We start from the raw sequence: 112,810 nt of genomic DNA on the forward strand, positions 1-112,810 counted from the left end.
GTCATGCCCCCATGCTAACGGCGCAGGTCTCCCGCGCTAGAAGACGGGGCCGCCGACGAACGGGTCGATCGCCAGGGCGAGGAAGAGCACCGTGAGGTAGCTGATCGACCCATGGAAGACCTTCATGGCCGCCCGGTTCTCAAGGGTTCCCCGGCGGGCCTTGGCGTGAAGGCGGTGGGTCTCCCGGATGAACCAGGCGCCGGCAGCCGCGGCGGCCACCGTGTAGACCCAGCCGGCTCCGGCCGGCACCAGCAGCAGCGAGCACGCGACGGTCGCCCACGCATACAGGACGACCTGGACGGACACGACGCGCGCCCCGGCAATTGCCCCGAGCATCGGGACGTTCGCGGCGTTGTAGTCGTCGCTGTACTTCATCGACAGCGGCCAGTAGTGCGGGGGCGTCCAGAGGAAGATGATGAGGAACAGCACGACGGCGGGCCACTCAACCGAGTTCGTCACCGCAGCCCATGCGATCAGCACCGGCATGCAGCCGGCGGCACCGCCCCAGATGATGTTCTGCGCGGTCCGGCGCTTGAGGATGAGGGTGTAGACAACGACGTAGAGGAAGATCGCGGCGACGCCCAGCCAGGCCGCCAGCGGGTTCGCGCCCCACCACAGGATGCCGATGGCCGCGGCGCCGAGCGCCCAGGCGAAGACCAGCGCCTCCCGGGGGGTGACCTCCCCCGTCACCAGTGGGCGGTTCGCCGTCCGGTGCATCACCTTGTCCATGTCGCGGTCGATGTAGCAGTTGAAGGCGCCGGCGCTGCCGGCTGCGAACGCCCCACCCACCATGGTGGCGAGGATCAGCCCCGGGTGCGGGAACCCGCCGTGGGCGAAGATCATCGTGGGAAGGGTCGTCACCAGCAGGAGCTCGATCACCCGCGGCTTGGTCAGGGCGAGATAGGCCCTGGCTTTGCGCCCGACGCCCCGTCGGGCCCGGGGCGGCCGTGCCGGCGCAGAAACCTGCTGGGTCTTCACAAGGCAACACTTTCATTTCTTTTGGGGCAAAAGACAGAATCATCATACCCTTTTACGCCGCGTAGAAATCGGGCCCTATCTACCCCGCCGCGCGGGGTGGATGCCGGAAGCAACCACCCGTGATATTGCTCACCAACGTTTCGTGACTTTTTGGGGAATGGACGGCAACATCTCTGACTTGTTACCCAGTGAACTTCCTTTGATGCGAGGAAGGGATATGGTTGGTTTTGAAGCCCAAGGGGCCCTCCTGCGGGGGTGCCTGCATCACTGGGAATATACGGATAAATGCAGGATTCAACGGTGAACGGCCAGCAGGCTGCGGGTGCCTCCGCGTACCCCTGCCCCCAGCTCCCCACGGCGCCGTGGCGCTGGCCGACCTGGACAGAGAAAGGCCCGGTCAACGTGGCACAGATGCAAGAGCAGGAACTTAACTGGAGCGAACTGGACGATAAGGCGGTGGACACCATCCGCGTCCTCGCCGCGGACGCAGTGGAAAAGGTGGGCAACGGCCACCCGGGTACCGCGATGAGCCTTGCTCCCGCCGCCTACCTGCTCTTCCAGAAACTGATGCGCCATGATCCGTCCGACCCGGAATGGACCGGCCGCGACAGGTTCGTCCTCTCCCCCGGCCACACGTCGCTGACTCTCTACATCCAGTTGTACCTGGCCGGTTACGGCCTGGAACTCGATGACCTCAAGGCGCTGCGCACCTGGGGATCGCAGACCCCGGGGCACCCCGAATACCGCCACACCAAGGGCGTGGAGATCACGACCGGCCCGCTGGGCCAGGGCCTGGCAACCTCCGTCGGTTTCGCCTTCGGCCAGCGCCGCCAGCGCGGCATGTTCGACCCCGAAGCCCCCCAGGGTGAGAGCCCCTTCGACCACACCATCTGGGTCATCGCCTCCGACGGCGACCTCCAGGAGGGCGTCACCTCCGAGGCCTCCTCGCTGGCCGGCCACCAGGAGCTCGGCAACCTCGTGGTGATCTATGACGAGAACCACATCTCCATCGAGGATGACACCGACATCGCCTTCACCGAGGACGTGCTGAAGCGCTATGAGGCGTACGGCTGGCACGTCCAGCGGGTCGACTGGACGAAGACCGGGGAGTACGTCGAGGACGTCGACGAGCTGTATGCCGCCCTGGTCGCGGCGAAGAATGAAACCTCGAAGCCCTCGATCGTGTCCCTCCGGACGATCATCGGCTGGCCTGCCCCCAACAAGCAGAACACCGGCAAGATCCACGGCTCGGCCCTCGGCAAGGATGAGGTGGCCGCGCTGAAGCAGGCCCTGGGCTTCGACCCGGAGAAGCACTTCGACGTCGACCCCGAGGTCCTGGCGCACGCCCGGAAGGTCGTTGAACGCGGCACCAGCGCCCACGCCGACTGGGACACCACGTTCGACGCCTGGCGTGGAGCCCACCCGGACGAGGCGAAGATGCTCGAGCGCATCGCCTCCCGCACCCTCCCCGAAGGCTGGGAGGAGGCACTGCCCGATTTCCCCGCCGGCAAGGACATGTCCACCCGCGCCGCCTCCGGCAAGGTCCTCACCGCCATCGGCCCGGTCCTTCCGGAACTGTGGGGCGGCTCCGCCGACCTCGCCGAGTCGAACAACACCACCATTGAAGGCTCCCCGTCATTCGTGCCGACGAGCCGGCAGACCGAGGCATGGTCGGGCAACCCGTACGGACGGGTGCTGCACTTCGGCATCCGCGAGCACGCCGCCGCAGCCATCGTCAACGGCATCGTCATGCACAGCAGCACCCGCGCGTTCTCCGGCACCTTCCTGATCTTCAGCGACTACCAGCGGCCGGCAGTGCGCCTCGGCGCCCTGATGGGCGTGCCGGCGATCTACGTCTGGACGCACGACTCCATCGGCCTCGGCGAAGACGGACCGACCCACCAGCCCGTTGAGCAGCTCTCCTCGCTGCGCGCCATCCCCGGCCTCGACGTCGTGCGCCCCGGTGACGCCAACGAGGTCGCCGTGGCCTGGCGGACCATCCTGGAGAACACCCAGAACCCCGCTGGCATCGTGCTGACCCGGCAGAACATCCCCACGTACGAGCGCGGCGACGGCGCAGCCACCGGTGACACCTTCGGTTCGGCCGAAGGCGTGGCCAAGGGCGCGTACATCCTCGCCGAGGCACGCAACGGCGCCCCCGAGGTCATCCTGATGGCCACGGGTTCCGAGGTGCAGCTGGCCGTCTCGGCCCGCGAAACCCTCGAAGCCGAAGGCATCGCCACCCGCGTCGTCTCGGTGCCCTCGCTCGAGTGGTTCAACAGCCAGGACGAGGCGTACCGTGAGTCGGTGCTGCCGCGCAGCCTCCGCGCCAGGGTGTCCGTCGAAGCGGGCGTGGCCCAGAGCTGGCAGGGCCTGCTCGGGGACGCCGGCCGTGCCGTGTCCCTCGAGCACTACGGTGCCTCGGCCGACTACAAGACCCTCTACCGCGAGTTCGGCATCACCGCGGAGGCCGTCGTGGCCGCCGCCCGCGACTCAATCAGCGCCGCCGCCGGCACCCCGCTGGCAGCCAACGGCACCCCGGCGATGCCGTCGGGCGCCCGCGCCACCGAGACCGGCGACCACCAGTAGCCCGTCCGCTTCCGTCCGACACAAGTGTCCGTGAACGCGGACTCAAAGGAGAATCAAATGACTTCCAACCCAACGGCCGACCTTTCCTCGGCCGGCGTCTCGATCTGGCTCGATGACCTGTCCCGCGAACGCATCAACTCCGGTGCCTTCAAGCGGCTCATCGAAGAGCTCAACGTCGTCGGTGTCACCACCAACCCCAGCATCTTCGCCGCCGCACTGAAGCAGGGCGAGTCCTACGCCTCCCAGGTCGGCGCCCTGGCCCAGGCCGGCGCCACGCTCGACCAGGCGGTCTTCGACATCACCACCCACGATGTCGCCCAGGCCTGCGACATTTTCGCCGAAGCTGCGAAGCGCACCGGCGGCTTCGACGGCCGCGTCTCGATCGAGGTCGACCCCCGCCTGGCCCGCGATACCAAGGGAACCATCGAGGAGGCCAAGCGACTCCACGCCAAGGTCCAGCGCACCAACGTCCTGATCAAGATCCCTGCCACCGTCGAGGGCCTTGAGGCGATCTCGGAGACCATCGCGGCGGGAATCAGCGTCAACGTCACCCTGATCTTCTCGCTCGAGCGCTACCGCGAGGTCATCAACGCTTACCTGGTCGGCCTTGAGAAGGCGAAGGAGAACGGGCACGACCTGAGCAAGATCCACTCCGTCGCCTCCTTCTTTGTCTCCCGCGTCGACGCCGAGATCGACGGACGCCTCGACGCCCTGGGCACCCCCGAAGCCAAGGCCCTCAAGGGCAAGGCCGGGCTCGCCAACGCCCGTCTGGCCTACCAGGTGTACGAGGAGCAGTTCGCCACCGAGCGCTGGCAGGTCCTCGCCGGTGCCGGCGCGAACCCCCAGCGTCCGCTGTGGGCCTCCACCGGGGTCAAGGACCCGTCACTGCCCGACACCCTGTACGTGACCGGCCTTGTCGCGCAGGGCGTCGTCAACACGATGCCGGAGAAGACCCTGGAGGCGACTGCCGACCACGGCGTCATCGAAGGCGACACGGTCACCGGCACCTACGAGGAGTCCAACACCATCCTCAACGACCTCGATGGCCTGGGGATCTCCTACAAGGAGGTCGTCGAGCAGCTCGAGACCGAAGGCCTCGACAAGTTCGTGACCAGCTGGTCCGAACTCCTCGAGACCGTCCAGACCGCACTCGACACCGAAGGACGCTGATAGCGATGGGTTCATTCGAGCTCGCCGCCTCCGGCGCGGCCGCGGACGCGGTCGACGCATCACTTCCCACCCTGGTCGAGGACAAGGTCGCCTCCCGGCTCATGGCCAAGGACGCCACCCTCTGGGGCCCCGACGCCGAGCCTGAGGCCTCCATCCGCCTCGGCTGGATCGACCTGTTTGACGAGTCACGCGCGCTGATCCCGCAGATCGCACAGCTCCGCGGGGAGCTCGCGGCCGAGGGCGTCTCCCGGTTCGTGCTGTGCGGCATGGGCGGGTCCTCCCTGGCCCCCGAGGTCATCACCCGGACCGCGGGGGTCGACCTCGTGGTCCTCGACTCGACCGACCCCGACCAGGTCAGCGCCGCCCTCGCGGAGCGCCTCGCCGAGACGGCGATCGTGGTGTCCTCGAAGTCGGGCTCCACCGTTGAAACCGACTCGCAGCGCCGGGCTTTCGAGAAAGCGTTCACCGACGCCGGCATCGACGCGAAGTCCCGCATCATCATCGTCACCGATCCCGGTTCGCCGCTCGACGGTTCAGCGAGGGAGGCCGGCTACCGCCAGGTCTTCAACGCCAACCCGCACGTCGGCGGACGCTACTCGGCCCTGACCGCGTTCGGACTGGTCCCCTCGGGCCTTGCCGGCGCCGACATCGAAGCCCTCGTGGCCGATGCCGAGGAGATCTCCGAGTTCCTCAGTGAGGACGGCCCCGACAACGCCGGCCTGCGGCTGGGCGCCGTGCTCGGCGGCACCAAGCCGCTGCGCGACAAGATCGTCTTCGCCGACGGCGGCTCCGGCCTGCCGGGCTTCGCCGACTGGGCCGAGCAGCTCATCGCGGAGTCAACCGGGAAGCTCGGCACGGGCCTGCTGCCCGTCGTGGCCTCCCTGGACTCCCCCGAGGTCGCCACGGTGGCCGACGACGTCGTCCCGGTCGTCCTGGCCGGTTCCGACGCCGAGGTGTCCGCCGACGGACAGACCCGCGCGGTGGTGAGTGGATCGCTGGGAAGCCAGATGTTCGTCTGGGAGTTCGCCACCGCGGTCGCGGGCCGGCTGCTGGGAATCAACCCCTTCGACCAGCCCGACGTGGAGGCGGCGAAGAAGGCCGCCCGCGGCCTGCTTGACTCCCAGCCCGCTCCGGCTCCGGCGAACTTCGTCGACGGCGCCATCGAGATCCGCGGCGACGCGGAACTGCTCGGGAACGCCACCACCGTCGGGGACGCCCTCCAGGCTCTCCTGGGCACCCTCGAACCCACCGGCTACCTGTCGGTTCAGGCCTACCTGGACCGGCACGCCCAGGCACCGCTCGAGGAACTGCGCAGCCCGCTGGCCGCCCTGACCGGCCGGCCCGTCACCTTCGGCTGGGGCCCGCGGTTCCTCCACTCGACCGGCCAGTTCCACAAGGGTGGCCCGGCCTCCGGGGTGTACCTCCAGATCACCGGCGCCGCCGGCTCCGACCTGGAGATCCCGGGACTGCCCTTCACCTTCGGGGAACTGATCTCGGCCCAGGCCGCCGGGGACGCCCAGGTGCTCGAGACCCACGGCCGGCCCGTGGTCCGCCTGCACCTGACAGACCGCGCGGCGGGGCTGAGCCAGCTCAGCGGCGTCATTGACTTCCTGGCCGGAGCCGGCCGGGAATCCCAGCAGAACGGCTAGCCATGCACGAGACCCTTCCCCCCAAACAGGCAAACCCCCTGCGGGATCCCCGCGACCGGCGCCTGAGCCGGATCGCGGGGCCGTCGTCGCTGGTGCTCTTCGGAGTCACCGGTGACCTCGCCCGCAAGAAGCTCATGCCCGCCGTGTACGACCTCGCCAACCGCGGCCTGCTCCCGCCCAGCTTCGCCCTCATCGGGTTCGGCCGGCGCGACTGGACGCACGAGCAGTTCGCCGAGGAGGTCCGAAACTCCGTCAAGCAGTATGCGCGCACCCCGTTTAACGACACGGTGTGGGAGCAGCTCGAGGCCGGAATCCGTTTCGTCCAAGGCAACTTCGACGACGACGACGCGTACGTCCGCCTCCAGGAGTCGCTGAGCGAGCTCGACGAGACCCGGGGAACGCGCGGAAACCACGCGTTCTACCTCTCGATTCCGCCGAAGGCCTTCGAGATTGTGTGCCAGAAGCTGTCCGAGCACGGGCTCGCCGAGCCCCGAGACGGCCAGTGGCGGCGCGTTGTCATCGAAAAGCCGTTCGGACACAACCTCGAGTCGGCCCGGGAACTGAACAACATCGTCGAGCAGGTCTTCCCGCCGGACGCGGTGTTCCGCATCGACCACTACCTTGGCAAGGAGACGGTCCAGAACATCCTGGCCCTGCGCTTCGCCAACCAGCTGTTCGAGCCGCTGTGGAACGCCAACTATGTCGACCACGTGCAGATCACCATGGCCGAGGACATCGGCATCGGCGGACGCGCCGGGTACTACGACGGCGTCGGCGCCGCTCGGGACGTCATTCAGAACCACCTGCTGCAGCTGCTCGCCCTCACGGCCATGGAGGAGCCCATCTCCTTCAACGCCGAGGACCTGCGCGCGGAGAAGGAGAAGGTCCTCGCCGCCGTGCGGCTCCCCGAGGACCTGACCTGCTACTCCGCCCGCGGCCAGTACGACAGCGGCTGGCAGGGCGGCGAGGAAGTCAAGGGCTTCCTCGACGAGGACGGCATCCCGGCCGATTCCACGACGGAGAGCTTCGCCGCGATCCGCCTGGACATCAACACCCGCCGGTGGAGCGGTGTGCCGTTCTACCTGCGCGCCGGCAAGCGCCTTGGCCGCCGCGTCACGGAAATCGCGGTCGTGTTTAAGCGCGCCCCGAACCTGCTTTTCCTCGACCACAACGAGGACGACTTCGGCCAGAACGCCGTCGTCATCCGCGTCCAGCCCGACGAGGGGGCGACGATCCGGTTCGGTTCGAAGGTTCCGGGCACGCAAATGGAGGTCCGCGACGTCACCATGGACTTCGGGTACGGCCACTCCTTCACGGAGTCCAGCCCCGAGGCCTACGAGCGGCTGATCCTCGATGTGCTGCTGGGCGAACCGCCGCTGTTCCCGCGCCAGCAGGAGGTCGAACTGTCCTGGCAGATCCTGGATCCCTTCGAGAAGTTCTGGGCGTCGCTGGACGAGCAGCCCGAAAAGTACAGGCCGGGCAGTTGGGGTCCATCCTCCGCCGATGAGCTGCTGGCCGCCGATGGCAGAAGCTGGAGAAGGCCATGATCGTAGATCTTCCGAATACCACCACCTCGAAGGTCTCCAAGGAGATCACGAGCCTGCGCGACCGGGGCGGCGTCGTCGCCCTCGGCCGGGTGCTCACCCTCGTGGTGATCACCCGCGCCGGGGCCGAGGAGGAGGCGATCCGGGCAGCGAACGAAGCGAGCCGGGAGCACCCCTGCCGCATCATCGTGCTGGCCCAGGGATCGCCCGATGACCCCACGCGCCTCGACGGCCAGATCCGGGTGGGCGGTGACGCCGGCGCCTCCGAGGTGATCGTGCTCCGCGGCTCCGGGGACCTGGCAAACGAGAATGAGTCCCTCGTGTCGGCCCTGCTGCTGCCGGACGCCCCAATCGTGGCCTGGTGGCCGCACCACATGCCGGCGGCGGCGGCCCAGACCTCCATCGGGGCCATCGCCCACCGCCGGATCACCGATTCCTCCAACGAGGCGGACCCGGCCGCGGCGCTGTTCACCCTGCAGAAGACCTATTCAGCAGGCGACACGGACCTGGCCTGGACGCGCCTGACGAACTGGCGCATTCAGCTCGCGGCCGTCCTCGACCAGGCCGAACCGTCGACGATCACCGAGGTGACGGTCGAAGGCGCCGAGGATTCCCCCAGCACGGTCCTCCTGGCCGCGTGGCTGACCCAGGCACTGGATGCGCCGGTGACGATTGCCGCCGGTCCCGCCGGTACCGGGCTGCACCGGGTTCGGCTCGCCCGGGACAACGGGGACATCGAGCTTCACCGTCCGGGCAGGGATGTGGCCGAGCTGCACCAGCCCGGCCAGCCGGTCCAGCGGATTTCGCTGCCGCGCCGCAGCCTTGAAGAGTGCCTCGCCGAGGAGCTTCGTCGACTTGACCCGGACGACGTATTCGGGGAAGTTATCACCGAAGGCCTTGCGAAAACGAACCTAAGGAGCGTACAGACCAGTGAACGCTGAGCCAAAGATCAGTATCCACCCCGGCCCGACCCTGCTTGCCGCCTCAGTGGCGTCTCGCCTGATCACCCGACTCGTCGATGTGCAGAACGAGCGCGGGACGGCCACGGTGGTGCTGACCGGAGGCTCCATCGGCACGGCTGCCCTGAAGGCCGTGTGGGACTCCCCCACCTGCCGGACGGTGGACTGGTCGCAGGTGCACTTCTGGTGGGGCGACGAGCGGTTCCTGCCGGCCGGTCATCCCGACCGCAATGCGGTGCAGGCCCGTGAGGCACTGCTGAACCACCTTGCCGTGGATCCGGCGAAGGTCCACGAGTTCGGCTCCAGCGACCAGTTCCCCGACCAGGACGCCGCCGCCGCCGATTACGCGGCACGGCTGCAGGAAGCGGCCGACGCGGAAGCGTTGGACGACGCCGCCGATCCGCGGCTCCCGCGGTTCGACGTGCTGATGCTCGGCGTCGGCCCGGACGCCCACATCGCCTCGCTCTTCCCGGAGCTGGCGGGGATCCGGACGAAGGGCTCGACCGTCGTGGGCGTCGCCGACGCACCCAAGCCGCCGCCGGAGAGGATCTCCCTCACGCTGGAGAGCATTCGCTCGGCGGAGGAGGTCTGGCTGGCGGTGGCCGGTGAGGACAAGGCCGGAGCGGTGGGCCTGGCCCTTGCCGGTGCCGGTTCTGTCCAGGTTCCCGCCGCCGGTGCCCGCGGCCGGAACAAGACCCTGTGGCTGATCGACCAGGAGGCTGCCGTGCAGCTCCCGGGCCGCCTGATCAACCGCGAGGACGCCGAGCAGTAGCAGGCCCTCGGGCGGACACGCTCGCCCGCTGACGACAAAGCCCCGCCGCTTCCATCCGGAAGCGGCGGGGCTTTCTCGTTAGGGCTTGACTGTTCGTTCCGGTGACGTGCGGTTCATTCCGCACGCTGCGGGGTCGGGGCGGTCCTGAGGGTCAGGAGTCGCCGAGGAACCGCTGGATCAGTCCAAGAGCGATGATCACGGTGCCCCAGGCCAGGCCCAGCGCCACGGTGAAACGGTTCAGGTTGCGCTCGGCAACTCCTGAGGAGCCCATGCTTGAGGTCATGCCGCCGCCGAACATGTCGGACATGCCGCCGCCGCGGCCCTTGTGCAGCAGGATCAGCAGCGTCAGGAGCAGGCTGGTGACGCCCAGCAGTACGAGCAGGATGATTCGGAGAATTTCCACGGGGCCCTTTCAAGGCTGAGACCCGCCGGTGGCGGGGAGGCGCGACTAGCCTGTGACCAGGTGCTGTTCGAACCTGACAATACTAGCAAACTCGGACACGTCGAGGCTCGCACCGCCGACGAGCACGCCGTCGACGTCGCGTTCCTTGAGGATGGCTCCGGCGTTGGCGGCCTTGACCGATCCGCCATAGAGCAGGCGGACCTTCGCGGCCGTGTCGCCGTCGAAGAGTTCGCCCAGTTCGGCGCGGATCGCCGCGCACATCTCCTGGGCGTCCTGCGGTCCGGCCACCTCGCCGGTGCCGATCGCCCAGACGGGCTCGTAGGCCACGACAAGCCCGGCGGCCTGACCGGCGTCGAGGCCGGCCACGCCCCGGCGGAGCTGTTCGAGGGTGTGCTCCACGTGGGTGCCGGCCTGGCGGATCTCAAGGCCCTCCCCGACGCAGAGCACGGGCACGAGGTCGTGCCGGTACGCGGCGTGCACCTTGGTGTTGAGCAGCTCGTCGGATTCGGCGTGGACAGTGCGGCGCTCGGAATGGCCCACCAGCACGTACGTGCAGCCGAGGCGCTTCAGGAACTGCCCGGAGATGTCCCCGGTGTAGGCGCCGGAGTCGTGCGGGGAGAGGTCCTGCCCGCCGTACACCACGGGCAGGTCGTCGCCCTTCACGAGGGTCTGCACACCGCGCAGGTCGGTGAACGGAGGGAACACCGACACATCAACCCTGCCGAAGTCGTGGTTGGCGTCGTCGAGGGTCCACGCGAGCTTCTGCAGGAACGTGATGGCCTGGACATGGTCAAGGTTCATCTTCCAGTTACCGGCGATCAGGGGGCGCCGGTCGAATACGCCGTTCGTCGAGGTGGTCATAGCGAACTCTCTTTCAGTCGTCAGGAGCCGCAGGACCCACCCGTGCGGGCGGGTCCTGCGGCGGAAATGTTCCCGTGCCGGTGGCCTCAGGCGCGCTCGAGCGCCGTCAGGCCGGGAAGCTCCTTGCCTTCGAGGTATTCGAGGCTTGCCCCACCTCCGGTGGAGATGTGGCCGAACTGGGAGTCCTCGAACCCGAGGCCCCGGACCGCGGCGGCGGAGTCTCCCCCACCCACCACCGTCAGGGCGCCGTTGTGCTGCGCCTCGACGAGGGCCTGCGCAACCACGCGGGTCCCCTCGGCGAACGCCTCGAACTCGAACACGCCCATGGGCCCGTTCCAGAACACGGTCTTCGCCTGCGCGATGTGCGCCGCGAAATCGGAGCCGCTGGCCGGTCCGATGTCGAGGCCGATCCCGCCGGCGCCGTAGGGGCCGGACTCGATCGCATCCGCCGCCAGCACACTGGAGCCGGCGTCGGCCGCGAACTTCTCGGCGACCACGATATCCGTCGGGAAGACGAACTCGGTGCCCGCCTCGGCCGCCCGGTCGAGGTAGCCGCGCACCGTATCCAGCTGGTCGGCCTCAAGCAGGCAGCCACCCACCTTGTGCCCCTGGGCGGCCAGGAATGTGAAGACCATTCCTCCGCCGATCAGGAGCCGGTCGGCCTTGCCCAGCAGGTTCTCGATGACCGCCAGCTTGTCGGAGACCTTCGATCCGCCCAGGACGACCACGAAAGGCCGCTCGGGGTCCGTGGTCAGCCGCTGGAGCACCTCGACCTCCGCCTTTACCAGGTCGCCCTGGTAGGAGGGAAGGATCGCGGCGAGGTCGTACACGCTTGCATGCTTGCGGTGCACGGCACCGAAAGCGTCGTTGACGTACGCCCCCGAGCTGCCGGCGAGCCCCGCGAGCTCGTGTGCGAGTGCTGCGCGTTCGCCCTCGTCCTTGCTGGTCTCGCGCGGGTCGAACCGCACGTTCTCGAGCACCAGGACCTCACCGTCGGAGAGGGCCTGGGCTGCTGCCCGTGCCTGCTCGCCGGCGGTATCCCCCGCGAGCGTCACGGGGAAGTCCGCAAGCTCGGCCAGGCGGTCGACGGCGGGGCGGAGCGAATACTTCGCCTCGGGCGCACCCTTGGGACGCCCGAGGTGAGCCATCACGATGACGGCGGCGCCTGCCTCGCTGAGCTTGCGCAGCACGGGAAGCGACGCCCGGAGGCGCCCGTCGTCGGTGACCCGCTGGGAGCCGTCAAGGGGAACGTTGAGGTCCGAGCGGACCAGGATCCGCCGGCCGCGGACCCCTTCCGCCAGGAGGTCGTCAATCGATGCGTAGCCCACCGGGTCAGGAGAGCTTGGAAGCGACGATTTCGGTGAGGTCAACGAGGCGGTTCGAGTAGCCCCACTCGTTGTCGTACCAGGACACAACCTTGACCTGGTTGCCGATGACCTTGGTCAGCCCGGAGTCGAAGATCGAGGACGCCGGGTCTCCGACGATGTCCGAGGACACGATCGGGTCCTCGGTGTAGGTCAGGTAGCCCTTCAGGGGGCCTTCGGCGGCGGCCTTGTAGGCGGCGTTGACCTCGTCGACGGTGACCTCCCGGCCGACCGTGACGGTCAGGTCGGTGGCCGAGCCGGTGGGTACGGGGACGCGGATGGCATACCCGTCGAGCTTGCCCTTGAGCTCGGGCAGGACCAGGCCGATGGCCTTGGCGGCTCCGGTGGAGGTCGGCACCATGTTGATGCCGGCCGCGCGGGCGCGGCGCAGGTCCTTGTGCGGCCCGTCCTGGAGGTTCTGGTCAGCCGTGTAGGCGTGGACGGTGGTCATCAGACCGCGTTCGATGCCGAATGAGTCCTGGAGGACCTTCGCCAGCGGGCCCAGGCAGTTGGTGGTGCAGGAGGCATTGGAGATGATGTGGTGGTTCGCCGGGTCGTAGTCCCCGTCATTGACGCCCAGGACCACGGTGAAGTCCTCGTCGGAGGCCGGAGCCGAGATCAGGACCTTCTTCGCCCCCGCGTCGATGTGCTTCTGCGCATCGGAGGCCTTGGTGAAGAACCCCGTGGATTCGATCACGATGTCAACGCCCAGGTCGGCCCAGGGCAGGCTTGCGGGGTCGCGCTCGGCAAGGACCTTGATCCGCTTGCCGTCGACCACGAGGTCCCCGCCGTCGGCCTCAACGCTCACGCCCAGGCGCCCTGCAACGGAGTCGTACTTGAGCAGGTGGGCCAGGGTCTCGGGGCTGGTGAGGTCATTGACCGCCACGATTTCCAGATCCGCGCCCTGATCGAGCACCGCCCTGAAGTAGTTACGGCCGATCCGGCCAAAGCCATTGATTCCAATACGGGTAGTCACTGGTTTCCATCTCCTTATTAAGTGAGGCTGCCGGGCCTCCGGCCTGTCCGGCCGGTCCGGCAGCTGCTTGCGCTGCACGCCGTTGTGCGGGTCCGATGATCCTTTTCGGTCCATCAGGTTCTGCGGTGCGTCGGGGCGGGGGCCTGCGCCCCCACCCCGACGCGCGTGCCCGACCCGCAGGGGCGGGCACAGGCGGAACGCAACCGGGCGTTAGACGCCGGGGACGACCAGGCTCGATGCGCCGGACCGGGCGCGGTCAAACCGTGCCGCGACGTCGGTCCAGTTCACGATATTCCAGAAGGCCTTGACGTAATCGGCCTTGACATTCACGTAGTCGAGGTAGAAGGCGTGCTCCCACATGTCGAGCATGAGCAGCGGAATGGTTCCGACCGGAACGTTGCCCTGCTGATCGTAGAGCTGCTCGATCACAATGTTGCCGCCGAGCGGCTCGTAGGCGAGGACCGCCCAGCCGGAGCCCTGAAGGCTGATGGCGGCGGCGTTGAAGTGGCTGCGGAAAGCCTCGAAGGAACCGAACGCGTCGTCGAGTGCGGCAGCCAGCTCACCGGTGGGGAGGTCCCCTCCGTCCGGGGAGAGGTTCTTCCAGAAGATCGAGTGGTTGGTGTGGCCGCCAAGGTGGAAGGCCAGGTCCTTCGACAGCTTGGGAATATTCCCAAATTCACCCTTTTCGCGGGCCTCCGCCAGCTGTGCCAGCGCGTCGTTGGCACCCTTGACATAGGTGGCGTGGTGCTTGCTGTGGTGCAGCTCCATAATCCGCGCGGAGATATGCGGTTCAAGGGCCGCATAATCATAATCAAGGTCGGGCAGCATGTACTGGCTCACGAATTTCCTCCATCTAATGGTGTACCTTTCCGGGGCCGCTTCCGGGCCGGTGAAGGCCGGAGAAGAACCGCCGTGGTCCCGCCGCCGAAGCGGCAGGCTTGCCCTCCCATCCTATGCAACGATTCACTCGTCCAGCATGTCGGCGGTGACATTGGCGTCGGTTCCCGGAATCCCGATCTCCTGCGCCCGCTTGTCGGCCATGGCCAGCAGCCGGCGGATCCTGCCCGCGATGGCGTCCTTCGTCATCGGAGGGTCGGCGAGCCGGCCGAGTTCGTCGAGGCTTGCCTGCTTGTGGCCGACCCGCAGCTCCCCCGCGTACCGGAGGTGCTCCGGGACGGACTCGCCGAGGATCTCGAGCGCCCGCTCCACGCGGGCCCCGGCGGCCACCGCTGCCTGCGCGGACCGGCGCAGGTTGGCGTCGTCGAAGTTCGCCAGCCGGTTCGCCGTGGCACGGACCTCCTTCCGCATCCGCCGTTCCTCCCACACCATGAGGGCGTCGTGGGCGCCCATGCGGGTGAGCAGCGCCGCAATGGTGTCCCCGTCGCGGATCACCACGCGGTCCACGCCCCGGACCTCCCGCGCCTTGGCGGCGATGCCGAGGCGGCGGGCGGCGCCCACGAGGGCCAGCGCGGATTCCGGGCCCGGGCAGGTCACCTCGAGGGAGGACGAGCGGCCCGGCTCGGTCAGGGACCCGTGTGCCAGGAACGCGCCGCGCCAGACGGCCTCGGCGTCGGCCGCGGAACCGTTGACGACGGCGGAGGGCAGCCCGCGCACGGGCCTGCCGCGGGTATCGAGCAGGCCCGTCTGACGGGCGAGGGACTCACCGTCGCGCACCACCCGAACCACGTAGCGGTTGCCGCGGCGCAGGCCGCCGCCGGACACAACGATGATTTCGCTGTTGTGCCCGTAGACCTCGGCAATGGCCGAGCGGACCCGGCGTGCCGTCGACGCGAGGTCGACCTCCGCTTCGATCACGATCCGGCCCGAAATGATGTGCAGCCCGCCGGCGAACCGCAACAGGGCGGACACCTCGGCCTTGCGTACCGAGGACTTTTTAACTTCGAGGTGCGAGAGCTCCTCTTTGACGTCCGCAGTCAGCGCCACCAGTTCACTCCTAGTTCTCCCCAAACATGTCTTTGTACGCCGTTGCGAGACGAAGCGGATCATGGACGGGTTTTCCGGTTGAAGAACCCACTTTACCCAGAACGGCCCGGCCCCCCATCCCGGCGACCGCCGCCTCGAACTGGGCACGGTCTCCCACGACCGCAGGATCGGCCAGCACGACGTCCACGGTGAACTCCGGCGCGTAGCGCTTGATCACGGCGAGGTGGTCCACGGCGGTCATGCCCTGGGTCTCCTTGGTGTCATTCGTCATATTCATCGTCAGGCACCGTTTGGCGGAGGTGCGGCAGAGCGCGTCACGGAGCTCGGGAAGCAGCAGGTGCGGCAGCACCGAGGTGTACCAGGAGCCCGGGCCGAGGATCACCCAGTCGGCCAGTTCGATCGCCTCGAGGGCGTCCTTGCAGGCCGGCGCCGCCTCCGGGAGCAGCCGGACGTTGCTGACATTCCCGCCCTCGGCGGCGACCGCCAGCTGGGCCTGCCCGACGATGGTCTTCACCCGCAGCCCTCCCCCGGACTCGGTGAGGATATCCCCCTCGATGGTCAGGGGCACGCTGGCCATCGGCACGACCTTGCCGCGGGCCCCCAGCAGCGCTCCGGCCCACTGCAGGCCCGCCACTGGGTCGCCGAGCAGCTCCCAGAGGGTCACGATGAGCAGGTTTCCCAGCGCGTGGTTATCGAGCGAGCCGTCGACGCCCTCGGTTGAGGTGAAGCGGTGCTGCATGACGTCGCGCCAGGTGCGGCCCCAGTCCGTGTCATCACACAGGGCGGCAAGCGCCATCCGCAGGTCCCCGGGCGGAAGCACCCCAAGTTCCCTGCGCAGCCGGCCGGAGGACCCGCCGTCGTCGGCGACGGTGACCACGGCGGTGAGGTCCTGGGTCAGCAGGCGCAGCGCGGACAGCGAGGCGGACAGCCCGTGGCCGCCGCCGAGCGCCACCACCGAGGGCGTCTTCTCCACCGGCTCCCCGTCGCGCCGGTTCGCCGTCGGAACAGGGATCAGGGGCAGCGGCCCCGAAAACAGTGCCACTATTCCCGCCCCAGGTCCCGGTGGTGGGAGGCCACCTGCACCCCGGGCAGCTGGGCGAGCCGCTGGGCGATCTCCTCGGTCACCGCAACGGAGCGGTGCTTGCCTCCCGTGCAGCCGACCGCGATCGTGGCGTAGTGCTTGTTCTCGCGGCGGTAGCCGTCGAGCACCGGGATCAGGGCGTTCACGTAGCGGCTGACGAAGTCCGCGGCGCCGGCGGCACCCAGCACGTACTCCCGCACGGGCTCATCGAGCCCGGTCTGCGGGCGGAGCTGCGGCACCCAGTGGGGGTTGGGGATGAACCGGACGTCGGCCACAAAGTTCGCGTCGACGGGGAGGCCGTACTTGAAGCCGAAGCTCAGCACATTGAGCCGCAGCACGATCGGCCCGGACTCCGAAAAGAGTTCGGTGACGGCGGTGGCCAGCGCGTGGACATTGAAGTCGGTCGTGTCCACCACGATGTCGGAAGCGTACTTCACCTCCTTGAGCACGTCCCGTTCGGCGGCGATGCCGTCAAGGATCCGGCCGTCGCCCTGCAGGGGGTGGGGGCGCCTGCCCTGTTCGAACCGGCGGACCAGTTCGGCGTCGTCGGCGTCAAGGAAGAGCACGCGGTAGTTGACCCCGGCCGCACGCAGCGCGGCGAGGGCGGCCTTGATGTCGTTGAACAGCTTCTTGCTCCGCACATCGATCACCACGGCGAGCTTCGGGATGGACTGGGGCATGCGGGCCACCAGCTCGGTCAGCGTCCCGAGCATCTGCGGCGGCAGGTTCTCGACGACGTACCAGCCGTGGTCCTCAAGCGCGTGAGCCGCCGTGCTGCGTCCGGCACCCGACATGCCTGTGACGACCAGCAGCTCCGATTCGGTGGGTTTGACCGGGGTCAGGCTGTCAGCCTCAGTCATGTATGCGTCCGTTCCGGCGTAGGTGGTGCGGATATGCTGCGCCGCAGGCAGCGGGCGCCGTCCTCAGCCTAGCTAAGAATCGAGGATCTCGCCCGTGGTCAGGTTCACAGCGGGAGCAGCGTCCTGCACCGCCCCGCCGGCCAGCCCGTTCCGGATGGCTTCGGCCATGGCCGGACCGATGCCCGGGACCTCCAGCAGGTCCTCCACCGAGGCGGCCTTTAGCTTCTTCACCGACCCGAAGTGCTTCAGCAGGGCCTTGCGCTTCGACGGCCCAAGCCCCGGGATTCCGTCGAGGGCCGATTCGGTCATCGACTTCCCGCGCTTCTGGCGGTGGAAGCTGATGGCGAAGCGGTGGGCCTCGTCCCGGATGCGCTGCAGCAGGAACAGTCCCTCCGAGGCCCGCGGCAGGATGACGGGGAAGTCGCTGCCGGGCACCCACACCTCCTCGAGCCGCTTGGCGAGGCCGACGACGAAGACGTCGTCGATGCCGAGGTCCGCCAGCGCGCGGGAGGCCGCTGCCACCTGGGGCGGGCCGCCGTCGACGACGACCAGGTTCGGCGGGTAGGCGAACCGGTTCTTCGTCGTCGCCGTCGTGGTGTCCGCCAGCGGAACGGCCTCCGCCCCGTCATCCGCGCCGGGGGCCGCCAGGGAACCGGTGCCTTCCCCGTCGGCCGGGGAGCCGGTGCCGTTGCCGGTGTCCTCAGGCATGCGGCCGGCGAGGTAGTTCCGGAACCGGCGGTAGATCACGTCGTACATCGAGGCGGTGTCGTCGCGGGCGGCGTCGCCGGTGATGGAGAAGCGGCGGTATTCCGACTTGCGCGGCAGTCCGTCCTCGACCACCACCATGGAGGCGACGACATTGGTGCCGGAGACGTGGGAGATGTCGAAGCATTCGATGCGCATCAGCGGCTGCGGCAGCTCGAGCGCCTCCTGCAGTTCGGTCAGCGCCGCCGACCGCGTCGTAAGGTCCCCGGCGCGCCGGCTCTTGTGCAGGCGCAGGGAGTCCGCGGCGTTCTGCTGGACCGTGCCCATCAGGGTGGCCTTGTCGCCGCGGACCGGTACCCGCACGTCGACGCGTGCCCCGCGGAGTCCGCGCAGCCACTCAAGGACCTGCTCGGAATTGCTGGGCATCACGGGCACGAGGACCTCGCGTGGAATTCGGTCGTTGCCGGCTCCGCCCTCGCCGTACACCTGCTGCAGGAGGTGCTCCACCAGGTCGGGGGTATCCATGTCCTCGACCTTCTCCACGACCCAGCCGCGCTGGCCGCGGATGCGCCCGCCGCGCACATGGAAGACCTGCGCCGCGGCCTCGAGCTCGTCCTCGGTCAGGGCGAAGATATCGGCGTCGGTGTCCTCGCTGAGGACGACCGTATTGCGTTCGAAGACCCTCCGGAGCGCGGCGATGTCGTCCCGGGTCCGTGCCGCGGCTTCGTAGTCGAGTTCGGCGACCGAGGCGGCCATTTTCGATTCGAGCCCGGTGATGAAGCGCTTGGCCTCGCCCGACATGAATGCCACGAACTCTCCGGCGAGGGCCTTGTGGTCCTCCGGGGAGATCCGCCCGACGCAGGGCGCCGAGCATTTGTCGATGTAGCCCATCAGGCAGGGCCGGCCGGAGCGTTCGGCACGCTGGAAGACGCCGGTGCTGCAGGTGCGCACCGGGAAGACCCGCAGGAGCGTGTCAACGGTCTCCCGGATGGCCTTCGCGGGGTAGAAGGGCCCGAAGTACCGGGTGTCCTTCTTCTTGTCGCCGCGCATCACCTGCACTCGGGGGAACTTCTCCCCCATTGTCACCGCCAGGTACGGGTAGGACTTGTCGTCCCTGAACATCACGTTGAAGCGCGGGTTGAATTCCTTGATCCACGTGTATTCGAGCTGGAGGGCCTCGAGTTCGCTTCCCACGACCGTCCACTCCACGCCGGCGGCGGTGTGGACCATGGCCCGGGTGCGGGGCATCAGCCCCTGCGGGTTCGCGAAGTAGGAATTGAGGCGGGAGCGCAGGTTCTTCGCCTTGCCGACGTAGACGACCCGGCCATGCTCGTCGCGGAACCGGTACACTCCGGGGTCCTGGGGTATTTCCCCCGCCTTGGGGCGGTAGCTTGCTGGGTTTGCCACAGCTCAATCCTATGTTCTTTGACCGGGCGGCCCTGACGCTTCAGCCCTGCGCGCACCGGTGCTGCGGTGCGGGCGCACCGGGCGGCGGAGCGGTGGGGCCCGCTATTCCGCGGGCGCGCCCTTGTTGTAGCTGGCGGAGCGCTGCTGCCCGCTGAGCGCGGCGATGGAGTCCATGATGGTGTCGGTGGCGCTGCGCCGGGCCGGCAGCGGATGGCCCGGTCCGGTCTTCTCGAAGTACAGGGGTGCGCCGATCCTCATGGTGAAGTGCTGGGGCCGGATGCCGTTGCTGCCCGCCGGCTGCAGCGCCTCGGTCCCGATCAGGCCCACCGGGACCACCGGCGCTCCGGTGGTCAGCGCCAGCCAGCCCACGCCGGTCCGTCCCCGGTAGAGCAGCCCGTCGCGGGACCGGGTGCCCTCCGGATAGATGCCGACGCCGCTGCCCTCCTCGAGCAGGTCGAGCAGGGTCTTCAGGGCCTGCACGCTGGCCGCCTGTTCGCCCCGCTGCACCGGAATCGAGCCGACACCCTCGAAGAAGGAGCGCATCATCGCCCCCTTGACGCCGGTGCCGGTGAAGTACTCGGCCTTCGCGAAGAACGCCACCCGGCGCGGCATCAGGGCCTGGATGAGGACGCTGTCGAGGAAGGAGAGGTGGTTGGCCGCGACGATGAACGGACCCTCGGCGGGGACATGCCCGAGCCCTTCAACGGTAGGCCGGCAGAGACCGGCAATGAGGCCGCGCGTGGTGCTGCGGGTGAGGTCATAGATTCCCACGCAGCACCTCCAGGAGCTTGTCTGCGCTGTCGACGACGGCGATCGCGCCGGCCTCCTCGAGCTCGCCGGGAGCGGCGAAGCCCCAGGACACCCCCACGCAGCCAAGCCCATTATCGGCCGCCCCGAGCACGTCGTGCGAGCGGTCCCCGACCATGATCGCGCTGCCGTAGCGGCCTGCGTGTCCCGCCAGCGCCGCAGCGATGATGGGCTTCTTTCCCGGAAGTGCAGCAGCGGCGCGTTCGTCCCGCGGTGCCCCGTGCACCGAGTCGAACAGCCCGATCATTCCCTGGGCCGTCAGCAGTTCCTCGGCGAGCCACTCCGGCTTCTGGGTGGCCACGGCCACCCGGGCCCCGTCCGCGCGCAGCGCGCGCACACAGTCGGCGATCCCCGGGTAGGGGCGGCTCTGGGCCATGCCGATGGAGCGGTAGCCGGCGCGGTAGGCGCCCATCACCGGGTCGATGAGGTGCTCGGGTACGCCGGCGATGCTCCGCAGCGAGGTGACCAGTGCCGGGCCCACCATGCTCGAGAGCACGCGCGGGTCCGGCACGGGCAGCCCGTGCTCCCGCAGGGCCGCTTCGATGCCTCCGGTGATCGACCCGGCGGGGTCGATCAGGGTTCCGTCGAGATCGAAGAGGACGAGCGCCTGCGAATTAGTCACCGGGCAAGTTTGCCACAACGCCCCCCGCCCGCCGCACTCCTATTCCCCGCGGGGAATGTTCAGGAGGACGCCGGGAGGATCTCCGCGAGGAAGGTGCCGGTGTGGCTCCTCTCGCTGCGCGCCACCTGCTCCGGGGTGCCGGTGGCGATGACCTCGCCGCCGCCGGAGCCGCCGTCGGGCCCGAGGTCGATCACCCAGTCCGCGCTCTTGATCACGTCGAGGTTGTGCTCGATCGTGATCACGGTGTTCCCCTTGTCCACCAGGCCCTGCAGGACCAGGAGGAGCTTGCGGATGTCCTCGAAGTGGAGGCCGGTGGTCGGCTCATCGAGCACGTACACGCTGCGGCCGTTGGAGCGCTTCTGCAGCTCGCTGGCGAGCTTGACGCGCTGCGCCTCGCCTCCCGAGAGGGTGGTGGCGGGCTGGCCCAGCCGGACGTAGCCGAGGCCTACCTCGACCAGCGTATTCAGGTGCCGGGCGATCGGGCTGAACGCGGCGAAGAACTCGGCGCCCTCCTCGATCGGCATGTCGAGCACGTCGGCGATGGTCTTGCCCTTGTAGTGCACCTCGAGGGTTTCCCGGTTGTACCGGGCGCCGTGGCAGACCTCGCAGGGCACGTAGACGTCGGGCAGGAAGTTCATCTCGATCTTCAGGGTGCCGTCACCGGAGCAGGCCTCGCAGCGCCCGCCCTTGACGTTGAAGGAGAACCGCCCGGGCAGGTAGCCGCGGACCTTCGCCTCGGTGGTCTCGGCGAAGAGCTTGCGGATATGGTCGAACACCCCGGTGTAGGTTGCGGGGTTGGACCGTGGTGTGCGTCCGATCGGGCTCTGGTCGACGTGGATCACCTTGTCGAGGTGGTCGAGGCCGTCAATGCGCTTGTGCCGCCCCGCGACCTGCTTGGCGCCGTTGAGCTTGTTCGCGAGCACCTTGTACAGGATGTCGTTCACGAGCGTCGACTTGCCGGAGCCGCTGACCCCGGTGACCGCTGTCAGGACGCCGAGCGGGAAGGAGACGTCGAGCTTCTTCAGGTTGTTCTCGCGCGCGCCGACGACCTTCAGCTGGCGCGACCTGTCGATCTTCCGGCGCTTGGCCGGGATCTCGATCTTCCGGCGGCCCGAGAGGTAGTCGCCGGTGATTGACTTCTCGTTGGTGAGCAGGTCCTTGAGCAGGCCGGAGTGGACCACCTCGCCGCCGTGTTCACCGGCGCCGGGGCCGATGTCGACGATCCAGTCCGCCTCGTGGATGGTGTCCTCGTCGTGCTCGACGACGATCAGGGTGTTGCCGAGGTTGCGCAGACGCGTCAGGGTCTCGATCAGGCGCCGGTTGTCACGCTGGTGCAGACCGATCGAGGGCTCGTCGAGCACGTAGAGCACCCCGACGAGGCCTGAGCCGATCTGGGTGGCCAGGCGGATCCGCTGGGCCTCCCCGCCGGAGAGGGTTCCGGCGGCGCGCTCGAGGTTGAGGTACTCGAGGCCGACGTCGAGCAGGAAGGTCAGGCGGGCCTGGATCTCCTTGAGGACCTGGTTGGCGATCTGCGCCTCGCGCCCGGTCAGGACGAGGTTGTTCAGGAAGTCGCTGCAGTCGCGCATCGGCATGGCCGCCACCTCGGCGATGGACCTGCCGTTGATGAGCACCGACAGTGACGCCGGGTTGAGCCGCGCGCCGCCGCATTCGGGGCACGGGATCTGCCGCATGTACTCCTCGTACCGGTCGCGGGCGTGGTCCGACTCGGTTTCGAGGTGCTTGCGGTGAATGTACTGCACGGCCCCCTCGAAACCCGTGCTGTACTTGCGCTCACGACCGAAGCGGTTGCGGTACTGCACCACCACTTTGTGGTCCTTGCCGTACAGGGCCGCCTCGCGGGCACGGTCCGGAAGCTTGCGCCACGGGACGTCCATGCTGAAGTTCAGTTCCTTCGCCAGTCCTTCGAGGAGCCGGGTCCAGTATTCGAGGGTGGCGGTGCCGAGGGACCAGGGGGCGATGGCGCCTTCGGCGAGGCTGAGGTCAGGATTCGGGACGACGAGTTCCTCGTCGACCTCGAGCTTCGTTCCGATGCCGGTGCAGACGGGGCAGGCACCGAACGGGTTATTGAAAGAGAAGGACCGCGGCTCGATCTCGTCGATGGCCAGCGGGTGCTCGTTGGGGCAGGCGAGGTGCTCCGAGAACGCCCGGACCCGCTTGGCGTCGTCGTCGGGCAGGTCGACGAAGTCGGCCAGGACGCGCCCCTCGGCGAGCTTCAGGGCGGTCTCGACCGAATCGGTGAGCCGCTGGGAGATGCCCTCCTTGACCACGAGGCGGTCGATCACCACCTCGATGGTGTGCTTGAACTGCTTGCCAAGCTTCGGCGGGTCGGTCAGCTGGATGAGTTCGCCGTCGACGCGGGCGCGGGAGTAGCCCTTGGCCGAGAGTTCCTGAAACAGGTCGACGAACTCGCCCTTCCGGCCGCGGACCACGGGCGCGAGGATCTGGAAGCGCGTTCCCTCGTCGAGTTCGAGCAGCTGGTCGACAATCTGCTGCGGGGTCTGCTTGGCCACCGGCTCGCCGCAGATGGGGCAGTGCGGGCGGCCCACTCGCGCCCAGAGCAGGCGCATGTAGTCGTAGATCTCGGTGATGGTGCCCACGGTGGACCGCGGGTTCTTGCTCGTGGACTTCTGGTCGATCGACACCGCCGGCGAGAGACCCTCGATGAAGTCGACGTCGGGCTTGTCCACCTGGCCCAGGAACTGGCGTGCGTAGGCCGAGAGCGACTCGACGTACCGGCGCTGGCCCTCGGCGAAGATCGTGTCGAAGGCGAGGGATGACTTCCCCGACCCGGAGAGCCCGGTGAAGACGATGATGGCGTCCCGGGGCATGTCGAGGTCGACGTTCTTGAGGTTGTGCTCGCGCGCACCCTTCACGACGAGGCGCGACAGGTCAGGGTGCGGAATCAACGGGTCAGAAGAGTGCTGTTCCAGGGAGTTGGCTATAGACACCGTTCCACTGTAATTCAATCCCGCTTCGAAGACATATTCGAATACGGTTTAATTCGCGCCACACCGGTGCGACGCGCCGGACCGGTTCACGCTCGGCGCAATGCCGCCCGCAGATAGGCCACGGCTTCGTCCTCCTTGAGCCCGCTGGCCTTGACGATGCGGGCGTAATCCGCCGCCCCCTCGGCGGCCCGCCGCCGGGCCTCATCCCCGGCCGCGGCGATCACCGTTCCGGCGCGGGATCGGGTCACCACGATCTGCGCCCGCTCCAGCTCGCGGTACGCGCGGGCGACGGTGTTTGCCGCGACTCCCAGATGCGCCGCGAGGGTCCGCACCGGGGGCAGGCGCACGCCGACGGCAATGCGCCCGCTGTTCGCCGCCTCGACGATCTGCTGGCGCAGCTGCTCATAGGGCGGATACGGGCTCGAGGGATCGAGTTTCAGCCATTCGGGTATTTCACTCTCCACTGCTGCCCCTTCCGCCGGGCGCGGCGGCCCCTGATGTGCCGCGCATGCCGAACCGCCCCTCCGGGGCCCTGTTACGTGCACAATACCGCGAACGGGACGTCGGCTGAGGTGCTCGGCCGCTATGCGCCCCAAGGTGAAGCCCGCCCCCATCGGAGCGTTCGGGCCGCCGCTCCTGGCCTAGGGTGGGTCCATGATTCTTGCCGAGCTTTCATCAGTGGTGATCCGCCGGCTCGCGGTGGGCGAAATGGACAACAACGTGTACCTGCTCACCGCCCGGGGATCCGGGCAGCAGGTGCTGATCGATGCGGCCGACGATGCGCCCGCCCTCGCCGGCCTGCTGGCGGAGGGTGCCCGGGACACCCCCGCCGCCGCTCGGCTTGTCCTCGTGGCTACGACGCATTCTCACTGGGACCACGTGCGGGCGCTGGCCGCCGTCGTGGAGGCGACCGGGGCACGCACGGCCGCCGGCGCCGCCGACGTCCCCGCCATCGAGGTGCCGACCGACGTGCCGCTCGAGCACGGCGACGTCGGCACCTTCGACGGGTTCGATCTGGAGGCCATCCACCTCCGCGGACATACGCCGGGCTCCGTGGCCCTGCTGTACCGCGACCCGGAGGGCCCGGCGCACCTTTTCACGGGCGATTCGCTCTTCCCCGGCGGGCTGGGCAACACCCAGGGCGACGCCGACCGGTTCGCTTCGCTGTTCGCCGACGTGAAGGAGCGGGTGTTCGACTATCTTCCCGATGACACGTTGGTCCATCCCGGCCATGGGAAGGGGACGACGCTGGGCGCCGAGCGGCCGCACCTCGCGGAGTGGTTCGAGCGCGGCTGGTAGAGGTGCCGCCGGCCTCACGGCTGCGGAACGGCAGGCGGGGCCGGCCGAACGCGCTCCGGGCCGGATTTACGGCCGGAGCCATTCCAGCCGGCGCGGGCTGAACCCGAACTCCTCCCGCGCGCGGCGGTTGCTCGCACCCCTCATCTTCGTCGCGTAGAACACCCCGTCCGCGTCTGTCGCCTCGGTGATCGGATACTCGGCCGGTTCGACACCCCCGGCGAAGGCACTGAAGGTCCGCATGACGTCCCGCATGGGAAGGGGGTCGCTGTCGGTAACGTTCACCACCCCGGTCGCCTGGGACTCGACGGCGACCCGCGCCGTGAACTCCGCCGCGTCGTCCACATGGACAAAGGACCAGATCCCGGAACCGGAGCCAAGCACGCCCAGCTGCCCGGCCCGTGCCTGCTCGCCCATGTCGCCGTCGGGCGAGTACCAGGTTCCCGGGCCATAGTAGAAACCGTACCGAAGGACGAGCCCGGTGGTGCCCTCGGGAAGGGACCGGATCCGGTCTTCGACCTGGAGGAAGGCTGCGGCGCTTCCGTCGACCAGGGGCGGTCCGTCGGCGACGAAGGGCTCCGATTCCTCAGCGAGCCCCTCTCCCGGCCGGTAGAAGTAGGAGCCCGACTGAGCGATGAAACGTGTCGCTCCCGCGGCGAGGGCGGCCTTCTGAACATTCGCTCCCCCGAGCACCCGGACCTCGTTGGAGCTGGCGAGGGTGTCGCGCATCGCCTGCGGCGAGTAGTGCCGCGGCAGGGCCGTGAGTTGGTCGATCACGACCTCGGGCCGCACGGCCGCGACCGCGCGTGTCACATCCGCCAGGTCGAGCACGTCCGCGATAACCGGCGTCGCGCCGTCAGCCGCGATGCGCGCGGCGCCCCCGTTTGCCCGAGCAATTCCCCACACCTCATGACCCCAGGAGACGAGGTGACGGACGATGGGACGTCCGATGGCGCCGCCGGCGCCGGCCACTAGTACACGCATTTTTTCCTCCAGTTGAACCTATGGCGCCCGAGCGGGCGTTCCGGGATTCAGTGTCGGACTGCAGGCAGGAGGGTGCCAACGGAATGGGACGATCCCACCCGTTTCGTTCCACCGCCCGTGGGGAGGTGCCGGGGCGGGAGCCGTTCAGGCATGGGAAGGATACTGCGGCCGGTTAACGCAGAAGTCCCGGCCCCTACCCGGGACCGGGACTTCTGTCTTCGTTGCGGGGACAGGATTTGAACCTGTGACCTCTGGGTTATGAGCCCAGCGAGCTACCGAACTGCTCCACCCCGCGGCGTAGTAAGAACGCTACAGCCCGGCGGTCGAATAAGCGAATCCGCCCGGCGCATCCGGGCGTCCGCTGGTTCGTGCCTTGCTGGCAGAGTGCCCGCTACTGCGCTCTTTCCTCTGCAGCGAGATCCCAGGGGTGGGCTCCCGCGGCGGCCGCCCCGAGCGACTCGACCACCGACCGGGTGCGCTCCTTGACCGCCTGCTCGTGGCCGGGCGTCGAACACGACCCGGCAGGGCGGTCCGGGCCCAGCGCGCACCACCGGTAGGGGTTCGACACGATGACGGACGGAAGCCAGGCGAGGTCACTGACCGACCACTGCCCGGTCTCGTCCCGGCTGAATCGCGCGCGGACCGCCAGGCCCTCGTTGTTCACGTCGTAGACCGGGGACAGTTCGGTCACCGCGTTGCCCAGCCCGTAGGCGATCCACGTGCCGTTGTACTTCTCGATCGGCAGGACCGAATGCGTGTGGTGCCCGTAGATAAAGTCGATCAGCCCGCTGTCGGCGAGCGCATGAGCGGCCTCGGTCTGCTGTGCGTTGGGCACGGAGGCGTACTCGTCCCCGGCGTGGAGGGCTGCAAGGACGACGTCGGCGCCCTGCTCCCGTGCCGCCCGGGCCTTGGCGACCATCGCCGGGACGTCGAGCAGGTCGACCCGCCACGGCTGGTCGGGTATCTGGCCGTTGAGGGCGTAGGTGGCCTCGATGAGGGCGACCTTCGCGTCCGGCGTATCGAGGATCAGGGGCTGTTCCGCGTCTGAGGCGCTGGCATAGGAACCCGTGTGGTCAAGGCCGGCCGCGTCGAGGGCGGCGAGGGTGCGCAGCACTCCTGCGGGTCCGGCGTCGAGGGTGTGGTTGCTAGCCGAGGTGCAGGCGTCGTACCCGACCTCCCTGGCCGCGGTGAGGATCTGGGGCGGCACGTTGAACGTCGGGTAGCCGGTATAGGGCCCCTCCGGGTCTGACACCGGGGTCTCCAGGTGGCACACCGCAAGGTCAGCCGCCTCGAGGTACGGACGCTGGCCGGCGAGGAGCGGTTCAAAATCGAGCGGCATCCTGCCGGTGACCGCGGCGTCCGCTGCCGCCTGGTCCCACAGCTGGGGGTGGACCAGCAGGTCCCCCGTGACGACGACGTCCAGGCAGTTGTCACAGGCCTCCTGCGAAGGAGAGGATGCACCCGGCGGTGCCGGAGCAGCGGAGCCGGCCGGTGCCTCCCGGTCACCTGAGGCGCCGGGCAGGCAGCCGGAGCAGAGCAGCGCGAGGCTGATCAGGGCGGCGGTGCCGTAGGGCGCTCTCCGTCGGGCGCGCGGTGGCTGAGTGCGTGAAATGGGGTCTCCTCGGGGTGATAACGCCCATGATAGGTCCCCGCGGAGCCAAGGCAGTCCCAGCCGTTCTCGACGGTGTTCAGTTCTCGACGGTGTTCAGTTCTCGATGGTGTTCAGTTCTCAATGGTGTTCAGGCAGGACCCTCCGGGGAGAAGCGGAGCCACAGCACACCATGGGGCTCGAGGCCGAGCCCGGCCGTCACTGCCATCTCCTGGCCCGAGATGAGGTCGACGGCGGAACCGGGCAGGCCGGAGAGTGTCTCCGCGGTGACTTCCTGTCGGGAGTCGGCGAAGTTCGCGAGGACCAGGACCACTGAGGGCTTCGCCCCGGGCGCACCCGGCCGCTGGTACCCCAGGACGGAGGGGTTGTTGGTCCCGAAGGGCACCAGCCGGCCGCCTGCAAATTCCGGGGTGGCGGCCCGGACCCGGATCAGGTGCTGCAGGCCCTGAAAGATCGCCCCCGGCGCGGTGGCCGGATCATCCCTCAGCGCGTAGCGGGCCGCCGGGTAGTCGGGCCTCCCGACCCACCGGCTGTCCCCGGCCTTGCCCGGGTCCTGCGTGTACCCATAGTCGTTGAGCTGGCCCACCTCATCCCCCAGGTAGATCAGCGGGATGCCCCCCGTGCTGAGCACGATGGCGTGGGCGAGCAGGATCCGGCCCACGGCGCCGGCGTCGCCGGCCTCCAGCCCGGCCAGCGACGCCGTCGTGCCCGAGATGCGGCAGTCCCCGGTGCGCGGGTTCTCCTGGAACGGCACGCCGCGGGCGAAGCTGCCAGGGAAACGGTTGACGAAGAACGCATTGAGGAAGCGCCGGTGGTCGTACCCGCCGATGCCGAACTCGGCTGCATCCTCATCGGAGAAGGTCCAGCCGATGTCGTCGTGGCTGCGCACATAGTTCACCCAGGCGGCGCCGGGCGGAATGGCGTGGCGCCGCTCGAGGGCCTGGGCCAGAAGGGAGACCTCCCGGGTGGCCAGGCTGTTCCAGATCAGTGCCATCTGCAGGGGGTTGTAGCTCAGCTGGCACTCCCCCGGGCTGATGTACTGCACCACCTCGTCCGGATGCACGATCGCCTCGGACTTGAAGAGCAGCGACGGCGCCGCGAGCCGGCAGACCGCGTTGAACGCCTGGAGGAGGAGGTGCGCTTCGGGCAGGCTCTCACAGGCGGTGCCCAGCTGCTTCCACACGAACGCCACGGCATCCATCCGCAGCACCTCCACGCCCTGGTTGGCGAGGAAGAGCATCTCCCGCGCCATCGCCCGGAAGACCGCGGGGTTGCGGTAGTTCAGGTCCCACTGGAACGAATGGAAGGTGGCCCAGACCCAGCGCCCGTCGGGCAGCGGCACGAAGGACCCTGGATGGTCGTCCGGGAAGATTTCGCGCACGGTGCGTTCATACGCATCCGGCATCTGCCGGTCCGGGAAGATCCAGTAGTACTTTTCGAATTCCGGGTCGCCGGCGAGCGCCTTCCGGGCCCACTCGTGTTCGTTCGAGGTGTGGTTGAAGATGAAGTCAACGACGAGCGAGATGCCGTTCGCCCGAAGTTCGGCGGCGGTCGAGGCGAGTTCCTCAATGGTGCCCAGGGCCGGGTTCAGCTCCCGGTAACTGGACACGGCGTAGCCGCCGTCGGAATTCGACTCCGGCGCGAGGAACAGCGGCATGAGGTGAAGGTAGGTGAGGCCCAGTTCACGGAAGTACGGAATGCGCGCCCGAAGCCCGGAGAGGTCGATGGCGTACAGGTCGACGTAGCAGACCCCGCCCAGCATTCGGTTGGACTGGAACCAGTCCGGCGCCGCGGCCCGGTCGGCATCGAGCGCCTTGAGCCCGGCGGGCCGCCGCTGCCACGACTCGGCCGCCTCCGCCGCCAGCAGCACCAGCTCGTCGTCAGCGCCACCGCCGTAGATTCGGCGGAAGAGGGACCGCAGGCGGGGGAATTCACTGCGGAACCGTGCCTCGAAGGAGTCCCAGTCGGCGTCCGAGGTCCCCGGACGCCGGGCCGCCAGGACCTCCGCGGGAATGGACTCTTCACCGAGGTGCTTCTGGAAAACCATGGGCACAGCCTATTGCAGGCGCACCGACCGCAGGGCCGGAGGCAAAGGCACACCCGGCGCCGCCTTGACGGGCGGTCGGAGGCGTGCCCTGCGCGGGTGCCGTCCTGCACCGGGAGCGGGTGCACGGGCCCCGTCCCCGGACGCCAGCCGGGATCCTGGTCCCCCGGACCCGCACGGGACGACGGGAAGCTGTCCCGCCACACGCCCGCCCGCGCTAGGGTGAGGCATGCCCTTCCGAGCGCCCTGGCTGCGTTCCGCCGTCTTCGGTGGAACGCTCCTGCTCGCCGGCGGCTGCGGTGCGCCCTTCGGTGCCGGATGTACCGCGGTAGGGGCGGTCGATGGCGTCTCGACCACCGTTGCAGCCGACTCTGTCCGCGGGGTCGCCGCGCTCGAGCTGGAGGTTTGCCGGGAGGGCCGGTGCACGAAAGCCGACGTGGCGCTGAGTGCGGGAACGGAGTCCGTCGACCAGGGCTGCGACGACGACGGAATCTGCGCCGCGTCGGCCAGTCCGGACGGCACCTTGGTTGGTTTCGCACCGCTGGACCTTTCCGCAGGCGAGGTGGAGATCCGGGCAACGGCCACCGGTCGGGATGGGCAAACGCGGGTGCTTGCTCCGGTCCGCGCCACCGCGGAGGTGGTCCGTCCCAACGGCCCCCAGTGCCCCGGAGAGGCGCACCAGCTCGCCCTCACCCTCGACAGCGAAGGCCTTTCAACGCGCTGAGGGCGTCGGGATCGGGCCTGCCTACGGTGTGACCTCCCTCTGCGCGGCCTCGGCCAGGGACCGGAGCACGCGCCGGTCCTCATCGGTGAAGCCTCTCGGATTCTGGTCGATGACGCAGATCGTGCCGATGGTCCACCCGCCCGGACCCAGCAGCGGGTGCCCCGCGTAGAAGCGGATGTGGGGCTCGCCGACCACGAGCGGGCTCGCCTTGAATCGATCATCGGCGAGGGTGTCACACACCACCATGGGCCCGGCACTGCGGATCGTCTGGTTGCAGAAGGTGCTTTCCCGCTCGAGGTTCTGGCCGACCGCGCCGATGACCGATTTGAGGAACTGCCGGTGCTCGGCGATCAGTGCCACGATCGACGAGGAGACACCGAAATGCTCGCGGGCCCGCCGCGTGATCCGGTCAAAGCGTTCCTCCGGCGGTGAATCAAGGAGGCCCGTCTCAAGCAGGGCCCGCATCCGCTGGGCCTCAGCCTGCTCCGCCGTGAGGAAGACCGCACCTGCCGCGCCGAGTAACTCGAGGGGATCGTCGGGATCCGCCCGTGCCGCACGGCTCGTTCCATTCCGGGGCTCCGCCCCGCCGCTACCTCCACCGGAATCCGGCAGCTCCCGGCCGGTCTCCTCAAGGGCCTCGCGCAGTGTGTGGGAGAGGATGTCCCGTTCGAGGGAGGGAATGCTCTGGAGCCCCTGCAGGTACGCATCGATCTCTATCTGGGCGAGCGAACCTCCGAGGGCGAAGTACCGGATCCACAGCTCCTCGGCGTCGAGTCCTGCCTCGGATGCCGCACGCGACGCCAGCTCCTGCTGCCTCTGCTCATCCACCGAAGAACCTCGAATGCGTTGCGGGCCCGGCGGCGGTGCCGGGCCCTGGAATCAAGACCGCGGACCGGCACGCGGTCCACCTCCGAGGCTATTTCACGCCCGGGTTGCAGGAAAGCCAAAGGTTCACCGGGCGGGATCCGGAAAAAAGTTTTGGGCACCGCTCCCGATGAGCTAAACGGCGGGTCCTGGCCCTAAGCTGATGCAATGCGGAAAGATGCGGGAAGTGATTCGGTGGCGCGCCAGCTCCAGCAGCTGATTCTTGAGTCCGGGAACGTCGAACTGTTCCTTGAAGCGTTCGCCTCCCACACCGCAACCATCCTCGAACCTGGGGTCCAGACGCAGTGCGGAATTACGCTCAAGCGCAACGACCGGGCCACCACCGTGGCCAGCAGCAGCGTCGCCGCAACCGAGCTCGACGAGGTCCAGTACGGCTACGGCGACGGGCCCTGCCTGACCGCGATCCGCACCGGGGAGACCGCCGTCGTGCAGGATACGCGCACTGATCCCAGGTGGCCGGAATACCTCACCGCGATCGAGGGCCGCGGCTACTTTTCAGTCCTCGGGGTACCCCTGATGACCGGTGGGGACGGCGGCGCCGCGGTGAACCTGTACGCGGAGGCCCCCGGTGTCTTCACCGCCGACATCGTGAGTCAGGTCGAGGAGTACGCGGCGGAAGCGGCAAGCACCCTCGAACTCGCCCTGCAGCTGGCCGCGCACAAGGATGCCGCCGCGAACCTGCAGGCGGCAATGGAGTCTCGCACGAACATCGACATCGCGGTCGGGATCATCATTGCCCAGAACCGCTGCACCCAGCAGGAGGCCATCCAGATCCTCCGACGGGCCTCAAGCCACCAGAACGTCAAACTCCGTGTCCTCGCTGAACAGCTGGTGCAGTCGGTCGCGACGGCGCCCGCAACCACCCACTTCACCAACTAGCCCCGCCGGTGCGGCGCTGATGGCGCCTCCGTGCCTTCCGAAAGCGACCCCGTGACCCTGCCGCGCCCCCTCACCGCCGCGCTCGGCTATGCGCCGGGGTTCCTGGTCATGGCGGCCGCGGTTGCCCTCGCCGTCCTTCTGGCGAACCTTCAGGGATTCGCCGGTGCCCTGGTCATCGCCCTCGGCCTGGGCCTGCTCATGCGGAACAGCGGACTTCTCCACCCTCGCCTGAACCCGGGCATCCGCGCGGCCACCAAAAGGTTCCTTCGCCTTGGCGTGGTGGTGCTGGGCCTTCAGCTTTCCCTCCCGGAGATCGTGGGCCTTGGCCTGCCTGTGCTCGGTCTCATCGTCGCCTCCGTGTTCGTCAGCTTCTTCCTCACCCGGTACATCGGCGAGCGCCTGGGCCTGAGCCGGGCCGCGTCCACCCTGATGGCCGCCGGGTTCTCCATCTGCGGCGCCTCGGCGATCGCGGGGATGCAGAGCATCGTAGACGCGGACGACGACGAGGTGGCCAGTGCCGTCGCCATGGTGACGCTGTACGGCTCCGCGGTGATTCTCGGGCTTCCGGTGGTGGGCGGCCTCCTGGGGCTGTCCGAGGAGACCTTTGGCCTGTGGTCGGGCCTGGCCGTGCACGAGGTGGCCCAGGTGGTGGCGACCGCGAGCACGGCCGGCGCTGCGGCCTTGGCGGTGGCCACGGTCGTGAAGCTCGGCCGGGTGGTCCTCCTGGCGCCGGTGGCCGCCCTGGTCTCCTTCGGGATCAGCCGCTCGAAGGAACACCCGCGCGCGGCCGGCACCGGCTCGACGCCGGCCGTACCCCTCTTCGTCGTCGGGTTCCTGGTGCTGGTCCTTGTCCGTTCCACCGGCCTCGTCCCGGCCCCGGTGCTGCAGGGCGCTTCGGTCACGGCCACGCTCCTGCTGGCGGCCGCGATGTTCGGCCTTGGCGCCGGAATCCACATTCCCCAGCTGGCCCGCACCGGCGGGCGCAGTCTGGTCCTCGGCGGCGTATCGACGGTCTTCCTCGGGGCGGTCACCCTCGCCGGTGCCGTCCTGGTCACCGCCTAGGAGCCCTGCGCTGCCGGGACCGGCTTCGGACCGGCGGACCGCCTTCCGGCGTCAGAAGCCCGTCTGGTAGCCCCGCAGACTGGTGTCGTTCGGATTTACGGGCCGGTCCTCGGCGGGGCGCGTGTGGTCGTAGTGCCGGTCGGAATAGGTCCGGGGCCTTCTCATTTCCGCGGCGGAATACCGGCGGCCAGCGATCAGGGCCACAGCCCCTGCCAGCAGGGCGGCCGCTCCGAGCCCGAGGAGGGTCAGGGCTTCTGCGGCACTGCCGCTGCCGCTGCCGCTGCCGCCGAACGTGGCCCGGTTGAAGGCATCGATGCCCGGCACCAGAAGGGCCGCGGCGAGGACAAGTGTGCCGGCCCCCGCCACGGTAAGCCACAGCCCGGGTTGAGCCGGGCGCCTGTTGCTGGTCATTGGTTCCACCTCGGGGCGGGCCGTTGGGACCCCACCTGCGCCCAATGTACCTCCGAAAGAGCTTCCCGAACAGGGCGGCCGGACCGGGTGGACCGGCGGTCCCTTCGCTGCCCTACCCGGACAGCGCCGCAAGGAGCTCCCGCTCCTCGTCGCGGGTGAGTCCAGCCCTTCGCGGGCTGTCGGGCCCCTGTGCCTCCTCCCACTCCAGGGCCGCCTTCAGCGTTTCCTCGAGGGGGCGCAGCACTAGGCCCGCGTCCAGCGCGCGCTTGTTGGACCGGGCGTTCATCCCCTGCCAGTCCGGATCGCTCAGCCACAGGGGCAGCGAACGGGGACCTGCCCACTCGCCCACACCCCGAGCGTGCAGCCACGGCGCGTCCGCCGTCACCACGGGTCCGTCGTGCCGGGCGACCCGGCGGGCCGCGGCGATATGGTCGGCGAAGGACCAGCTATGCCCCATGGCGTTGTACACCCCGCTGCGCTGCTCCTGGCAGCAGGTGACCACCCACGCCGCGAGGTCCCGGACGTCGATGACCTGCGTGGGCAGATCCTGCGCTTCCGGGATCAGCACCGACCCGCTGGGGTTGGAGGGGTGCGCGAACCGCAGCGGCCAGTACCCGGTGCGGCCGGACCCGTCGCCGGGTCCTCCAATGAGTCCGGCGCGGGCGATCATGCTGTGTGCGGGGCCGAAGGCTTCCACCACGGCCTGCTCACATGCCACTTTGGCTGGCCCGTAAGCCTCCATGGTGTCCATGACGTCGGAGTCGAGGGGTGGCAGGAGGGGCGCGTCCTCGTCCTGGCCGGCCGGGCCCTGATCCGCATAGGCGCTGCCCGAGGAGACAAAGAGGTAGTAGCCGGCGTTCCGGAGATCCCGGACCGCGCGCCGGACCTGGCCGGGCTGCCGGGAGACGTCCACGACGGCATCCCAGCGGCCTCCGGCCACCCGACGAAGCCCTGCATCGTCGTCGCGGTCGACGTCCACAAAGGACGCACCGCCGGGAACCGCACCTGAGCGTCCCCTCGCGGCACAGGTCACCTCATGGCCGCGCTCCACCGCATGCCGGGCGATCTCGTGGCCGAGCCAGGCGGTACCGCCAAGGACAAGTAGTTTCATTCGGCCATCAAATCAGCTGGTCTGCCCCGGCGGAAGGCCATCTCACCAGGACGTGCTGTAGGGCTCCGACCAGAGAATCGCCGTCAGGGTGACGCCCTTGAACCAGGCGGTGTACATCGCATCCAGTTCCTCGGCATCCGAGGTTCCTTCAGCGAGGAACGGGCGCATCGTCGCCGTCAGGGGGACGATGAACCCGATCAGGTACCGCATCCTGACCTCGGCTGCCGGAGACTCCACCGCATCGGTGACGTTCTTCTTCGCGGAGGTGTGGCGCAGGCCCACCTCGTGCTGGTAGTTCAGCCAGTCCTGATCGTGCTCGCGTGAACACAGATCAACGACCCAGACCTTGAAGCGCTCACGCACCGCCGAAAGGTAGTCCGGATCGGGGCTTCCGTCGACGCTGGCGAAGCTCTCGATGAGGAACGGGTGGTCGCCGACGTAGCCGTACCAGACGTCGAGGATCTCGTCGGTGCGTGGCTCAAGGATCGGTCGGGCCCGAAGGAGTGCCTGCCGGTCGGCGTCCGTCCACAGGATGGTTTCTTCGATCTTCCGAAGGTCGTCGAGCGAAACGGGGCTGGTTTCCAGATCCGCACTGCCATAGGTGTAACCGCGGGGTCCGTTCATGGCGGCCCTTCCTGAGTAGCGGGGGGAGGCCGGTCAGCGGCGGTGGCCTGCGAGGAATGGGAACCGGACCGGCCGGGGTCGGTGCCCGACGGGGCCGGGCGGGTCGTGCACCTCCGCGGGTCCTCCCGCTGAGAATGCAACCTACGCCTCCGCCCCGGGTTGATCTTCGCGCAGGTGGAGGGGCGCGTATGCCGTGGTCCGCGCAGCGGCGCTGACGGTCCTCGTAGTCTAAATTCGCCCTGAATGGAAATCAAAGAATGACAGGGCGCCGGTGCCCGCCTGCCCAGCGCTCAGGCGCCGAACCGGTCCAGCGCGACGCGGTAGTGGGGCCAGTACCGGGGGCCGGCCGGCAGCAGCGGAAGCGTGCGCCGGCTTGCCCACTGGAGGGCGCACAGGGCGGTCCGGTCGCGGTGCCGCCACGGAAGTCCGTAGGCGTCCCGCACGGCAGGCGGGAGCACTCCGGCCGCAAGCACCCTGGCTGCGGCCCGTGCCGGTGGTGCCAGGATCGGCGGGTCGGGCGCAAGGATCTGCCCTGCGAGGGCCGAGGCCGTCGGCCCGACGCTCAGGACATCGCGGACCTGGCCGTCCACATACCGCGCCAACCCGGAATAGTCCTTGGGGAGCACCCGGGCGGGGATTCCGAACTGGTGCGCCAGCCCGGTCATGTCGCGGTAGTACGCATCCCGTTCGGCCTCCGGGACCGGGCGGGCGAAACCGTCCGTGACGGTGACCGCCGTCCAGACGAGCGTCGCGAACACCCAGAGTGCCAGGTCCGGATCGTCTGCGCGGTAGGGCGTTCCTGCCGGCAGCGGACCCTCCGTGTCGGGCAATGTTCCGTGCACCGGGCGGTGCCGGCGCTGGACGTGCCGGGCGGCGGCGCGTACCTGGTTCTGGTCACCGAAGGTGATGGTCAGGACGGCATCCAGGGTGCCCCGCAGCCGGCGCAGCGGGTCGGAGGAGAAATTGCTGTGGGCCCGAACCCCTTCCGCGACCAGCGGGTGTGCCAGCTGCAGCAGGAGGGCGGCCGGGCCCGCGGCGAGCAGGATCCGCTCCCTGCCGATACGCCACGCCGCCGACGCCGGGCCGAAGAGGCCTGGGTCCCCGGGTTGCCCCGCCGGCGGAGCCGGGGGGAAAAACGCTTCCATCCTAGGCATTGAAGCCCCCTGTGCAGGCGACACCGCGGCGCGGAGCGGGCGTCCGGGCCCCGGTCACTGGCCTTCTGCCTGCTTCGGGGCGGCATTGAAGGGTGTGGAGGTGCCCGGCGCTCCCGGATCCCCGGGGTCGTCGTCGTCGACCCACTCCAGCAGGTCACCGGGCTGGCAGCCGAGCACCCTGCACATGGCCTCCAGGGTCGTGAATCGAACCGCCTTGGCCCGGCCGTTCTTCAGCACCGCCACATTCGCCGGCGTCAGGCCGATCCTTTCGGCGAACTCGCCCACGCTCATCTTCCGCTTCGCCAGTTCAACATCGATCCGCACCACAATGGCCATCAAATCACCTCGTCCAGCTCCGTGCGGAGCTTCCGCGCTTCAGCATCCCGGTCCACGGCCTGGGCGAGCAGCGCCCTCAGCACCAGCACTATCAGGGCCACGGCGGCGATCATGACCGCCACTCCCCCGATCAACAGGACCACCCCGGGTGCGACCGCCTCGCCGGGGGCGAGGGCGACGCCCAGCCCGAAGGTGAGCAACGATGCCGCGGTGAAGGCGCCGATGACGATGTCGACGAGCCGGAAGGCGCTTGAGGAAAACACGGTTCCCCGCCGCACCATCGTCAGCAGCCCCCACACACAGACCACCGCCGCCTGAAGGGCGAGGATGATCAGCACCGTGAGGACGACGAGCGGAGTGCGGATCGCCGCCACGTCGGGATCGGCATCGCGCAGGTCCACCCCGAGCAGGGGAACCATCACAATCTGCACGAACAATGACCCCGCGAACATCATCACAAGCACGACGCGCAATGCGATGACCGTTAGATTTCCCATTTTATCTCCCTTAGCCGTCCAACAATCTAAAGGTATCGATCATCAATAGAAATTACAAGACTTACGACAGATACATGCCCCACGTGCGCCGCCTCGCGAACGGCCGAGCGGCCCAGCCGCTCCGGGCCGGCGCTGGCGGAGATCCGGCGAAACGGGCGCCCACCACGGCGGCCACCGGGGCCCGCTGCGTGTAAACCTAGAGCGTGAACGGATGTTCACCGAGCGAAGAAGCGGAACGGCATGGCACGGAACTACGAAGGAACCACTGCGCTCATCACGGGAGCCAGCTCCGGGCTCGGTGAGGAGTTCTCCCGGCAGCTGGCCCACCGCGGAGCGGACCTCATCCTCGTGGCGCGCCGCGCCGACCGGCTTGAGGCACTGGCGGAGGAACTGCGCCGGGCGACGGGAAGGACCGTCACCGTCATTCCCGCCGACCTCGCCCGGGCGGGAGCGGGACCGGCGCTCGCCGCCGCGGTGGCGGCGAGGGGCCTGAGCGTCGACACCCTCGTCAACAATGCGGGGTTCGCCACCCGCGCACGCTTCGAGGACGAGGATCCGGAGAGGGTCCAGGAGGAGATCGCCCTGAACGTCGCGGCCCTGGTCGGCCTCACCCGCGCCTTCTATCCGGCTATGCTCGCCTCCGGGAAGGGAGTCCTGATCAACATCGCCAGCACCGGCGCCTACCAGCCGGTGCCCCTAATGGCGGTCTACGGGGCCACGAAGGCGTTTGTCCTTAGCTTCACCGAGGCCCTCTGGGTCGAGGCCCGGCGTTCGAACCTTGGGGTGCTCGCCTTATCGCCAGGGGCCACGCGCACTGAATTCTTCGACGTCGCCGGGGAGGACGCTCAGGTGGGATCGATGCAGGCTCCCTCCGAGGTCGTTACGCTGGCGCTGACCAAGCTCGACCGGCGCAGGTCCGCGCCGAGCGTCGTCTCGGGAAGGGCGAACCGGCTGACCGCCTCCGCTCCGCGGCTCCTTCCGCGCCGGACCGTTGCGCGTCTGGCCGGGGCGGTCACCGGACGGAGGTAGGCCTCGCTTCCCCCGGAAAGCGGGAACGCGCCTTGCGCTGAAAAGCCCGGGTCAGATGGGCGGCGGATCGTGCCGTCGGTTGATCCGGTCCCCCTCGGAGGTCAGGTCGGTGCCTGGATCCACGCTCAGGGCCTCGAGGACGGGCTCGGCTAGCACCGCGTCGATGAAGGTGTGCCTCCCGCCGACGATTGTGGAGTCGAAGTCGACCTCCGAACCGACGAACCAGGCCCGGTCCCCGGGCCAGATCAGCTGGGGCATCGGACCGGGGATGCCGCCGAACCAGCCGATGCCTGCCCGCAGCGGCCAGGTGGGGTCGGTCAGCTCGTCAGCGGTGGCGTCGAGCAGGATGTAGCGCCGGCCGGGCAGCTCGAGGTACGGCCCTCCGGCCAGGGCAAGGGCTACCGCGGGGTCGACCGCCGCCGCATACGCGGACCCCGCCTCGTCGCGGGCAGTCCTTCGGGCCCGGCCCGAAGCGCCCGCCCGGGTGAAAGGCACCAGATCCGCACCGGCCACGTCCCAGCCGGACCACAGCCCAAGCGTGAGCGGCGCAGCGGTGGTGGCTGTCCCGCGTGCCATTGTCATCAACACCGCCAGGAGCTCCGGCTCCAGGTACCCGAGGGCGGGCGCGTCGAGGTCCCACCCGCCAGGCAGTCGAAGGGTACTGTCCGCGCCACCGGCGATCCCGGCCCACTGCACCTGCGGGTGGATGACCGCCCCCGTGTGCGCGGCAACCCGCTCCCAGGACCATCGGGTGTGCGCGGCCGGAAATTCCGCACCGGGGCCTGTGGTGGCCCAGAGCCCTGGCGGGGTGACCCGGGGCGGGTGGAGCACCCGCGCGTATGCCTCGAAGCCGGCGGGCACCACGCTGCCGACCGATCCCGCCCGTCCTGAAAGCCGGGGACCGATCCAGCCCCCGCGCCCCGTTTCCCCCGACCACCGCATAGGGAGATGGTGCCATACCGGTGGGCACTGCCCGCCCTGGGCGCGGACCGGTTGCCTCCACGGCGATCACGTAACACGTCTATCGAAGTAGAACGACCTGTCTGTATAGTGGAAACCAGAACGCAGCTCAGAATTTCCCTGCCGTTTACTGAGGGTCTCACTGCTGAAGGATTTCTCATGGGCGCCACCGGCTTCCACAGAGCACCGCAGCCTCAAATGCGCCGCGGGCCCGGGCCTCTCTCCCGCAATGCTGCGGTCCGCCCGGGCACAGCACGACCATGAAAGCCCTCTATTCCTGGATGGACGCGTCGGCGGTGCTGTTCGACCTCGACGGCGTCCTCACCCCTACGGCCGAAGTTCACGAGACCGCCTGGCGTGAACTTTTCGAAGGGTATCTGGCCCGCTGGCCCGAACGCCGGCCCTACAGCGGCAGCGACTACTTCGCCCATATCGACGGGAAGCCCCGTTTCGACGGGGTGCGAGACTTCCTCGCCTCCCGCAGCATCGTCCTCCCGGAGGGCCCGCCCGACGACGACCCGGCGAGCGACACCGTCTCCGGGCTCGGCAACCGCAAGAATCGGCTGTTCAACGACATCGTCGCCTCGCGTGGGGTGTGCCCCTTCAGCGGATCGGTGCGTTTCGTTCAGGCAGCCCAGCAGCGCGGCCTGAAGCTCGCGGTGGTCTCATCCTCGCGGAACGCCGCCGCAGTCCTCCGCGCCGCCGGACTCGAGGAATATTTCCCGGTCGTCGTTGACGGGACGGCGGCGGCCGGGGCGGGACTCCCTGGCAAGCCCGATCCTGCCACCTTCGAGTATGCCGCCGCACTCCTGGGGCTGCCCACGGCGTCCTGCATTGTGGTCGAGGACGCCGTCTCCGGCGTCCGCGCCGGCAGCGCAGGCCGCTTCCATTCGGTAATCGGCGTCGAACGCGGAGCCGGCAGGCAGAACCTGCTCGACGCCGGCGCCACCCTGGTGGTTGATGACCTTGACCAACTCCTCTAGCATTCCGCTCCCCCGCCCACCAATTCCGAAGGGCTGCCGATCATGGCACTGATCAACGCCGACCGCGACCGTTTTCCCTGCCACCCCTGGCAGCTGGTGGAGACCTGCTTCGAGGCGGGCGACACCGGGGCGCTCGAGACGATTTTCGCCGTCGGCAACGGTTTCCTGGGTGTGCGGGGAGCCCACTGGTCCCCGGCGGATGCCGAACTGCCCGGCAGCTTCATCAACGGTTTCCATGAAACCTGGGACATCCAGCACGCGGAGAATGCCTTCGGTTTCGCCCGCACCGGGCAGCGCATCCTGTACGTGCCGGATGCCAACAACTTCACGGTCGTCATCGACGGCGAAACCCTCACCCTCGCCGGCTCCGCCGTCGTGAATTACCGGCGCACCATTGACTTCACCACCGGCCTGTACGAGTGCCGGGTGACCTGGGCGTGCCGGTCCGGGGCCACGGTCACCACGGTGGAGCGCCGGGCCGTGGGGCAGCAGACGCGCGGCGGCCTGGCCATCACCCTCGAGCTGACGACGGACCGGCAGGTATCGGTCGACATCACCTCCTCAATCGTGAACCGGCAGGACCAACCGGCCGAGGACCACTCCAGCCACGATCCACGCCGCTCCGGCCGGCACGCCGAACGGGTGCTGCTGCCCCTGCGGCTGGAGGGCAGCAACGGCTCGCTCCGGCTCGCCTGGGAGACCTCCGAGTCCAAGCAGAAGATCGGCGTCGCCGTCGACCACCGGATCTCCGGTCCCCAGCAGCCCTTCACCACCCAGGCCGACCAGGACGAGAGCGTCGTCCGGTACGTGCTGGCGGTCGATGAAGGCGCACCCCTGCTGCTCGAGAAGAGCGTCGCCTATGCCTTCACCACCGCCGGTGACGGTTCAGACATCGAGGAGGCGGCTGAAGCGGCCCTGAAAGGCACGGCGGCGATCTTCGCCGAGAGCGCGGCGCACTACCGGCGTTACTGGTCGACCGCCGATATCCGGATCGGGGGCCAGGAGGAACTCCAACAGGCCGTGCGGTGGAACCTGTTCCATCTGGAGCAGGGCACGGCGCAGGCGGGAGTCGCCGGAATCCCAGCCAAGGGCGTGAGCGGCTCGGGTTACCAGGGCCACTATTTCTGGGACCAGGAGATCTACCTGCTTCCCTTCCTCACCTATTCGAACCCCCGCGGCGCGCGGCAGGTGCTTGAGTTCCGCCACGCACTCCTTCCCGAAGCCCGAATGCGCGCCGACGAGCTGAACGTTGACGGAGCCCTGTTTCCCTGGCGCACCATCAACGGGCTGGAGGCCAGCGCCTACTACGCATCCGGCACAGCCCAGTTCCACATCGGCGCCGCAATCGCCTTCGCGGCCAACCGGTACAGCTGGGCGAGCGGCGATACCGCCTTTCGACAGTCCGAGGGCGCCGACCTGATTATCGAGACGGCGCGGATGTGGATGTCCCTGGGCTTCTTCGGCAAGCGCGGCGCCTTCCACATCCATGGCGTCACCGGTCCGGACGAGTACACGGCGGTGGTGAACGACAACCTCTATACGAACGTCATGGCCAGGTTCAATCTCCGCGCCGCCGCGGACCTTCAGCACCCCGGCGTCGACGAAGGCGAACGGGACCTGTGGCTGCAGGCCGCTGCGCGCATGCAGATGCCCTACGACGACACCCTCGAGGTGTACTCCCAGGACGCCGACTTCATGACCCTCGAACCGTGGGACTGGTCAACTCCCCGCTCGCAGTACCCGCTGCTGCTTCACTTCCACCCGCTGGTGATCTACCGGCACCAGGTGCTTAAGCAGGCGGACACCGTGCTGGCCATGTTCCTCCAGTGGCAGGACTTCACCGCTGCGGAGAAGCAGCGCGCGTTCGACTTCTACGATCCGCTCACCACCGGCGACTCAACGCTTTCGCCCTGCGTCCAGGGCATTATGGCCGCGGAGGTCGGCTACGGCGACGTCGCACTGGCCCACTTCACGGACGCCGCCTTCATCGACCTTGACGACTCCCATGCGAACACCATCGACGGCGTCCACATCGCCGCCGCCGGAGGGGTGTGGCTGTCACTGGTCAATGGCTTTGCCGGTTTCCGTGACCAGGGCCCGGTGCCCTACTTCGACCCGCGGCTGCCCGCGGCGTGGACCTCCCTGGCATTCCACCTAAAGCTCCGCGGCGGCACGCTGCAGGTCGAACTGGTCCGCGGATCGATCACTCTGAGCTTCGACGGCGACGGCCCCCTCGATGTCCAGGTGCGGGACGAACTGGTCTCGGTGGGCGCCCGGGAGGTGACGGTGTTGCTGCCTGCCCGCGAGGCGCCGGTGCCGTCGGTGTTCCGCAGCAGCTTCGCAACCGCAGGCATGCCCATCGTGCAGGCACGCCCCACCGGCCAGCGGGCCCCGTCGACCGGTCAGCAGGCCCCGTCGGCCGACCAGCGGGCGGCCCACTGAGGCAGAAATCAAGGGCTCCCGGGCGCCGGGGAACGTACAATCGCAGGTAGGAGCAAAGGCGGCCCGCCCGGGCCGCGGACCGGACCGTCCGTGAAGCCCGCCAGCCGCCGCTCCCCCTCCACGGGTTAGGACATGCCATGGCAGTGCAGGCGGAGCTCGCGGAGCCCCGCGAGCGGATCCTTTCCGCGGCCTACCAGCTCTTCATGCAGCGCGGCATTCGGGACGTGGGCGTCAACGAGCTGATCCGCGAGGCGGGGATCGCCAAGGCGACCTTCTACTACCACTTTCAGTCGAAGGACGACCTGGTCCTCGCCTTCCTCGCCCGCCGGGAGGAGCTTTTCACCGACGGATACCTCGTCGCGGAATCCACCCGGCGGGGGAACACCCCCGAGGAGAGGCTGCTCGCCATCTTCGACGTCCTCGACGAGTGGTTTCACCGGCCGGACTATGAATCCTGTTCCTATGTGAAGGTCCTGTTCGAGCTGGGATACAGCCACCCGCTGGGCCGCGCCAGCGCCGAGTACCTGACAAAGATGCGGGTGGGCGTCCAGACCCTCGCTGGGGAGGCAGGCCTGATCGACCCCGAGGGTTTCGCCCATGCCTGGGTGCTGCTGATGAAGGGCGCCATCGTGGCGGCTGCCGAGTGCGACCCCCGGGCCGCCCAGCGCGCCATGCCGCTGGCGCGGTGGCTGATCGACCAGCACCAGTTGGCCGTCCGGGTCTGAGCGGAAACGCTCCTCCGGCGTCCCGGATGGGCGCCGTGGCGGAGCGCCGTGCCCTAGCGACAGCCCCCGGGCGAATGTATAGTAAGCATACTGACGAATCGTTGCCGGTTCGTCACCGCCCGTTCCGATTGAAGGAGACACGATGAGCACGACGGTCGAAAAGCGCATCCTGGTGAACGTGCCGGTGAGCACTGCCTACAACCAGTGGACCCAGTTTGAGGACTTCCCCCAGTTCATGGGCGGCATCAAGAGTGTGACCCAGCTGAGCGACGACCGACTCGAATGGGTGGCCGAGATCGGCGGAATCCGGCGCCAGTGGGAGGCGAGGATCCTGGAGCAGGTGCCGGACCGCAAGGTCTCCTGGGCGGCCACCGAGGGCGCCACCAACGCCGGTTCAGTGACCTTCGAGGACCTTGGAGGCAGCCAGACCTCCGTCACCCTGTTCCTCGAGTACGAGCCCGAGGGACTCGTGGAGAAGGTCGGCGACAAGCTGAACGTCGTCGAGAAGCAGGCCGAAGGCGATCTTGAGCGGTTCAAGGCGTTCATCGAGTCCGAAGGATACGCCAGCGGCGCCTGGCGCGGCTCCGTCAATGAGGGCGGCGCCGTCGGCACCCCCGGTGTCGAGCACGCGGCCGAATCCCGCGGCGACTCCGGAAAGGCCGGGGTTTCGGGCAAGGTCGTGGCCGGAGCCGTCGGCCTGGCCGCCGCTGCCGCGGTCGGTGTTGCCGCCGCCGGGCGCAGCAAGGACTCCGACACGGAGGTGGACCAGACTGCCACCCCAGTCACCCCGGTCACTACGGCTCCCGTCACCGGGACCGTGACTGCTCCGGCCGGCGTTGCCTCCGACGACGTCGCCGACCGGGACGTGTCCTCGCCCTTCGACCAGACCAACGGTCTGGCCGATGTCGACGGCGAATCCGACGGGACCGCGCAGAGCGATACTACGAGTGCGGCGGACCGCCTCCCGGACCGCGGCGACGATCCGCTCCGCGGCGACCGGCCGATCCGCTGACCCAAGCTCCCGCCGTCCTGGGAGAGACACCACGAAGCCCGCGGCCGCCCGGCCGCGGGCTTCTTGTGTCGGCGGGCCCGCGCCGCCTAGGCTGGCGCCACATCGACCCAGGAGAAAGAGCGGGCGCACACCCCATGGCAGAGAACAAGACCCAGCCGACCGACACCGATCCGGCGGCGTTCCTTGAGAGCGTCCCGAACGCCTCCCGCCGGCGCGACGGATTGGCACTGCTGGCCCTCATGCGGCAGGTGACCGGTGCCCCTCCCGTCATGTGGGGGCCCTCGATGGTGGGCTTCGGCCGGTACTCCTACCGCTATGCTTCGGGACGCGAGGGTGACGCGCTCGCCGTCGGGTTCTCGCCGCGCAGTTCGGCCCTGGTCCTCTACGGATTGACCGGCGCCCCGGAAGCGGCCGGGCTTCTGGAGCGGCTCGGTCCGCACCGCACCAGCGTCGCGTGCCTTTACGTCACCTCGCTGGCCAAGGTGGACATGGGTGTCCTTGAGGACCTGATCCGCATTGGATACGCCCACATGACCACCACCGACTTCACCGTTCCGCCCGCCTGAGCGGACCCGGAGCGCACAGCGGCGGCCGTCCGGACCCTCAGACCACGACGGCGGACCGCGGCAGCTCCGAGTCCGTGAGGAGGGACGCCACGGCGCGCGCGATCTTTGCGCCGCCTCGGACCGACGGCTCGATCGGATTGGCGTAGTCGGCGTCCTCGTCGCAGATCAGGCGCAGATCGATCAGGGGCACCGCGCGCGAGAACGCCGCCCGCGTGATGCAGTCGTTGAACACCGCAAGCGCGGTCCGGATGACCGGCTGGTTCGGCTCACCCGGAGGCGTGTCGTAGATCGAGCACACCGCCACGGGAAGATCGACCGCCGTCACTGCCTCCAGCATGGCGTCGTAGGCGGCGGCAAACTGCCGCTGGGCAGCGCTCAACCGCACCAGCGCTGCGGCAACGGTGGCCACCTTCTCGTCGAGCAGGTACGCGGATCGAAGGGCGTCGTTGCCTCCAACACTGACCACCAGGTGGGTGGCATCGGAAGGCAGGGACCGGACCTGACGTTCGACGCCGGCGATCACCTCCCCATCGACCGCCAGCAGGGACGCCCGCCAGTCCGGCGGGAGGGCGCCGCGGAGCTGCCGCACCACATCGGGGCCGCCCGGAACGTAGGCGGCGTTGTCGAAGATCGAGTCTCCGAGCAGTATGGCGTGACCCGCTGCACCCCCCGTAGTCCATGCCGGCATGCCGCCAATCTACCAAGACGGCCGGCTGCGGGGCCGTAGTTGAACAGGCACGACCGATGACGGCGGCCCCTGGCTCCCCCGTGCCGAGGGAAGGTCGGGCCCGCCCCCGGATGCCCGAAGCGAACCGACGGCCCGCAGGGGAATTTAGCCGCCCTTCGGATAGTTAGTACACTAAGTAAACCAGGACGCTGCGGCTCAGCCGCGGGATGGGTGATCGGAAGGATTCGAAGATGGCGCGCAATGACGGTTTTGCTGTTCGGTTCATGGGAATCACGGGGAAACTACGGATGTTCTTCGGGCCGGCACAGCAGGGCTCGGTGGCCGGACCTGTCGTCTACCGCGACGACGCCGCCCAGCAGGACCGCCAGCGTCAGCTGCAGCAGTGGGAGGTAGTGCGCAACTCCGACGGGTCCACCTACCTGGTGAACCGGGCACCCGGGACCTGAGGCACGTCTGCCGCTCCCCCCTTGCCGTGCCGGTCGAAGCGGCATAGGTTTCCCCCATGGAACGCGTGAGTGGTATCGGTGGGTTCTTTTTCGCTTCTTCCAATCCTGCGGGGCTGGGACAGTGGTACGAAGAGCACCTTGGGGTCGCCCCGCCGCCTCAGAGCTACGACACGCCGCCGTGGTGGCAGGAGCAGGGGCCGACCGTGTTTACCGGCATGGATCAGGACTCTCCGCCGCTCGCCCCGGGCCGGGGGTGGGCCGTGAACTTCCGGGTGCGAAACCTCGACGCCATGGTCGCCCAGCTCGAGGCGGCCGGCATCCCAGTTGAACGCGATCCCGACGAATACCCCAACGGCACCTTTGCGGGTCTTCAGGACCCCGAAGGGAACTCGATACAACTCTGGCAGCCGGCGGGAACCGACCTCGGCCGCCCACGGACCGGCGAGGGGTAGCCGGCAGGCGGATGGCCCGCCCAGCGGGCGCAGACCGGATACTGCCCGGGAGGCGCAGGGGCTGCGCCGCATCGACCGTCGGGAGAGCGGGCCGACAATAGTTTTTTCCTTGACTGTTTATTTTGTCGGTGACAGTCTAATGCCATGCTTTCAATCCACGCCATCGACAACCGGGACGCTGCCGTCGCCTCGCTCGACCCCATCAAGTCGCGGCTGCTCGAGGAACTTGCCGAACCCGGCTCGGCGTCCTCCCTGGCCGCGAAGGTGCAGCTTCCTCGACAGAAAATCAACTACCACCTGCGAGCGCTCGAAGCCGTCGGGCTGGTCTCCCTCGTCGAGGAACGCCGGCGGGGGAACATGACCGAGCGCCTGGTACAGGCTACGGCCGCGTCCTACGTGATCACCCCGTCGGTGCTCGAGCCCGTGGCGCCGGATCCCGCCCGGTTCGCCGACCGCTTCTCGGCCTTCTGGCTCCTCGCCCTCGCATCGCGCATGGTCGGTGAACTGGGGCGGCTCATCGCCGGCGCAGCGAAGGCGGACCGGCAGCTTGCCACTTTCGGCATCGACGGGGAGCTTTCCTTTCGATCCGCCGCGGACCGGGCCGCCTTCGTCGAGGAACTCGGCACCGCCGTGGCCCGCCTCGTCGAGACCTATGATTCCCCCGCAGACACCCCCGGAGGGCGCCGCCACCGGCTGATCGTTGCCCTCCACCCCACCCCGAAAGAAAGCGCATCACGCCCCGTTTCAAAGGAGAAGCACAATGAGCACTGACCGGTCCTTCGAGATCACCGTCGACACCACGTTGGGCGCCCCGCCGGAGCGGGTCTGGAAGGCCGTGATCGAGGCCGAGCCCGCGTGGATGTTCCCCACCGACGACTGGGAGGCGGAGCGGATCGTCAATGAGTTTCCGCGGCACCACATCAGCCGCATGGAGGGGCCGGACGGCTGGTTCAACCAGCTCGAACACGTCCTGACTCCCGACGGAGACAACGGCTGCCGGCTGCACTACGTGCACAGCGGGATCTTCGTCGACAACTGGGATGAGCAGTACGACGGCGCCTCCGCCCACACCGCTTTCTACCTCCACACCCTCGACCAGTACCTGCGCCACTTCGACGGGCTCGACGTCGCGTTCACCGACATCCAGGCCCCCGCGGCGTCACAGGTCCCTGAGGGTTTCACCCGGCTCCTTGACGCTCTCGGGCTGGACGGGGCCGCCCAGGGCGAGCGGCCCGTGGTGAACCTGCCTGGTGAGGGGCCGACCGAGGTCGAGGTCGACTACCGGAATGAACACTTCCTCGGGCTGCGGTCCGCCGACACCCTCTACAGGTTCTTCGGACGCAACGCCTGGGGCGCTCCCGTCGGCCTGACGGTCCACCGCTTCACCACCGGCGCGGCCGCGCCGGCCGAGGTCCAGCCCGGGGAGTGGGAGGCCTTCTTCGAGAAGGCCTACGCCTGAGCCAGCCGCCCCGCAGGCGGTCAACCTCTGCCGTATGCTTGCCCGGCGCCGGTGACGGTGGCAGGGTTCCCTCATGGACTCCCCCACCGATCCGCGCGTCGATGCTTACCTTGCCGCACTGCCGCAGTGGCAGCGGGACATCCTCACAGAGGTCCGCGCGCTCATCCATGAGGCCGACCCGGAGGTCACCGAGACCATCAAGCGGCGGGTCCAGCCGTACTTCGTCCTCCACGGCAATGTCTGCGCGTTCCTGGCGGCGAAGGACCACGTCAATGTCTTCCTCTACGACGGGGCGATCGTGCCGGACCCGGAGGGAATCATCACCGCCGGGCACGGCAATGCCACGGCCCGCACCGTGGCCTACCGCGAGGGCGAAACGGTCAACGCACCGGCCCTGACCGCCATGATCCGCCAGATCATCGCCAACAACCGGGCCGGCGGCTGGCGCCGGATCAAGGCCTCCCAGTAGCCCCCGCTGCGGCCGGCGGTCTCACCGCCACGGCGAAGATCCGCCGGAAGGGGAACACCGTGCCGAAGGACTCGGCCGGGTAGGCCTGCCGCAGCAGCCGGGCATAACCCTCCTCGAACTCGGCCGCCTCGGCCTCGGGCAGGGCTGCCAAGACCGGGCGCAGCCCGGTGCCGCGCACCCACTCGAGCACCGGGTCCTCCCCCTGCAGCACCTGGTGGTACACCGTCTCCCAGGCATCGACCTGCAGCCCCTCGCCCGCAAGCAGGCGCAGATACCCGCCGGGTTCGTCCACCGCGTCGGCGTGGCGAAGCACTCCCCGCAGCGCGGAGTCCCAGCGGGGGGAGGCGGCATGCCGGCGCATCAGCGCGTGCGAGGGCGCGTCGAAGTTTCCCGGAACCTGGAAGGCCAGCCAGGCGCCCGAACCCATCGCGGCCGCCCACTTCCGCAGCAGCTCCCTGTGTCCGGGCACCCACTGCAGCAGCGCATTGGAAACGATGACGTCGTCCTCCTGCCCGGGCAGCCAGGTGCCGGCGTCGCCCGTGGTGTAGGTCAGGTTGGCCGGCCGCCCGCCGACGTCCCGCGCCCGCGCGATCATCTCCGGCGAGGAATCGATGCCGACCACCTCGGCCGCCGGCCACCGGCGGGCAAGGGCGGCGGTAAGGTCACCGGGCCCGCAGCCCAGGTCGACGACGCGCCGGGGGGCGGGGTGGCCGATGCGGGAGACCAGGTCGAAGAACGGCCGTCCGCGCTGGTCGGCGAACTCGGCGTACTTCCGGGGGTCCCATCGCATAGCTCAGGCTAACCGCACCACGGGTAGGCTGAAAGCACCATGAGGATCCAAGAGCATCTCCCCGCCCACCCGTCCGGCCTCCACCAGGCGGACGCCGTGTACGAGGCCTTCACCGCCTGGGCAGGCTCCCGCGGGCTGGCGCTGTACCCCGCGCAGGACGAAGCGGTGCTCGAGCTCGCCTCGGGAAGCAACGTCATCCTGGCCACCCCCACCGGCTCCGGAAAGTCCCTCGTGGCCATCGCGGCGCACCTGCTCTCCTTCTCCGAAGGCCGGACCAGCTACTACACCGCGCCGATCAAGGCCCTCGTCTCGGAGAAGTTCTTCGCCCTGACCGAGATCTTCGGCGCAGAGAACGTCGGCATGGTCACCGGCGACTCAAGCGTCAACTCCGACGCCCCGATCATCTGCTGCACCGCGGAGATCCTCGCCAACATCGCGCTGCGGGAGGGCGCCGCCGCGGAACTGGGAACCGTCGTCATGGACGAGTTCCACTTCTACTCCGACCCCCAGCGCGGCTGGGCCTGGCAGGTGCCGCTGCTTGAACTGCCGCAGGCCCAGTTCCTGCTCATGTCCGCCACCCTCGGCGACGTGAGCCTGTTCGAGAAGGAGCTCACCACCCGGACGGGGCGGCCCACCGCCACGGTGACCTCGGTGGACCGGCCCATTCCGCTTCACTTCTACTACGTCGAAACCCCGGTGCAGGAGTCGATCGAGGAGCTGCTCTCGACCAACCAGGCCCCGGTCTACGTGGTGCACTTCAGCCAGGCCGAAGCCATCGAGCGGGCGCAGAGCCTGATGAGCGTAAACGTGTGCAGCCGGGAGGAAAAGGACCGCATCGCCGAACTGATCAGCACCTTCCGGTTCTCCTCGGGGTTCGGCAAGACCCTCAACCGCTTCGTCCGCCACGGCATCGGCGTGCACCACGCGGGCATGCTCCCCAAGTACCGGCGCCTGGTGGAGCAGCTGGCCCAGGCCGGCCTGCTGAAAGTCATCTGCGGCACGGACACCCTCGGCGTCGGCATCAACGTCCCCATCCGCACGGTGCTCCTCACGGCGCTCAGCAAGTACGACGGCGTCCGGACCCGCCTGCTCAACGCCCGGGAGTTCCACCAGATCGCCGGGCGGGCCGGCCGGGCCGGCTACGACACCGCGGGCACCGTCGTGGTTCAGGCCCCGGAACACGTCGTGGAGAACACCAAGGCGATGGCCAAGGCCGTCTCCAAGTTCGGCGACGACCAGAAAAAACTTCGCCAGGTGGTGCGGAAGAAGCCGCCCCAGGGCTTCGTGTCCTGGGGCAAGCCCACCTATGAGCGGCTCGTCGACGGCGTACCGGATCCGCTGACCTCCTCCTTCACGGTCAGCCACTCGATGCTGCTGAACCTGCTCGAGCGCCCGGGTAACCCCTTCAAGGCCGCGCAGCGGCTGCTCGGGGAGAACCATGAGTCCCGCTCCTCGCAGCTGCGGCTGATGCGCCGGGCCATCGGAATCTACCGGGAACTGGTGGCCGCGGGGATCGTGGAGAAGCTGCCCGAGCCGGACGCCGACGGGCGCCAGGTGCGGCTGAAGGTGCACCTGCAGGCGAACTTCGCCCTCAACCAGCCGCTGTCCCCGTTCGCGCTCGCCAGCCTCGACCTGCTCGACCCCGAGGCGCCGGCCTACGCCCTCGACGTCGTCTCGGTCATCGAGGCGACGCTGGAGAAGCCCCGGCAGGTGCTCTCCGCCCAGGAGAAGAAGGCCCGCGGCGAGGCGGTCGCCGCCATGAAGGCCGACGGCATCGACTACGACGCCCGGATGGCCCGGCTCGAGGAGATCAGCTACCCGCAGCCCCTCGCCGAGCTGCTGCAGCAGGCCTTCGACGTGTACCGGGCCGCGGCCCCGTGGCTCGGCGATTTCGAGCTGGCCCCGAAGTCCGTGGTGCGGGACATGTACGAGCGGGCGATGAGCTTCGGGGAGTACGTGGCGTTCTACGCCCTCACCAGGTCCGAGGGCATCCTCCTGCGCTACCTCGCCGACTGCTACAAGGCGCTGCGGCAGACAGTTCCGACGGATGCGCTGCGCGAGGACCTCAGCGACATCATCGAATGGCTCGGCGAACTTGTCCGGCAGGTCGACTCGAGCCTGCTCGACGAATGGGCACGGCTGAGCGCCGGCGAACCGGCCGGAATCGACACCGGCCCCGAGGTTGACCTGCCCGAGGAGCCGCCGTCGCTGACCTCAAACGAGCGCGCCTTCCGGGTGATGGTGCGCAACGAGATGTTCCAGCGCGTGCAGCTGTTCGCCGACGAGCGCGACGAGGCGCTGGGGGCACTCGATGCCGACTCCGGCTGGACGGCGGACCGGTGGGCCGAGGCTCTGGACCGGTACTTCGAGGAATACGAGGATATCGACGACGGGCCGGAGGCGCGCGGGCCGAACCTGCTCATCATCGAGAAACTGCCCGGCGTGTGGAAGGTCCGGCAGATCTTCAAGGATCCCGCCGGCAACAATGACTGGGGCATCAACGCCGTCATCGACCTGGCCGCCTCCGACGCGGCCGGCACCCCCGTGGTGGAGGTCACCGGGGTGGGCGCGCCGTAGGGTACGGTCCCCGCCGCGGCACAGGCCCTCGATAGGCTTGGAGGATGAACACCGTCCGCGAAGCCCGTCCCGGCGACGTCCCCACCATCCTCCAGCTCATCCACGACCTGGCCATCTACGAGAAGGAACCGGATGCCGTGAAGAACACGGTCCCCCGGCTCCAGGAGGCCCTTTTCGGCGCCAGCCCCTCCGTGTACGCCCACGTGGCCGAGGCGCACGGAGAGATCCAGGGATTCGCCCTCTGGTTCCTCAACTACTCGACGTGGGAGGGCGTGAACGGCATCTACCTCGAGGACCTTTACGTCCGCCCCGGCGCACGCGGCGCCGGACACGGCAAGGCCCTGCTGCGCCGGCTCGCGCAGATCGCCACGGAACGCGGCTACGCCCGGGTGGAGTGGTCGGTGCTCGACTGGAACGAGCCCTCCATCCGTTTCTACGAGAGCCTGGGTGCCCGCCCGCAGTCCGGGTGGTCCACCTTCCGGCTGACCGGCGCCGCCCTCAGCGGCTTCGCCGGAACGGCCGCACAGTGAGCGCCGCGGCGGGCGACGGCTTCTCCAGCGGGCCCACCTTTGAGATGCGGGGCCTGCGTGCCACCGGCCACACCTTCACCGTCCCCCTTGACCACGCCCGGCCCGACGGCGAGACCATCTCGGTCTTCGCCCGGGAATACACCTCCACCGATCACGACGACGCCGCCGTCGGGGCCCTGCCCTGGCTGTTGTTCCTCCAGGGCGGCCCGGGCGGGCGCGGGAACCGCACGACGCAGCTCGCCGGCTGGATGAAGGCCGCCGCCGAACGCTTCCGCATCCTGATGCTCGACCAGCGCGGCACCGGCCTGTCCACCCCCGCCGACGCCCTGACCCTCGCCGCCCGGGGCGGCCCGGCCGAGCAGGCCGAGTACCTGGCCCACTTCAGGGCCGATTCGATCGTCGCTGATGCCGAACTCATCCGCCGGCGCCTGGTGGGAGCCCCCTGGACCATCTTCGGGCAGAGCTATGGCGGGTTCTGCGCGCTGAGCTACCTCTCCTTCGCCCCGGAGGGCGTCGAGCGGGCGCTCATCACCGGCGGCCTGCCGCCCCTTCAGGGCTCGCCCGACGAGGTGTACACGGCGACCTACGCACGCGTGGAGGAGCGCAACAGGGAGTACTTCGGCTGGTACCCCGGCGACCGCGGCCTGCTGACGCGGATCGCCCGGCACCTCGAGGAGGTCGAGGAGCACCTGCCGACCGGGGAGCGCCTGAGCGTCCGCCGGCTCCAGATGATCGGCTCCTTCCTCGGCGGCAATACGCGCGTCGACGCCCTCCACTACCTGCTCGAGGACGCGTTCCTTTTGACCCCCGGCGGGCCGAGGCTCTCGCAGGTCTTCCTCGATCAGGTGGGCGCGCTCGTCTCCCGCAGCTCCAACCCGCTTTACGCCGTGATGCACGAGTCGATCTACTGTCAGGGCGGTGCCTCGGCGTGGTCGGCCGACCGGGTGCTCGGGCGTTATCCGCAGTTCCGGCCCGACGCCGCCGACACCCTGCTCACCGGAGAGATGATCTACCCCTGGTACTTCGAGGAGGATCCGTCCCTCGCGCCCCTGCGGGAGACCGCTGAACTGCTCGCCCGGAAGGAGGACTGGGGGCCGCTCTACGACCCCGGGGCGCTGCGGCGCAACACGGTGCCCGCCGCGGCGGCCGTCTACCGGGACGACATCTATGTCGACCGCAGCCTCTCCCTCCGGACCGCTGCGGCGGTCAAAGGCCTGCGGGTCTGGGAGACGGCGGACTTCCACCACGACGGCATCTCCGATGACGGCGAGGCGATCTTCAACCGGCTGCTGGAGATGACCGGGGACCACTAGGGCCGGCCGGGGACGGGTGCCAGCCCGGCGCCTCCCGCGGGCGGAACGGGCCGGCGGCGAGCACAGGGGCCGGTGCAGGCCGTGGCGCGCGCGAAGCGGGGTCGTGGTTCCCGGCAGCACCTGCCCTGTCAGTCAAGGGTTTCATCACTTTTGCCGCCCGTTTACTTGGGGCCGTGCCGAAGTTAGGTTGGTGCGATCGGCGGCGCCCCCCGCCGAACGGACGCCGCAGCGGCCTCCGTTCCAGCCCGACACCGGGCCCGGGAAGCACCCGGGCCGCGAAGGAGCGAAAGCGATGACTTCAAATGCAGAACAGCCGATGACGGACGACAGCATCCAGGTACGCCAGCTCAGCCACTACCAGTTCTCATGGATCGCCGGGGAAGCCGGGCAGCCCGGCACCTACACCCTCCAGCTTGTCCTCGACCAGGGCGCCTGGGAGGAAGTCCTGACACTCGACCCCGACGACGCGGACAACCTGCAGGACCTGCTGTCCACCGCCAAGACGGTCTACTACGACGTGCGCCGCCGCACGCTCATGTTCGGCACCACCCGCACAGGCGAAAGCTAGGGGTGCGGCCCGGCGGACGACGTCACGCAGCCGCAGGCCCCTGTTCAACCCGGCCCAGCCTCAGTACCCTGTGAATCAGGGCTATTGAGGAGGAAACCATGTTGGACGACCAGGATATTCTCGGACGCATCAAGTCTCTCGTGACGGAGGAACACGACCTCCGGAGCGCAGGGGACGACAGCGCCCGCGGCGGGCAGAATGCTGCCCGGCTGCAGCGCCTTGAGCAGGACCTCGACCAGTGCTGGGATCTGCTGCGACAGCGCCGCGCTCGAAGCGAGTTCGGCGACGACCCGGACAAGGCGGCGCCGCGGCCCATTTCACAGGTTGAGGGATACCTGCCGCGGAAGTAGTTGAGGCGCGGGAATCCAGGCACCAGAGGCAAGAGGCCCCCACCGCTCCGGCGGTGGGGGCCTCTTGCTCGTTCACGCCGCCGGGCACCAGCCCCACGGGGATCGGGCGGCACCTGAGCCCGGAGGGCCTCAAGGGCCCACGCGTGGGCGGTTGATCCGCCGGCCGCCGACCGGCTGCGGGAGCTGAGCGGGCGTCTGCTGGGGCGCTCCTTCCGGTTCTAGCGGTCCCTTGGGGGAGCCCCCAACACATCGGGCCCGGCACCCGCGCTCTGCGCTGGTGCCGGGCCCGATCCTGTCGTGTCGGTCAGCTCTCGAGGTCCGTGTTCCGCGCCTTGGCATCGGCGGCGGCGAGGTCCTCGTCAACCTTCGCGCTGCGCCCGCGCGAGCTGAGCAGGCTCGCGACGACGGCCACGACGATGGTCGCCACAATGACGGCGAGGGAGACGAACGTCGGGATCTCCGGAGCCCACTCGATGTGCTCTCCGTTGTTGATGAACGGCAGTTCGTTGACGTGCATGGCGTGGAGCACGAGCTTGACGCCGATGAACGCGAGGATGACCGACAGCGCGTGCTTGAGGTACACCAGCCGCGTCATCAGCCCGCCGAGCAGGAAGTACAGCTGACGCAGGCCCATCAGCGCGAAGATGTTCGCGGTGAAGACGATGAAGGCGCTCTGGGTGAGCCCGAAGATGGCCGGAATCGAGTCGACCGCAAAGAGCAGGTCGGTCAGGCCGATCGTGACGAACACGACGAGCATCGGGGTGAACACCTTCTTGCCGTCCACCACGGTACGGACCTTGCCGCCGTCGTAGTGATCCGACATGGGCAGCACGGAGCGCAGCTTGGCGACAAGCTTGTTGTCCCCTGCGTCCTCCTCGTCCTCGCCCGTGTCCTTTGCCTGCTTGTACGCCGTGTAGAGCAGGAATGCTCCGAAAATGTAGAACACCCAGCTGAAGTTCTCGATCACAGCGGCACCCAGGGCGATGAAGATGCCCCGCAGGATCAGCGCGATGATGATGCCCACCATCAGCACCTCCTGCTGGTATTTCCGCGGGACGGAGAAGCGCGCCATGATGATGATGAAGACAAACAGGTTGTCGATGCTCAGGCTGTATTCGGTCACCCAGCCGGCGACGAACTGTCCGCCGTACTCAGGGCCGGTAAAGATGAACATGATCGCCGCGAAGATCAGCGCCAGGGAGACGTAGAAGGCCACCCAGAGGCCGGCCTCACGCATCGAGGGCACGTGCGGGCGCTTCACCACGAGCAGCAGGTCGAACAGGAGGATGATTCCAAGAACGACAAAGGTGCCGACTTCGAAAGCAAGAGGTAATTCGGGCATGGAGCGCCTTTCGAGGATCGCGATGGAGGTCCGTAAGTCTCTCCGCCGTGGCACCCTGCCAGCCGACCGCTACGCCCGGCGAGGCGTCACTGCCCTGCGTGTTGACGTTCGTAGCGCTTGGGATACTCCCCTACGTAGGGTCAATCCTACCGGCGGGGTGCTGATATGGGGAATCACGTCCGCCCGCCGCGACCGCCGCCACATACTTGGACACCTCGGGGGCGTTCCAGTACCCCCCGTGGCCCTGCACGGTGCCGGCGGCGTCGGGGTCGGTGAGCTCGACGTTCACCGCGCCGGGCACGGGACTGCCGACGGGATCGGTGGCGCGCCAGAAGTTCGCCCACCCAGTGGAACGCCCGGCCACGGTCCCGAACCACCCGGGAGTGAAGTAGGCCGGGAAGAATGCGGCGTAAAGGGGAACCAGCGGCGAGCCGGTGGTGACAAGGTGCAGCTCCCGGCAGCCCCGAAGGGCCCGGGTCTCCGCCACCAGCCAGGCGCAGATCACGCTCCCCTGGCTGTACCCGACGAGCGCGACCCGGGTGGGCCCGAGCCGGGCAGCCTCCTGCTCGATGCCTGCGATGACCGCCTCCCGGTAGGAGGCACCGGCCAGAGGGTGGTCGCGGACCGGCCAGAAGCCGGCCGCGTCGGCGGCCCTGCCGAGCACCTCCTGCACCGTCCGAAGCTGCCCGAGCAGCAGGGTGAGGACTGCGGCGGCGCCAGCCAGCTGGAGCAGCAGCACCGCGAGGGCGAGCCACGGCCCTCCCAGCCGGCCCTCCCCGAGGATCATGGCTGCGCCCATGCCCCCCGCGCCCAGTGCCGTGCCGGCGGGCAGGACGCGCGGAAGGAGAGCGGGGGCCCCAGCGACGACGCGGTGCCACCACCGCAGGCGCGGCTCCCTGGCACCAAAGAGTGGCCCCAGCCCGAGCCGCCGGTCCAGCAGAAGCACCGCGGCGGCCGAGAGCACGGGCCCGGCCAGGGCGATCAGGGCGAGCAGCGGGAACAGGTCGAGCCGGCTGTCGCCGGCGTCCAGCGGGTCGTCCCAGGCCAGCAGCACGCGCACGGTGGGCGCGTCGTACTCCTGGCCGCCGAACAGCCGCACGACGTAGCCGAGGAGGCCGTCCAGGAGCATCCGGACCAGGGCGTTGACCGAGTGCATGAGGAACAGGGCGAGCAGGAGGAGGCCGGCGGCGGCGCCCTCCGGGACCCGGGAGCGGCCGGTTGCTCCCGGGCCGGCGCGCCGGCGCAGCGGGCTGACGATGGTGGGCAGCATCAGGGCGCCGAGGCTCAGGGCGATCCACAGCGCCATGGCGTCGAGACGCTGGACGCCGTCCGGGCCGGGGGTCGAGGGCCACGCCGGGGAAAGGGTCCCCGCCGGGAGGGTCAGCGCCAGCAGCGCTCCGGCCGCGAGGAGGGCGCCGGCGTGGAGCTGGGCGGCGGTGCGGCTGCGCCGGGGAACCTCATGCTGCACCCGGATGACCCGGAACCACCGGTACGCGATGAATGCGGCCAGGGCCGTCGCCGCGGCGGCGGGGATCCCCCGGGCGGGACCCTCGGCGGCGCCCGGCAGGCCGAGGGGACCGGCCACGTGCTCGAGGACCGTCTCGCCGAGGACCACCAGCCAGGCCAGCTGGCTGAGGGTGAGCAGCACCGAGCCCACGTGCAGCAGCACCGCCGACCGCGCGGCGGTGGCGTGCCCGGGGCGCTCGAGCATGCGGCCGGCAACGTTGGCCAGCGTGAACGGGAAGGCCAGATACCACAGGAAGCCGGTCCTCCGGCGGTTCGACCGCGACCAGTTGATCAGGCTCAGGCGGTGGAGCGGAAGCAGCGGAGGGTCGACGGCCTCGGCCCAGGGGTTGAGCCGGGTCACCCGGGCACTGGTGATGCTGCTCAGGTACTCCTGCTCCCCCACTCCGTGCACGCGGATCTCCGCGAAGCCGTCCCCCCGCTCCGGCATGGTGCTACGCGTGCCCAGCGGTCTGCATCTGCCTCAGTTCCTTCTTCAGGTCCCCCACCTCATCGCGGAGCCGGGCCGCGAGCTCGAACTGCAGTTCCGCGGCCGCCGTGTGCATCTGGTCGGTGAGCTGCTGAATGAGGTCGGTGAGGTCCTCGGCCGGCACGGCGGCGAGCCCCTCGCGGTGCACGCCCTGGCCGGGCTTCTTCTTGCGCCCCTTGGCGGCGGCCTCGAGGAGCTCCCGGGTGTCGGCGTCCTCGCGGTTGATGGTGTCGGTGATGTCGGCGATGCGCTTGCGCAGCGGCGTCGGGTCGATTCCGTGCTCGAGGTTGTGCGCCACCTGGATGGCCCGGCGCCGGTTGGTTTCGTCGATGGCCCGTTCCATCGAATCGGTGATCCGGTCGGCGTACATGTGCACCTGGCCGGACACGTTGCGGGCGGCCCGCCCGATCGTCTGGATGAGGGAGGTGGAGCTGCGCAGGAACCCCTCCTTGTCGGCGTCGAGGATGCTGACGAGTGATACCTCCGGAAGGTCGAGGCCCTCTCGCAGCAGGTTGATGCCCACCAGCACGTCGAAGGTTCCCAGCCGGAGCTCACGCAGCAGCTCGACCCGGCGCAGGGTGTCGACGTCGGAGTGAAGGTACTCCACCTTCACCCCGTGCTCGAGGAGGTACCCCGTGAGGTCCTCCGACATCCGCTTGGTCAGCGTCGTCACCAGCACGCGCTCGTCGCGCTCCACGCGGGTCCGGATCTCGTGAAGCAGGTCGTCGATCTGACCCTTGCTCGGCTTCACCACGATCTCCGGGTCCACCAGCCCGGTGGGCCGGATGATCTGCTGGACGAATCCGTCGGACTTCCCGAGCTCGTACTTGCCCGGCGTCGCCGAGAGGTAGACCGTCTGCCCGATGCGCTCGAGGAACTCGTCCCACTTCAGCGGCCGGTTGTCCATCGCCGACGGAAGGCGGAACCCGTGGTCGACGAGGGTGCGCTTGCGCGACATGTCCCCTTCGTACATCGCGCCGATCTGCGGGATGGTCACATGGGATTCGTCGACGACGAGGAGGAAGTCGTCGGGGAAGTAGTCGAGCAGGCAGTGCGGGGCGCTGCCCTGCCCCCGGCCGTCGATGTGCCGTGAATAGTTCTCGATGCCATTGCAGAAGCCCATCTGCTGCATCATCTCCAGGTCGTAGGTGACCCGCATCCGCAGCCGCTGCGCCTCGACCAGCTTGTTCTGGGACTCGAGCTCGGCAAGGCGCACCTGCAGTTCGTCCTCGATGGCCTTGATCGCACGGTTCATGCGTTCCGGCCCGGCGACATAATGCGAGGCGGGGAAGACGTACATCTCCTCCTCCTCGCGGATGACGTCGCCGGTGAGGGGGTTGAGGGTGTAGATGTTCTCAACCTCGTCGCCGAAGAACTCGATCCGCAGGGCGTGCTCCTCGTACATGGGAATGATCTCCACGGTGTCGCCGCGCACCCGGAAGGTGCCGCGGTGGAAGTCCATGTCGTTGCGCGTGTACTGCATGCCCACAAACTGGCGCAGCAGCGCGTCCCGGTTCATCTCCTGGCCCTTGCGGAGGGTCACCATCTTGTCGATGTATTCCTCGGGCGTACCCAGGCCGTAGATGCAGGAGACCGTGGCGACAACGATGACGTCCCTGCGCGTAAGCAGGGCGTTGGTGGCCGAGTGCCGGAGCCGTTCCACCTCCTCGTTGATCGAGGAGTCCTTCTCGATGAAGGTGTCCGTCTGCGGAACGTAGGCCTCGGGCTGGTAGTAGTCGTAGTAGGACACGAAGTACTCGACGGCGTTATTGGGCAGCAGTTCGCGGAACTCGTTGGCCAACTGCGCCGCAAGGGTCTTGTTCTGGACCATCACGAGGGTCGGCCGCTGGACCTGCTCGATCAGCCAGGCCGTCGTCGCGCTCTTTCCGGTACCGGTGGCTCCAAGGAGGACAACGTCCTTCTCCCCTGCCTTGATCCGGGTACTCAGTTCGGCGATGGCCGCCGGCTGGTCGCCTGCCGGCTGATATTCGCTGATGACCTCGAAGGGAGCTACGACCCGCTTAATATCCTGGGCAAGACTCATATCTAGTACGTTAGCGCGTTATGCGGACAATCAGCTTCCGCTTAGCTGGAGGCGGAACCGCAGGATCGCTCCGGCACCGCACCGGCCGCCCCTACCGCGGGCCGGGAACCGCCGTGGAGCCGGCCAGCTCAAGGTGGACCTCCGCCGCCCGTCCCGGATCGGCGCTGGAGTGGAACCCCAGGCGCCCGCGGGCAGCGGGATGCCCGGCGCCCGTCCGTCCGGGGGCGGGCGGGAACCCCGCCGCGGTGAGCAGCGGCCGCAGTGCCGCCGCGTCGGCCCGGGTGGACACCGCCAGCCTGAACTCCAGCACATCCGGGGACCGGCGCCCGGGCACCGCTGTAGGCCCGACGTGTTCGACATCCAGCACCCGCGGGTCAACGCGCCGGAGCCGGGTGCTCAGCCGTTCCGCCTGCGCCGGCCATGTCGGGTCGGGCTCAACAGGGTCGAGGGGGCCCCGGAGCGCGGGGACTCCGGCGAGGAGGTTGGCGTTAAAGGGCAGGATCCGGCGCTGCCAGAGGGCCTCGAGGTGCGCGAGCGTGTCGGCCTCGCTGCCGGCGTTGTCGATAACGACGTCGGCCGCGGAGTTCCGCTCGTCCGGGCCTAGCTGGGCCCGCAGGCGGCTGAGCGCCGCCTCCGCGGTCATGCCGCGCAGGCGCACCATCCTGTCGATGCGCTGGTCCTCGGGGGCGTCGATCACCACGACGAGGTGGAAGCGGGCCACCTGGCCCGTCTCAACGAGCAGGGGCAGATCCTCGACGACGACGGCACCGGCCGGGGCCGAGGCGGTGCGGGCCTCGGCGAGGGCCCGGATGCGGGGGTGAAGGATGCCGTTGAGGCGTTCCCGCGCCCGGGGGTCGCCGAAGATGATGTCCCCGAGAGCCCTGCGGTCGAGGGAACCGTCGGCGGTGGCAAGCCGGCCTCCGAAGGCGTCTAGCACCTCGGCGAGCCCCTCGGTGCCGGGCTCCACCACCTCGCGGGCGAGGGCGTCCGCGTCGATAACGACGGCGCCCAGCGCCCTCAGCCGCCCGGCGGCCAGGGACTTGCCGGCAGCGATCCCTCCGGTCAAACCAACTCTCAGCATCCGCCAAGGGTAGCGCGGAGCGACGCCCCGGCTGTCAATCCCGGCACCTCACCGGTTGCCCTGCCTATTACGCTAAGCAGGCTTACTCCATTCCAAGAGGAGGTCATGACACCATCACTTCCGGACCTTGAGGAGCTGGCCTCCTCGGTCTTCGGATGGGACGATTTCCGCCCAGCGCAGCGGCAGGCGATGCAGGCGCTGCTGGAGGGGAGGAACGTCCTCTGCGTGATGCCGACCGGTTCCGGCAAGCCGGCGATCTACCAGGTGCCGGGCCGAGGGTCCACCGAGCGGGGTTGGTGGGGTCGCCGTGCGACGGTGGGTTGACCGGCGGCCCGGACGTCGCGGGCTCACCCGGGAGCCGCCTGTCCCTGCCCCATCTCGGGCATACTCTGCGCCCCGAGTCGTCGGCCAGCTCGGCGCCGCCTCACGCCGCCTCCAGCCGGTGCTTGCCCGCCTGGTCACCGGCAGCCGGTTCCCGTGCTCCCGCTCATAGGCAAGCAGCGCCTCCAGGCCGCCTTCATTCAGGGCCGTGATCCGCGAAGGAAGGGTGCCCAAGGGGATGGGGTCGTAGTCGGGCAGCGGCAGTTCGCCGCGTGCAGGGGACTCGCTCATATCTCCCCCTCGTTTCGCGGTGCCGCCAGCGCACAAAGGCCTGAACGGTTCCGGCAAGGAAGCGGAGAAGCCCACGCGGAGCGGCCGGTATGCCTGTTGCCAACACCCCCTCCGGCCCATACTCTGAGAGAGGTTGAGCAGTCAGCCATGGAACCTCGTTTGGAGCAGCCATGGAGCAAAGTCTGACGATAACCGAGTGGATAAACACCACCCGCACAGCCGGCCAACCGCAGTGAGTGCTTCCTTCCAGCCCGCGCACACCAGCCTCCCGGACCCCCCGGCCGGCCGCCGCTTCCCACCGGAGCCCTCCCCCAGCGGGGCAGGGCCCTTCCCTTTTCCGCAGCGGGCCACGGCCCTGCCTCCAAACTCAGCGGCACGTCCGCCGCACGCCGTAAGGAATACGTCATGACTCTGGACTACCTCAAATCACTGGCCGTCGCCGCAGCTCAGCTTGAGTCGGCCGAATTCTCCCGGGACCAGGCGGCCACCCAGCTGCAGTTGACGGTCCTCGAGGCGATCAACAGCGGTGGGAGCGTCACCGCCGTGGCCGAGGCCGCCGCCCTTTCGCCTCAGACAGTCTTCACCCTGTGCGATCAGGCCGACGGCAACTCGAATGGACTTCTGGTGATCTGATCCCGCCTCAGGACGCGGAGGGCGCCGGTGGTCGCTGTGTATGCTGAATTCGTTGCCTGGCATTGAATCCAAGCCGGGTGGGCGCCAACGATGAACGTACCCCTTGATGACCTGACTTCGGTTGTCGCGCGGCTCATGAACCTCCCCCTGCGCTCGACCCCCAGCACGGCGCTGCCCGCGGCGGCGGTGCTGCTCGGCAACGCCCAGCCCGATCAGACGCCGGCCGAACTCAGCAAAACCCTCCAAGAGGCACGGCACAGCAGGGACAGTATCCACACCGAATGAACTGATCGACGATCGACCGCCGCCACCGCGCGCACCCTACAGCACGGATGTGCCGGAGTTGGAGCGCACCCCCAGCCCGGATTCCGGGTCGGGCGACCCGGGGTAGACCCGGAAGAAAGGCACCCGCGGCGTCGGAAGCGACTCCCATAGGGGATGCTCCAGTCCACGGCCTGAGTCCGCCGGACCCCACCGGCTAGGATTACAGGAATGACCGCTCTTCATCGGCACCCCACCGCATACTCAACGGTTCGGGGCGAACACCGGAACGAGCTCGAGATCCGCCGGTCCCGGTTCATCACGGTCCTGCGCAGGGCGGGAACCGAAACCGAAGCGAACAGCCTCCTCGCACAGCTGCGCACCGAATTCCCGACGGCGCGGCACCACTGCAGCGCCTACCTGATCGGAGCAGGGCGCGCCATCCAGCGGGCCCACGACGACGGCGAACCCGCGGGCACCGCCGGCGCCCCGATGCTCGAAGCCCTCAGCCGCCACGGCGCGGCAGACCTCAGCGACACCGCCGCCGTCGTCGTGCGGTACTTCGGAGGCATCCTGCTGGGCGCGGGCGGGTTGATCCGCGCCTACTCCCAGTCGGTGACCCGGGCGCTGGACGGGGCACCCCTGGTCCGCCGCCGCCTCCTCACCCTCCACACGGTGCCGGTGGCACACGCCGAGGCCGGGCGGGTCGAAAACGAGCTGCGCGCCGCTGCAACGATCGTCCTCGGCACCACCTACACCCCCGAGGAGGCGCTCATCGAGGTGGCGCTTGAATCCGACGCCGACAGCTATGAGGATTTCCAGCGGCGGCTTGCCGCTTCCACCGCCGGGGCCTCGGTCTCCCGCCCTGCAGGCACCACGTGGGTGGACCATGACTGAGTTCGACTTCGACCGCCTGAGCCGCAGACCGGACGTCGAGGCGCCCAACCTGCACGCCTACGACGCCACCGACCGGCTGCTGCTGGACTCGGCGGCCGGCAGGCTCGCCGAGCAGCCCACCGGCGTAGTCACCCTCGGCGACCGTTACGGCGCCCTCACCCTCGGAGCGGCCCTGCTGCACGGGGTCCCCCGTCCGCGCGTCCATCAGGATCCGCTCTCGCACGAACTGGCGCTTGCCCGCAATGCCGGGGCGGTGGGCGCGTCCGGACGATATGAGCGGCACGGGCTGGGTCCCGAGCTCCTCCGGGATGCCCGCACGGTGCTGCTCCAGCTTCCGCGCTCCCTCGACGCCCTGGAGGAGGCCGCCTGTAACATCGCCGCCTATGCCGATCCTTCGGTCACCGTCTACGCCGGAGGGCGGCTCAAGCATATGAGCCTGGCCATGACCGCGGTGCTCCAGAAGTATTTCGGCTCCGTCACCGCGGGGCTGGCCCGGCAGAAATCCCGGGTCCTCACCGCCTCCGGACCGCTGCCAGCCGGCAGCGCGGCGTTCCCGCTCACGCAGCGGCATGACGTTGGCCTCCCCCACCCGCTGGTGCTGCGGGCGTTCGGCGAGACGTTCGGCGGGGCGGCCCTGGACCCCGGAACCCGGTTCCTCCTCCCCCACCTCGCGTCCGCGGCGGCGACGGATTCGGCCATCGACCTCGGCTGCGGCAACGGCGCCATCGCCGCCTACCTGGCGCTGACCCGGCCCGGGCTGCGGGTGATCGCATCGGACCAGTCGGCCTCCGCCGTGGCCTCCACCAGGGAGACTGCGCGCGCGAACGCCGTCGGGGACCGGGTGGACGTGGTGCGCGACGACGCGCTGTCGTCCCAGCCGAAGGGGTCGGCGGACCTGATCGTCCTGAATCCGCCCTTCCATATCGGTGCCACCGTTCACGCAGGCATCGCCGTGAAGCTGTTCACCGATGCGGCCCGGGTGCTCGCCCCGGGCGGGGAACTCTGGACCGTCTGGAACAGCCACCTCGCGTACCGGCCCGCCCTGTCCCGGATTGTCGGCCCGACCCGCCAGATCGACCGCAACCAGCGGTTCACGATCACCTGTTCGGTCCGCCGCTGACCCGCGCAGCACGGCGGCGGCCCATCGAGGACGCAGCACTTACGGCCCGGACCCCCTCCACCGGTTCGAACTGCACCCTCGATTTAAGGGATTCCGCCCTGGCCCATCGAGGACGCAGCACTTACGGCACGGCGCCCCTCCACCGGTTCGAACTGCACCCTCGAGGTAAGGGATTCCGCCCTGGCCCATCGAGGACGCAGCACTTACGGCACGGCGCCCCTCCACCGGTTCTAACTGCACCCTCGAGGTAAGGGATTCCGCCCTGGCCCATCGAGGACGCAGCACTTACGGCACGGCGCCCCTCCACCGGTTCGAGCTGCACCCTGGATGAAGACCGGCCACACCACCAGCCCTGCCGTCCCGGGCCAAAAAGAAGGACCCCCGCCAAACGGCGGGGGTCCTTCTCAGTGTTCGGCGTAAGCCGGAGAGTTTAGGCTCCGGTCAGCTTCTCGCGGAGAGCCGCAAGCGCCTCATCCGAGGCAAGAGTGCCTGAACCGGTCTCAGCGGCGACGGGCTCCGAGGAGTAGCTCGTTGCGTTCGACTCGACGGGCTCGTTGGCGGCAGCTGCGTCGTCGGACGCGTGCTGCACAACCTGCTTCTTGTGGGACTCCCAGCGGGCCTGGGCCTCGGCGTACTGAGCCTCCCAAGCGGCGCGCTGGGTCTCGTAGCCTTCGAGCCATTCGTTCGACTCGGGGTCGAAGCCCTCGGGGTACTTGTAGTTGCCCTCTTCGTCGTACTCGGCGGCCATACCGTACAGTGCCGGGTCGAACTCGGTGCTGTCGGCGTCGACGCCCTCGTTGGCCTGCTTGAGGCTGAGGGAGATGCGGCGGCGCTCGAGGTCGATGTCGATGACCTTGACGAAGAGCTCGTCGCCAACGGAAACGACCTGCTCTGCAAGCTCAACGTGGCGGACTGCCAGCTCCGAGATGTGGACCAGGCCTTCGATGCCGTCTTCGACGCGGACGAACGCACCGAACGGAACCAGCTTGGTGACCTTACCGGGAACAACCTGGCCCAGAGCGTGCGTCCGGGCGAAGGTCTGCCAGGGATCTTCCTGCGTGGCCTTCAGCGAGAGCGAAACCCGCTCGCGGTCCAGGTCGACTTCGAGAACCTCGACGGTGACTTCCTGGCCGACCTCGACAACCTCGGATGGGTGGTCGATGTGCTTCCAGGACAGCTCGGAGACGTGAACCAGACCGTCGACGCCGCCGAGGTCCACGAACGCACCGAAGTTGACGATCGAGGAGACAACGCCCGGACGGACCTGGCCCTTTTCGAGCTTGTTGAGGAAGGTCGAGCGGACCTCGGACTGGGTCTGCTCCAGCCAGGCGCGACGCGACAGCACAACGTTGTTGCGGTTCTTGTCGAGCTCGATGATCTTCGCTTCGATCTGCTGGCCGATGTACGGAGCCAGGTCGCGCACACGGCGCATCTCGACGAGCGACGCGGGCAGGAAGCCGCGCAGGCCGATGTCGAGGATAAGACCACCCTTGACGACCTCGATGACGGTACCGGTGACGACGCCGTCTTCTTCCTTGACCTTTTCGATGTCGCCCCAGGCACGCTCGTACTGAGCGCGCTTCTTGGACAGGATCAGCCGGCCTTCTTTGTCCTCCTTGGTGAGCACCAGGGCTTCGACCTGATCGCCAACGGAGACGACGTCTCCGGGGTCAACGTCGTGCTTGATGGAAAGCTCACGGGAAGGGATGACACCCTCGGTCTTGTAACCGATGTCGAGCAGAACTTCATCGCGGTCGACCTTGACGACGGTACCTTCGACGAGATCTCCGTCGTTGAAGTACTTGATCGTCGCGTCGACTGCTGCGAGGAAGTCCTCAGCGGTGCCGATGTCGTTGATAGCGACCTGCGGGGCACCTTGCTTCTCGGTGGTGGTGATGGTCATGTAGTTGGGGCTCCGTTGTGGAAGTTTTCTTGATCCGGAAAGCGGACACTGGAAAATCCGGCCGAAAAAGCCGGGCCATCCAGGGGAATCCGATGTCCGGAAGCGGACAGATTGGATAAAACCTAAAGAGCGGTTCTATTGGTATTACGCGGGAACTCGCACGGCGGATGCCGGCCCGAACCACAGCGCAATACGCGCCCGTCTAGTCTAACGGCGGGAGCCAACCCCGTCAAAGCGGGCCGGTAGTGCCGTCCCGCTCTGCCGGCGCCTAGAAATGCGTGATGCAGTAGGGGTTTTCGGCGTCCCGGAACAGGTCGTTGAGCAGCTCGATAGCGCCCTCGGTGCGCTGCTCCACCAGCCCGGCACCGACGAGCGCGGCGGGGCTGACTCCGCCCAGGTAGAGAGAGCCCAGCGCCGCGATGTCCAGCGCCACATCGACCTCCGAATCGGCGTCGACCCGCTCCACGCGTCCCCGGCCGCCGGTGACGGTGAGCTGGTAGGTGCCGCCCGCGAGTCCGAGCGCGTCGGCCACCTCGAACACCAGCCGCCCGCTGCTGCGGTACCCCCGGCCCTCGAGGGCCCGGGCGACGTCGAGCAGGCGCACCCACAGGACGTCCTCGACGCCGGTGACCCGGTAGCAGCGGCGGTCCGCAAGCGCCCAGGGCAGCGGGTCGTCCACGGCCGCGCCGTCCCAGGTGATCTCCTGGATGAGGTCCATCGCCCCGAGGTACCGCCAGAGGGCGAGGTAGGACTCCTCAGTGCCGGCGACCAGGTCGAGAATGCTGACGGTGTAGGGCTCCTTGGACCACCCCTCGAACCGGTAGGCCACGTAGCCGACGGCGTTGCCGGCGTCGTCGTAGTGCACCGCCGTGCGCACCGCCTTGTCCTCGACCGGCCGCTCCCGGCCCCACTGGCCGGAGACACGGCGCGCGTAGGAGTACTGGCGCCCGACCGAGCCGCGGGTGCGGGCATGGAAGCGGGCAAAGACCTCCCCGGAGAGCGCGGGGACCTCGGCGGGCTCGGCCAGCTCCGTCCGCCCGGACGGGGTGCCGAGCACGGCGAAGCGCTCCCGCACGTCCACGGTCACGCTCGAGGTGAAGGTGGCGCAGCCGAAGCCGAACCGCCCGTAGATGGTGGCCTCGGATGCCGTCAGCACCGCCACGGGCACACCGGCGGCCGCCGCGTCCTGCAGGTCCTCGGTCATCATCCGGCGCAGCAGGCCACGCCGCCGGTGGGAGGGCCGCACGGTGACGGAGGTGATCAGGTGGGCCTGGAGCGGCTCCGGCCCCCCGGCATTGAGGGTGTTCCGCATTGAGGCGTAGGTCGCCACCGGCACGGCCCCGTCGACGGACAGGGCACCCGGTGCATCGTCGTGCACGCCGACCAGCACCCGCCCGTCGGCGGTGAACGCCTTCACGTAGGCCGGGTAGTCCTCGGCGTCGGCGCGGGGCTCGAAAAACCCGACCCCCACGGCGTAGAACCAGTTGGCGAACCGTCCTCCCGGCGAGGTGTCCTCCCCCGCCGTGACATGGAACTTCTCAAGGCGCAGTTCGGTAGAGGTGCCCGGCGTCGTCGTCTGTGTGCTCACGCTCCAAGACCCTAGCCGGATTATGCGCCCTCCACCACAGGCCGCCGAGGATTGGTCAGTGCGCCGCCTCGTGCCAGCTCAGCCCGGTTCCGACAGAGACATCCAGGGGCACCGACAGGTCGGCCGCGCCGGCCATCTGCTCGCGCACCAGAGCCTCGACAACGTCCTTCTCCCCCTCGGCAATCTCGAGGACCAGTTCGTCGTGCACCTGCAGCAGCATGCGCGAGGACAGGCCCTTGGCCTTCAACGCGCCGTCCACGCCGAGCATCGCCTTCTTGATGATGTCGGCCGCCGAACCCTGGATGGGCGCGTTCAGGGCCGCCCGCTCCGACATCTCGCGCAGCTGGCGATTGTCGCTGGAGAGGTCCGGGAGGTAGCGGCGCCGGCCCTCGATGGTTGAGGTGTAGCCGTCCTTGCGCGCCTGTTCGACGATGCCGCGCAGGTAGTCGCGCACCGCGCCGAACCGCTCGAAGTAGTCGCGCATCAGGGTGCGCGCCTCGTCGACGGAGATGGCCAGCTGCTTGGAGAGCCCAAAGGAGCTCAGCCCGTACACCAGGCCGTAGGACATCGCCTTGACCTTGGAGCGCATGGCGCTGGTGACCTCCTCGGGGGCGACCCCGAAGATGTGCGAGCCGACGAACCGGTGAAGGTCCTCGCCCTCGCGGAACGCGGAGATCAGGCCCTCGTCGCCGGAGAGGTGGGCCATGATGCGCATTTCGATCTGAGAGTAGTCGGCGGTCATCAGGGTCTCGTAGCGGCTGCCGTCGGTGCCCTTCCCGACGACGAACACCTCACGGATCCGCCGGCCCTCGTCGGAGCGCACCGGGATGTTCTGCAGGTTCGGGTTGATTGAGGACAGCCGGCCCGTCGCGGCGACCGTCTGGGCGTAGGTGGTGTGGATGCGCCCGTCCTCGGCCACCGACTTCCGCAGGCCCTCGACGGTCTGCCGGAGCTTGGTGGCGTCGCGGTAGGCCAGGAGCTGCTCGAGGAACGGATGGCCGGTCTTGACGATCAGGTCGGTGAGAGCGTCGGCGTCGGTGGAGAACCCGGTCTTGATCTTCTTGGTCTTCGGCAGCCCGAGTTCCTCGAACAGCACCGTCTGGAGCTGCTTGGGCGAGCCGAGGTTGATCTCCTTGCCGATGATGCGGAACGCCTCGGCCCCGGCGGTGCTGATGGTCTTGGAGAAGTCGTCGAGGAGCCGGTCGAGGCGTTCGACGGAGACGGCGACGCCGGTGAGCTCCATCTCGGCCAGGACCTCTGACAGGGGCAGCTCCAGCTCACCGAGGAGCTGGTTGGCGCCCTTTTCGACGAGCTGGCCGGCGAAGTGCTCGCTGAGCTGCAGGGCCGCGAAGGCGCGCATCACGGCGGGACCGGCGACGTCCTTCTCCCCGAGTTCGAGGGCGAGCTGGCCGGAGGCGTTGCCCGGCGCCGTGCCGAGGGTCAGGCGCAGGTGGTACTGGCTCAGGTCGGCCAGGTCGTAGCTGCGCCGGTCCGGCTGGATCAGGTAGCCCGAGATGGCCGTGTCGTCCACCTCGCCCGCCAGGTGCAGCCCGCGCGGGGCGAGCAGCTTGTAGGCCTCCTTGAAGTCGTGGACCACCTTGGGCGCGTTGAGGTCGGCCAGCCAGTGCGCGAGCACCTGCTCCGCCTCGGCGTCGAGCCCCTCGAGCGGCACGAAGGCGGCCGCGGTGGAGGTGACGATGGCGATCCCGGTGACGTCGGTGCCCCCGGTGGTGGCCTCGGTGGCGAGGTGGACCGCCGCGGGGGCCTGGTTGGTGGAGTTCAGCCACGCGGTCAGGGGCGCGGCGTCGGTGAGGACAACGTGCGGCGGCGGGGTCATCTCGTCCCCGGTCTCCTCGGCCTCTTCCTCGCCGAACAGGTCGAACAGCCGCTTGCGCAGGGTGTTGAACTGCAGGGAGTCGAAAAGGTCCTCGACGGCGGAGCGGTCCGGGTGCTGGGAGACCATCGCATCGAGGTCCACGGGCAGGTCCAGGTCGGTGAGCAGCCGGTTCAGCCGGCGGTTGCGGCGGACGTCGTCGGCGTGGGCGCGCAGCGCGTCGCCCACCTTGCCGCCGATGGAGTCGAGGTTCTCGAGGATCCCCTCGAGCCCGCCGTAGAGCTTAATCCACTTGGCGGCCGTCTTGGGTCCGACACCGGGCACGCCGGGCAGGTTGTCGGCGCTCTCTCCGACAAGCGCGGCGAGGTCGGAGTACTGGTGCGGCGGAACAAAGTACTTCTCCTCGATGGCCTGAGCGTCCATCTGGGGGATGTTGGTGACACCCTGCTTCGGGTACAGGACAGTGACGCGGTCGTTGACCAGCTGGAAGGCGTCTCGGTCCCCGCTGACCACCTGGACGTCCCAGTCCTCGGCCGCTGCCTTGGTGGCGAGCGTGGCCAGGATGTCGTCGGCTTCATAGCCGTCCATGGAGATGGTGGGGATGCGCATGGCCTCCATCACCTTGATGATCAGGTCGACCTGCCCGTGGAACTCCTCGGGCGTCCGGGACCGGCCCGCCTTGTACTCGGTGTACTCCTCGGAGCGGAACGTCGGGGTGTCAAGGTCGAAGGCGACGGCCACGTGGGTGGGCTTCTGGTCCTTGATGAGGTTGATCAGCATTGCGGTGAACCCGTACACGGCGTTGGTGTGCTGGCCGGTGTCGGTGGAGAAGTTTTCGGGGGGCAGGGCGTAGAACGCCCGGAACGCCATTGAGTGTCCATCGATGACCAGGAGGCGGTTGCGCTGTCCCGTCGCTGTTCTCGGGGCGGGCAGGGTGGATCCAGGTTTGGTTGTTTCACTCACAGGTGCCAGCCTAGTTCCCATGGTCGACAATTTCACTCAGCCGCCCGCGGGCCGCTCCGCAGCCAACCCGTATGCCGAGGAACTCACCGCCGCCGGGGTGCCCCCGGAGATGCATGACTGGCTGGGTCGGCACGGGATCGGGCGCCTGACTGTGAAGATGGGCATCACCTTCTCCGAGATGAGCGCCGAACGCATGGTGGCTTCAATGCCGGTCGCCGGCAACGAGCAGGTGGCCGGAATTCTCCACGGCGGCGCGCACCTGGTGCTGGCCGAGACCCTTGGGTCCTTCGCCGCCGGAATCCATGCCGGCCCGGGACGGCACGCCCTGGGAATCGAGATCAGCGCAACCCACCACCGCAGCATCGCAGCCGGGACGGTCACCGGGACGGCCACCGCCGTCCACCTTGGACGCACGCTGACCACGCACGAGGTGGTGATGACCGACGAGGAGGGCCGCCGGCTCTCCACGGCGCGGATCACCAACCTGATCCGCGACGCCCGCTAGGGCGCTAACACGGGAGGCCAGAGCCTGCCAGCGCTCTCTTTGCTGCCGGCCGTCCGGCTCAAATCGTTTCCCCGCCCCAGCCCGCCGTCCTACGGTTTAAGCGCAGGCAGGTGGACCAAGACGGAGAGAAGTGAGAACGGTGGCAGCCGACGCCCTTAGGAAATACCCGCTCATCCTCGCCCTCAGCGCAATGTTCCTCGTGGGCTGCGACGACGCCGACAACCAGGATGGCGGAGGCTCCTCACCCGAGGAGTCCTCGCAGTACGACGACAACAACGGCATCGATACCGACCAGGGTGACGATGCCCGCGGCGAGGACAACGACAATCAGTGACAGCCGGCCAGGGCGGGCGTCAGCCGTCGGTCCTGCCGGCGGGACAGGAGTGCACAGATGAAACGGCGCAAGAGGCGGGTACGTAGCTCGACCGGGGTGCGGCTTACCCTGATCCTGGGGTCCGCGGTGCAGGGGGCGTGTGCGGGCCTCGTGGGCGCCGCCGCCATGACCCTCGGCGAAAAAATCGAACAGGCGCTCACCAAACGGCCGGACTCATACGTGCCGGGACGCACGCTGAGCACGCTGCTGGGCCGGCCGGTGTCGGACCGGGCCAAGCCCGCCGCGGCCAACTCCGCGATGCACTGGGGAACCGGGGCGGTGCTCGGGGCCCTGCGGGGCGTCTGGGCCATGACCGGCATCCGCGGAGGGACCGCCAACGCCACCCACACCGTGGTGCGCCTCGCCTTCGACCAGACCCTGGAGAACGCGACGGGCGCCGGTGCGCCGCCGTCGCTCTGGCCGGTCGGGGAGAAGACGGTGGATTACCTCCACAAGGCGGTCTACTCCCTCGTCACGGGCGTTGCGGCCGACCGGTGGATCGCCCCGCGGCTGATCTCACGGCGGGGTGTCCGCAGCCACTGAGCAGCGCCTCGATCGGTGCCGCCTAGGAAGGGACCGGCACGCTGCGCTTGTTCAGCCCGTCCTCGATGCGGCGGCGCAGTTCGGCGGGGCGGAAGGGCTTGGTGAGGTATTCGTCGGCCCCGGCCTCCGCGCCGCGGGCCTCATCGCGCGGGTCGGCCCGCGCGGTGAGCATGACAATCAGCGTGGAGGAGAACCGGCGGATCCGCCGTGCCACCTCGAACCCGTCGATGTCGGGCAGGCCGACGTCGAGGGTCACCACCTGCGGGGCGATCCGGCGCACCATTTCGACACCGGCCTGACCTGCGGGGGCGGTGTGCACTGTGAAGCCGAACCCCGTAAGCACCGCGTGCAGGAGGTCCCGGACGTCATCGTCGTCTTCAATGACCACCGCGGCTCGCGCTGGCTTATCGTCTTGCATTCGGCAAGTCTACTCAACGCGGGGCGGCCGGGTGGCGGCGCCCGAAGAGGAAGTAGGCGATCGGCCCGGCGAAGTTGACGAAACACGCAACGGCCCAGGCGGCGCGGCTGCCCCGGACGGCGGCGGCAGGGCGCCGCGCGAGGTCGGTGAGTGCGGCGGCCATCAGGGGCACCTGCACAGATCCAAGCGCCATCACGGCCCTGCGCTGGACCCGGCTGAGGTCCTTCCAGGACTTCCTGCGGTCCGCACGGGCCCGGGCGCTTCGCGTCATGGTTGATCCTTTCGGTCGGTGGCGCAGAGCGCCCGTGGCGCCGGTTCCGGCTGAGCGGTGCTACGAGGAATGCGCGGCCTGGGGCGCCGTGACCGCGACCAGGCCGACCCGAAGCTGTGGATCGGGACGGTGCGGAACATCGGCGGTGATCCGCAGCTGCCAGCGCACCCGGAACTTCCCCGTATCCAGCGACGGTGAGGGCAGGAAACGCGGAGTGGCGACCTCGAACGGAAGCACGGCCTCCGCCCCAGCGGCGGGCAGTCCATCCGTCAGGGTGGTCGCGGCGATCGTGTTTTCGGTGTGCCGGGGGTGCTTCTGCGGGCGGTCGCCGGATTGGCCAGCGGGCGTGGGCCCATAGGCGACCGCTTCGAGCATCACGAGCTCCACCCGGACCGAACGCAGCGTTCCGTGGTGCAGGGCAACCCGGAGCCGTCCGGTGACCGGTGTCGCGTTGGTCAGGACACGCGCGGGCAGCTCGACCAGTTCAAGGGACGCCGTCCACTGGACGGTGGCCTCCGGATCCTGGACGGCATCGGAACTGCAGCCCGCCGCGGCCGACTGGACGGTGAACGTTCCCTCGCCCACGGATTCCTGATCATTACGGGCGGACATGCGCACCCGAAGGATCCAGGAGATGCTGATCAGCTCCCCCCGCACGGAGGGAAGGTTCAGCGCCGGAACGGCGACGACGGCGCGGGTCCGGTAGGTCTCCCCCGCCATCACCCTGCCGGCCGGCGGCAGTGGCTGCTGCGAGATGACGTGGGTGGAGCGGTCCCGCGCGGTGTAGATCACGCCGTGGAGGTTGGTGCGGCCGTACCCGTAGTCGATCACCTGGACCACTTCGAGCACCACCTGATCGGCCACCACGTCGCGCTCGGCGACGGCTTCGACGTCGACGGCGAAGCTCTCGCCCTCCACCACGGCACGTTTCGCCGGAAGCGGGCGGATATCGATGTCCAGGGGGGCTGTTCTGTGCTGCATTGGCCGGCCCTTCCTACCCCTGAGGGAGCGGCGGATTCAGCGGCGCCGCCAGCTGCTGTCCGGCGGCCTCATCGGACATCCGCGCGATGAAGCGCAGGTCCTCGGGCGTCAGCTCCATCTGGCCGTGCTGGGTGTCGACCTCCGGGTGCCCCGCGGCACGGCGGACGGCTCCGGCCACCGTGCGCGGAAGCACCCTGCATCCGCGGTTCGTCGTGATCCATCGGCGCGTGGGCTGGTCCAGCTTGTCCCAGGTTTCCTCAAGGCTCATTGAATGCTCCGATCCATTGGCGGTGCTGCGGCGTCGGCACAAGTAAAGCTCAAGTTCCGGCTCCTGCACAGGGGCTTTCGTCCTCCACCGGTCCTCACCGTGGAAGCGGTACCGTCCACGAGAGCCTCGTTCCATGGCCCGGGGCGCTCACGGGGACAAATGTTCCCCCGACCGCCGCCGCACGGTGCTGCATATTGGAGAGGCCGCTGGTGCGCCCTGGGTTGCGGAAGCCCTTCCCGTCGTCCTCAATCAGCAGCTTCACCTGCCCGCCCCGCACCGAGACGGTGATGGTGATGTGGAGCGCCCCCGAATGCCGCAGGGCGTTCGAGAGGCCCTCCGAGAGCACAGCCAGCAGGTGACCGGCCACAGGTTCCGGAATGCCGTCCACCGGGCCGCGCATCTGCAGTTCCGGCGTCGTGCCCGCCTGCCAGGTGCCGTCCTGCACCGCCCGGACGATCCGGGAGCTGAGCCGCTCGCGCCCGCCGTTGTCACCCAGCGCGTAGATGGTGTCCCGCAGTCCCCGGATCGTCTCATCAAGTTCCCCGGTGATGGAGTTGATGCGCTGCTGCGCGACCGGGTCCGTGGTGTGGCGGCGCAGGCTCTGTACGCTCAGGCCGGCGGCGAAGATGCGCTGGATCACCAGGTCGTGAAGGTCGCGCGCGATGCGGTCCCGGTCGGAGAAGACGATCTGCTGCTCCCGCATCAGGTGGGCGTGGGCCAGCTCAAGGGCCAGTGCTGCGCGCGAGCAGTACACCTCGTTCATCTCCACGTCGACCTGCCCGTACCCGGGCGCTCCGAATGGGCGGGCAAGGATCAGGATCCCCGCGTGGGTGCCTTTGTGGCCCAGTGCCGCCACCAGGACGGGACCGAGTTCCTCAGCGGCCGCCGCCCCCGCCCAGAGATCAGGGGCGCGGCACAGGACGGACTCTCCGGTGGTCAGCAGGTGGGCGATGGGCGTGCTGTCGGCGGCGATGGCGTGGCCCTTCACCAGGTGGCTGTCGCCGACGGCCGTGCCGCAGCGCAGCACGCGGCCGCCTGGATCGGGGAAGGCGATCATCGCCACCGCGGAGTCGGACTGCTCGAGGGCCCCTTCGGCGATCAGGTCGAGGCCCGCGGCTTCCGCCGTCGGGTTGCCCATCAGCCGTTCGCTGACGTCCATGCCGGCCTCGAGCCACCGCTGGCGCCGCGTGGCGTCCTCGAACAGGCGCGCGTTCTCAATGGCGACGCCTGCCGCCGCGGCCAGCGCCACGGCGAGTTCCTCATCCTCGGCCGTGAAGTGCTCCCCGCCCTCCTTCTCGGTGAGGTAGAGGTTCCCGAAGGCCACCCCGCGCACCCGAACCGGAACGCCGAGGAACGTGCGCATCGGCGGGTGGTGTTCGGGGAAGCCGCTGGCCTGAGGGTGCTCATTGAGGTCGGACAGGCGGATCCGCCGGGGGTCCCGGATCAGGTGCCCGAGCACGCCGCGGCCCTCGGGCATTTCCCCGACGAGGCGGGCCTGGTCCTCCTCCATGCCGACCGTGACGAAGTGGGTCAGTGCGTCGTCGGGTCCGATCACCCCCAGGGCCCCGTACCGCGCCCCAACGAGCTGGCAGGCGGAGGTCACCACCCGGTCAAGCACTGCCTCGAGGCTGAGGTTCTCCGCGAGGGACATGACCGCCGAGAGCAGGCCCTGCAGTCGTTCCTGGGTGTGGAGGAGGTCCTCGGTGTGCGGCAGGAGGTCCTTCAGCACCTGCTCCGCGCCGGGCAGGGAGGACTGCGCGACGGACGCGCGGCGGGGCCCCGGAGCTGACGCCGTCACCACCGTCCACCGCCCGCGGCGCGGCCCGGCCCGGCAGGGGGCGCCTCCAGGCGTCCCCGCTTCGGCGGCCGTTCCACCGGCAGCACGTAGATCGCATCGATTCCAGCCATTGCACTCCCCCGACTTCGGCAAACCCACTTGGCAGCGGAAGGATCCCCTTCCACCGGTCAGCACCCCAGCCTGCCCGCAACGCGACCTCCCGCGGGAGGCGCTCCTTCGCCCCGCCGCGTCCCTGCAATCCTGCGTCTTTCCTGAACTTTTCCTAAATTTTTCCTACATTGTCCATTCTGCGGGTGTTCTCCCGCCGAGCGCCACCCCGCGTGTCCCCCGGCGTCACATGCGGGAGGCCGTTATCCCTTGGCCCGCGCCCGGCTTGGCTGGACGCGCGGGGGCTCACCGGGCATCTTCGGATAGTCCGGCGGAAAGGGAAGCTCCCCGAGGCCCGCCTCCAGGTCCCGCTCCCACCAGCCGAGCAGCGTGTCGATCGTGCCCGGTTCGGAGTGCATGTCCGCCCACGGGTCCCCCCGGTCCTCCAGCCGCGCCGGCACCGTCACCACCGTGAAGCTGCGGGGGTCCGCCGCGCCCAGTTCGTCCCAGGCGAGGGGGCAGGACACCGGGGCATGGGGCAGCGGGCGCGGACTGTACGCCCCCGCCATGGTGCGGTCCCGGTTGGCCTGGTTGTAGTCGACGAAGACGAGCTGCCCGCGCTCCTCCTTCCACCACGCTGTCGTCACCCTGTCGGGCATGCGGCGCTCGAGTTCGCGGGCGGCGGCGATGACGGCGTGGCGGACCTCGAGGAACTCGTGGTCCGGGCGGATCGGGGCGAAAACGTGGAGCCCGCGGTTGCCCGAGGTCTTCACGAAGGAGGTCAGTCCGGCCTCGGCGAGCACCGAGCGCAGTTCAAGGGCGGCTGGGACGGCCTCCTCGAAACCGGTGCCCGGTTGGGGATCGAGGTCGATCCTCAGCTGGTCGGGGTTGTCGGGGTTGCCGGCCCGCGAGGCCCAGGGGTGGAATACGAGGGTGTTCATCTGCGCGGCCCACACCACGGCGGCAGGCTCATTGAGGACCAGCTGCGGGTGTGACCGGCCGCTGGGGTACACCACGGGCACCGAGCGGATGAAGTCGGGTGCGCCCTTGGGGGGGTTTTTGGAGAAGAACTGCTCGCCGTCGATGTCGCCGGAGAACCGCTGCAGGGACACCGGCCGGTCGCCGTTCGCGGCGAGGAACGCCTCGTGAACCCGGATGAGGTAGTGCGCCAGGTCGAGCTTCGTCAGGCCGGGCTCGGGCCAGAGCACCCGGCTGGGACTTGAGATGCGGACGTCGCGGGCGCCATGAGGGCCGGGGACGGAGAGGGTGGTTTCTTCGCGGGCCATGGGAGCACCCTACTCCGCGGGGCCCGCCCTCATTTGTCCTCTGCTCCTATTTGACGCGGGTCAAAAGTGGTGTCCACGAGCAGCTTGGGGTTGAAGGAATCGGCGATTCGCTGCCAGGAGACAAGCTTGTGGTTCTGGTTACCACTGTTGTCGTTGCCCGCATCGGTGTTGGTGTGGTCCTGGCTGGTGAAAAGTCCAGCGGGATATGAAGGTCCGAGTGGGAAATTGGTCACGTCAATGCCGTCTTGACCACTCACACCGTCGACGCTGTCTCCATCGCCGATCTCGAAGGAGCCGATGTAGTCGTTGTCACCGCGGTTGTAGACGACGAAGTTGGATCCACCCTGACTCGACACAATCAGATAACCGGTCCCCTCCCGACCATAATAGATGGCGGGATTTTTGATGTTGTCCACTATCCGTCCACCGGTTGCCTCGGTGCGGTCCACGAGTGTCCGGATCGAACCGTGCCCCGGCTCAGCTCCGTACCGCCACAAGCCGACCTCCTCCTCGGCCACATAGACACGTTGCAGCTCATCATCTGCCGCGATGCCTTCCGAACTGCCGCCGTTGTCGAAGGTACGCACGGCAGTCCCTTGAACCGATCCAGTGGAGCCGTCCAGTTCGAACTGAGTTACCTCGTTGGTATTGAAATCATGCACAAAGGCGAAATACTTCCCAGAGACCGGCGAGTGGTACATGGCGAAGCCGCGAGGCCTGCCCGGAGTGGTGATGCGCCCCACCTCGGTCAGAGACCGATCCGCAGTGTTCACCTTATAGAACCGAACACCGGTCGACCCCTCATTCCTCTCGGTCGCACCGACGAGGGCGATGCGCTCACTTCCCAACGGAAAGTTGTACCGAAGATCGACGTTGTTCATGCTGCCGTGCAGGTAGAAATGTATCTGGCGCCCCGATAGGTCATAGACCCCCACGCCCCCGGTAGCCGTCTTGTCCGTACCGATCACCACGCTCTGCGACGGATCCGTCGGGTGTATCCAGATGGCGGTGTCGTCCGCCGCGTCCTCGGCGCTCGGAACGGGCTTTGTCTCTTCGGACGGAACCGGAGCGCCCGCCGAAGCCGCCTGCGGGGTGCCCTGCGGGGCGATGACTAAGTTGAGGACTGCGAGGGCGGCAGCTGAAACCGCGACAAGCAGGACCGCGAGCCGGATCAGCGTGCGTCGAACACTTACGGAGTGGGCCATGGCATTCCTATCCGTTGGCCGGTGCGCTGTACGAAGGCGGCGCAGAAGGGCTCCTTGCTTGGCAATTCGCTCCCCCAGCTACAACGAAAGCGTACGGGGCCTAAAGCATGCGCTCAAGAGTCCGCTTTAACTCATTTGAAAGGCTTGTTGAGGCGGATGGTGCGGAGGCTGAGGCGGAGACCTGCCGGAAGCAAAAGCGTTCATCATCTCGTCGTCGGAGATCTCGAAACGACCGCTGCCGGGTCGCGCGCGTCGCCGGTCCCTCCCGTGTGCCGCTACCGCTCATTTACTGTCTCTAAGGGGGAGCCGGCCGGACGCCTGCGGAGCGTCAGGGGGCGGATCAGCGCCAGTGCTGCGTAGAGGGCGATCGCGAGTGCGGTGATCGTGGCTCCAGGGGACAGCGGGTGGTAGTAGGTGATCGACAATCCGACCACGCACACGGTGGCTCCCAGGGCCATCGCCAGCCCCATGGTCGTGCGGAAGGATGCGGTGACCAATTGGGCGATCGCGACGGGAACGATCATGAGCGCGGAAACCAGCAGGACCCCCACCACCCGCATGGAGATCGACACGGTGAGCGCGGTGGTGACGGCGACCAGAATATTCAGAGCCCGGGCGGGCAGGCCGCTCGCACGCGCGAATTCCTCGTCGTAGCAGAGCGAGAACAGCACCGGGCGCAAGCCAAGACCGACGCCGAAGATGAGGGCCGTCAGGCCGGCGGTGAGCCAGACATCGGCTTGGTCCACTGTGGAAATCGACCCGAACAGGTATCCCGTCAGGTTCGCCGCTGTGCCGCCGGCAAGACCGATGAGCAGGACGCCGCCGGCGATCCCGCCGTAGAACAACAGCGCCAGCGCCACATCCGCGCTGGTCCGGCCCCGCTCTCGGACGAACTCGATCAGAAGCGCACCGGCGACCGAGGCGATGACGGCGCCGGGCACCGCCAGCGCGTCCGCAGAAGCGCTGCCGGCCGCAGCCCCGGCGAGCCATCCCATCGCCACCCCAGTCAGGGCGATATGGCCGATGCCATCGCCGAGCAATGCCAGGCGGCGCTGCACCAGATAGGTTCCGATCACTGGCGCGGCCACACCCACCAGCACCGCAATGATCAAGGCCCGCTGCATCAGTGAACTGGAGAGCATGGTGCTCAAAGTGTCGAAGAATTCCATTACTGCCCCCGCCAGCCTGCAGCGATCACAGGTGCGGTGCAACGCGGCGGCTGCCCGCGCACCTGACCGTGGAAGTGGTCCTGGTCCGGGCTCGGGGGCCTGGAGGAGGGCGGTGCGCCGTCGTGCACCACGCGCCCGTTTTCAAGGACCACGGTACGCTCAATGATCGGGGCCAGCACACCGAGGTCGTGGAGGACGACCACGATGCTGGTGCCCTCGCTCTGCAGTTTACCCAGGGTGGCCGCCAGGGCCTCCTGGGACTTCCTGTCGATTCCGGACATCGGTTCATCAATCACGAGCAGCTCCGGCCGGCGGACCAGGGCGCGCGCTATGAGCACCCGCTGCTGCTGCCCGCCGGAGAAGATGTGCACGCTATCTCCGGCGCGTCCGGCCAACCCGACCTGTTCGAGTGCTTCCATCACACGCCCGCGCCCGCGGCGTCCCCGAAAAAGATTCCGGTCGGTGAGCAGTCCCGAAGCCACAACCTCTTCGGCGGTCACGGCCATCGCTGGATTGGAGTTCACCCTTTGGGGCACGTACCCAATGCGTGACCACGGAACGGAGCGCCGGTTTCGAATGTCCGAACCGTGAAGCAACACCCGCCCTGCGGTGATGGGGACCAGTCCCATGAGGACCTTCACCAGGGTGGTCTTCCCCGAACCGTTCGCGCCGAGCAGGCCGAGCGTCTCACCCCTTGCGACCCGCAGACTGATCCCGTCCAGCACCCGGCTTGCGCCCAGATGGACGCGGAGACCGTCGACCAGGACCGCCGCGCAGCTGCCGGTGGACTCACTCACAGTTCAGGGCCCCGCGCAGTGCGGCCAGGTTGTTCCGCATGACGTCGAGGTAATCCTTACCCGGGTCCGTCAGCGACTCAAGAGGGTCAAGCAGGGCCGTTTTCATTCCGAGGTCCGATGCCAGAACCTCGGCCACCTTGGGGTTCACGAGCGACTCGGTGAAGATCGTCGTGACATTCCGGCCCTCAATGACCCTGCGGAGCTTCGCTATCCGCGCCGGTGCCGGTTCGGATTCAGGGTCAATTCCGGAGATGCCCGTCTGCTTGAGACCGTACCTGTCGGCCAGGTATCCGTAGGCTTCATGGGCGACGACGATCGTGCGCCGTTCGCAGTCCGCCAGGCCGGTGGAGAACTCCTCATCGAGAGAAGACAGATCCTGGCTCAGCTCCTGCGCGTTGGCTCTATATGTCTCACCGTTTTCCGGGTCGATCTCGCTGAAACCCTGTGCGACCACATCGGCCACTGCGGCAAGACGCTGCGGGTCAAGCCAGAAGTGTGGGTCGGCTCCACCGGAGTCCGGAGCGCTGCTACTCCCGTCGGCGGGTGAGAGGTCAGCCGCGTCGGCCACATCAATGGTCTGCTCCGGGGAGACCTGGCTGACCGCCTCATCGACGGCGGCCTGGAATCCGGAGGCGTAGACCAGCACGGATGCATCCGCCAGTTCGGCGACCTTCGCCGGCGAGAGTTCGAGATTGTGTGGATCTGCGCCGGGTGGAGTCACCGAGCCGACGGCGCTTTCCTCTCCCCCCACCCGCTCTGCGACGTAGTGGAGCGGGTAGAACGATGCAAGCACCTTCAGCGACGCCGGTTCGCCGTTTGTGCCCGTCGGCGCGGACGGGGCGCATGCGGACAGGGTGACGGCGGCCAGCACCGGCAGGACGAGTGTGCGGCGCGGAAGGGAGATCATGAATATCCTCGGTTGGTGGTGCAGATCGGCGCCCTGGAGATGCGGTCCCCGAAAGTTGGAGTCCCCGAAGGATGCGGTCCCCGGAACGCGGCGCATCCGATGGTGCCCGGTGGGAGCATCAGGGAGCATGACGCCGTGGCGGCCCCATGCCGGAGCCGCCACGGCAGAGCCGGGTTAGTGGTCCTCTTCCTCGTTCTGGGCGTGGTCGTGGTTGTCTTCGTGGTCGTGATCCGGTGCTTCCGCTTCCCCGGTGAGGACCGCGAGTTCCACTGGTGTTTCGGGCAGATCTAGGCTGTCCACCAGGGTGCCGGCGGCGACGTCGACGACGTGCAGTTTTTTGGTGGCGGGCTCGGTCACGTAGGCGAATCCGTCGGTGCCGACCTTCACGGCCGGGCCGGGTGACTGCCACTCCGCCGGTTCCTCCCAGGACCCGGTGACCTTGACCTCGTGAACGATGCCACCAGTTTCCTCGTCCAGAATGTTCAGTTCACCGTCGTAGGTCAGAACCAGCGCCTCACCCTCGGCTCCGCGGGCGAGGGAGCGGAACCAGTAGGGCGACCCCAGATCCACGGTCTTCATGGACGCGGCGCGGGTGTCGATCAGCCCGATCCGGGTGGGCCGTTCCTGCTCGGCGTCGGGATCGGTCTTGTAGTCGGCGAGCACGATCGGTGAGCCGTGGTCGCCGAACTGGTTGCCCGAACGCTGGTACTGCTCTTCCACGGGCACCTTGGAGAACGCGCCGTCGCGGTAGATCACCGGCCCGTTTTCACAGCCCAGGGTCACCACATCGCCCTGATCGGTGGCCTGGGCGGAGGCTTCGCCGTGGACGCCCGGGCAGTCGGTGGTTTCGGCGAGGACTTTCGCGTCGGGAGAGACCACCTGAACCGTGTTCCGTGACTCCGCGGTGCCTTGGGTCAACAGCAGGTCCCCGTTGCTGAGCGGGACGGCGACGCCGTGGTGGGCGGTGTCTGTGGAATGTTCCTCGACCTCGTCGGGAGTCACCTTGCCGTCGCTGAAGGCGGCGGAATCCATCACGGTGATCCCCCCGGTCCCGTCGGCGAAAAGGGCGGTCCTGCCCTCGTGCGCGACGACGTGCGCGGCCTCGGGGGCCGCGATGCCGGCGCCGGTCAGGGCCGGTGCCGTCTCGTAGTAGTGGTCGTGATCCCCATGCCCCTCAGCGATCAGGCCGCTGTCGAAGATGCGGAACTCATCACCGTCGCTGATCAGGAGGTGCCGGCCGTCGCCGGCGTTGTTGAGCCGCAGGAAGCCGTCCGTCTCGGTCTTTGCGACCACCTCACCGGTCTCCGTGTCAACGGTCATCAGACCGCCGTCGTAGGTCAGCACGGCGCGCGGGGCCAGCCCGTCCACCTCCTGGCGGTCGGCATTTCCATCCTCCTCCCCGGCGGCGGAGGAGGCGGAATTTGTGGGGGCGCCGGCTTTGGGCGCGGAGGATCCGGGCGTGGCGCAGGAGCTCAGAGCAAGGGCTGCGGCCATGGCGGTGGACAGGCAAAGGGTGCGGGTGACTATCGGCATATCAGCATGCTAAACGTAAATCATTATCATTAGCAAAGTAGACCCCCCCCGGCCTCCCCGGCTTCGCTTTTGAGAATGATTCTCATATAGTTCGGGTATGCACCTCACCCTCGTGACCTCGGATCGGCCTCAACAGTGGCCGCCGGAGCGCTGGTCAGGCCGTCGAAACGATGCGCCAGGCCGGTCAGGACAGGATGTCGAGATATAAGAAAACGTTCCGTGCGCCGAGGCAAACGCGCCTCCTCCTGCCCCTACCTTCATTTCATTTAGGGTAGGCACAGTCGTTGACACGCCCAGTAGGCGGATTTAAGTTGTGGTTGCCAGAGGAAAGTGCGGCCAGGAGCCGCCGCCGCGAATTATCTTGTCGCCGAGCAGGCACCGTGTTTTCAGCTATTCATGACAGGGCTGGCGTCCTTCGCAAAGCCCTGCCTCCTATTGGAGAACAATCATGACCAAACCTGTCCAACGACATAACCGCGAGCGCACCCCCATGCGTTTGCTGCGCCTTTTCATAGCTCTGCTGTTCGCGGTAGCCGTCACGGTCGCGCTCCCCCTCCCCGCCCAGGCGGCCGATGTGGGAGTACCTGGGCCATCATACGCAGGCGACGGCGTGAGAACCCCGACCGCGGACAAGGCCCAGAGCAAGCTGTGGATCCAGGACGGGACTTGGTGGGGGCTGTTGTGGAGCGCGTCCGCAAATGCGACGAAAATCCACCGGCTCGACGCCGCAACGCAGGAGTGGCAGGAGACGGAAACGGTCGTTGACGCCCGGCCGAATGCGCGCGGAGACGCGCTATGGGACGAAAGGGGCGGCAAGCTCTATATTGTGTCGGGCACGACTGTGCTCTCGGAATGGGGTTCGCCACCATCTCGGGAGGCAGTGACCTCCGGGTCCGCAGAGCTTCACCGCTTCAGCTACAACCCATCGACGAAGACCTTCTCACGAGACGCCGGATTCCCCGTCACCCTTCACAAGGGAAGCTCGGAATCGATTACGGTGGCCAAAGACTCCGTCGGCAAGCTATGGGTCACCTACACCGTCGTCTCGGCTGATAACACCAACCGTGTCCACGTCAACCACTCGACGACGAGCGACTCGGCGTGGGGAACACCGTTTGTGCTGCCGACAACCAACGCGCAGGCGCACCACGACGACATCTCTGCAGTCACGGCCTTCCAGGGCAACAAGATCGCAGTCATGTGGAGCAACCAGCGGTCGGAGCAAAAGAGGTTCTACTTGGCCATCCACCAGGACGGTCAGCCGGAGAAATCGTGGCAGACAGAGATCGCTTACGGGGCAGGAAACAACTGCACCGGGGGATGCGCGAACGACCATCTAAACCTCAGGCAACTGACAACCGACGGCAGCGGCCGTCTCTACGCAGCGATCAAAACATCCGCTCAGCAACCCGGCCAAACCTTGGTGGCGCTCCTGGTCCGAGATAGTAACGCCCGTTGGACCAGCGCGCCGTTTGGCGCTGTCGAGGACGCCCACACCCGGCCCATGGTCATGATCGACCAGGAGCGCCGTCAGGTTTGGATGTTCGCGGTCGCGCCGGAGGGGGGCGGCACCATTTATTACAAGAAGGCGCCGCTTGACAACGTTTCCTTCCCGCCCGGCCCCGGTACGCCCATCATCAGCAGCAGTACCGACCTGGACATCAACGACCCCACGACAACCAAACAAAACGTCACCGGCCAGACCGGTCTGGTGGTGTTGGCCGCCGCGAGATCCAACGCTCGGTACTGGCACGCCGCCATAGATCTCAGAAACTAGCCGCCCCACCCGGCGGTAGGAATACAACGGCGCCGACGGTGACCGCTGTGCCGCCGGACGATTATCAACCTGTCCTCCGTGCACGGACTCCGCGCTTCGGCGTTCAAGAGCGCCAACGTTTCCGCCAAGCATGGCCTTGAAGGGCTGAGCAAGGTGACGGCATTCGAAGGGGGCTGCCATGGCGCTGCGTCCAACTGCATCAACCCCGGCTACTTCCGCCCCCTCTGGTGGAGAAGCAGCAGGCAGAGCAGGCCCGCGTTCACGGCATCGCCGAAGCCGAGGTCCTGGCCAGGGTGATGCTTGCCGAATCAGCCCTAAACCGCCTGGTCGAGCCCACGGAATCAGCGTCGCTGGTGGCCTGGCTGGCTTCGAAGGACGCCGGCGGTAACGGCCACGGTCCGAAAGACAGGGTGACGCATTCCGTGTGGCCGGCGGCAGGATCGCGGAGGGATGGCAGGGGGCGTTTTCACGGCCGGTTAACGGCACGTTCACCTCCTCGTGAAAGCCTTGGAACACATCAATCATGCGGGGCGGGACAGGAGGCCGGCGTGTCACAGGCAGCTGACGGGCAAGAGAGTGCAGCGGGCATCGCGGCACCGGAAACCGGGATGAACTGGAAGGATCTGCGCCGCGGGCAGGCTGTGACCGTTGAGCCGGTCGATGGACACAGCCTCCCCGGGTGGGTCGACGATCTCGCAGAGGACCGCAGCATGCTGTGGATCCAGCTCGGTGAGGGGCGGGGACGCCGTCTGATCCACTCCCAGGACGGTGTCGCGATCCGGTCCCGCCGGCGGGGATAGGGAGTAGATGCGGTGAGGGCGGCGTCGATGACGCGAAAGGAAACTTTCCTTCGTCCTCGCAGGCGCCGCGAGACCCGGCGCATAGTCTGGGATCAGTCCTACACCGATCCTTCGAAGGAATCCCATGCCCGTCTCCCCGCGCCCGCTACGCAAGCTCGGATTCCTTACGATCGGTTTGTTCGATCCGGCGGATCCGGCCGCGGGGCACGAGTCGACCCTGCAGATCATCGAACTCGGCGAGCGGCTGGGTTTTGACAGCGCCTGGCTTCGCCACCGGCACCTACAGTTCGGAATTTCCTCGCCTGTCGCTATGATGGCCGCCGCCAGCCAGCGCAGCTCCCGGATTGAGCTCGGCACTGCAGTGACTCCAATGGGCTGGGAAAACCCGCTGCGCCTGGCTGAGGATCTGGCCACCGTCGATCTCCTTTCCGGCGGGCGGATCAATCCGGGCCTGAGTGTTGGGGAACCGATGCACTACGACACGGTCAAGGACGAGCTGTACCCGAACTCGTCGGCGTCGGAGGACTTCAGTTACGCACGCGTGGATCGTTTTGCCCGCTTTGTCGCGGGGGAACCGGTACGGGCATTCTCCGGACGGCAGGGCGTGGTGGAGGAGTTTTCCGACCGTGTCGAGCCGCACTCCCCCGGGCTCCGGGAACGCCTGTGGTATGGGGCAGGGAGCAGGAGGTCGGCCGTCTGGGCCGCAGCGAATGGTTTCAACCTGCTCTCCAGCAGCGTGATCTTCCCCGACGAGGACCAAGACCCCGTCTTCGCCCTGGTCCAGCAGTCTCAGATCCGCGCCTACCGTGAAGCAGCGGCGGCATCACTTCAAGCGCCCGGATCGGCCCGGGTCTCACAGGGCCTGGTGGTAATCCCGACCGATTCGGCGTCGTCAAGCCAGCGGGAGAAGTACAAACAGTACGTGCACGAACGTCTACCACGCACCCGGGCACCGCAGGGGCCAAGAAGGATGCTGTTCGCTCCGGATCTCATCGGCACCAGCGATCAGATCGCGGAACAGCTCTACGCGCATGCCGGCTTCCAGGAGGTCGATGAGGTGGCTTTCGCCTTACCGTTCAGTTTCGATCATGAGGACTATGCCCAAATCCTCACCGACATGGCAACCACGCTGGGTCCCGCCTTGGGATGGTCCCCGGCGGAAGTTGCCCGGGACCCGCAGTAGGAGCCGCGCTCCCTCAACGCTGAACACACTGCAGGGCGGGAAGGCTGAAACGATCCGGATGCGGCTCCGATCACCTGTCCCGGTCGTGTTGCGAAGCCGAGGACAGTGGAAGAGTCACTTCGAGGTCCGTGCCGGATCCCGGTGGGCTCGTGATGGTGATCGTTCCACCGGCGGCCTCGATGCGGTCGGTCAGTCCAGTGAGTCCGGTTCCCATGTCGGGGTCGGCGCCGCCCACGCCGTCATCGCGCACCCGTAGGTGAAGCTCGTCTCCTGTTTCCGAGAGCCACGCTGCGACGTCGACATGCTCTGCGTGCGCATGCTTGATGGCGTTCGTGATCGCCTCGGCGGCGGTGAAATACCCTGTCGTCTCTACAGTCCCGGGAAGCCTGGGCAGCAGCAGGTGCAAGGTGACGGGCACCGGCAGGTCGGTGACGAAGGATTCGATGCCGGCCACGAGACCTCCTCGGGTGAGTGCGACGGGCAGGATGCCCCGCACCAGGTCCCGCAGTTGCCGGTTGGCTTCCTCGGCGTGCGTCAAGGCTTCCTGAATGAGGGCGGCCGTGGACATGCCGTGCGCGCCCCGGTCGCGGGCGAGTTTGAGCGCCAGGATGGTGTGTACCAACCGCTGCTGCGCTCCGTCGTGCACATCGCGTTGCAGCTGGTGCCGTGCGTCATTTGCGGCTTTGACCATGCGCTCCCTTGATGCGATGAGCGCTTCCCTGGCCCGGGCGTTGGCAAAAGTGGCCGCAGCGAGATCAGCAAAGGCTTCCAGATCGGTCCCGGCAGTGTCCGCCGTCGAATCCGGACGGGGCGCAACGAGCAAAGCGCCGGACAACTGGTCGGCGACTGTGACAGGTACCCCGACGTGGGCTCCTGCGTCGCCGCCGAACACGCAACGCGCGGCGGAAGTTATCTCGTCGACCTGTCGTGAGCCGCGCGGGCTCCGCTCGACAGGTGTTTCTTTGGCGACGGGGAGTCTTGTCCCTACCGGGATCCCGCTTTGACAGGCCGCCGCGATCACCGGTCCGTCCGCGTCGAATCGTACGATCACGACCGGCGAGTCAGCGAGCAGGCGGGACAGTTCTGCCGCGATGGAATGGAAGACGTCCGACGGCGCTGCGCCGCTTGCAATGAGTTCGGCAATCCTGCGAAGTGCTGCCTGCTCCTCGGCAAGGTGGCGGAGGTGCAGGCGGGTCAGGATCGCGGATACGACCTGGCCGGTGACCTGAGCGAGGTTCCTTAATCGCGCGTCCGTCGTGTCGGGTAGTGGGTGGGTCTGCGCTTCAATCTCGAGATACGCCCACGTGCGCTCGTGGGTCTGGATGGGATAGGAAAGGGATGGATGATCCTCCGCCATCGAGGTCGAGCTTTGTGGAGGTGAGAAGAGCGTCATGGGGTCGGGATTGATAGTTGCCCGCGCAACGCCTCGTAAGGCGAGCGCGTGAGTCACTGTCATCGCCAGCGCCCTCTCGGATGAGGCGCCCGTTACTGATTGCTCGGCCAAAAGCCGTATTGCGAAATCGTGTTGGGCGGTAGCATGCAGTTCCTCCCGGGCTTCGATGTTGGCGATCGTCGTCACAACGAGTTGAGCGAAGCTCTCGAGCCTGTCCTCAGTGCGCCTAGGTAGGGGTCCGGTGAGGGAGGTGGCTGAGAATGCACCCCAGACCACGCCTTCGATGATCACCGGTACTGAAACGCACGCCCGAAGCCCATACCGCTCGGCGAGAGCGGCGTTGACCTCGAGCCTGAAGTCATCGACACGCACGCTGCACTTCTGCTGGCGTACTCGATGCGGCTGGGTATCCGGTCCGAACTTTATGCGGGTGCCGATCGGCGTCGGGCCGGCATGGGCGGCCACGACCGTGATTTCGTCGACGGCGGTGTATCGAGTGATCGTGACTGCGTCACCGTCAAGTTGCCGGGATGCCTCAATCGCTGCCAACTGGAACACATCTTCAGTGCGGCTCGCCCGCGCCACGAGATCGGCGATGTCGCGGAGAGAGCGCCCTTCGCTGGCTAATCTCTGTAACCCTTCGAGGTCATGATCGGGAACTGGAAGCTCGGGCGGGCTCATGGTCAGGGCCCCTGAGCGGCGAGGTAGCGGAGCACGGCCTGCACCCGGCGGTGGCCATCGGTCTGCTGGGCGAGCCCGAGCTTCCGGAACATGGCCGTGACGTGCTTCTCGACAACCGCTTCGCTGATGAGAAGCGCACGGGCGATGCCTCGATTCGATAATCCTTCTGCCATGCAGGCCAGGACACTGCGCTCGCGGTCGGTGAGATCAGCGAGCTCGGAGGGGACAGTGCGCGGCCGCAGCATCCGTGTGACAACCTCGGGATCCAGGGCACTTCCTCCATGGGCAACCCGTCGAACCGCCGCTGCGAAATCGTCGACGTCCCCCACACGTTCCTTGAGAAGATATCCGACGCCTTGCGGCCGATCACCGATCAGATCGATCGCGAATTCGGGCTCGCAGTACTGCGTCAGCAGCACCACTCCCGTACCGGGCAGGCGTTTGCGGACTTCGATGGCGGTACGCAAGCCATCGTCACCGTGATGTGGAGGCATTCGAACATCGACGACGACGACATCGGGACGGAACACCAAAGCCATGGCGAGAAGTTTGGTCGCATCCCCGGTCGAAGCGACGACATCTAGCCCTGCACCCAGGAGCACCCGCGTCACTCCCTCACGGAGGAGTACATCGTCCTCTCCGACGGCAACACGCACCGGGGACGGTGCGGGTGAACTCACCAACCTTCCCTACCCGTCGCCGAGAATCGACCGAAGCGTCGAGCACGACAATTCGCTTTTCGGAATGAACCCGTCCGCACCTGCCGCGGCGGCTTCCTCTGCCGAGGTTGCGTCGCTATCGGCGGAAATCAGCACTACCCGAACCCAATACGGTGCTTCGGTGAGTTGCCGGCTCAGTTCCAGGCCGTCGCTGTCAGGAAGCCCAATATCGACAAGTGCGATGTCGGGCCGCGCGGCGGCGGCACAACGCAATGCCTCGGCCACGTTGCCAGCATCGCCCCCTGGCGCGTACCCGCAGCTCTCGAGCAGTCTTCTGGCCAAGTCCCGAAACCTTTCATCATCATCGACGACGAGCACGAATTGGGCCATCCCCCAGCCTCCCACTCAGTCTGCTCTTCTGCAGGGGGGTTTACCAGAGCATTACTCCGGGTATCCCCGGCGCGGCGGTGGAGACGACGGACGAGACTTGAGCTGTCAAAGGCCCGCGCGGGCACGGTACCGGCGCCCACTGCACAAGGGAGAACATCATGAGCATCACCGAACCGTCCCCCGCCAAGCCCACCGTCGTGCTCGTCCACGGCGCGTTCGCGGATTCATCGAGCTGGAACGCGGTGATCAGCCCGCTTCTGGCCGAGGGCTACCCGGCGATCGCCGTCGCGAACCCGCTGCGCGGGGTCACCGTCGATTCCGAATACCTCCGGGCCCTGCTGGCCGACGTCACCGGCGAGATCATCCTGGTGGGGCACTCCTACGGCGGCACTGTCATCAGCGGCGGCGGCACCGGCAACCCCAACGTGAAAGCCCTGGTGTTTATCGGTGCCTTCGCACCCGAGGAAGGAGAGACCCCCGGGGAGCTTGCCAACAAGTTCGAAGGCTCCACCCTAGGGGAAACGCTCGCTGCGGTGGATGTCCCCGGCGGCAGGGACCTTTACATCATGCAGAGCCGCTACCACGCGCAGTTCGCGGCCGATTCCCCGGCGGAGGTCGCCGCGGTGATGGGTGTCGGCCAGCGCCCCATCCTGGAGGCCGCCTTCTCGGAGGCCTCCACAGAGCCGGCGTGGAAGTCGGTGCCCTCATGGTTCCTCTTCGGTGCCGAGGACCGGAACATCCCGGCCGCCGCCCACCGTTTCATGGCCGAGCGCGCCGGGTCACGGAAAACGATCGAGCTTCAGGGCGGCTCCCACACGGTGGCGATTCCCGAGGCGGCCCAGGTCGTTGACCTCATCCGCGAAGCCGCCGCCGCGACCACCGGCCGCCAGTAAGAGGATAACCGGGCAACACGGGCTGCCAAGCACAGAAGGATTAGGAACATGACCGAAGCACAAGAGGCCAAGCCGGCTCTGACCCGGGTCAGTTTGCAGGATGCGTCCAGTCCGGTGCAGGGCTGGAGGATCCGTCAGACCCTGGTGGAAATCCCCGAAGGCACCTCCTCCGGCCGGCACAGCCATCCCGGGCCCGAAGTGGGCTACATCATCCGCGGAGACGTGTCCATGGAGTTCGACGACAGGCCCCCGCTCGAGCTTCACGCCGGAAGCCCGTTCCTTATTCCGCCGAACACCATTCACAACGCGGTGAACGTCGGTTCGGTCACCACGAAAATGCTCTCGACCTACTTCGTCGAAGCGGACCAGCCACTGGTCACCAACTACCCCGCACCGGAACGTGCCGAATGAACATCAGTGCACATCATCCATCCATGCAGCAGCCAAGAAAGGTACCACCATGTCCAAAGTAGTGCTCGAACCAGGTGCCCAGATCATCGCCGATGCCACCGCTCAGCCACCGGCTCTGGCCGACCTGGGGGTCGAAGGTGCCCGCAAACTGCTCGATGACCTCCAGGCAGCGCCGGTCGACAAGGTCGAGATCGGCGAGGACAAGTGGATCACCGTCCCGGCCGAAGTCGGAGACGTACAGGTGCGCATCATCAAACCCGTGGGCGCCACCGGGACGCTGCCGGTGATCCTCTACGTCCACGGAGGCGGCTGGATCCTTGGCAACTCCGGCACCCACGACCGTCTTATCCGGGAACTGTGCGCCGGGGCCAACGCCGCCCTGGCCTTCGTGGAATATGACCGCTCCCCCGAGGCCCAGTACCCGAAGGCCATCGAGCAGGCCTACGCCACCGCGCAGTGGATCACGAAGCAGGGCGCCACGGAGGGCCTGGACGGGTCCCGCATGGCCGTTGCCGGTGACTCGGTCGGCGGCAACATGACCGCGGCCCTGACTTTGCTGGCGAAGCAGCGCGGCGACGTGACCTTCGTCCACCAGTCCTTGTACTATCCGGTCACGGACGCCGGCCAGGACACCGAGTCCTACCGCACCTTCGCCGACGGACCGTTCCTGACCGCCAGAAGCATGGCCTGGTTCTGGGACGCCTACCTCCCCGACGTCAGCCGTCGCTCGGAGATCACCGTCTCACCGCTGAGGGCCACGCTCGAGGACCTTCGAGGGCTTCCGCCGGCCCTGCTGCTCGTGGACCAGAACGACCCGCTCCGGGACGAGGGCGAGGCCTACGCGGCGAAACTCGTCGAAGCCGGGGTGCCCACCACCAGCGTCCGCTATAACTTCGTCACCCACGACTTCATGATGCTCAACCCCGAACGCGTCACCCAGGGAACGACCGCCGCCATCGAGCAGGCAATCCGCTCGCTCCAGAAAGCCCTGGGCACCGGAAAGGACTAAAGCAACCCCGTGAGCTGGCGGAGGCAGTGTAGTGACACGTCCCACTTTTATTGACCATTCCGACAATAAAAACTTACGCTGAACCCTCCCCATCCACGACAGACAGAGGTCCTTGGAACCCCAGTCCCCATGCCAGTGACGCGGGCCCCCTTGAACGTAGGAATTGAAAGGCGCACCACCATGGACCAGAAACAGATCAGCGCAGCAGAGCAGATTGCTCTTGCCAAGGAATACTTCAGGAGAGTCGACTCCGGTGACCCTAACCTGCTCGACCTGTTTACCGACGACACCGAGATCTTCTTCCCGAAGTTTGGATTCGCACATGGGAAAGCGGAGATCGTTCCGTTCCTCGTGGGCCTGACGTCGGCCGTGACCTCCTTCGACCACCCGCAGTCCCGCATGACCTTTACCTCCAGCGACAACCGCGTCGTCGTCGAAGGGGCGGAATCCGGGGTGCTCGCCTCCGGTGTGCCTTTCCCTGGTGACGCCCGGAGCAGCGGTCTTTTCTGCAATGTCTTTGAGTTCCGCGGCCCGCTGATCAGCCGTCTGCATGTCTATGCGGACCCGGATCTGGCAGGCCAGCAGCCCGCACTCTTCGCCTGGAACTGAACGACGGCAGCTCGAAGCACATCCGCCCAATTGAGGAGGGAGAATGAGCGGCGTGAAGGAGAGTTCCCCGCCGGCACCCCGTGCGGCGGGGACCGGATCCTGGATTGTTCTCATTGGAGTCGGACTGGTGGGAGGGCTCCTGTCCGGCCTGTTCGCCATCGGGGGCGGAATCATCATGGTGCCGCTGCTGATGGCTCTGGCGAACTTCGACCAGCGCACGGCTGCCGCGACCTCGCTTGCCGCGATCGTGCCGGCATCGGTCGTGGGCTCCACCACCTACCTGCTCGCCGGTGAGATTGACCTCCTCGCGGGGTCCTTCATCGCCATCGGCGGCATCGTCGGAGCACTGCTCGGAAGCGCCCTCCTGCAAAGAATCCCCATTGTGGGGCTGCGCTGGATGTTCATCGTCTTCATCCTCCTTGTCGCAGCACGCATGGTCCTGGTCTCGCCGGTCCGCGGAGAAAGCCTTGAATTCTCCGCGCTGGTCGCCCTGGGCTATGTCGTGCTCGGCCTGGCCATGGGGATACTCTCGGGCCTGTTCGGAATCGGAGGCGGAATCATCGTCGTGCCGGCCCTGATCGGAATTTTCGCCATCAGCGACCTCATCGCCAAAGGCACCTCATTGCTGGTCATGATCCCCACCAGCGCCATCGGCACGGGCGCCAACTGGCGGGCCGGAACCGTCGACGTTGGCGCCGGCCTGATCGTTGGGGTGGCCGCGACGGCCGCTTCCATACCCAGTGCCGCACTCGCGCTGGCCCTGCCGGCGCGGCTGTCCGGCATTCTCTTCGGCCTGCTGCTCCTCGTCGTCGCCGCCCAGCTCGCCGTCCGCGCCATCAGGACAACCCGCAGCGCGCACCTCCCCAGCGAGATTGCCACCTAAGGGACGGGAGGGAACGTCATCGCGACCGCATGTCACTTCCATTTTTGACCATATAGACAAAAACAATCTACGATGAGATGTCCGCGTCGTATCAAAGGAACAGAGGCCCGCCATGGGACAGCTTGAAAACAAAACCGCATTGATCACCGGAGGGACAACGGGCATCGGCTTCGCAACCGCCCAGCGCTTCGTCGAGGAGGGAGCGCAGGTCTTCATCACCGGTCGCCGCGAGCCGGAACTAAATGCCGCGGTCGCCGCATTGGGAGATCGGGCGTCAGGAATCAGGGGCGATGTCTCGGATCTCGACGATCTCGACCGCATCTTCTCTGTTGTGGCATCCGCAGGGAAGGACCTTGATGTCCTGTTCGTGAACGCCGGCGGCGGAGGGTTTGCAACTCTCGAGCAGCTGACCCCGGAGGCGTTCGACCAGACCTTCGGCGTCAACGTGCGCGGAACAGTCTTCACGGTGCAGAAGGCACTGCCCATGCTCGCGGATCACGCCTCCGTCATCATTACGGGATCGAACGCGTCGAGTAAGGGGAACCCTGCGTTCGGCGTCTACGCTGCGACGAAAGCCGCTTTGCGTTCGTTCACGCGCACGTGGGCGGCCGAGCTCGCCGGCCGCCACATCCGGGTCAACACGATTGCCCCCGGGCCCACCGACACCCCCGGCCTGAGCGGACTCGCTCCCGACCCGAGCCAGGCACAGGGCATGCTCGACACAATGGCCGGAAACGTTCCACTCGGACGCCTCGCTCGGCCGGCCGAAATCGCCAACGCCGTGCTGTTCCTCGCCTCTGATCAGGCAAGCTACGTCACCGGCACCGAACTGTTCGCAGACGGCGGGGAAACGCAGGTCTGAATATTCCAGCAGGGCTCGGGCCGGCCTGCTATTCGATTGACCCGCCACTGGCGCGCCGAAAGAATATCGGCCATGGTGTGCGGGTTGATCGCCCTGACCTTCAGTTCACCCCTGGCTGCGCGACGGCATCGGCGTGGTCGACCCCGGGGCAAGGAGTTCTGCGTGGCGGAGTGACGGTCTCCAGGTCGGGCCGGGACCCACGCTTCGGATTTGCCCTCCGTTTGAGATCCACAGAGAGATCCGACTACGCGTTCATCGTGTTTCGGCATCACAGGGCCTGGTCCAGCTGCGAGACTTTCACGTGGGATGTCCGCGTTGGTAAGGTCGGCGCAGCTGTTATCACCTGTGTCATCGGGCTTACGGTCAGTGATGCCGCACTTGGTGCCCCTGCGGGCGGGAGTAATTTCTGGATGGGGAATTGAGGGATGCCGACTATGAGCGACACAAGCGGATTTTCGAGCGCCGAGCGCGACGCCATGAAACAGCGAGCTGCCGAACTAAAGGCGATGAAGGGAGTGAAGGGCGCTGCCAAGCGCGCAAAAGAGTACGAGGACTGCCTCTCAGCGATTGGGGGCCTCGAGGGCGCCGATCGGCAGATCGCGGAACGACTGCACATCATCGTGTCGGAGGAAGCCCCTGACCTCCACCCCAAGACCTGGTATGGGTTTCCGTCCTATGCCAGGGACGACAAGGTCATCGTGTTCTACCAACCGGCTGCCAAGTTCAAATCCCGGTACGGGTCAATTGGCTTCAATGACGACGCCGCACTCGATGACGGTGAGTTTTGGCCCACCGCGTTCGCGGTGCTGGAGATCACCGAAGCAGCTGAAAAGAAACTCCGAACTCTAATCAGGAAGGCCGCCGGCTGACCTTCTCCTGGGCAAACCTTCGACCTCGAAGCAGCACATCAAGGAGACAGCTCCTCAGGGGTCGGAAGTTTTCGTGAACGGTCGCTGACATCCGTACGGCCCACGAAGGAGAGTGATCATGAGTCGTATCCTCATCACCGGCTCAGCGGACGGACTGGGGCGCCTCACCGCCGAAGCCCTGCACACCCAGGGGCACGACGTCATCGTGCACGCCCGAAACGCCGACCGCGCAGCGCACCTGCGACCTCTCACCGACCAGGGTGCCGGCATCGTCATCGGAGACTTCGCCGACCGCGACGCCGTACGTCACATCGCCGCCGAACTGGCCGACCAGGCACCTCTGGACGCCGTGATCCACAACGTCGGCGTTTGGAGCGGGCGAAATGTCATGCCCGTCAATATCATTGCCCCGTACCTCTTGACGGCCCTTCTTCCGCTCCCGGAACGGCTGGTCTACCTCAGCAGCGGGTCCCACTTCGGCGGCCGAGCGCGGGTGGACAGCGTCGACTGGCAGGGCAAGGGGGTCGGCTCCTACGGTGACAGCAAGCACTACCTCACCACTCTCGCCGCGGCGATGGCGCGCCTGTTCCCGGATATTCTGTCCAACTCCGTCGACCCCGGCTGGGTACCCACCCGGATGGGCGGAGCCGGTGCACCGGACAGCCTGGAACTAGGCCACCGCACGCAGGAGTGGCTCGCCACCAGCGAGGACCCTGAAGCGCACACCAGCGGTGGCTACTGGTACCACCAGCACCGACGAGAGCCTCACCCCTCCACCGATGACACGGCTTTCCAGGACAGGCTCCTCTCGGCCCTCGCCGACGAGACCGGTGAACGCCTCCCCCGGCGCTGAACCAGTTGCCGAGGAAACGCTCCGCCAACTCTCCGACGTCAGCGCATAGTGGGCAAGCTCTCCCGGAGGCCCGGGGTGAGCGTAGGCCGAGCCTGGACATCCAAGGATCGATCCCCCTCGCCGCCGGTTCCTACAGCGGGAGCACAGCCGATGTGACCCCCGCAAGCAGGAGTCCCACCCCGACCAGTGCCAGCATGCCGGCTCCCCGGTGGGGACGGTGCAGTTGCCACCGGTCGGGGTCGGAGGCCGCATAGAACACGGTGAGGTCCCGGTCACCGTCGTCCGGCACCTGACCCAACCAGGGTGCCTCATGCACGGTGTTGAACCGGTCGTGCCATCGAAGGACCACATCGGGTGCGGTTCCGGCGAGGACGGCGGTGGTTCTCATCATGGAGCCGTTGAGCAGCCGGATCAGGAGGGCCGCGAGGACGAGCCCCACGCCGAGGGCGCAGGCCCCTGAACTGATCAGTTCCAGGGCGATCAGCCCTTCCTGCCCGGTCCCGGGGGATTGCACGGACAACGCGCTATCGGGGGCGGGTGAGGCTTCCACGTCCGCTCCTTCTCCTGAGGCGAATGCCGGGGCGTCTTCATCGTAACCTCGCGGGGCCGTGAACCTCCCCACGCATCCGAACGGCACACGGCCCCGCTGCCTTGCCCGCCTCTCTACCGATCCTCGGATGTGGTGGAACTGCTGATCTCAACGCAGCAGGGGACGGCGACCAACGGTCTGCGTGGCGATTTCGTATCGCTGGCCCTGGTTCTCAAGGCCCACCGAGCGTTTCCGCCACCGGCCCGGAACACCAGCGCCGGCCGGAACCGGCCGGACCAGCCCGCCCAAGACGACTCCGAACGACTCCAGGCAGGTCATGCGCCCACGTGCGAAAATGATGAAGCGGTCGGCACGCGTCGACCGGATCGGAGTCGAATGATGCAGCGACCTCATCAGGTGGTGGTCCTCGTGCTCGACGGGGCGCTCCCGCTGGACGTAGGGATCCCGGCGGAGGTGTTCCATCCCGAGTCGGGGTTCCCCTACGAGGTGTCGGCCTGCGGGGTCACCGCCGGAACGGTGCCGTCCCACGGGGGCTTCGGCTACGCGGTCCCGCGGGGTCTGGACGCACTGGCCGACGCGGACACGATCATCGTCCCGGGGTACGCTCCGGCGGGGCGGCCGATACCGGTGGAGGTGTGCGAAGCGCTCCGGAGCGCAGCGTCCCGCGGGGTACGCGTCGCGTCGATCTGCTACGGTGCATTCGCCCTCGCCGATGCCGGCCTTCTCGACGGCCTGCGGGCGACGACGCACTGGGACGCGGCGGAAAAGCTCGCGGAGCGGCATCCGCAGATCACGGTCGAGCCGAACGTGCTCTTCGTCGACGAGGGCTCCATCCTCACCTCGGCCGGAGCCGCCGCCGGTCTCGACCTGTGCCTGCACATCGTTCGGCGCGACCTCGGCGTGAGCGCGGCGAACGAGATCGCACGAGGACTCGTCACCGCCCCCTACCGGACCGGGGGCCAGGCCCAGTACCTGCCGAAGACCAACTCGGCAGGTACTGGCGAAACCCTCGCCGCGACCCGCGAATGGGCCATGACGCGGCTCGACCAGCAGCTTACGATCGCCGGACTCGCCGCACACGCGCGGATGTCACCCCGTACGTTCCTGCGCCGCTTCGCCGAAGAGACCGGCACCACCCCGGTGCAGTGGATCCTTCGGGTGCGGGTCGACACCGCCCGCGAACTCCTGGAGAGCACGAGGCTGTCGGTCGACCGCATCGCGCACCAGGTCGGACTGGGAACCGGATCGAACCTCCGACTGCATTTCCGACGGCTCCTGGATGTGTCCCCCTCGGAGTACCGCGCGACCTTCTCCGGGCGGAGCTGACCACCGCGGTCATCGCCGAGTGCCCGGCGCCTCCCGCTACGAGATGCGAGGGGGCAGCGCGACGGTGTCGCCTGCCACGTCGATCGCGACCTTGCCGCGGAGTGCGTACGACCGCCTGTCCTCCAGGAGCGCGTGAGCCTCGCCCATCCGGGCGAGCGGAAGAATCGCGCCAAGGACCGGCTTCACGAGGCCGCGCTCGACCAGGGTGGTGAGTGCGTCCAGCTTGCCGCGGTTCTGACGGGTGAAGACGAAATGGTAGGCGGCGTTTTTGCCCCACGCCTCGATGAGGTTCTGCGGTTGCGCGATGTCGACGATGCTGACGACGCGTCCGAAGTCGGCGAGTATCAGCGGGCTTTTCGTGAGGGTGTCGCCGCCGATCGTGTCGAAGACGACGTCGACCCCCTTGCCCCGCGTCAGCTCGGCCGCGGCATCCACGTAGTCCGTCGAGGTGTAGTCGATGACCGCATCCGCTCCGAGGGAGCGTACGAACTCATGGTCGCTGGCTTTCGCGGTAGTGATCACCCGTGCGCCCATGGCCTTCGCTACCTGGATCGCGATCGTGCCGACACCGCCCGTGCCGCCGTGAATGAGGATCGTCTCCCCCACGGTGAGCTGAGCCCGCGTCACCAGGGCCTCCCACACGGTCCCGCCGACGAGCGTCAGACTTGCCGCCTCCAGGTGGGTCAGGTTCTCCGGCTTCCGGCCGACGAGGTCGACGTCGGCGACATGCTGCTCGGCGTAGGAGCCGGGGCCGCCGAAGATCTGGGGCGTGTAGTAGACCTCGTCGCCGACACCGAACTCGGTGACGTGGGAGCCGACTTCCTCGATCACGCCGGAGATGTCGTGTCCGGTGATTGCAGGGAGGGGGACGTAGTCCGCGTAGTCTCCGCGTCGCACCTGGTAATCGAGGGGATTGAGGGCGGTCGCATGGACGCGCACCCGCACCTGGCGGGGTTCAACCTTCGGTACGGGGACGTCGTGCAGCTCGAAAGCATCGGGGCCTCCGAAACGGGTGAGCACAACGGCCTTCATCTGATCAGTCATAGCGGTGTTCCTCATCGTCGTTCTGGGTTTGCTACGCGCCGGAACGGGCGGTGCTCTCTCAGTTTCGCGCACACGTTCTACACCCTCCAGTGGCAACAATGCCAATATCCGCAAGGATAGTGACACGCCTGCCGCGCAGTGCCGGGCCATGCTCCCTCCGCCGCCGCCCGGGCATCACCGATATAGAACCAGCTGGAACGGACCATCCGGACCCGTCCCGACACCGAACCTCACCTAAGGGACCCCGGGGGCAGCACACAGGTTCGATCGATGAGACTCGTCAGGGAGGCCGCCATCAGTACTTTGACGGACACACGTATCCGGTGGCTGGACAGCTGCCGTGGGGTTGCCATCCTGCTGGTTATCGTGCTCCATGCGGGCGAGGCCCTTCGAATAACCGTCGGCCCGACTCCGGGCGTCGACCAGTTCAACCTCTTCCTCGAGCCGTTCCGCATGCCCGTACTCATGTTCCTGTCCGGGATCATGCTGCCGCAGTCGATGGCCAGGACCGGGAGGAAGTACTTCATCGGCAAGGTCTCCAAAGTGGCCTGGCCGTACGTTCTCTGGTCGCTGATCATTCTCGCTGCGAGCGGCGACCTCGGCCCTGCGGCGGTGACCCAGGTCTTCTACAGTTCGCCGACCTACCTCTGGTACCTCTGGTTCATCCTCGTCTTTTACGCCCTTGCCTATCCGCTGCGGCGCGTCCCACCGCTGCTGATCGCCGGCACCTCATTGGGCATATCGTTCATGCTCAGCGACGGCAGCCGCCCGGAGACCATGGCCTTTCTCTTGGCGTTTTTCTTCTACGGGGCCTGGTCTGCCCGGCATCCGCGGGAGATCGCGGGAATCATCGGGAAGCCATGGGTCCTGGCTGGTGGCGGTGCGTGCGCGGTGACTGTTGGCGTATTGAACGTGGCGGGTTGGGAGGTGCTGTACCAGGGAGAGTTCGCGTGGGGCGTGGCGGGGGCGCTCGTGATCGTGTGCAGGTTCTTCCCCCGACTCCCCGCCGGACGGGTGACCGCCGTACTCGAATTCGTCGGACGCTACTCGATCGTGTTCTACGTCGCCCATCTTGGACCGATCATGATCACCCTCGCCCTGGCCGACGCGATCGGCTCTACCGGGGCATGGTACGTTCTGCCGCTGTTGCTGCTGGTTGGCATCGGCGTCCCGCTCGGGCTCGCCTGGCTCTACTCAACCCGCGAGCACGTCTCAGTGACTCTGTTGTTCGAACTGCCCGCGCTGCAGCGACGCGATGGCAAACGAACGAGCGATGGGCAACGAGCAAGGAGCCTCTGAGTTAGTGCAGGAGCCGCCCGATTAAGCGGCGTGGCAATACCGCTGCAGTTTACAGGTCCCGGATCGCGAGAGCCATGGCGCAAGCCTCGGGCGGAGGCTAGAGTTGGGAACCGGTCCGGTATCACTTCGATGGGACCGCAGCGGAGAGGGGAGGTGTTTTTTGATGACTGTCATTGCCGTGTGCCCCCGGCGCCGTGAAACCATCAAAACAACCACCCCCGCCTCCAGCTTCCGTACCGCATAGGGCACCGCCCGCGGAACGCCACACCACCTTGGGCTTTTGCCCGGAAGTGGCCGGTGCCAGGGGACCTTTCCCGAGGTATTCCAGTGAAAAATTTCTCAGGCAACGGCCTGGACAGTCCTGCTGCACCCAATTCCGTTCGCACCGGCCCAACCCTTTACGGCTACAGCGCCGTCGTCGCACAGTACTTCGACGAAAATCGGCTCCCTGTCTGTAGCGCGGACAATCCCTGCGAACCTGGCCGTGTGGTGCGGGTTGACCGCAGCCTGGTCCTGGTGGCCGTGGGCATGGAGCTCCTGCACCTCCCCTACCCGCTTGATGCCGGCGTGCCGGTCACTGGCGACTGGGTTTGGATAGGACCCAACCGCGCGGGTGATCGCCAGATCCTCGGCGTGCTGCCCCGGCGTTCGGAGCTCAGCCGGAAGCGCGCCTTCGAGGACTCCTCCGCCGCCCAGGTCCTGGCTGCCAACATGGACGTGATCGGCGTGGTGGTTCCGGTTGACCGCCCGCTCACGCACAACCGTCTCGAACGGACGCTCGTCGCCGCCTGGGATTCAGGCGCCGTTCCCCTGGTGATTGTCACCAAAGCGGACCTTGAGCAGGCGGCGGATGACGTCGTCGGGCAGGTCATCCTGCAGGCGGCAGGTGTCGACGTCGTCACCACCTCCGCAGAGAACGGGGACGGGATCGAGGACCTGTTGGCACATCTCCCGCCGCGCAGCACGCTTGTCCTCCTGGGGCCCTCCGGCGCAGGTAAATCCACACTGATCAACGCCCTGGTTGGCCACAACGTGCAGCACACAGGTGAAGTCCGCTCCGGCGACTTCAGGGGCAAGCACACCACCACCTCCCGGGAGCTTGTACCGCTGGCCGACGGCACTGTCCTCATGGACACTCCCGGCGTCCGCGGATTCGGGCTGTTCGACGCCGACGACGGGATGGAGCAGATGTTCGGGGATGTGGACGAACTCGCCGGCCTTTGCCGGTTTTCCGATTGCGCCCATCAACAGGAACCCGGCTGCGCCGTGCAGGCCGCCCTCGCTGACGGCACACTGGAGGACCGCCGCTGGAACAACTACCTGAAACTCCAACGCGAAATGGCCGCCCTGGCCCGCCGCAGGGATGCCGCAGCCAGCCGGGCGTACCAGCGTGAGTGGCACCAAAAAGTCGTCGGAGGAGGGAGATCCCAGCGTTCTGCAGAGCGCGCCAAATCAGAGCGGGAGGAGGAGCAGCGGTCAAAGCGGAAGCGGCGCTGAGCCCTCGAGCCGCTCGGCCGGCCCGCGGGCAGCACGTGGGCGGCCTGGGCGAGCCGGTCGTCCACGTAGACCTCGAAGCGTTCCCGCTCCTTAACACAGAAGACTTGCACGCACCTACTGCTGGCAGTCGCAGTCATGGATCCATAGAGTAGTTGCATGCGCATACACATAGGATGGATCGACCGATGATCGCCACGAGGAGCCGGATGTCGCACAGTCTCGGCGACTGCGTCTCCGAGCGGAAGCCACACCTCAGCCCCGGCTTCCGCTCAAAGGACCGAGCCCTTCGCCGAGGTGACCGGATAGGAACAATGCCAAGCGAAACCCGATCTCAGCAGGAGAAGTCGGGCCCGTGCGGGTTCGGTTGCGGTAGGCGGCCACTGCATTGTGACGCTGAGTGCGTACGCTTTATGGAGTCTTCGTGAACGGGCCAGCGGTTTCATCGTTGGTTTCCCTGGGTACCGGTCGGGCTCGGATGGTTCTGTTGGCCACTGTTCTGGCCAGCGGGCTGGCCCAGCTGGGTGGCTCGGTGGTCAATGTGGCGCTGCCCGACATCGGCGTCGACCTCGGCGCCGACCTGACCGCACTGCAGTGGATCGTCAATGCCTACATGCTCTCGCTCTCGGCGTTCCTGCTCCTGGGGGGCAGTCTGGGTGACCGGTACGGGCGGCGGCGGGTCTTCGTGATCGGTGTCATCCTGTTCGCGATGACCTCTGTTGCCTGCGCAGTGGCCCCGGATGTCAGCGCCTTGATCGCCTTTCGGGCTGCTCAGGGCGTTGCGGCCGCCCTGATGGTTCCCGGGTCGCTGGCGATCATCGAGGCCGTCTTCGTTCCAACGGATCGCAGTGCGGCAGTGGGTACCTGGTCGGGTCTCGGCGGGGTCGCCGCCGCGGTCGGGCCGGTGCTCGGCGGTTTCCTGGTCCAGGCCGGGCCCGACGGGTGGCGAACCACCTTCCTCCTTAACCTTCCCCTGGCGGCGGCGGTGTTGCTCGCGGCCCGACGCATTCCCGAGACCCGCGATGAGGATGCGCGGGGACTCCCTGACCTCACCGGCGCCGTGCTTGCCGCAGCCGGGTTGGGCTCGTTGATGTTCGGCCTCACCCAAGGCGCGGGCGGAGGCTGGGCGCCTGGCGCCTTGATCGCTGTCGCAATCGGCATTGCCCTTCTGGCTGGCTTCTTGATCAACGAGGCACGGGTGCGCTATCCGCTGATGCCGTTGTCGTTGTTCGCGTCGGGCGTCTTTCGGGCGGCGAACGCCGTCACCTTCGTCGTCTACGCCGCCCTCGGCGGTGCCCTGTTCCTTTTGCCCCTGCAGCTGCAGCTCGTCGCAGGGTTCTCACCGGTCATCAGCGGCGCAGCACTGCTCCCGGTCACCGTACTGATGCTGCTGTTCTCGGCTCGGGCCGGGCGGCTGGCCCAACGGATCGGCCCGCGATGGCCCATGACCATTGGGCCGGTCCTGGCTGGCCTCGGCCTGATCCTTCTCGGCAGGATTGGGGGCGAAGCTTCGCTGGTCGCCGACGTGCTGCCGGCGGTCCTGGTCTTCGGGGCCGGGCTAAGCATCGCTGTCGCACCCTTGACCGCGACAGCGCTCGCCGCGGCTCCGCCGCAGCAGGTTGGCGTGGCCTCGGCAGTGAACAACGACATCGCCCGCGTCGCCGGCCTCCTCGCCGTGGCACTGCTTCCCAGCCTGGTTGGCATCGACCAGGCGGCCTACGCCTCCCCCGAGGCGTTCAGCGAGGGATTCGGCCGCGCGACCCTGGCCGCTGGCCTCCTGTGCGCCGCTGGTGGGCTGCTGAGCGCGGTGACGTTGCGCGATCACTCTCTCGCCGGTGCATGCGAGGAGGCTGCCCAGGCCGGTGCGGCTACCCACACGCCGGACTTGATCCCCGTTCGACATGATCGTTGAGCCGGAAAGGCCTGGTCGACAGGGCACGGCGCTTGAGGGAGTTCAGTTTGCGTCGTAACGAGCGAGGACTCGCTGCCACAAATCGCCGAGCCCGGTGAGCTCATCGGGCTCCAATTGATCCAGAAAGAGCTCTCGTACCCGAGCCGCGTGTGCCGCCGATGCCTCACTCCACAGGGCGCGGCCCTGTGGGGTAATCGTGACCATGACACTGCGTCGGTCACCGGTCTCGCACGTTTCGCGGGTGACCAGGCCGCGGGACCGCAGCCGCTCGACCAGGCGCGAGAGTCCGCTCTGGGACAAGGTGAGGTAGGAGCGCTCGGCCAGCCGGGACATCGGTAGGTTGCCCTCAGGACTGGTCGCAAGCTTCAGGAGCACCTCGTACTCCACCAACCGCAGCTGCAGGCTCGACTCGAGGGCGAGGCTCAGCTCGGTTGTAATCCGCGCGTTCAGCTTCAGGAAGCCTCCCCACGCGCGCAGCTCTTCGTCGGTGAAGTAGGTAGGAGGTGTCGGCACTCCCCAATCATCTCATTCACATGCTGTTCGTCTCGATCATTCCCTTAATCCACAACTATAGTTGCATGCGCACTCATATAGGTGGCACGCTGGAGTCCCCCGAGAGGCATATGCGTCGACCACAGCGTCGCTGCAGACTCACAGCTCATCTCAATCACGGAGACTCACCATGACAAGCGAAATGATCCGCAATCCCCGAACCGACCACCTTCTGACGCCCGAAAACGCGGCCCTTGTCGTCATTGACTATCAGCCGGCACAGATCTCCTCGATCCGTTCGATGCCGCGTGAGGAGTTGATCTTCAACATTGTGAGCACCACTAAGGCGGCGCTCAACTACAACCTTCCGATCATTCACTCCACCGCCAACGTCGGGACGGGCCTCAACAAGCCGCCGATCCAGGAGTTGCAGGACATTGTCGGGGACCTGCCGACCTATGACAGGACTAACGTCAACGCCTGGGAGGATGTCGAGTTCAAGCAGGCGGTTAAGGCACTCGGTCGCCCCAAACTCATCATGACCGCGCTCTGGACCGAGGTGTGCCTGACCTTTCCCGCGTTGGACGCTCTCCAGGAAGGCTACGAGGTCTACGTCCCCGTAGACGCCGTGGGTGGCACATCGGTCGCTGCCCACGAGGCCGCGCTCCGCCGTGTCGAGCAGGCGGGCGCTAAGCTGATCAGCCGCGTCGGATTGTATTGCGAACTTCAGCGCGACTGGTCCCGGAAGGAGACAGTGCCTGGATTCATGGACGTCTTCGAAAGCTACGACGGATTCAACCCCGAGAAGGCGAGGGAGTCGGCCACAGCCTGACCGGCGAGCACTGTGAGTAAATTGGAGCCCGGAACAGCTCAGCGACCACCTTGCCGGGGCTTTTAGTGACCGGCAAGAAGCACCGACCTTCACCGAAGTCATACACCTATACCGCCACTCCCCCATGAAGTAGAGAGAAGGCCTGAACCGGGCTTCGCGAGGGAAAGGAGGCACCTCGCCCCAGAGCAACAACCGCCCCGCCCCCTCCCGAGGCCTCCTCGGACAGGCCTACCCCGCATTGACAGGGTACGGGGCCGTCTGGCGCAGAACGATCATCGGATCCGCCACGTTCGTTCAGCAGACCGAGACTTTGTCCCTAGCGAAGCGGCAGCGCAAGGACGGTATACAGCGCCAGTGCCCCCAGCAGGGTGACTGCGGCGGCGGTGGCCCCGACCGCGGCGGGGTCGGCCCGGGTCGTTCCTTTGCCGATGGCGTCAACGCTGCGGTGGTGACGCCGTGCCTGGCTGGCCGCTACGGCCGTTGCCGCGCAGGCGGCCAGGACCACCATAATGACGGGGAACCACCCGTACCGAGGGAACCAGCGCAGGAAAAGCAGCCCGGCGGCGACCAGCGCCAACATCGTCCGGTTCCACGCCAGCGTGGTCCGCTCCGGCTGCAACCCGGCATCCCTGTGGAGCCGGGGAATGTGTGCAGGTCCGCCGGTGCGCCCTCTCACACCGGCCGGACCAGGACGAAGATGACAACAATGCCCGCTGCCACGGCCGCGCCTGCGGCGAGTACAGGGACCAGGATGGGCAGGGGCAGCGGGCCTCTGCACCGCATGGCACGCTCGATCCCCAACCATCGGAAACCCGCGGCAGAAGCGAGCATCATCGCCAGCACCAGCAGAAGAACCGCCAGCGTCCTGCGGATCCCGACGGGAAACATGCCTGACGTGAAAGCCTCCACGGCGATCCCGCCGGCCAGGAAAGCGAGGGCGGTCCTGATCCAGGCAAGGAAAGTTCGCTCATTGGCGAGGGTGAACCTGGGATCAGGTTCCTCGCCGCCGCCCAGAATCCTCGCCGCGAACCGTCCCCGGGGCACCTGCGTCCGGGCCTCCGATCCCTCTGCAGAATCGGAGGCTTTACCCGCGGATGACATCACCCGCCTATCCTAAGGGCAATGCAACGGTCACCGGCCCGGCCGGGCGCCGCTCCGCTCCTTGACCACATTGCCATGGTCCTTCGTCCCCCGCAGTTGCCAACCGGTCAGGCCGGACGTCAAGACCCTCGGAACGCTCTTTCCCGGCGGCCCGGACCCAGCGCCTGCGCCATTCGCTCCCCTCGTCGCCTACCCCAACTGAAAGGTCCTCACCATGAATCCCCCGTCAGCACCACAGGCACCCCCTGCACGGCAGGCACCTCCTGTCGGCGGCTCCCCACAGACCCCTTGGGAGAGGCCCCTTGGCCGGGCAGCACTGACTGCTCTTCAGATCCTGCTGCTGCTGGTCCTGTTCACCGTTTCCGTCTACGCGCTCATCCAGGTGCGACTGGTTGTCATACCGTTACTCCTGGCGCTCATCCTCGCCTCCGCCATCGGTCCGTTCGTGCTGTGGCTTCGGCGCAAGGGGTGGTCCAGCTCACTGGCGACAGCTCTCGCCTTCGGTGCGCTGCTCATCCTGATCGGAGGCCTGATCACCGGTGTCGTGTTCGCGGTGGTCGCCGAGACCGACGCGCTGGTCTCGAGCGCCGTCGAAGGAGTGGACCAGCTGATCGACTTCGTGCAGGACGGGCCTCTACCCGTCGACGACCGGCAACTGCAGGTGGCCCGTGAAGCAGCCCTCGACTTCGCCACCAGCACCACCGCCGGAACGACCGCACTGGCGGGGCTCAGCGCCGCCACGAGCTTCCTCACCGGAACCCTCCTGCTGGTGGTCATCCTCTTCTTCTTCCTGAAAGACGGCGAAAAGATCTGGGCCTTCCTGCTCCGGGCCTTCAAGGGCGTCCGTCTCGTGAACGCCCGACGAGTCGGAGACCAAACCGTCGCAGTGCTGGGCGGCTACGTGCGCGGAACGGCAATCGTCGCGGCCGTCGACGCATTCTTCATCGGACTCGCCCTGGTCCTTCTTGACGTAGCCCTGGCCCTGCCACTCGCCGCTGTTGTCTTCATTGGCGCCTTTATCCCGCTGGTAGGGGCGACGCTGGCAGGGGCGCTGGCGACCCTCGTCGCGCTCGTCACCAACGGGCCCGTCACCGCCCTGATCGTCCTCGGCGTCGTCGTCCTGGTGAACCAGCTCGAGGGGAACTTCCTTCAACCCGTAGTGATGGGGCACACCCTCAACGTGCACCCACTTGTCATCCTCGTCGCACTTACCGCCGGAACTATCCTGGCCGGAGTTGTCGGAGCCATCCTTTCCGTGCCCCTCACCGCGGTCGCATGGGCCGGGCTCAAAGCCTGGAACGCGGAACCGGATGACGACATCAGTGCTGAGCAGATCACCGAAGCCGAGACCTACACCCTCATGGACGAACAGGGCCGCGGCCCGAGCACCCTGCCGGAGGACCACGACGGGAATCACGAGGCTGAATCCTCACCCCCTTCAGTGGACCCCTCGCGGCTGGCAGCGCGCCCCCCACTCACTTCGCGGCAGGACGTAACCGATTCAAACGGGGACGACGGCAGCTGACCGCTGAGGAATCCTCCTCGCCGGGCCGCGGCGCCCACCCAGCCCGGACGTGCGCGGCACCGCGCGCTGAATCCACCAAGTCGGTCCCAAACGGCAACGATGTCGGTTCAGCATCCCGGGAATCCACTCCGTCATAATCGACCTCCTGACCTTCCCGGCCCCCGAGCGGATACAGTCGTTCCTGCACCCGTTGCTGCACCGAAGCGCTGACCCCACGCTTCCGCTCCCGGAGGCTTTCGACACCGGAGTGAGTCATCGGCCCTGGACAAGGAGGTCGCAGTGCCCTACCTCGCCGTGGCCGTGCGCGCCACCGTCCTGCTGGTCGCTTTGGCGGCGCTGTATTTCCGGGCGGACTGTGCGTTCCTGACCTACACCTGCCGCCCCGGACAGGTATTCAGCTATTTCACGATCCACAGCACCATGCTGTTCGTGCTCACACTGGGCATGTCGCTCGCGCGCCGGGGAGCCGAGCAGGAGTGGCTGACAGCCGTCCGCGCCCTGGCGGCGTCCTACCTGATGGTCTCCGGGCTTACCTTCGGCATGATGGTCCTCAACGCCGACCTGGTCGGGCATGTGTTCCGGGTATCGATCCCTTCGAGGGTGATGCACTTCATGCTTCCCGTGTATGCCGTGCTGGATCTCCTGCTGGTTCCGGGAAGACACCGGCTGCGATGGAGAACCGGGTGGGCATCCCTGGTGTTCCCCCTCCTGTGGGGAGCTTACATCCTGGTGCTGGGGCGGGTCTCGGGCTGGTACCCCTACTTCTTCCTGGACCCGCAGCAGGTGGGCGGATACCGGGCCGTAGCAGTCTACGCAGCCGTGCTGGCGGTATTGATCGTTATGACATCATTTGCGGTGATCGGCCTGACTCGACTGGTGACCCCGGCCGGCCCGAAGCCCTAACCCGGGGCCTGCACAAGCTTCGCCGTAGGCAATCAGGAGCAGGTGGTGGTCAGCCAATCCCGGATACCCTCAACCGCTGCCTCATACCGGCTCTGGTCGAATTCAGCCTCCGGTCCCCCGCCGTCTTCCCCTGCCTTGGCCTGCGCGAATTCCTCGACGACCTCACGGGCGGCAGCATAGGAATCTCGGACTCCCTCGGGCGCCCTTAAAGCCCGGTCCACGATTGTGGTGCCGATGCCGCTGATATCTCCGGAGTCCTCCGCCAACTGCACGTTAGTGGGCACCAGGGACAGGGCAAGCACGTCATCGGTCACAGCGGTGCAGGCCTCCTCCCGATCCTCATAAGCTCCCCACCCCGGGGTGGCCGGATCCGACCCCGGCCCGGACGCCCCGCCCGGCACCGGGGTCGGTGATACCGGGGCGGCAGTAGCCGGCGTCGAAGACGCCATGGTCGGGTCTGGCAGGTCCCCGGGCGGTTCCCCGGGTCCTTGGGCGCATGCCGCGAGGACGACCACAGCAAGGCCCGCCGCCGCGCGACTCCACAAAACGCGGAACCTCCCGGCCCCACCGCCTGCCTGCCCACCCATCAGAACCCTTCCGTCCTTTAACCAACGATTCTGTCACCAGCCGGGCGGAGCCGCCCCAAAGCATACGAAAGTATCACCCCGCATGGATGGGTGCGGCGCTTCTCTGCAGGACGAAACAAATGCATCGGACCGGACTCGTTGCAATCCAACCCGCCATCGGTTGCCGGTCGTGGCCAGCCCGAGCCGACGAGCATGGGTCAGGACCCCGTTCTCCTTCGTTCCATGCCCCAGCCGGCGGTCGACGCATTCAGGAGTGGTCCCGGTAGCACCGCGGGCACCGCGGCGAGCGGAATGAAAAGCATCGGCCGCCCTCCGCGTCACCCCGGCGTGAACGGGAGGCTTGATTGCTTTTTCGTGGCGGACGCATCGGTCTTCTTCATATGGGTTTGTGTGGGCTCTGCCCGCAGGGGGCACGCAGTATGCTCAGGAGCACGACAATCCTCGAGGAAAGGCAACAATGAACGGCGACAGCAAACTCGACCCGAGCGAGGATTTTCCTGCGGATCTGGACGGCCTTCCGGCCGACGAGGTGAGTGTGCTCAACAGCAAAGTGCACCGCCAGATGGACGCCGAGTATGTCGAGGACGGATCGCTCGACCCGGAAACCGAAGGGCGAAATGAAGAGTTGCGACGGGAGCTCGACGACCGGGATGAGAAATCCGGAGAGGCCGAACGACGCCAGGACCGCGGCGAGCATAAAGCCTGAGTGAACCAGGAGACCGACCAAGCAGCTGCGCCGGAGCGTGCCGAGAATCGGACAGTAAAATCGCGACAGCTCACTCAAGGGAGAGTCCCGTCGGCGCAGTCCTTCCTCAGCCGTTGATCTGGGCGTTGCACTGCTGCCGCGGAACACCACGTCCTTACCTCCCGCAGATAAGGTGGGTAACCCCGGTTTCAGCGCCAGCGATGCGCGAACCGGGGTCACCCAGCACCGAGGAGCCGCGGCATCGGTCCCCGGTCGGATGAGGCGGATTCCGGGGATAATGGGTTGATGGTAGATAACAGCGCGGAAGCCCCCGGGCACGGTCAGGGGGACCTGAGCAGTGCGTCTTTGGAGGACATCGCTGAGCAGATGAGCGACCTCGCGCGTTCCCTGCAAGCCGAAAAAGATGAAGAATCGATCCTCCGGCACATGGTGAAGGCAGCCATCGACCTCGTGCCTGGTGCGGAGGAGGCCTCCATCACCGTCGTCACCGGGCGGGAGGCCGTGCAGTCCCACGCCCCTTCGGATGACCTTCCCGAACGGGTCGATGCGCTCCAGGCCGAAACCGGCCAGGGACCCTGCCTGTCTGCGGTGTTCGAACACCGCACCGTCGGTGTCCCCGACATGGCCACCGAAGACCGCTGGCCCCGCTTCGCCCCGGGCGCCGCGGCACTCGGTGCGGCGAGCATGCTCGCTTTCCAGCTGTTCGTCGAAGGTGACAACCTCGGTGCGCTGAACCTTTACAGCCGCAGTGCCCACGCGTTCGGTACGGATTCCGAGGAGATCGGGCTGCTGGTCGCCGCACACGCCGCAGTGGCGTTCGCGGAGAGCCAGAAAATGGCCCAGATGCACGATGCTCTGGCCAGCCGGGACCTCATCGGGCAGGCCAAAGGCATCCTGATGGAACGCTACAAAATCACCGCAGCGCAGGCCTTCATCCTGCTCGGACACTCCAGTTCACGCTCGAATATCAAGCTCGTCAAAATTGCCGAACATCTCACCGGCACCGGCGAACTGCCCCGCCAGGCCGGATAGGTACCGAAACCGCTAGGTTGGCGTGCACCCCGTCACGCCCACCCGATGCCCCGGCGGTGCCCATCTTCCCACGCCAGCTGCGTGCTTGACGGGTCGCTGTAGCGCACCTGCGCCCTCATGTTGGGCGTTGGCGCCTGTGGAGAGGTGGCCGGAGACGCTTGAGGAATTCCGCACCGGATCGGCCCTCACGTCCAGATGGTTGCGTTGTGGCAACACCCGGTGGCTGTACCGCAGTATGGGGCACCGGCGGTGAGATCAGGTGGGCAGAGTCCCGGAGGCCTGGATTCGGGCTGGATGCAGGTCGCTGAGCAGATAGTTGCCGGTGGCGTCCTCACCCTCGGGCCCGCCACGCAGCTTGAGCACCTCAGAGGGTGACAGGTCCGTGAGTTCGGCGATCAGTTCGGGGTCCTCACCATGGCGCAGGGCCGTGGCGACGGCCTCCTGAAGAGTCAGCACCGTGTGGTCCAGTTCGAATTCGGCCGCCTCCCTGTAGGCGGCGGCGACCTTCAGGCGGTTCAAATCTTCAGCGCTCACAGGACACCTGACTCTAACGGTTGACAGCGGAGCACCGGCCACGGGCCAGGCGCAGTGGGACCGGTCCCGTCGGACCGGAAACTTGCGCAACGGTCTTGGAAGACTTCTCCCGAAGCGGTATTCGTCGCCGCCGGCGGCATGGATGGAACAGCGGGCTGGTTTTTTCCCGAGCTTCTTCCCGCAGCACGGCACCGTCGGCGAATGAACGCCGGCTCAGAAGCCGGAGGTTTTATCGGGGGCGTGCGCCGGGCTCTCGAGTTGTGATTGGAGGCCACTCAGGACGATGGTGATGCCCTGGTCGAGTTCGACTTCGCCGTCGTAGTCCAGCAACTGGGAGCCGAGGCGTCGCAGGTAAGGGAAGTCCTGTTCGGGCAGACGGTGCAGGCCCAGCCGCAGCCCGGTGTCGTCCTCGTCGGGATTGACGACGAACTCCTCGAGCTCATTGATCACGTGTCCGAGAAGGAAACCGTAGTAGGCACGGTAGGCATGGAGGGCACCGGAGGGTCCAAAGCCGGCCCGGGTGAAAACAGCGAGGAGCTGCTCCAGGGGACGCAACGCCCCCAGCGGCCGCAGCCCCAGAGGAGTGGACAACGGGCGAGTCACCAGGAGCGGCACAACGTGGGGGTGCTCCAGCACCAGGGAGCGAAAACGGTGGGCGGCCCTTCGCAGCTGATCCTGCCAGGCCGCATCTGTGTCTTCGGCCTCAGAGATCACCCATTGATCCAGCAGCAGCTCGGTCAAACCATCCAGCAACGCGTCCCGGTTGGCCGCGTACCGGTAGAGCGCCATCGGGTCTCTGTCGAGCTTGTGCCCGAGCCGGCGCATCGACAGGGCCTCCAGACCCTCCACATCGACCAGCTCGAGCGCAGCCTGCAGCACGATTCGGCTGTTCAACGGGCTTCGCCGCTTTCCCCCGACGCCCGCTCCCGGAACGGGAGCACCTCTAGGCGCGTCGTCCGGGACAGGGCCGTCGTGCCGGTTCACTGAAACCATCATCATCCACCATCTAGTAAGCCGACTTGCTATCTTACAATCTACACCGTAGAGTCTACGGTGTAGAGCAACGCTGTGGAGCAGACCGCGGCCTCCGCGCTCCCTACCCCGATACGTGATCCCGCCCAATCCGGGCCAAAGGATCCGTCACCGGTCTCACC

111 protein-coding genes, 1 tRNA gene and 2 pseudogenes (1 of these 114 only partly in view) are annotated in these 112,810 nt (G+C 67.7%); 55 read left to right on the forward strand and 59 right to left on the reverse strand.

Annotated elements, in window-relative coordinates:
- Together GVV86_RS13335 and GVV86_RS13340 are read right to left on the reverse strand one after the other, a co-directional pair.
- Positions 1–5, reverse strand: partial view of a dihydrodipicolinate synthase family protein gene (locus tag GVV86_RS13335; protein WP_159801260.1) — the beginning only. The gene continues 907 nt to the left of window position 1, outside the view; the window shows 5 of its 912 coding nt (coding positions 1–5); it begins with the start codon at positions 3–5; the stop codon falls past the left edge of the window.
- A gap of 31 nt (positions 6–36) precedes the next feature.
- Entirely contained in the window at positions 37–978 is a 942-nt protein-coding gene (locus tag GVV86_RS13340) for a heme o synthase (protein ID WP_159616367.1), read from the reverse strand.
- Between the two features lie 411 nt (positions 979–1,389).
- Here GVV86_RS13340 and tkt point away from each other — a divergent pair, with 411 nt between their 5' ends.
- The 6 genes from tkt to pgl are packed head-to-tail and all read left to right on the forward strand — an operon-like array spanning position 1,390 to position 9,661.
- Positions 1,390–3,567, forward strand: coding sequence for a transketolase (gene tkt, locus GVV86_RS13345; protein ID WP_159801621.1), 2,178 nt, complete (start codon positions 1,390–1,392; stop codon positions 3,565–3,567).
- Between the two features lie 57 nt (positions 3,568–3,624).
- On the forward strand, positions 3,625–4,737 hold the full coding sequence (tal, locus tag GVV86_RS13350; protein ID WP_159616366.1) for a transaldolase: 1,113 nt from the start codon (positions 3,625–3,627) through the stop codon (positions 4,735–4,737).
- A gap of 5 nt (positions 4,738–4,742) precedes the next feature.
- Positions 4,743–6,386 (forward strand): glucose-6-phosphate isomerase, encoded by a 1,644-nt coding sequence (locus GVV86_RS13355; protein WP_159801258.1) that lies wholly within the window; start codon positions 4,743–4,745, stop codon positions 6,384–6,386.
- Between the two features lie 2 nt (positions 6,387–6,388).
- Positions 6,389–7,933 (forward strand): glucose-6-phosphate dehydrogenase, encoded by a 1,545-nt coding sequence (gene zwf, locus GVV86_RS13360; protein WP_159616363.1) that lies wholly within the window; start codon positions 6,389–6,391, stop codon positions 7,931–7,933.
- A complete protein-coding gene (locus GVV86_RS13365) occupies positions 7,930–8,871 on the forward strand; it encodes a glucose-6-phosphate dehydrogenase assembly protein OpcA (RefSeq protein WP_159616361.1) in 942 nt (313 codons plus the stop codon). The genes zwf and GVV86_RS13365 overlap by 4 nt, the downstream gene beginning before the upstream one ends.
- Positions 8,861–9,661: a 6-phosphogluconolactonase gene (gene pgl / locus GVV86_RS13370; protein ID WP_159616359.1), complete on the forward strand. Its 801-nt coding sequence runs from the start codon at positions 8,861–8,863 to the stop codon at positions 9,659–9,661. The genes GVV86_RS13365 and pgl overlap by 11 nt, the downstream gene beginning before the upstream one ends.
- A 151-nt stretch (positions 9,662–9,812) precedes the next feature.
- Here pgl and secG read toward each other — a convergent pair whose 3' ends face one another.
- From secG to GVV86_RS13435, 13 genes are all read right to left on the reverse strand, one after another.
- A complete protein-coding gene (gene secG, locus GVV86_RS13375) occupies positions 9,813–10,064 on the reverse strand; it encodes a preprotein translocase subunit SecG (RefSeq protein ID WP_159616358.1) in 252 nt (83 codons plus the stop codon).
- Between the two features lie 45 nt (positions 10,065–10,109).
- Positions 10,110–10,925: a triose-phosphate isomerase gene (gene tpiA / locus GVV86_RS13380; RefSeq protein WP_159801257.1), complete on the reverse strand. Its 816-nt coding sequence runs from the start codon at positions 10,923–10,925 to the stop codon at positions 10,110–10,112.
- An 86-nt stretch (positions 10,926–11,011) separates the two neighbouring features.
- Positions 11,012–12,253 carry a phosphoglycerate kinase gene (locus GVV86_RS13385; protein ID WP_159616356.1) on the reverse strand — a complete coding sequence of 414 codons (1,242 nt, stop codon included), beginning with the start codon at positions 12,251–12,253 and terminating at the stop codon, positions 11,012–11,014.
- A 4-nt stretch (positions 12,254–12,257) separates the two neighbouring features.
- Positions 12,258–13,265, reverse strand: a complete 1,008-nt coding sequence (gene gap, locus GVV86_RS13390) for a type I glyceraldehyde-3-phosphate dehydrogenase (RefSeq protein WP_159801255.1) — start codon at positions 13,263–13,265, stop codon at positions 12,258–12,260.
- A gap of 210 nt (positions 13,266–13,475) precedes the next feature.
- Complete coding sequence (locus GVV86_RS13395; RefSeq protein ID WP_159616354.1) at positions 13,476–14,105, reverse strand: superoxide dismutase; 630 nt, start codon at positions 14,103–14,105, stop codon at positions 13,476–13,478.
- Between the two features lie 123 nt (positions 14,106–14,228).
- Positions 14,229–15,209 (reverse strand): DNA-binding protein WhiA, encoded by a 981-nt coding sequence (whiA, locus tag GVV86_RS13400; protein ID WP_120168237.1) that lies wholly within the window; start codon positions 15,207–15,209, stop codon positions 14,229–14,231.
- A gap of 10 nt (positions 15,210–15,219) precedes the next feature.
- Positions 15,220–16,251 (reverse strand): gluconeogenesis factor YvcK family protein, encoded by a 1,032-nt coding sequence (locus tag GVV86_RS13405; RefSeq protein ID WP_159616353.1) that lies wholly within the window; start codon positions 16,249–16,251, stop codon positions 15,220–15,222.
- Positions 16,251–17,150, reverse strand: a complete 900-nt coding sequence (gene rapZ / locus GVV86_RS13410; protein WP_159616352.1) for an RNase adapter RapZ — start codon at positions 17,148–17,150, stop codon at positions 16,251–16,253. The genes GVV86_RS13405 and rapZ overlap by 1 nt, the downstream gene beginning before the upstream one ends.
- 72 nt (positions 17,151–17,222) lie before the next feature.
- The gene (gene uvrC / locus GVV86_RS13415; protein WP_159801253.1) at positions 17,223–19,262 is read right to left on the reverse strand and encodes an excinuclease ABC subunit UvrC; all 2,040 of its coding nucleotides are present in this window, start codon (positions 19,260–19,262) and stop codon (positions 17,223–17,225) included.
- Between the two features lie 102 nt (positions 19,263–19,364).
- Complete coding sequence (locus GVV86_RS13420) at positions 19,365–20,033, reverse strand: lysophospholipid acyltransferase family protein (RefSeq protein ID WP_159801251.1); 669 nt, start codon at positions 20,031–20,033, stop codon at positions 19,365–19,367.
- Positions 20,020–20,691 carry an HAD hydrolase-like protein gene (locus GVV86_RS13425; protein ID WP_159801249.1) on the reverse strand — a complete coding sequence of 224 codons (672 nt, stop codon included), beginning with the start codon at positions 20,689–20,691 and terminating at the stop codon, positions 20,020–20,022. Before GVV86_RS13425 ends, GVV86_RS13420 begins: the two co-directional genes overlap by 14 nt.
- Positions 20,692–20,750: 59 nt before the next feature.
- A complete protein-coding gene (gene uvrA, locus GVV86_RS13430; RefSeq protein ID WP_159801247.1) occupies positions 20,751–23,660 on the reverse strand; it encodes an excinuclease ABC subunit UvrA in 2,910 nt (969 codons plus the stop codon).
- A gap of 86 nt (positions 23,661–23,746) precedes the next feature.
- Positions 23,747–24,124: a GntR family transcriptional regulator gene (locus GVV86_RS13435; protein WP_246199612.1), complete on the reverse strand. Its 378-nt coding sequence runs from the start codon at positions 24,122–24,124 to the stop codon at positions 23,747–23,749.
- A gap of 190 nt (positions 24,125–24,314) precedes the next feature.
- On the opposite strand from GVV86_RS13435, the gene GVV86_RS13440 reads away from it, so the two are divergent.
- Positions 24,315–24,959 carry an MBL fold metallo-hydrolase gene (locus GVV86_RS13440; RefSeq protein ID WP_159801245.1) on the forward strand — a complete coding sequence of 215 codons (645 nt, stop codon included), beginning with the start codon at positions 24,315–24,317 and terminating at the stop codon, positions 24,957–24,959.
- A gap of 66 nt (positions 24,960–25,025) precedes the next feature.
- On the opposite strand, the gene GVV86_RS13445 is transcribed toward GVV86_RS13440, so the two are convergent.
- From GVV86_RS13445 to GVV86_RS13460, 4 genes are all read right to left on the reverse strand, one after another.
- Positions 25,026–25,940: an NAD-dependent epimerase/dehydratase family protein gene (locus GVV86_RS13445; RefSeq protein ID WP_159801243.1), complete on the reverse strand. Its 915-nt coding sequence runs from the start codon at positions 25,938–25,940 to the stop codon at positions 25,026–25,028.
- Positions 25,941–26,161: 221 nt separating this feature from the next.
- Positions 26,162–26,235: transfer RNA gene (locus tag GVV86_RS13450), tRNA-Met, on the reverse strand.
- Positions 26,236–26,331: 96 nt separating this feature from the next.
- A complete protein-coding gene (locus tag GVV86_RS13455) occupies positions 26,332–27,462 on the reverse strand; it encodes a CapA family protein (protein WP_425513932.1) in 1,131 nt (376 codons plus the stop codon).
- A 217-nt stretch (positions 27,463–27,679) separates the two neighbouring features.
- On the reverse strand, positions 27,680–29,596 hold the full coding sequence (locus GVV86_RS13460) for an alpha-amylase family protein (RefSeq protein WP_159801241.1): 1,917 nt from the start codon (positions 29,594–29,596) through the stop codon (positions 27,680–27,682).
- 226 nt (positions 29,597–29,822) lie between these two features.
- Here GVV86_RS13460 and GVV86_RS13465 point away from each other — a divergent pair, with 226 nt between their 5' ends.
- Positions 29,823–30,317, forward strand: coding sequence for a hypothetical protein (locus tag GVV86_RS13465; protein WP_159801239.1), 495 nt, complete (start codon positions 29,823–29,825; stop codon positions 30,315–30,317).
- Between the two features lie 21 nt (positions 30,318–30,338).
- On the opposite strand, the gene GVV86_RS13470 is transcribed toward GVV86_RS13465, so the two are convergent.
- Entirely contained in the window at positions 30,339–31,145 is an 807-nt protein-coding gene (locus GVV86_RS13470; RefSeq protein ID WP_159616341.1) for a GAF domain-containing protein, read from the reverse strand.
- A gap of 204 nt (positions 31,146–31,349) precedes the next feature.
- Between GVV86_RS13470 and GVV86_RS13475 the strand changes: the two genes are divergently transcribed.
- Positions 31,350–32,081 carry a GAF and ANTAR domain-containing protein gene (locus GVV86_RS13475; protein WP_159801237.1) on the forward strand — a complete coding sequence of 244 codons (732 nt, stop codon included), beginning with the start codon at positions 31,350–31,352 and terminating at the stop codon, positions 32,079–32,081.
- A 30-nt stretch (positions 32,082–32,111) separates the two neighbouring features.
- Positions 32,112–33,143, forward strand: coding sequence for a YeiH family protein (locus tag GVV86_RS13480; RefSeq protein WP_159801235.1), 1,032 nt, complete (start codon positions 32,112–32,114; stop codon positions 33,141–33,143).
- 51 nt (positions 33,144–33,194) lie between these two features.
- On the opposite strand, the gene GVV86_RS13485 is transcribed toward GVV86_RS13480, so the two are convergent.
- The 6 genes from GVV86_RS13485 to GVV86_RS13510 all read right to left on the reverse strand — a co-directional run bounded on the left by GVV86_RS13485 (position 33,195) and on the right by GVV86_RS13510 (position 37,276).
- Entirely contained in the window at positions 33,195–33,554 is a 360-nt protein-coding gene (locus GVV86_RS13485; protein WP_159801233.1) for a hypothetical protein, read from the reverse strand.
- Positions 33,555–33,666: 112 nt separating this feature from the next.
- Entirely contained in the window at positions 33,667–34,665 is a 999-nt protein-coding gene (locus tag GVV86_RS13490; protein ID WP_159801231.1) for an NAD-dependent epimerase/dehydratase family protein, read from the reverse strand.
- 42 nt (positions 34,666–34,707) lie between these two features.
- Positions 34,708–35,289 (reverse strand): protoglobin domain-containing protein, encoded by a 582-nt coding sequence (locus GVV86_RS13495; RefSeq protein ID WP_159801229.1) that lies wholly within the window; start codon positions 35,287–35,289, stop codon positions 34,708–34,710.
- A 290-nt stretch (positions 35,290–35,579) separates the two neighbouring features.
- Entirely contained in the window at positions 35,580–36,434 is an 855-nt protein-coding gene (locus GVV86_RS13500; protein ID WP_159801227.1) for an oxygenase MpaB family protein, read from the reverse strand.
- A 63-nt stretch (positions 36,435–36,497) separates the two neighbouring features.
- Complete coding sequence (locus tag GVV86_RS13505) at positions 36,498–36,779, reverse strand: helix-turn-helix domain-containing protein (RefSeq protein WP_159801225.1); 282 nt, start codon at positions 36,777–36,779, stop codon at positions 36,498–36,500.
- Entirely contained in the window at positions 36,779–37,276 is a 498-nt protein-coding gene (locus GVV86_RS13510; protein ID WP_159801223.1) for a DUF2975 domain-containing protein, read from the reverse strand. The genes GVV86_RS13505 and GVV86_RS13510 overlap by 1 nt, the downstream gene beginning before the upstream one ends.
- A gap of 240 nt (positions 37,277–37,516) precedes the next feature.
- On the opposite strand from GVV86_RS13510, the gene GVV86_RS13515 reads away from it, so the two are divergent.
- Positions 37,517–38,305 (forward strand): SDR family NAD(P)-dependent oxidoreductase, encoded by a 789-nt coding sequence (locus GVV86_RS13515; RefSeq protein ID WP_159801221.1) that lies wholly within the window; start codon positions 37,517–37,519, stop codon positions 38,303–38,305.
- Between the two features lie 51 nt (positions 38,306–38,356).
- On the opposite strand, the gene GVV86_RS13520 is transcribed toward GVV86_RS13515, so the two are convergent.
- The gene (locus tag GVV86_RS13520; protein ID WP_159801219.1) at positions 38,357–39,247 is read right to left on the reverse strand and encodes a hypothetical protein; all 891 of its coding nucleotides are present in this window, start codon (positions 39,245–39,247) and stop codon (positions 38,357–38,359) included.
- 278 nt (positions 39,248–39,525) lie between these two features.
- Here GVV86_RS13520 and GVV86_RS13525 point away from each other — a divergent pair, with 278 nt between their 5' ends.
- The 5 genes from GVV86_RS13525 (at position 39,526) to GVV86_RS13545 (ending at position 44,993) form a co-directional block, all read left to right on the forward strand.
- Positions 39,526–40,248, forward strand: a complete 723-nt coding sequence (locus GVV86_RS13525) for an HAD family hydrolase (protein ID WP_159801217.1) — start codon at positions 39,526–39,528, stop codon at positions 40,246–40,248.
- A gap of 42 nt (positions 40,249–40,290) precedes the next feature.
- Positions 40,291–42,690, forward strand: coding sequence for a glycoside hydrolase family 65 protein (locus GVV86_RS13530; RefSeq protein ID WP_159801215.1), 2,400 nt, complete (start codon positions 40,291–40,293; stop codon positions 42,688–42,690).
- 137 nt (positions 42,691–42,827) lie between these two features.
- Positions 42,828–43,415, forward strand: a complete 588-nt coding sequence (locus GVV86_RS13535; protein WP_159803064.1) for a TetR/AcrR family transcriptional regulator — start codon at positions 42,828–42,830, stop codon at positions 43,413–43,415.
- A 142-nt stretch (positions 43,416–43,557) separates the two neighbouring features.
- Positions 43,558–44,427: an SRPBCC family protein gene (locus GVV86_RS13540; protein WP_159803065.1), complete on the forward strand. Its 870-nt coding sequence runs from the start codon at positions 43,558–43,560 to the stop codon at positions 44,425–44,427.
- A 134-nt stretch (positions 44,428–44,561) separates the two neighbouring features.
- Positions 44,562–44,993 carry a DUF1801 domain-containing protein gene (locus tag GVV86_RS13545; RefSeq protein WP_159616313.1) on the forward strand — a complete coding sequence of 144 codons (432 nt, stop codon included), beginning with the start codon at positions 44,562–44,564 and terminating at the stop codon, positions 44,991–44,993.
- A 37-nt stretch (positions 44,994–45,030) separates the two neighbouring features.
- On the opposite strand, the gene GVV86_RS13550 is transcribed toward GVV86_RS13545, so the two are convergent.
- Positions 45,031–45,681, reverse strand: a complete 651-nt coding sequence (locus GVV86_RS13550; RefSeq protein ID WP_159803066.1) for an SGNH/GDSL hydrolase family protein — start codon at positions 45,679–45,681, stop codon at positions 45,031–45,033.
- A 230-nt stretch (positions 45,682–45,911) separates the two neighbouring features.
- Here GVV86_RS13550 and GVV86_RS13555 point away from each other — a divergent pair, with 230 nt between their 5' ends.
- The 5 genes from GVV86_RS13555 (at position 45,912) to GVV86_RS13575 (ending at position 48,507) form a co-directional block, all read left to right on the forward strand.
- Positions 45,912–46,127: a hypothetical protein gene (locus tag GVV86_RS13555; protein WP_159616309.1), complete on the forward strand. Its 216-nt coding sequence runs from the start codon at positions 45,912–45,914 to the stop codon at positions 46,125–46,127.
- 56 nt (positions 46,128–46,183) lie between these two features.
- A complete protein-coding gene (locus tag GVV86_RS13560) occupies positions 46,184–46,579 on the forward strand; it encodes a VOC family protein (protein WP_159616307.1) in 396 nt (131 codons plus the stop codon).
- A 144-nt stretch (positions 46,580–46,723) separates the two neighbouring features.
- Positions 46,724–47,350, forward strand: a complete 627-nt coding sequence (locus GVV86_RS13565; protein WP_159803067.1) for an ArsR/SmtB family transcription factor — start codon at positions 46,724–46,726, stop codon at positions 47,348–47,350.
- On the forward strand, positions 47,340–48,038 hold the full coding sequence (locus tag GVV86_RS13570) for an SRPBCC family protein (protein ID WP_246669987.1): 699 nt from the start codon (positions 47,340–47,342) through the stop codon (positions 48,036–48,038). Before GVV86_RS13565 ends, GVV86_RS13570 begins: the two co-directional genes overlap by 11 nt.
- A gap of 73 nt (positions 48,039–48,111) precedes the next feature.
- The gene (locus tag GVV86_RS13575; RefSeq protein ID WP_159803068.1) at positions 48,112–48,507 is read left to right on the forward strand and encodes a DUF1801 domain-containing protein; all 396 of its coding nucleotides are present in this window, start codon (positions 48,112–48,114) and stop codon (positions 48,505–48,507) included.
- Here GVV86_RS13575 and GVV86_RS13580 read toward each other — a convergent pair.
- Positions 48,491–49,297, reverse strand: coding sequence for a trans-aconitate 2-methyltransferase (locus tag GVV86_RS13580; protein WP_159803069.1), 807 nt, complete (start codon positions 49,295–49,297; stop codon positions 48,491–48,493). The two genes, GVV86_RS13575 and GVV86_RS13580, sit on opposite strands and share 17 nt — an antisense overlap.
- 39 nt (positions 49,298–49,336) lie before the next feature.
- Here GVV86_RS13580 and GVV86_RS13585 point away from each other — a divergent pair, with 39 nt between their 5' ends.
- The 5 genes from GVV86_RS13585 (at position 49,337) to GVV86_RS13605 (ending at position 54,635) form a co-directional block, all read left to right on the forward strand.
- Positions 49,337–51,874: a DEAD/DEAH box helicase gene (locus GVV86_RS13585; RefSeq protein WP_159803070.1), complete on the forward strand. Its 2,538-nt coding sequence runs from the start codon at positions 49,337–49,339 to the stop codon at positions 51,872–51,874.
- A 44-nt stretch (positions 51,875–51,918) separates the two neighbouring features.
- Entirely contained in the window at positions 51,919–52,404 is a 486-nt protein-coding gene (locus GVV86_RS13590) for a GNAT family N-acetyltransferase (RefSeq protein ID WP_159616298.1), read from the forward strand.
- Positions 52,405–52,448: 44 nt separating this feature from the next.
- Positions 52,449–53,717, forward strand: a complete 1,269-nt coding sequence (locus GVV86_RS13595) for an alpha/beta fold hydrolase (protein WP_159616957.1) — start codon at positions 52,449–52,451, stop codon at positions 53,715–53,717.
- 292 nt (positions 53,718–54,009) lie between these two features.
- Positions 54,010–54,285, forward strand: a complete 276-nt coding sequence (locus tag GVV86_RS13600) for a hypothetical protein (protein WP_120168307.1) — start codon at positions 54,010–54,012, stop codon at positions 54,283–54,285.
- A gap of 101 nt (positions 54,286–54,386) precedes the next feature.
- The gene (locus tag GVV86_RS13605; RefSeq protein WP_159616955.1) at positions 54,387–54,635 is read left to right on the forward strand and encodes a DUF2630 family protein; all 249 of its coding nucleotides are present in this window, start codon (positions 54,387–54,389) and stop codon (positions 54,633–54,635) included.
- Between the two features lie 304 nt (positions 54,636–54,939).
- On the opposite strand, the gene GVV86_RS13610 is transcribed toward GVV86_RS13605, so the two are convergent.
- The 4 genes from GVV86_RS13610 to coaE form a co-directional block, all read right to left on the reverse strand.
- Positions 54,940–55,977 carry a TerC family protein gene (locus GVV86_RS13610; RefSeq protein WP_159803071.1) on the reverse strand — a complete coding sequence of 346 codons (1,038 nt, stop codon included), beginning with the start codon at positions 55,975–55,977 and terminating at the stop codon, positions 54,940–54,942.
- 130 nt (positions 55,978–56,107) lie between these two features.
- Positions 56,108–57,931, reverse strand: a complete 1,824-nt coding sequence (locus tag GVV86_RS13615; protein WP_159803072.1) for a hypothetical protein — start codon at positions 57,929–57,931, stop codon at positions 56,108–56,110.
- A gap of 4 nt (positions 57,932–57,935) precedes the next feature.
- On the reverse strand, positions 57,936–60,014 hold the full coding sequence (gene uvrB / locus GVV86_RS13620; RefSeq protein WP_159803073.1) for an excinuclease ABC subunit UvrB: 2,079 nt from the start codon (positions 60,012–60,014) through the stop codon (positions 57,936–57,938).
- 91 nt (positions 60,015–60,105) lie between these two features.
- Positions 60,106–61,095 (reverse strand): dephospho-CoA kinase, encoded by a 990-nt coding sequence (gene coaE / locus GVV86_RS13625; protein ID WP_159803074.1) that lies wholly within the window; start codon positions 61,093–61,095, stop codon positions 60,106–60,108.
- A 105-nt stretch (positions 61,096–61,200) separates the two neighbouring features.
- Between coaE and GVV86_RS18500 the strand changes: the two genes are divergently transcribed.
- Positions 61,201–61,419 (forward strand): DEAD/DEAH box helicase, encoded by a 219-nt coding sequence (locus tag GVV86_RS18500; protein ID WP_201291452.1) that lies wholly within the window; start codon positions 61,201–61,203, stop codon positions 61,417–61,419.
- Between the two features lie 183 nt (positions 61,420–61,602).
- On the opposite strand, the pseudogene GVV86_RS19045 reads toward GVV86_RS18500, so the two are convergent.
- Positions 61,603–61,827, reverse strand: a pseudogene (locus GVV86_RS19045) (hypothetical protein); the annotation flags it as partial.
- Positions 61,828–62,112: 285 nt separating this feature from the next.
- Here GVV86_RS19045 and GVV86_RS13635 point away from each other — a divergent pair.
- The 4 genes from GVV86_RS13635 (at position 62,113) to GVV86_RS13650 (ending at position 64,618) form a co-directional block, all read left to right on the forward strand.
- Positions 62,113–62,340: a hypothetical protein gene (locus GVV86_RS13635; RefSeq protein ID WP_159803075.1), complete on the forward strand. Its 228-nt coding sequence runs from the start codon at positions 62,113–62,115 to the stop codon at positions 62,338–62,340.
- Positions 62,341–62,430: 90 nt separating this feature from the next.
- Positions 62,431–62,625, forward strand: a complete 195-nt coding sequence (locus tag GVV86_RS13640; protein WP_159803076.1) for a hypothetical protein — start codon at positions 62,431–62,433, stop codon at positions 62,623–62,625.
- A 207-nt stretch (positions 62,626–62,832) separates the two neighbouring features.
- Positions 62,833–63,498 carry an IMPACT family protein gene (locus GVV86_RS13645; protein ID WP_159803077.1) on the forward strand — a complete coding sequence of 222 codons (666 nt, stop codon included), beginning with the start codon at positions 62,833–62,835 and terminating at the stop codon, positions 63,496–63,498.
- Positions 63,491–64,618: a class I SAM-dependent methyltransferase gene (locus GVV86_RS13650; RefSeq protein WP_159803078.1), complete on the forward strand. Its 1,128-nt coding sequence runs from the start codon at positions 63,491–63,493 to the stop codon at positions 64,616–64,618. Before GVV86_RS13645 ends, GVV86_RS13650 begins: the two co-directional genes overlap by 8 nt.
- Before the next feature lie 430 nt (positions 64,619–65,048).
- Here the strand turns inward: GVV86_RS13650 and rpsA are convergent, their stop codons facing one another.
- From rpsA to polA, 3 genes are all read right to left on the reverse strand, one after another.
- Positions 65,049–66,521, reverse strand: coding sequence for a 30S ribosomal protein S1 (gene rpsA / locus GVV86_RS13655; RefSeq protein ID WP_120168329.1), 1,473 nt, complete (start codon positions 66,519–66,521; stop codon positions 65,049–65,051).
- Between the two features lie 268 nt (positions 66,522–66,789).
- Positions 66,790–68,109, reverse strand: coding sequence for a GNAT family N-acetyltransferase (locus GVV86_RS13660; protein ID WP_159803079.1), 1,320 nt, complete (start codon positions 68,107–68,109; stop codon positions 66,790–66,792).
- 55 nt (positions 68,110–68,164) lie between these two features.
- Entirely contained in the window at positions 68,165–70,927 is a 2,763-nt protein-coding gene (gene polA, locus GVV86_RS13665; RefSeq protein ID WP_159803080.1) for a DNA polymerase I, read from the reverse strand.
- Between polA and GVV86_RS13670 the strand changes: the two genes are divergently transcribed.
- The 3 genes from GVV86_RS13670 to GVV86_RS13680 all read left to right on the forward strand — a co-directional run bounded on the left by GVV86_RS13670 (position 70,926) and on the right by GVV86_RS13680 (position 72,327).
- Complete coding sequence (locus GVV86_RS13670; protein ID WP_159803081.1) at positions 70,926–71,411, forward strand: PaaI family thioesterase; 486 nt, start codon at positions 70,926–70,928, stop codon at positions 71,409–71,411. The genes polA and GVV86_RS13670 overlap by 2 nt on opposite strands.
- 130 nt (positions 71,412–71,541) lie before the next feature.
- Positions 71,542–71,745 carry a hypothetical protein gene (locus GVV86_RS13675; RefSeq protein ID WP_159803082.1) on the forward strand — a complete coding sequence of 68 codons (204 nt, stop codon included), beginning with the start codon at positions 71,542–71,544 and terminating at the stop codon, positions 71,743–71,745.
- 57 nt (positions 71,746–71,802) lie between these two features.
- Positions 71,803–72,327, forward strand: a complete 525-nt coding sequence (locus GVV86_RS13680; RefSeq protein WP_159616281.1) for a hypothetical protein — start codon at positions 71,803–71,805, stop codon at positions 72,325–72,327.
- 22 nt (positions 72,328–72,349) lie between these two features.
- Here GVV86_RS13680 and GVV86_RS13685 read toward each other — a convergent pair whose 3' ends face one another.
- The 11 genes from GVV86_RS13685 to GVV86_RS13735 all read right to left on the reverse strand — a co-directional run bounded on the left by GVV86_RS13685 (position 72,350) and on the right by GVV86_RS13735 (position 83,047).
- The gene (locus GVV86_RS13685) at positions 72,350–72,745 is read right to left on the reverse strand and encodes a response regulator (protein WP_159616279.1); all 396 of its coding nucleotides are present in this window, start codon (positions 72,743–72,745) and stop codon (positions 72,350–72,352) included.
- Between the two features lie 13 nt (positions 72,746–72,758).
- On the reverse strand, positions 72,759–73,016 hold the full coding sequence (locus GVV86_RS13690) for a PLD nuclease N-terminal domain-containing protein (RefSeq protein ID WP_201291453.1): 258 nt from the start codon (positions 73,014–73,016) through the stop codon (positions 72,759–72,761).
- A gap of 60 nt (positions 73,017–73,076) precedes the next feature.
- Positions 73,077–73,997, reverse strand: a complete 921-nt coding sequence (locus tag GVV86_RS13695; RefSeq protein ID WP_159803083.1) for a hypothetical protein — start codon at positions 73,995–73,997, stop codon at positions 73,077–73,079.
- Between the two features lie 13 nt (positions 73,998–74,010).
- Positions 74,011–74,265 carry a hypothetical protein gene (locus tag GVV86_RS13700; RefSeq protein ID WP_159616273.1) on the reverse strand — a complete coding sequence of 85 codons (255 nt, stop codon included), beginning with the start codon at positions 74,263–74,265 and terminating at the stop codon, positions 74,011–74,013.
- A 94-nt stretch (positions 74,266–74,359) separates the two neighbouring features.
- Positions 74,360–76,063: a GAF domain-containing sensor histidine kinase gene (locus GVV86_RS13705; RefSeq protein ID WP_246669988.1), complete on the reverse strand. Its 1,704-nt coding sequence runs from the start codon at positions 76,061–76,063 to the stop codon at positions 74,360–74,362.
- Positions 76,064–76,413: 350 nt separating this feature from the next.
- Positions 76,414–77,436, reverse strand: a complete 1,023-nt coding sequence (gene ligD, locus GVV86_RS13710) for a non-homologous end-joining DNA ligase (RefSeq protein ID WP_159803084.1) — start codon at positions 77,434–77,436, stop codon at positions 76,414–76,416.
- A gap of 29 nt (positions 77,437–77,465) precedes the next feature.
- A complete protein-coding gene (locus GVV86_RS13715; protein WP_159616269.1) occupies positions 77,466–78,641 on the reverse strand; it encodes a phytase in 1,176 nt (391 codons plus the stop codon).
- A gap of 275 nt (positions 78,642–78,916) precedes the next feature.
- Positions 78,917–79,810, reverse strand: coding sequence for a metal ABC transporter permease (locus GVV86_RS13720; protein ID WP_159803085.1), 894 nt, complete (start codon positions 79,808–79,810; stop codon positions 78,917–78,919).
- Positions 79,810–80,607, reverse strand: a complete 798-nt coding sequence (locus tag GVV86_RS13725) for a metal ABC transporter ATP-binding protein (protein ID WP_159803086.1) — start codon at positions 80,605–80,607, stop codon at positions 79,810–79,812. Before GVV86_RS13725 ends, GVV86_RS13720 begins: the two co-directional genes overlap by 1 nt.
- Positions 80,600–81,514, reverse strand: coding sequence for a metal ABC transporter substrate-binding protein (locus tag GVV86_RS13730; protein ID WP_159803087.1), 915 nt, complete (start codon positions 81,512–81,514; stop codon positions 80,600–80,602). Before GVV86_RS13730 ends, GVV86_RS13725 begins: the two co-directional genes overlap by 8 nt.
- A 174-nt stretch (positions 81,515–81,688) precedes the next feature.
- Positions 81,689–83,047, reverse strand: coding sequence for a hypothetical protein (locus GVV86_RS13735; protein ID WP_201291454.1), 1,359 nt, complete (start codon positions 83,045–83,047; stop codon positions 81,689–81,691).
- Between the two features lie 448 nt (positions 83,048–83,495).
- Here GVV86_RS13735 and GVV86_RS13740 point away from each other — a divergent pair, with 448 nt between their 5' ends.
- The 4 genes and pseudogenes from GVV86_RS13740 (at position 83,496) to GVV86_RS13755 (ending at position 86,807) form a co-directional block, all read left to right on the forward strand.
- The gene (locus tag GVV86_RS13740; RefSeq protein WP_159803088.1) at positions 83,496–84,824 is read left to right on the forward strand and encodes a hypothetical protein; all 1,329 of its coding nucleotides are present in this window, start codon (positions 83,496–83,498) and stop codon (positions 84,822–84,824) included.
- A gap of 60 nt (positions 84,825–84,884) precedes the next feature.
- Positions 84,885–85,207: pseudogene (locus GVV86_RS13745) on the forward strand (SDR family oxidoreductase); the annotation flags it as partial.
- A gap of 165 nt (positions 85,208–85,372) precedes the next feature.
- Entirely contained in the window at positions 85,373–85,624 is a 252-nt protein-coding gene (locus tag GVV86_RS13750) for a hypothetical protein (RefSeq protein WP_159616259.1), read from the forward strand.
- Positions 85,625–85,748: 124 nt separating this feature from the next.
- Positions 85,749–86,807, forward strand: a complete 1,059-nt coding sequence (locus tag GVV86_RS13755; RefSeq protein ID WP_159803089.1) for an LLM class flavin-dependent oxidoreductase — start codon at positions 85,749–85,751, stop codon at positions 86,805–86,807.
- A gap of 70 nt (positions 86,808–86,877) precedes the next feature.
- Here the strand turns inward: GVV86_RS13755 and GVV86_RS13760 are convergent, their stop codons facing one another.
- The 3 genes from GVV86_RS13760 to GVV86_RS13770 are packed head-to-tail and all read right to left on the reverse strand — an operon-like array spanning position 86,878 to position 89,930.
- Positions 86,878–88,881 carry a GAF domain-containing protein gene (locus GVV86_RS13760; protein WP_159803090.1) on the reverse strand — a complete coding sequence of 668 codons (2,004 nt, stop codon included), beginning with the start codon at positions 88,879–88,881 and terminating at the stop codon, positions 86,878–86,880.
- A 2-nt stretch (positions 88,882–88,883) separates the two neighbouring features.
- Entirely contained in the window at positions 88,884–89,561 is a 678-nt protein-coding gene (locus tag GVV86_RS13765; RefSeq protein WP_246669989.1) for a LuxR C-terminal-related transcriptional regulator, read from the reverse strand.
- Between the two features lie 9 nt (positions 89,562–89,570).
- Complete coding sequence (locus GVV86_RS13770) at positions 89,571–89,930, reverse strand: response regulator transcription factor (protein WP_159616253.1); 360 nt, start codon at positions 89,928–89,930, stop codon at positions 89,571–89,573.
- A gap of 158 nt (positions 89,931–90,088) precedes the next feature.
- On the opposite strand from GVV86_RS13770, the gene GVV86_RS13775 reads away from it, so the two are divergent.
- From GVV86_RS13775 to GVV86_RS13810, 8 genes are all read left to right on the forward strand, one after another.
- Complete coding sequence (locus GVV86_RS13775; protein ID WP_159616252.1) at positions 90,089–90,823, forward strand: alpha/beta fold hydrolase; 735 nt, start codon at positions 90,089–90,091, stop codon at positions 90,821–90,823.
- Between the two features lie 48 nt (positions 90,824–90,871).
- Positions 90,872–91,234: a cupin domain-containing protein gene (locus GVV86_RS13780; RefSeq protein WP_159616250.1), complete on the forward strand. Its 363-nt coding sequence runs from the start codon at positions 90,872–90,874 to the stop codon at positions 91,232–91,234.
- A 49-nt stretch (positions 91,235–91,283) separates the two neighbouring features.
- A complete protein-coding gene (locus tag GVV86_RS13785; protein WP_159616248.1) occupies positions 91,284–92,243 on the forward strand; it encodes an alpha/beta hydrolase in 960 nt (319 codons plus the stop codon).
- Between the two features lie 180 nt (positions 92,244–92,423).
- A complete protein-coding gene (locus GVV86_RS13790; RefSeq protein WP_159616246.1) occupies positions 92,424–92,852 on the forward strand; it encodes a nuclear transport factor 2 family protein in 429 nt (142 codons plus the stop codon).
- A 43-nt stretch (positions 92,853–92,895) separates the two neighbouring features.
- Positions 92,896–93,735, forward strand: a complete 840-nt coding sequence (locus GVV86_RS13795; protein ID WP_159616244.1) for a sulfite exporter TauE/SafE family protein — start codon at positions 92,896–92,898, stop codon at positions 93,733–93,735.
- Positions 93,736–93,847: 112 nt separating this feature from the next.
- The gene (locus tag GVV86_RS13800) at positions 93,848–94,597 is read left to right on the forward strand and encodes an SDR family NAD(P)-dependent oxidoreductase (protein ID WP_159616242.1); all 750 of its coding nucleotides are present in this window, start codon (positions 93,848–93,850) and stop codon (positions 94,595–94,597) included.
- Positions 94,598–95,031: 434 nt separating this feature from the next.
- Entirely contained in the window at positions 95,032–95,466 is a 435-nt protein-coding gene (locus GVV86_RS13805) for a hypothetical protein (protein ID WP_159616240.1), read from the forward strand.
- A gap of 118 nt (positions 95,467–95,584) precedes the next feature.
- On the forward strand, positions 95,585–96,319 hold the full coding sequence (locus GVV86_RS13810; RefSeq protein WP_159803092.1) for an SDR family NAD(P)-dependent oxidoreductase: 735 nt from the start codon (positions 95,585–95,587) through the stop codon (positions 96,317–96,319).
- A 130-nt stretch (positions 96,320–96,449) separates the two neighbouring features.
- Here the strand turns inward: GVV86_RS13810 and GVV86_RS13815 are convergent, their stop codons facing one another.
- Complete coding sequence (locus GVV86_RS13815; protein ID WP_159616236.1) at positions 96,450–96,869, reverse strand: hypothetical protein; 420 nt, start codon at positions 96,867–96,869, stop codon at positions 96,450–96,452.
- A 375-nt stretch (positions 96,870–97,244) separates the two neighbouring features.
- Between GVV86_RS13815 and GVV86_RS13820 the strand changes: the two genes are divergently transcribed.
- The gene (locus GVV86_RS13820) at positions 97,245–98,195 is read left to right on the forward strand and encodes a helix-turn-helix domain-containing protein (RefSeq protein WP_159803093.1); all 951 of its coding nucleotides are present in this window, start codon (positions 97,245–97,247) and stop codon (positions 98,193–98,195) included.
- Between the two features lie 36 nt (positions 98,196–98,231).
- On the opposite strand, the gene GVV86_RS13825 is transcribed toward GVV86_RS13820, so the two are convergent.
- Positions 98,232–99,239, reverse strand: a complete 1,008-nt coding sequence (locus GVV86_RS13825; protein ID WP_159803094.1) for a zinc-dependent alcohol dehydrogenase family protein — start codon at positions 99,237–99,239, stop codon at positions 98,232–98,234.
- A gap of 270 nt (positions 99,240–99,509) precedes the next feature.
- On the opposite strand from GVV86_RS13825, the gene GVV86_RS13830 reads away from it, so the two are divergent.
- The 3 genes from GVV86_RS13830 to GVV86_RS13840 all read left to right on the forward strand — a co-directional run bounded on the left by GVV86_RS13830 (position 99,510) and on the right by GVV86_RS13840 (position 103,944).
- Positions 99,510–100,538, forward strand: coding sequence for an acyltransferase family protein (locus tag GVV86_RS13830; RefSeq protein WP_159803095.1), 1,029 nt, complete (start codon positions 99,510–99,512; stop codon positions 100,536–100,538).
- 327 nt (positions 100,539–100,865) lie between these two features.
- Entirely contained in the window at positions 100,866–102,035 is a 1,170-nt protein-coding gene (gene rsgA, locus GVV86_RS13835) for a ribosome small subunit-dependent GTPase A (protein ID WP_201291455.1), read from the forward strand.
- Between the two features lie 475 nt (positions 102,036–102,510).
- The gene (locus GVV86_RS13840) at positions 102,511–103,944 is read left to right on the forward strand and encodes an MFS transporter (RefSeq protein WP_159803096.1); all 1,434 of its coding nucleotides are present in this window, start codon (positions 102,511–102,513) and stop codon (positions 103,942–103,944) included.
- A gap of 42 nt (positions 103,945–103,986) precedes the next feature.
- Here the strand turns inward: GVV86_RS13840 and GVV86_RS13845 are convergent, their stop codons facing one another.
- A complete protein-coding gene (locus tag GVV86_RS13845) occupies positions 103,987–104,457 on the reverse strand; it encodes a MarR family winged helix-turn-helix transcriptional regulator (protein ID WP_159803097.1) in 471 nt (156 codons plus the stop codon).
- 169 nt (positions 104,458–104,626) lie between these two features.
- Between GVV86_RS13845 and GVV86_RS13850 the strand changes: the two genes are divergently transcribed.
- Positions 104,627–105,268, forward strand: coding sequence for a hydrolase (locus GVV86_RS13850; protein ID WP_159803098.1), 642 nt, complete (start codon positions 104,627–104,629; stop codon positions 105,266–105,268).
- Between the two features lie 316 nt (positions 105,269–105,584).
- On the opposite strand, the gene GVV86_RS13855 is transcribed toward GVV86_RS13850, so the two are convergent.
- Both GVV86_RS13855 and GVV86_RS13860 read right to left on the reverse strand, forming a co-directional pair.
- Positions 105,585–105,887: a DUF202 domain-containing protein gene (locus tag GVV86_RS13855; RefSeq protein WP_246199607.1), complete on the reverse strand. Its 303-nt coding sequence runs from the start codon at positions 105,885–105,887 to the stop codon at positions 105,585–105,587.
- 53 nt (positions 105,888–105,940) lie between these two features.
- Positions 105,941–106,369, reverse strand: coding sequence for a YidH family protein (locus tag GVV86_RS13860; RefSeq protein ID WP_159803106.1), 429 nt, complete (start codon positions 106,367–106,369; stop codon positions 105,941–105,943).
- 214 nt (positions 106,370–106,583) lie between these two features.
- On the opposite strand from GVV86_RS13860, the gene GVV86_RS13865 reads away from it, so the two are divergent.
- Both GVV86_RS13865 and GVV86_RS13870 read left to right on the forward strand, forming a co-directional pair.
- Complete coding sequence (locus GVV86_RS13865) at positions 106,584–107,894, forward strand: AI-2E family transporter (protein WP_159803099.1); 1,311 nt, start codon at positions 106,584–106,586, stop codon at positions 107,892–107,894.
- A gap of 279 nt (positions 107,895–108,173) precedes the next feature.
- Positions 108,174–108,797 (forward strand): Pr6Pr family membrane protein, encoded by a 624-nt coding sequence (locus GVV86_RS13870; protein WP_159616228.1) that lies wholly within the window; start codon positions 108,174–108,176, stop codon positions 108,795–108,797.
- A 32-nt stretch (positions 108,798–108,829) separates the two neighbouring features.
- Here GVV86_RS13870 and GVV86_RS13875 read toward each other — a convergent pair whose 3' ends face one another.
- Positions 108,830–109,111 (reverse strand): hypothetical protein, encoded by a 282-nt coding sequence (locus GVV86_RS13875; RefSeq protein WP_159803100.1) that lies wholly within the window; start codon positions 109,109–109,111, stop codon positions 108,830–108,832.
- 730 nt (positions 109,112–109,841) lie between these two features.
- Between GVV86_RS13875 and GVV86_RS13880 the strand changes: the two genes are divergently transcribed.
- Both GVV86_RS13880 and GVV86_RS13885 read left to right on the forward strand, forming a co-directional pair.
- Entirely contained in the window at positions 109,842–110,090 is a 249-nt protein-coding gene (locus GVV86_RS13880; RefSeq protein WP_159616224.1) for a hypothetical protein, read from the forward strand.
- A 285-nt stretch (positions 110,091–110,375) separates the two neighbouring features.
- On the forward strand, positions 110,376–111,122 hold the full coding sequence (locus tag GVV86_RS13885; RefSeq protein ID WP_246669990.1) for a GAF and ANTAR domain-containing protein: 747 nt from the start codon (positions 110,376–110,378) through the stop codon (positions 111,120–111,122).
- Between the two features lie 255 nt (positions 111,123–111,377).
- Here the strand turns inward: GVV86_RS13885 and GVV86_RS13890 are convergent, their stop codons facing one another.
- The gene (locus tag GVV86_RS13890) at positions 111,378–111,656 is read right to left on the reverse strand and encodes a hypothetical protein (RefSeq protein ID WP_159803101.1); all 279 of its coding nucleotides are present in this window, start codon (positions 111,654–111,656) and stop codon (positions 111,378–111,380) included.
- A gap of 213 nt (positions 111,657–111,869) precedes the next feature.
- Positions 111,870–112,535, reverse strand: a complete 666-nt coding sequence (locus GVV86_RS13895; RefSeq protein ID WP_343206294.1) for a TetR/AcrR family transcriptional regulator C-terminal domain-containing protein — start codon at positions 112,533–112,535, stop codon at positions 111,870–111,872.
- Positions 112,536–112,810: the final 275 nt, after the last annotated feature.

The organism is Arthrobacter zhaoguopingii, assembly GCF_009828595.1.
Lineage (GTDB): Bacteria > Actinomycetota > Actinomycetes > Actinomycetales > Micrococcaceae > Arthrobacter_D > Arthrobacter_D zhaoguopingii.

Coding starts and splice junctions, on each gene's coding strand:
- tkt (WP_159801621.1), top strand. CDS start 1,390: ATGCAAGAGCAGGAACTTAACTGGAGCGAACTGGACGATAAGGCGGTG.
- tal (WP_159616366.1), top strand. CDS start 3,625: ATGACTTCCAACCCAACGGCCGACCTTTCCTCGGCCGGCGTCTCGATC.
- GVV86_RS13355 (WP_159801258.1), top strand. CDS start 4,743: ATGGGTTCATTCGAGCTCGCCGCCTCCGGCGCGGCCGCGGACGCGGTC.
- zwf (WP_159616363.1), top strand. CDS start 6,389: ATGCACGAGACCCTTCCCCCCAAACAGGCAAACCCCCTGCGGGATCCC.
- GVV86_RS13365 (WP_159616361.1), top strand. CDS start 7,930: ATGATCGTAGATCTTCCGAATACCACCACCTCGAAGGTCTCCAAGGAG.
- tpiA (WP_159801257.1), bottom strand. CDS start 10,925: ATGACCACCTCGACGAACGGCGTATTCGACCGGCGCCCCCTGATCGCC.
- rapZ (WP_159616352.1), bottom strand. CDS start 17,150: ATGACTGAGGCTGACAGCCTGACCCCGGTCAAACCCACCGAATCGGAG.
- GVV86_RS13440 (WP_159801245.1), top strand. CDS start 24,315: ATGATTCTTGCCGAGCTTTCATCAGTGGTGATCCGCCGGCTCGCGGTG.
- GVV86_RS13445 (WP_159801243.1), bottom strand. CDS start 25,940: ATGCGTGTACTAGTGGCCGGCGCCGGCGGCGCCATCGGACGTCCCATC.
- GVV86_RS13460 (WP_159801241.1), bottom strand. CDS start 29,596: ATGGTTTTCCAGAAGCACCTCGGTGAAGAGTCCATTCCCGCGGAGGTC.
- GVV86_RS13465 (WP_159801239.1), top strand. CDS start 29,823: ATGCCCTTCCGAGCGCCCTGGCTGCGTTCCGCCGTCTTCGGTGGAACG.
- GVV86_RS13475 (WP_159801237.1), top strand. CDS start 31,350: ATGCGGAAAGATGCGGGAAGTGATTCGGTGGCGCGCCAGCTCCAGCAG.
- GVV86_RS13485 (WP_159801233.1), bottom strand. CDS start 33,554: ATGACCAGCAACAGGCGCCCGGCTCAACCCGGGCTGTGGCTTACCGTG.
- GVV86_RS13490 (WP_159801231.1), bottom strand. CDS start 34,665: ATGAAACTACTTGTCCTTGGCGGTACCGCCTGGCTCGGCCACGAGATC.
- GVV86_RS13495 (WP_159801229.1), bottom strand. CDS start 35,289: ATGAACGGACCCCGCGGTTACACCTATGGCAGTGCGGATCTGGAAACC.
- GVV86_RS13500 (WP_159801227.1), bottom strand. CDS start 36,434: ATGGAAGCGTTTTTCCCCCCGGCTCCGCCGGCGGGGCAACCCGGGGAC.
- GVV86_RS13505 (WP_159801225.1), bottom strand. CDS start 36,779: ATGGCCATTGTGGTGCGGATCGATGTTGAACTGGCGAAGCGGAAGATG.
- GVV86_RS13510 (WP_159801223.1), bottom strand. CDS start 37,276: ATGGGAAATCTAACGGTCATCGCATTGCGCGTCGTGCTTGTGATGATG.
- GVV86_RS13515 (WP_159801221.1), top strand. CDS start 37,517: ATGGCACGGAACTACGAAGGAACCACTGCGCTCATCACGGGAGCCAGC.
- GVV86_RS13520 (WP_159801219.1), bottom strand. CDS start 39,247: ATGCGGTGGTCGGGGGAAACGGGGCGCGGGGGCTGGATCGGTCCCCGG.
- GVV86_RS13525 (WP_159801217.1), top strand. CDS start 39,526: ATGAAAGCCCTCTATTCCTGGATGGACGCGTCGGCGGTGCTGTTCGAC.
- GVV86_RS13530 (WP_159801215.1), top strand. CDS start 40,291: ATGGCACTGATCAACGCCGACCGCGACCGTTTTCCCTGCCACCCCTGG.
- GVV86_RS13535 (WP_159803064.1), top strand. CDS start 42,828: ATGGCAGTGCAGGCGGAGCTCGCGGAGCCCCGCGAGCGGATCCTTTCC.
- GVV86_RS13540 (WP_159803065.1), top strand. CDS start 43,558: ATGAGCACGACGGTCGAAAAGCGCATCCTGGTGAACGTGCCGGTGAGC.
- GVV86_RS13545 (WP_159616313.1), top strand. CDS start 44,562: ATGGCAGAGAACAAGACCCAGCCGACCGACACCGATCCGGCGGCGTTC.
- GVV86_RS13550 (WP_159803066.1), bottom strand. CDS start 45,681: ATGCCGGCATGGACTACGGGGGGTGCAGCGGGTCACGCCATACTGCTC.
- GVV86_RS13555 (WP_159616309.1), top strand. CDS start 45,912: ATGGCGCGCAATGACGGTTTTGCTGTTCGGTTCATGGGAATCACGGGG.
- GVV86_RS13560 (WP_159616307.1), top strand. CDS start 46,184: ATGGAACGCGTGAGTGGTATCGGTGGGTTCTTTTTCGCTTCTTCCAAT.
- GVV86_RS13565 (WP_159803067.1), top strand. CDS start 46,724: ATGCTTTCAATCCACGCCATCGACAACCGGGACGCTGCCGTCGCCTCG.
- GVV86_RS13570 (WP_246669987.1), top strand. CDS start 47,340: ATGAGCACTGACCGGTCCTTCGAGATCACCGTCGACACCACGTTGGGC.
- GVV86_RS13575 (WP_159803068.1), top strand. CDS start 48,112: ATGGACTCCCCCACCGATCCGCGCGTCGATGCTTACCTTGCCGCACTG.
- GVV86_RS13580 (WP_159803069.1), bottom strand. CDS start 49,297: ATGCGATGGGACCCCCGGAAGTACGCCGAGTTCGCCGACCAGCGCGGA.
- GVV86_RS13585 (WP_159803070.1), top strand. CDS start 49,337: ATGAGGATCCAAGAGCATCTCCCCGCCCACCCGTCCGGCCTCCACCAG.
- GVV86_RS13590 (WP_159616298.1), top strand. CDS start 51,919: ATGAACACCGTCCGCGAAGCCCGTCCCGGCGACGTCCCCACCATCCTC.
- GVV86_RS13595 (WP_159616957.1), top strand. CDS start 52,449: ATGCGGGGCCTGCGTGCCACCGGCCACACCTTCACCGTCCCCCTTGAC.
- GVV86_RS13600 (WP_120168307.1), top strand. CDS start 54,010: ATGACTTCAAATGCAGAACAGCCGATGACGGACGACAGCATCCAGGTA.
- GVV86_RS13610 (WP_159803071.1), bottom strand. CDS start 55,977: ATGCCCGAATTACCTCTTGCTTTCGAAGTCGGCACCTTTGTCGTTCTT.
- GVV86_RS13615 (WP_159803072.1), bottom strand. CDS start 57,931: ATGCCGGAGCGGGGGGACGGCTTCGCGGAGATCCGCGTGCACGGAGTG.
- uvrB (WP_159803073.1), bottom strand. CDS start 60,014: ATGAGTCTTGCCCAGGATATTAAGCGGGTCGTAGCTCCCTTCGAGGTC.
- coaE (WP_159803074.1), bottom strand. CDS start 61,095: ATGCTGAGAGTTGGTTTGACCGGAGGGATCGCTGCCGGCAAGTCCCTG.
- GVV86_RS18500 (WP_201291452.1), top strand. CDS start 61,201: ATGACACCATCACTTCCGGACCTTGAGGAGCTGGCCTCCTCGGTCTTC.
- GVV86_RS13635 (WP_159803075.1), top strand. CDS start 62,113: ATGACTCTGGACTACCTCAAATCACTGGCCGTCGCCGCAGCTCAGCTT.
- GVV86_RS13640 (WP_159803076.1), top strand. CDS start 62,431: ATGAACGTACCCCTTGATGACCTGACTTCGGTTGTCGCGCGGCTCATG.
- GVV86_RS13645 (WP_159803077.1), top strand. CDS start 62,833: ATGACCGCTCTTCATCGGCACCCCACCGCATACTCAACGGTTCGGGGC.
- GVV86_RS13650 (WP_159803078.1), top strand. CDS start 63,491: ATGACTGAGTTCGACTTCGACCGCCTGAGCCGCAGACCGGACGTCGAG.
- rpsA (WP_120168329.1), bottom strand. CDS start 66,521: ATGACCATCACCACCACCGAGAAGCAAGGTGCCCCGCAGGTCGCTATC.
- GVV86_RS13670 (WP_159803081.1), top strand. CDS start 70,926: ATGGTCGACAATTTCACTCAGCCGCCCGCGGGCCGCTCCGCAGCCAAC.
- polA (WP_159803080.1), bottom strand. CDS start 70,927: ATGGGAACTAGGCTGGCACCTGTGAGTGAAACAACCAAACCTGGATCC.
- GVV86_RS13680 (WP_159616281.1), top strand. CDS start 71,803: ATGAAACGGCGCAAGAGGCGGGTACGTAGCTCGACCGGGGTGCGGCTT.
- GVV86_RS13685 (WP_159616279.1), bottom strand. CDS start 72,745: ATGCAAGACGATAAGCCAGCGCGAGCCGCGGTGGTCATTGAAGACGAC.
- GVV86_RS13690 (WP_201291453.1), bottom strand. CDS start 73,016: ATGACGCGAAGCGCCCGGGCCCGTGCGGACCGCAGGAAGTCCTGGAAG.
- GVV86_RS13695 (WP_159803083.1), bottom strand. CDS start 73,997: ATGCAGCACAGAACAGCCCCCCTGGACATCGATATCCGCCCGCTTCCG.
- GVV86_RS13700 (WP_159616273.1), bottom strand. CDS start 74,265: ATGAGCCTTGAGGAAACCTGGGACAAGCTGGACCAGCCCACGCGCCGA.
- ligD (WP_159803084.1), bottom strand. CDS start 77,436: ATGGCCCGCGAAGAAACCACCCTCTCCGTCCCCGGCCCTCATGGCGCC.
- GVV86_RS13715 (WP_159616269.1), bottom strand. CDS start 78,641: ATGGCCCACTCCGTAAGTGTTCGACGCACGCTGATCCGGCTCGCGGTC.
- GVV86_RS13720 (WP_159803085.1), bottom strand. CDS start 79,810: ATGGAATTCTTCGACACTTTGAGCACCATGCTCTCCAGTTCACTGATG.
- GVV86_RS13730 (WP_159803087.1), bottom strand. CDS start 81,514: ATGATCTCCCTTCCGCGCCGCACACTCGTCCTGCCGGTGCTGGCCGCC.
- GVV86_RS13735 (WP_201291454.1), bottom strand. CDS start 83,047: ATGCCGATAGTCACCCGCACCCTTTGCCTGTCCACCGCCATGGCCGCA.
- GVV86_RS13740 (WP_159803088.1), top strand. CDS start 83,496: ATGACCAAACCTGTCCAACGACATAACCGCGAGCGCACCCCCATGCGT.
- GVV86_RS13755 (WP_159803089.1), top strand. CDS start 85,749: ATGCCCGTCTCCCCGCGCCCGCTACGCAAGCTCGGATTCCTTACGATC.
- GVV86_RS13760 (WP_159803090.1), bottom strand. CDS start 88,881: ATGAGCCCGCCCGAGCTTCCAGTTCCCGATCATGACCTCGAAGGGTTA.
- GVV86_RS13770 (WP_159616253.1), bottom strand. CDS start 89,930: ATGGCCCAATTCGTGCTCGTCGTCGATGATGATGAAAGGTTTCGGGAC.
- GVV86_RS13775 (WP_159616252.1), top strand. CDS start 90,089: ATGAGCATCACCGAACCGTCCCCCGCCAAGCCCACCGTCGTGCTCGTC.
- GVV86_RS13780 (WP_159616250.1), top strand. CDS start 90,872: ATGACCGAAGCACAAGAGGCCAAGCCGGCTCTGACCCGGGTCAGTTTG.
- GVV86_RS13785 (WP_159616248.1), top strand. CDS start 91,284: ATGTCCAAAGTAGTGCTCGAACCAGGTGCCCAGATCATCGCCGATGCC.
- GVV86_RS13790 (WP_159616246.1), top strand. CDS start 92,424: ATGGACCAGAAACAGATCAGCGCAGCAGAGCAGATTGCTCTTGCCAAG.
- GVV86_RS13795 (WP_159616244.1), top strand. CDS start 92,896: ATGAGCGGCGTGAAGGAGAGTTCCCCGCCGGCACCCCGTGCGGCGGGG.
- GVV86_RS13800 (WP_159616242.1), top strand. CDS start 93,848: ATGGGACAGCTTGAAAACAAAACCGCATTGATCACCGGAGGGACAACG.
- GVV86_RS13805 (WP_159616240.1), top strand. CDS start 95,032: ATGAGCGACACAAGCGGATTTTCGAGCGCCGAGCGCGACGCCATGAAA.
- GVV86_RS13810 (WP_159803092.1), top strand. CDS start 95,585: ATGAGTCGTATCCTCATCACCGGCTCAGCGGACGGACTGGGGCGCCTC.
- GVV86_RS13820 (WP_159803093.1), top strand. CDS start 97,245: ATGATGCAGCGACCTCATCAGGTGGTGGTCCTCGTGCTCGACGGGGCG.
- GVV86_RS13825 (WP_159803094.1), bottom strand. CDS start 99,239: ATGACTGATCAGATGAAGGCCGTTGTGCTCACCCGTTTCGGAGGCCCC.
- GVV86_RS13830 (WP_159803095.1), top strand. CDS start 99,510: ATGAGACTCGTCAGGGAGGCCGCCATCAGTACTTTGACGGACACACGT.
- GVV86_RS13840 (WP_159803096.1), top strand. CDS start 102,511: ATGGTTCTGTTGGCCACTGTTCTGGCCAGCGGGCTGGCCCAGCTGGGT.
- GVV86_RS13850 (WP_159803098.1), top strand. CDS start 104,627: ATGACAAGCGAAATGATCCGCAATCCCCGAACCGACCACCTTCTGACG.
- GVV86_RS13860 (WP_159803106.1), bottom strand. CDS start 106,369: ATGTCATCCGCGGGTAAAGCCTCCGATTCTGCAGAGGGATCGGAGGCC.
- GVV86_RS13865 (WP_159803099.1), top strand. CDS start 106,584: ATGAATCCCCCGTCAGCACCACAGGCACCCCCTGCACGGCAGGCACCT.
- GVV86_RS13880 (WP_159616224.1), top strand. CDS start 109,842: ATGAACGGCGACAGCAAACTCGACCCGAGCGAGGATTTTCCTGCGGAT.
- GVV86_RS13885 (WP_246669990.1), top strand. CDS start 110,376: ATGGTAGATAACAGCGCGGAAGCCCCCGGGCACGGTCAGGGGGACCTG.